Genomic DNA, 113039 nt, shown 5'->3' with positions numbered 1-113039 from the left:
GTCGTCGCCGGGCTCGGCCCGCCGCCGGGTCACGGCGGCCTTGGCGTCCTCGACGATGTGCGGGATGGCCTCGATGAACTCGGGGCCGTGGCCCGCGGCGACCGCCGCGCCGTAGCGCCGCCACCGCGCGCGGTCGTCCTCGGGGATGCCCACCAGCTCGCAGATCACGTCCGCGGGCAGCGGTCGCGCGAAGTGCTCCAGCAGGTCCACCGGCCCGTGCGGGGGCAGCGCGTCGAGCAGGCGGCCCACGATCTCCTCGACGCGCGGCCGGAACTCGGCGGCGCGGCGCGCGGTGAACGCGGGCGCGGCGAGCCTGCGCAGCCGGGTGTGCTCCGGGCCGTCGATCTCGGCCATCGTGCGCAGGTAGGGCAGGCAGTGCTCGGGGATGCCGGGCGGGCGCAGGAAGCTGGCCGCGTTCAGCTCGAACCGCGGGTCGCCCAGCACCTGCCTGGCCTGCTCGTGCCGCGTCACCACCCACAGCGGTCCCATGCCGGGCACCCGCATCCGGGCCAGCGGCGACTGCTCCCCGGCCCGCCGGTAGGCGGTGAACGGGTCGTGCAGCACGGCGGGGTCGGTCGGGTCGATCTCGGGGACGGTCACGCGATCCTCCAGATGTTCACATCAGATGTTCTCATCATCTGAGTGGCGACGTTATCTTGATCGCGGCGCAGGCGGCAAGGAGGGGTGCGTGGCCCGACTCAGCAGGGCGGAGGCGCAGGAGCGCAACCGGGCCAGGGTGCTGGCCGCGGCCCGCGCCGAGTTCGCCGAGCGCGGCTTCCGCGACGCCAAGGTCGACGCCATCGCCGAACGGGCCGAGCTGACCCGCGGCGCGGTCTACTCGAACTTCCCCGGCAAGCGCGCCCTCTACTTCGCGGTGCTGGCCGACCTGGTCGAACGCGCTCCCGGACCGGCCCACCCGCAGCACGGCACCACCCCGGCCGAGGCGCTGGGCGCGCTGGCCCGCGCGTGGGTGAGCAGGCTGGACGCCGAACCCGGCGGCTGGGCGCGGCTGGCGGGCGACCTGCTGCCCGAGGTGGTCTCCGCCGAGCTGACCCGCCGCCCGTTCGAGCAGCTGATGGCGCTGGACGCGCTGCTGCTCGGCCTCGCCCTGGAACGCCTGCGCCCGCCCGCCCGCGAGCCGGGAGGACCCGTGCCGCGACGGGTGCGGCTGGCCACGACCGTGCTGGGCGCGCTGCACGGCGCGAGCGGCCTGGCGGGCGCCGCACCGGGGTTCCTCCAGCCGTTCGACGTGATCAGCGCGTGCGAGCGGCTGGCCGGGCTGGAGCTCAACGACCACTGGCCGCCGCCGACCGCCGTCCCTCCCGTGCGGGCGGCGGACCTGCCCTGGTCACCGCCGAGCGCGGTCGACCTGGTGACCGGCGGTCCGGCCCGGCTCGACGGCGACGGCGTGGTGGCCGTGCTCGGGCTGCACCGCCTGGCCGCGGTCGAGCAGGCCGTGCGGGCCGGGGCGGAGGTGACCGCCGTGCTGGTCACCGGCGAGCCCGCCGAGCTGGCCCCGCTGGCCCGGCTCGTGGTCGCCGAGCTGTGCGGCTGCCTGCGCCAGTCCTTCCCGCCCTCGGCCTGGCCGCGGCTGCGGGTGGTGTGCGACGAGTCCGGCGCGGTGGCCGCCGCAGCGGGCGTCGCGGCGGTCAGCGACGCGACCGAGGCGGCCGTGCGCGTCGAGTCGGGACGGGTGGTGGCGCGGGCGGAGGGCTTCGGCGCCTGCCAGGCGGTCGCCTCCGGCAGCGTCGTCGCGGCGGGGTAGGCGCTCGCGGGCTGGACCGGGACCGCGTCCGGCGGTCACTCGCCGGGCACGGCGCTCCGCCAGCGCCAGCGCCCGCGCCGCCCACGTCCCGGCAGCTCCGACCGGTCGGTGGCCCACAGCAGAACCCGCCACGGGTCGCCGCTCGCGTCGACATCCGGGAACAACCGGGCGAGCACGCGCGCGCACAGCTCGCGCGGCGGGTCCAGCGACAGGCCGAGGTTGCGCGCGATGTCCTCGCCGTGCACGAGCACTTCGACGCAGCCCATGGCCGCGAAGCCCGCCGGGTCGGAGGTGCCCGCGGGGTGGTGCGCGCGGGCCTCGGGTGGGGACGTGCGCACGGTCGAGACGAGGATCCTCCCGCCCGCCACGACGAACTCCAGCGCGTCGGCGGCCGAGGCGCCCCGCGCCAGCACGCCCTCGAAACGCACGTACCGCGATGTGGGGCGGATGACGAGCTGTCCCGCGTAGGACAGCAGGCAGTCGCCGATGTGCTCGGCGGTGCGCAGGGCGCTCCACTCGCCGACGCCGGGCAGCGCCGCCCAGTCGTGGGCGACGCCCCGGCTCAGCACGGCCTCCGCGTGGGCGACCGCGGTGTCGAGGTCGTCGGCGGTGACGGTCGTCATGTTCGTCCTCGGTGGGTGGTCGGGGATCAGCGGCGGACCGGGCCGCGCGGTTCGAGCGCCCGGCGGAACTCGTCCGGGATCGGCGTGCTGCGCAGCTGCGGGGTGCCGAAGGAGACGTACCGGTGCCACGCGGTGGCGATCGGCGTGCCGTCGACGTCGGCGTCGAAGCCCACGGTCAGCGTGGTGGTCCCCAGGGTCCGCACCCGCACCGCGATGCGCAGCAGGTCGTCGAACCGGGCCGGGTTGAGGTAGCGGACGGACGTCTCGGCCACCACCAGGTCGATGCCGCGCTTCTCCAGCTCCTTGTACGAGCCCAGCAGCGAGCGCAGGGCCTCCACCATCGCCGCTTCGAAGAACACGGGGTAGCGGGAGGCGTGCACGGCTCCCCGGCGGTCGCAGTCGACCGGGCGCACCCGCACCCGGTGCACGTGAACGGGGCGGGCGTCAGCCATGTCAGCGATTATGGGCTCACCCGGACGGGGTGGCGAGAGCGGGCGGTGAGCGCGCCCAGGCCCGCCGCCGCCACCTGGCCCGCCGCCACCAGCAGGATCACCAGCGCAGGCGCCAGTCCGCCCGCGACCAGCCAGCCACCCGTCGCCGCGCCCACCGCGTAACCGCCGATCTTCAGGCTCGCCCCGGTGGTGGACACCTGCCCGAGCAGCTCCTCTGGGGTGTACCGCTGTCGGGCGGTCATCGTCGCGGTCAGCACCGGGCCGTCCACCACACCGCCGACGAACACCAGCGCCAGCAGCACGCCGAGGCCGGAGGGCAGCGGCCACACCGCCACCGCCAGCCCGTACAGCGGCAGCAGGGTGAAGATCACCCGCTCGGGACGCCAGCGGGGCAGGTGGCGGCGCAGCGCGAAGACCCCCGTGATGGCCCCCGCCTCGAACACCGCCCACACCACCCCGGCCAGGTCCTCGTCCAGGTCCAGCGACGCCAGGTGCGCGGGCAGGCCGGTGGACAGCAGCCCGACCGTGCCGTAGCTGAGCACCGTGGCCGCGGTCGCGCCGCGCAGCGGGGCAGTGGTCGCCAAGTGCCGCAGGCCCGCGCGCATCGCGGCGAGCAGCGGCGCACGCCGCGCCGCCTCGTGCGGCGGCACCCGCAGCGCCGTCGTGCACAGCCCGCCGAGCAGGGACAGGCCGCTGATCCCCAGCACCGCCACCGCGGGCCCCCACACCGTGCTCAGCACGCCCGCCAGCGCCGGGCCGCCGATCGCCGCGGCGTTGAACACCAGCGCGTCCGCGGCGGTGGCGCGCGGCAGGTCGTCCCGGCCCAGCCTGGGCACCAGGCTGCTGAAACCGCCGCTGGTCATGGGCAGGGTGGTGCCGCCGAGGAAGGCCAACCCCAGCAGCACCGCCAGCCGGTCGCCCGCCAGCACCAGGCCCAGCGCCACCGCGGCGAGCAGGAACTGGTTGCCCGCCAGCGCGATCACCGGCCGCCGGGCGCGGTCCAGCCAGGCGCCCAGCAGCGGGCCGGACAGCACCGAGGGCACGGTGTAGGCGGCGACCACCGCGCCGGACAGCGCCGCGTCACCGGTGCGTTCGAGCACCAGCAGCACCAAGGCCACGCCGACCATCTCGTCGGCCGTGCGCGCCAGCGCCGCCGCGCACAGGTACAGCCGCATCACGCCGACCGGCGGTGCCTGCGCACCGTCTCCTCGACCAAGTCCAGCACCGGCCCCAGGTCGTCCGCGGGCAGGCCCATCGCCAGGTGCGAGACCAGACCCTCCAGCACCAGCTCCAGGAACGAGGTCAGCACGCCCACGTCCACGTCGTCGCGCAGCTTCCCGGCCTCGCGCTGGCGCAGCAGCCGCTGCCGGGTGGCGTCGGTGAGCTGCTGGGAGCGCTCCGCCCAGCGGGCCCGGAACTCCGGGTCGGTGCGCAGCCGCCGGGAGACCTCCAGCCGGGTGCCCAGCCAGTCGGCGGGGTGCTCGGCGTCGGCGGGCTCCGGCGCGGACAGCAGGTCGCGCATCACCTGCACCAGGCCCTGCTCGGCCACCACTTCGGCCATCCGCAGCGCGTCGTCCTCGGCCAGCGCCAGGAACAGCGACTCCTTGTCCCGGAAGTGGTGGAAGATCGCACCCCTGGACAGACCGGTAGCCTCCTCCAGGCGGCGCACGGTGGCGCCCTCGTAACCGTGGCGCGCGAAGCACGCCCGCGCGCCGTCGAGGATCTGGCGGCGGCGGGCGTCGAGGTGGTCCTGGCTCACCCTGGGCACTGTTCGATCGTTCCAGTCCGGGCCTGCGAAATCCAATCAGTACGTACGGTTTGGGTCGCCGGTGTCCGTGATTCTTTGGGGTGGACTTCGGCGTGCGCGGTCGAATCGGCAGGTCAACCGCCATTACGGTGCGCTTTCGTGACGACAGGGGAAACGGGCGCGGCGCGGCTGCTCGGCGGGTTGCCGGGAGCGCGGGCGGCGGTGGAGGCCATCGACCTGATCCGGTTGCTGGGCCACGGGCAGCAGTTGGCGCTCGACGAGCGCAAGGCCGACGCCGTGACCTGCTACGAGGTGCTCGCGGTGCCCGCGCCGCTGCGCACCCCCGAGTACGCCGAGGTCTTCGACCCGGCCGCGACCCCGCGGTCGCCCACCGCCCCGCGCTACACCTTCTACCTGCACGAGGCCGCCCTGCTCACCCCGGTCGGCGGCCCGGCCGTGATGACCGCGCAATTGCGCGCGCTGGCCGAGTCGCCGTGGCCGGTGCGGGTCGTGCCGTTCACGGCGGGCGCGCGGCCGAGCCTGTTGCGCCCGTTCGTCTACCTGGAGTTCGCCGACGCCCCGGCGGTCGCCTACTCCGGCGGCAGGCCGGAGGTGGCGGGCGAGCACCGCGCCGCACTGGTCGAGCTGGACCGGCTGGCCTGGGACGCCGACCGGACGCGGGTCGAGCTGCGGGGGCGGGCGTGGTCCGCGAGGTGACCGGCGGACGTCCGGTCGGGAACGAAGTGTGAACGCTTGGCGGTTGTTTTCCCGAATGGGCTTGTGCAAGCACCGCGCGGTGCCCGGTGCAAATCGGACACCGCGGCGGATGTGTTGGCCCGCAAGGGTTTGAGGTGTGTGCGACTGTCGGTACCCCGGTGTAGCTTCGAAACCACGCCCGAAACACCTGGGAGAGCGAATGGTCGCAGCTGTTCGTCCTGACCCGGCGCAGGGGCCCGCTCCGGCGGTCTTCCGCGACCGCGCGGAAGCCGAGGCATACGTGGCCTCGGTGTGCTTCAAGCACGGCCCCCCGAGACTGCTCGGAGTCGAGATCGAGTGGACCGTCCACCACGCCGATGACCCGGCCCGCCAGCTGGACGCCGAAGTGCTCGCGGCGGCGCTGGGCAAGCACGCACCACCCACCCTCGTCCCGGACAGCCCGCAGCGGCCGCTGCCCAGCGGCACCCCGCTGACGGTGGAACCGGGCGGGCAGGTGGAGATCTCCACCCCTCCCCGCGACTCGCTGGCCGAGCTGCTCGACACGGTCGCGGAGGACGTCGACCACCTCACCGCCCTGCTGGAGCCCGCGGGCCTGGTGCTCGGCGACCGCGGCGCCGATCCGCACCGACCGCCCCGCAGGATGCTGCGGGTGCCCCGCTACACCGCGATGGAGCGGGCGTTCGAGCCGATCGGCCCCGAGGGCCTGACCATGATGTGCAGCACCGCCGGGATGCAGGTGTGCCTGGACACCGGCGAGCGCGCCGACCTGCCCGCCCGGTGGGCGGCGGTGCACGCGCTGGGACCGGTGCTGCTGGCGCTGTTCGCCAACTCGCCCGGCATCGGCGGGCGGCGCGCGGACTGGACCTGCGCCCGGATGCGCACCGTCTACGGCACCGACCCGGTGCGCACCCGCCCCGCGGCGGTGTGCGCGGACCCGGTGGCGGCGTGGGCCCGGCGGGTGATCGACTCGCCGGTGATCGTGCTGCGCAGGCCCGGCCGCGACTGGCGACCGCCGTTCCCGCTGACCTTCGCGGACTGGATCGCCGGGGCGCTGGAGCAGCCGCCCACCACCGAGGACCTGGACTACCACCTGAGCCTGCAGTTCCCGCCGGTCCGGCCGCGCGGGTACCTGGAGGTCCGCTACCTCGACACGCCCCCGCCGGGCGGGTGGGCGGCCCCGACCGCGCTGCTGGCCGCGCTGTTCTCCGACGCGGCCGCGGTGGACGGGGTGCTGGCGGCCACCGAGGCGGTGGCGGGCCGGTGGCTGGCCGCCGCCCGGCACGGCCTGGCCGACCCGGCGCTGGCAGGCGCCGCGCGCGCGGTGGTCGACCTGGGCTGCCGGTGGCTGCACCGCACCGACCTGCCCGCCGACCGGGCCGGCGCCATCGCCGAGGAGCTGCACCGCACGCTCGCGGAGAAGACCGCGGGCAGGACCGCTGAGAAGATCGGAGGGGGCCGTTCATGACCAGCACCGAGGAGTTGCGCGACCGGGTGGCCGCGCAGCTGACCAGGGCTCGCGCCCGCAGCGTCGCGCTCACCGACGCGGTGGACGACGACGACCTGGTGCGCCAGCACTCGAAGCTGATGTCGCCGCTGGTGTGGGACCTGGCGCACATCGGCAACCAGGAGGAGCTGTGGCTGGTGCGCGACGTGGGCGGGCGCGAGCCGGTCCGCGCCGACATCGACGAGCTCTACGACGCGTTCAAGCACGCCCGCGCGGTGCGGCCGGAGCTGCCGCTGCTCGGGCCCGCCGAAGCCCGCCGGTACGTCGGCGAGGTGCGCGACAAGGTGTTCGACGTGCTGGAGCGCGTCCCGCTGGAGGGCGACCGGCTGGTGGACGGCGGGTTCGCGTTCGGCATGATCGTGCAGCACGAGCAGCAGCACGACGAGACCATGCTGGCCACCCACCAGCTGCGGGTCGGTCCGCCGGTGCTGCACGCGCCGCCGCCCCCGGCGGGCGGGCCGGTCGGCCCGGCCGAGGTGCTGGTGCCCGGCGGCCCGTTCACCATGGGCACCTCGACCGAGGCGTGGGCGCTGGACAACGAGCGGCCCGCGCACCAGGCGTTCACCCGGCCGTTCTTCATCGACACCGCGCCGGTGACCAACCGGGCCTACGCCGAGTTCATCGCCGACGGCGGCTACACCGACCCGCGCTGGTGGAGCGAGGCGGGCTGGGCGCATGCGCGCAAGGCGTCGCTGGAGGCCCCGCGGTTCTGGCTGCGCGAGGGCGACCGCTGGTACCGGCAGGCGTTCGGCGTGGTCGCGCCCCTGGTAGACGACCAGCCGGTGGTGCACGTCTGCTACTACGAGGCCGAGGCGTACGCGAGGTGGGCGGGCAAGCGGCTGCCCACCGAGGTGGAGTGGGAGAAGGCGGCCCGCTTCGACCCGGCCACCGGGCGCTCCCGGCGCTACCCGTGGGGCGACGAGGAGCCCACCGAGGCGCACGCCAACCTCGGCCAGCGGCACCTGTCACCCGCGCCGGTGGGGGCCTACCCGGCGGGCGCGTCGCCGCTGGGCGTGCACCAGCTCATCGGCGACGTGTGGGAGTGGACCAGTTCGGACTTCCACGGCTACACCGGGTTCGAGGTGTTCCCGTACGCGGAGTACTCGCAGGTGTTCTTCGGCTCCGACTACAAGGTGCTGCGCGGCGGGTCCTTCGGGACCGACCCGGCGGCGGTGCGCGCGACGTTCCGCAACTGGGACTTCCCGATCCGGCGGCAGATCTTCGCGGGTTTCCGGTGCGCGCGCGACGCCGCGCCGCAGGAGCTGGCCTGACGTGTGCCGCCACCTGGGTTACCTGGGCCCCGCCGTGCCCATCGCACGGCTGGTGCACGAGCCGCCGCACTCGCTGGTGCACCAGTCCTACGCCCCGGCGGACATGCGCGGGGGCGGCACGATCAACGCCGACGGGTACGGCGTGGGCTGGTACCCCGCGCCCGGCGGCCCCGCGGTGCGCTACCGCAGGGCCGGGGCGATCTGGGCCGACGAGAACCTGGCCGCGCTGAGCCGGGTCACCGCCTCGGGCGCGGTGCTGGCCGCGGTGCGCTCGGCCACCGTCGGGATGCCGGTGGTGGACACCGCGTGCGCGCCGTTCACCGACGGGCGGTGGCTGTTCAGCCACAACGGACGGGTGGTCGACTGGCCCTCGTCCGTGGTGGACCTGGCCGCGTCGCTGCCGGTGGAGTCGCTGCTGACGCTCGACGCGCCCACGGACTCGGCCCTGTTGTGGGCGTTGGTGCGCTCCCGGCTGAACGCCGGGAGCGCACCGGCCGATGCTGTGGCGGGCGTGGTCGCCGAGGTGGCCGCCGCCGCGCCCGGATCGCGGCTGAACCTGTTGCTCACCAACGGTTCCGTGCTGGTCGGTACGACGTGGACGCACTCGCTGTGGGTGCGCCGCGACGACGGCGCGGTGACCCTGTCCTCCGAGCCGCTGGACGACGGGCCGTGGGCCGAGGTGCCCGACGGCCGCGTCGTCGTGGCCGATCCCTCCACTGTGGACGTTCAACCGATAGGACGACGATGACCGAGCCAGTGCTGGACGTGCACCTCACCCCCGAGGACGCGGCGCGCGCGCTGCGCCTGGAGGCGCGCGAAGGGCTGACCGCGCGACCGAAGTGGCTGTCCCCCAAGTGGTTCTACGACGCGGTGGGCAGCGAGCTGTTCGAGCGCATCACCCGGTTGCCGGAGTACTACCCGACCCGCGCCGAGCGGGAGATCCTGGTGGCGCGGGCCGGTGAGATCGCCGAGCTGACGGCGGCGCGGGCGCTGGTGGAGCTGGGGTCGGGGTCGTCGGAGAAGACCCGGCTGCTGCTGGACGCGCTGCGGCCCTCGCTGCGGGAGTTCGTGCCGCTGGACGTGTCGTCCTCGGCGCTGACCGCGGCGGCCTCGGACATCATGGCCGACTACCCCGGACTGCGGGTGCACGGCGTGGTGGGCGACTTCACCGAGCACCTGGGGCTACTGCCGGGCACCTCGCCCCGGCTGGTGGCGTTCCTGGGCGGCACCATCGGCAACCTGCTCCCCGAGGAGCGGGAGAAGTTCCTCGCGTCCGTGCGGGACGTGCTGCACGAGGGGGAGTGGCTGCTGCTGGGCACCGACCTGGTCAAGGACCCCGCGACGCTGGTCCGCGCCTACGACGACGCGGCGGGCGTGACCGCGCGGTTCAACCGCAACGTGCTGCGGGTGCTCAACCGCGAGCTGGCGGCCGACTTCGACCCCGACGCGTTCTCGCACGTGGCGCTGTGGAACGCCGAGCAGGAGTGGATCGAGATGCGGCTGCGCGCGGAGCGCCCCGTCCGCGTCCGGGTGGCGGCGCTGGACCTGGAGGTCGGGTTCGAGCGGGGCGAGGAACTGCGCACCGAGGTCTCCGCGAAGTTCCGCCGCGAGGGCGTGGAGCGCGAGCTGGCCGCGGCGGGCTTCGAGCCGGTCCGCTGGTGGACCGATCCCGGTGCCCGCTTCGCGCTGACGCTGGCGCGGGTCCTGCCGTAGGCCCGCTCAGCCCGCGCAGGGCGGCCGGTGGTCGAGGCCGGGGAAGTGGCGCTCCCACTCCGCGCGGGTCAGCGGTTCGCGGACGCGCTCGCAGGCGTGCGCGATGGCCCGCGAGAAGTCCGTGGTGAGCAGCCGGACGGTGTTGTCCCAGCTCGCCGTGGCGACCACCCGGCCGTCGGGGCTGAAGACGAGTTCGCTCACCGCGTCGGTGTGGCCGCTGAGGGTGGCCACACCGACGGGGCCGCGGGGGTCGGCGACGTTCCACAGCCGCACCGCGCGGTCGTCGCTGCCGCTGGCCAGGGTGCGGCCGTCGGGGCTGAACGCCAGCGCGTAGATCCCGTCGACGTGCCCGGTGAGCACGGCCAGCCGGGTGGGTCGCCGCGGGTCGGTGACGTCCCACAGCCGCGCCGTGTGGTCGTCGCCCCCGCTGGCCAGGGTGCGGCCGTCGGGGCTGAACGCCAGCGCGTGCATGCCGTCGGTGTGCTCGGTGAGGGTGGTCAGCTCGACCGGTCGCCGGGGGTCGCGGACGTCCCACAGCCGCACCGCGCGGTCCATGCCGCCGCTGGCCAGCGTGCGGCCGTCCGGGCTGAACTCGACCACGTTGACCGCCTCGGCGTGCGCGAGCACCGCGAGCTCGACGGGGCTGCGCGGGTCTTCGACCCCCCACAGCCGCACCGTGTGGTCGAACCCGCTCACGGCCAGGGTGCCGCCCTCGGCGCTGAACGAGACCGAGTAGACCGCTTCGGCGTGCTGGAGGACGGCGATCTGCACGGCGCGCCGGGGGTCGGTGATGTCCCACAGCCGCGCGGTGCGGTCCGTGCTCGCGGTGGCCAGGGTGCGGCCGTCCTGGCTGATGGCCGTCCCGTAGATGCCCTCGTCGTGCCCGGTCAGGGTGGCCAGCTCGGTGGGCCGTCGCGGGTCGGTGACGTCCCACAGCCGCACCGCGCGGTCGAACCCGGCGGTGGCCATCGTGCGGCCGTCCGGGGCGAACACCGTGGAGAGGACCTCGTTGGAGTGACCGACCACGGCCAGGGGCAGGGTGCTGAGCAGGCTGTCGCGGGTGTGGTCGGTGGGGGCCTGGCGGTGCGCGGCCAGCGCGAGCTGGACCGCCAGGTCCGGGTCGTCCGGGTAGCGCGCGACCGCTTCGCCCGCCGCGATCTGGGCGAGGGCGGCGTTGCGCTGCGCGGCGGCGGTCGCACCGGTCCGCACGGCGAACGCCGTCGCGGCCACCGCCAGCAGGAACAGCACGCCCAGCAGCGCCACCAGACGGCGCAGGCGGCGGTGGCCGCGCAGCTCGGCGGACCTGCTCGCGTGCAGGAACCGCTGTTCGCGCCGGGTCAGCGCGGCGGGGTTGCCCGCCGCCCAGTCCAGGGTCAGCGCCAGCCGGGTGCCGCGGTAGAGCGCGCCCGCGTCCCCGCCCAGCGCCTCCCAGGCGTCGGTGGCCTCGGTGAGGTGGCGGTGCAGCCGCCTGCCCTCGCGGTCCTCGGCCAGCCACTGGCGCAGGCGGGGCCATCGCTGGATGAGCGCTTCGTGGGCGATCTCGACGCCCTCGCGGTCGACGGTGAGCAGCCGGTTCTCGGTCAGCCGCCGCAGCACCGCGGTCAGGTCGGCGTGGTCGTCCAGCTCGTCCCACGCGACGCGCCGCTTGGTGTCGCCCGCCTCCTCGTCGGACGCGGTCAGGCGCAGGAAGAGGTTCTTGAGCAGGTCGCGCTGGTGCGGGGGCAGCGCGTCGTGGACCGACTCCGCGGTCTGCGCGAGCGCGCCGGTCAAGCCGCCCGCGGCCTGGAAGGCGGCCAGCGTCAGCGCGTTGCCCCGGCGGCGGTGCCAGGTCTCCAGCAGGGCGTGCGACAGCAGCGGCAGGACACCCGGCCGTCCGGCGGCCTCGGCCACGATCGCCGCCTGCAGCGCGCCCTCCACGGTGCAGCCCGCGTTGACGGCGGGCTGGGTGATGGCCCGCTGGAGCTCGACGGCCGTCATGGGGCCGACGGTGAGCTGGCCGTCGCGCAGCTCCTCCACCAGTTCCGGGTAGGCGGTGCAGTGCGCGAAGAAGTCGGCCCGGACGCCGATGACCACCCGGTGACCGCCGTGCTCCGCGCGGCAGGCGCCCACCAGCAGCTCGATGAAGCGGTCCCGCTGGGCCTGGTCCCGGCACAGCGTGAAGACCTCCTCGAACTGGTCGACGACGACCACCCGCTCCCGGTCCCCGCCGTCCGCGAGCACGCGCCGGTACTCCTCGACCGGGAAGGGGCCGGGGGTGAGCAGCACCGCGGAGTCCAGCCGCGCCAGCAGGCCCGCTCTCAGCAGTGACGACTTGCCCGAGCCCGACGCGCCGAACACGGCGACGAACCGGTGCCGGGACAACCGGTCGCACAGCTGCCCGACGAGCCGGTCGCGGCCGTAGAAGCGGTGGGCGTCCTCCCGCTGGAAGGCGGCCAGCCCCCGGTACGGCGGGTCGCCGCCGTCCTGCGGCGGCTGCCTGCCCGCCTGCTCCGCGGCGATGTCGTGCCAGCGCCGCTCCCACTCCTCGACGTCCCCGCCGCAGGCGCCCACGTAGGCGAGGGTCAGGCCGAGGCTGGGCAGCTTGCGGCCGCTGGCCGCCTCCGACAGCGCGGCGGCGGAGTAGTGCGCCCGCGCGGACAGCGTCCGGTAGGGCGGCAGGCCCGCTCTGGCGCGCAGCTCGCGCAGCCCTTCGGCGAACTCCACCAACGTGCTGTCACCCGCGTCGAGCGGGCGTTCTTTGCGCGGCATGGCACGTCTCCCCCCGTGCTCCATTGTCCAGTGCTCGTCGTTCACCGCGCCGGGATCGATGCAAGACCACCCGTCCGCACTAGAACTCGTCTGGTCAACGCCGGTGCTCGGGAAGGAGCAGCGCATGGTTCTGATGCGACGTGTGGTCGGGTCGCTGGTCGCCGTGCTCGTGGTGGTGGTGTCGCTCACCACCGCGACATCGGGAGCGGTGGCGGTGGAGCGGACGGCGCGACCCGCGGTCACCGACGTGGGGGTGCTGGTCTACTGCACGGACGCGCGCCCGGTGCCCGGATCGGTCCACTACGGCAACTTCGGCGGTGATCGGACCACCGCCTGCCGCAAGTGCGACGAGTCCATGAGGGTGCTGCGGGCCAAGGGGCGGATCTCCGCGTACTCCTGTGACTACAACACCTCCACGAAGTCGGCCTTCGCCTACGTGCTCTGGACGTGCCCGTGGCCGCTGAGCCCGCCTTGCCCGTAGCCGTTCGTTCACGGAGTCGAGCCTCTCTCTGGCCACTCATGAGACTGGATGCATCACAGAACGTACGCAAAACCTCCGTTCTGCGGGTGTTGTCCGCTGCCCGATGGTGGGAGCCTCCGGCGATGGCGTCGCGGCACCGGAGGAGGGCGGCGCCGAGGGAGACCGAGGGAGCGACACTCGTGTTACATCCACTCGCAAGGAGAGCGCTGGCCGTCGCGCTGGCCGTCGGCACCGCCGCGTCGGGGCTCGTGGCCACCGGGTCGGCGGCGGCGCAGGAGACGCAGGGGGCGACGCCGGTCCAGTGGGCGGCCTGTCCGGAGGACGTGCTGTCCTCGGTCCCGGCCGAGGAGCGGGACAAGGTCAGCTGCGCCGACCACCCGGTCCCGCTGGACCACCGCGAGCCGCACGGCGAGAAGATCACCATCGCGCTGCTGAAGCGGTCCGCCGACGACCAGGCCAACCGGATCGGCTCGCTGTTCCTCAACCCCGGCGGGCCGGGTGGCTCGGGCCTGCTCTACCCCACCTACGGCGGATCGCTGTTCCAGCCCGAGGTGCTCAAGCGCTTCGACCTCGTCGGCTTCGACCCGCGCGGCGTGGCCCGCAGCACCCCGCTGCGCTGCTTCAAGACCGAGGAGGAGGCGCGGGAGGTCTTCGGCCGGATGGCGGCGGTCCCGGTGACGCGCACCGAGATCCGCGACACCATGGACGCCACCGAGGACTACACCTCGGCCTGCGCCCGCAACGCCGGGCCGCTGCTGCGGCACATGTCCACCGAGGCCGTGGCGCGCGACCTGGACCTGCTGCGCCAGGGCGTGGGCGACAAGCAGTTGAACTACGTGGGCTTCTCCTACGGCACGCTGCTCGGCGCCACCTACGCCGCCATGTTCCCGAGCAAGTCGCGCGCCCTGGTGCTGGACGGCAACGTCGACCCGGCGCTGCGCACCAGTGACGGCACCGAGTACGACCGGCAGCGTGCCCAGGGCTTCGAGCTCGCGCTCGACGCGTTCCTGAAGCACTGCGACGCCGTGGGCGACAAGTGCGCCTACAGCGGCGGCGACCCGCGCGCCAAGTTCGACGAGGTGCGCGACCACCTGCGCGCCAATCCGATCACCCTCCCGGGGGGCGCGGTCGTGACCTACGCCACGTACATCACCAGGGTGGCGGGCGTGCTGTACTCGCCCGGCGCGTTCCAGGGGTTGGCGGAGTGGTTGCAGGACATCTACAACGTCCTGCACCCCGACTCGGCCTCGTCGTCCGCGCGGATCGCCGAGCAGCCCGCCCCGCCTCCCAACAAGCGCGGCCTGGCCGATGTCCGGGTGGGCGTCGCGGGTGACGCCGAGTACCTCGCCGACGACTCCTACTACGGCGTGAACTGCTCGGACAAGCCGTTCCCGAAGGTGCCCGAGCGGTTCCCGGCGGTGGCCGCGAAGTGGGAGCGCGAATCGCCCACCTTCGGCCGCATGCAGGCCGCGTCCGACCTGCTGACCTGCGCTTCGTGGCCGGTGCGGTCTCCGGACCGGTGGTCGGGCCCGTGGCACCGGCGCACCCCGAACCCGGTCGTCGTCGTGGGCAACTACTACGACCCGGCCACGCAGTACAAGTTCTCGCAGCGCATGGCCCGGCAGCTGGGCAACGCGGTGCTGGTGAGCGTGGACTCGTTCGGCCACTGCATCCTCGGCGACAGCGCGGGCGTGGACGCCGTGGTGGCCGACTACCTGGTCAACCTCAAGGCACCCGCGTCCGGCCAGGTCTTCCAGCCCGACAACCAGCCCTTCGCCTGACCGGTCCGCCGGAGCGCGGTGACGGCCACAGCCGCCTCGAGGTCCTCACGGGTCGCGACCCGGTGATCTTGAGGCGGCTGTCCGCGCGGTCGGCGGGCGTGCTCAGCCGATCTTCGCGATCATCTTGCCCGCGACCTGCCCGGTGAACATCCGGGGGAACGCGGCGGGGATGGCTTCGAGTCCCTCGACGACGTGCGCGCTGTGGTGCAGCTTCCCCTCCACCACGGCCGGGGTGAGCTCGGCGAGGAACCGCGGGTAGCGGTCGTAGAACTCGGTCACGTCGAAACCGCGGATGGTCAGGGTCTTGTAGAGGGCAGCCCTGAGCAGGTCCGGCAGGTGGTCCGGTCCCTCGAAGGCCCCGGTCCGGGTGATCTGCGACATGACGCCGCCCACGGCGATCCGCGCGCCCCGGTTCAGGTGCGGCACCAGCGCGGGGAACAGGGCGGCACCCACGTTCTCGTAGACGGTGTCGATCCCGTCGGGCACGGCGCGGGCGAGCCGTTCGGCGAAGTCGGGTGCCCGGTGGTCGACGGCGGCGTCCAGGCCGAGGTCGTCGAGCAGGTGGCGGGTCTTCTCGGGGCCGCCCGCGATCCCCACCACCCGGTGCCCCCGGAGCTTGCCCAGCTGGGCCGCGGCCGAGCCGACGGCCCCCGCCGCGGCGGTGACCACGAGCGTCCCGCCCGGCTTCGGGTCCAGGACCTCGGTCAGGCCGACCCAGGCCGTGAGGCCGGTCACGCCCAGCACGCCCAGGTGCGCCGACAGCGGCACCACGTCCGGGTCGACCACCCGCAGGTCCGACCCGTCGGACACGGCGTAGTCCTGCCAACCGGTGGTGCCGGTGAAGCCCACGACGTGGTCGCCGACGGCGAAAGCGGGGTTGTCGCTGCGCTCGACGACGCCGACGGTGAAGCCGAACATCGTCTCGCCGAGCTCGATGGGGGCCTGGTCGCTGTTCGCGTTGCCCATCAGGATGCGGTTGAAGGGGTCCAGCGAGACCAGGAGGTTCCGGACGAGCACCTGCCCGTCGCCGGGGACGGGCACGGGGCGCTCCACGATCTCGAAGTCGCTCTCCTTGGGGTTGCCGTGCGGCCGGGCCGCCAGGACGATCTGCCGGTTCACCTGTGAGCGCATGAAGTGGTCTTCCTCGGTGGAGTGGGGTGAGTGGTGGCCCCGCCAGACAACGCCGGGCGTCGGGACCGGACCAGTGCCCCTGCGGACCCTGGTAGTGACAGGTCCTCCCGTGCCCGGTCGCCCGCCGCATACGTTGATTCCCATGACCGACAAGCCGAATCGCCTGGGCGAGTACCTCCGCGCCCGCCGCGAGCTGGTCACCCCCGAGCAAGCGGGCCTCACCGACGTCGGCGGGCGGCGGGTGCCCGGCTTGCGGCGCGAGGAGGTGGCCATGCTCGCAGGCATCAGCGTCGACTACTACCTGCGCTTGGAGCGGGGACGCGACCGCAACCCGTCGGCGCAGGTCCTCGAATCCATCGCGCGCGTCCTCCAGCTCGACGACGAGCACGTGGCCTACCTGCTGAGCCTGGCGTCGGACAAGCCCCGGCGACCCCGGCGCAGGCCCCGCGAGGAGACGGTGCCCGCCAGCACCGTCGAACTGCTGCCGACCCTGCCGCACCCCGCCTTCGTCGAGGGGCGCTACTTCGACGTCCTGGCCGCCAACGCCGCGGCGACCGCGCTGTCACCGCGCCTGGCGGTCGGCCGCAACCAGCTGCTCGACGTGTTCCTCGACCCGGCGGAGCAGGGCCTGCACCTGGACTGGGACGGGACCGCGAGGTGCTACGTCGCCAGCCTCCGGCAGGCCGTGGGCACCGACACCGACGACCAGCGCTTCATCGAGCTGGTCGGGGAGCTCTCCGTGGCGAGCCCGCGCTTCCGCGACCTGTGGCACCGCCACGACGTGGCCAACCAGCGCGTCACCCCGGTCCTGTTCGACCACCCCCAGGTGGGACAGCTGCGAGTGCACCGCCAGCGGCTCGCGATCAGCGGGACCGACGGCATCACCCTCGTCATCTACCACGCCGACGCGGGTTCCGCGGACGCCGAGAAGCTGGCGCTGCTGGGCTCGTCCGCGCTCACCCCCGCTCCCCGGCCGGACGGCACGACCAGGGCCGACTCGGCGGCACACCCCTCCTCCTGAAAGCAGGTGCGCATGACAAGCGAGCAGCGCGTCGCCGTCGTCACCGGCGGCACGGGCGCGATCGGGAGCGCCATCGTCGCGGCGCTCGGCGCGACGGGCCACCGGACGGTCGCCCTCGGCAGGCGCGACGGGGACGTCGTCGCCGACCTGGCGTCGGAGTCCGCGACCAGGCGCGCCGGGGCCGAGGTCCTGGACCGATACGGGCGGGTCGACGTCCTGGTCCACTGCGCGGGCGTCATCGACCCGATGTCCCTGGGGGAGTTCGACGCGCGGCGCTGGCGGGCCGTCCAGGCCGTCAACGTGGAAGCCGCGCTGTGGTTGGCGCGGGCGTTCACGCCGGGGATGGCCGAGCGCGGGTTCGGCCGCATCGTGCTCGTCGCCTCCGACACGCTCTGGTCGCCCCCCGATCCCCGGTTCCTGCCCTACGTGGCCAGCAAGGGGGCCATGCTCGGCGTCGTGCGCACGCTGGCCGTCGACCTCGGCGGCGACGGGATCGCGGTCACCGCGGTCGCGCCGGGCCTGACCGACACGCCCATCGCGCGAAGCGTCAACGACGCCGGGCAGATCGAAGCGGTCGTCGCCACCCAGGCGATGAAGCGCCCGCTGACCCCCGAGGACACCGCTCACACCGTCGCCTTCCTCGCCTCCGACGGCGCGCAAGCGCTGACCGGGCAAGTCCTCGTCGTCGACGGCGGGGCGACGATGCGCTGAGGAGCGGTAATCGAATATCCGCGTCGATATCGCGGAGCGCGACGTCGAACACGTCGCGGCAGCGCTTGACCAGCGAATGCGGCATGGTCCACTCGACTTCGATCGGACCGAATACCACGAACGTGGCGCAATCGTCATCGGGAGCGACCCGATAGCTGACGGCGCTGTCCTCTTCCAGGTGCGCCCATGTCGAACCCCGCACCGCCCGCGTTCGCCTCCCGGCTCCGCCAACCTTTCGGCAAAACGCATCTACTGACGTCGAGCCGCGCATTTATCCAGTTGAGTGACTTCCGCAAGGCGGACAGCCCGCTACGTTGAAACCATGACAATGCGCGGGGTGCAGCCGGAGCACATCCAGATCGCCGCGACCCTGCGGCGAATGCGCGAACAGGCGCGCGTGACGCGGGATGGTGCCGCCACGGTGCTCGGGTACACGATCTCGAAGATCGGCGACCTGGAGACCGGGCGGTCCAAGCCCAAGCCGGTGGAATTGGAGCGGCTGCTCGACCACTACGGCGTCATGGGCGAGGAACGCGCGGAACTGGTGCGGTTCGCCCGGACTTCGCGCAGGCGTCGGGCACCCGGCCCGTACACCGCCGCCACCGTGCCCGACAACCACCGCCGGATCGTGGACCTGGAAGCGCAGGCGGTGTCCTCGCTCCGCTGCTCCAGCGAACCGGTGCCCGGCATCCTCCAGATCCGCCCGTACGCCGAGGCGCTGCTGGACTGGGCGTGGAACGGTCAGCGGAACGAGGTGGCCAAGCTGCTCGACCTGAGGATGGAGCGCGGCAAGCTGCTGACCCGCACGCACCGGCCGCCACTGCGCTACTGGTGCATCCTGAGCGAAAGCGCTCTGCGCACGGCCATCGGCGGTCCGAAAGTCATGAGCGAGCAACTCGACCACCTGATCCACTTCAACTCCGCCACGGAGAACGTGACCATCCAGGTGATGCCGTTCGACGGCGGTCCGCACGCCTTCCACGGCGTATGCCCCTGAAGTCCAACACGTGGTTCCTGCCCCGTCGCACGACGAACGGCGGCACGTGCGTCGGGACGAAGTTCACCGAGGACGCGGTGCACGTCCGCAACGACCTGCGTCCCGAGGCGGGGACGGCGGTGTTCACCCACGAGGAGTGGGCGGTGTTCGTCGCGGGCGTCAAGGACGGCGACTACGACGTCTGAGCGCCCGACCCCCGGGTGAGCGGCGCGGGGCGCGCCGCGCCGCTCACCGTCCGGGGACTACTTGGGGCCGGGCGGCACCAGGCAGCTCACCGGGGCGGACTGGTTGCCCGACGCGTCCACGGCGTACACCAGCGCGTCGCCGTTGAGCGTGATCCGCCAGTCGATGTCGCCCACGCCGACCTTCTGGTTCGGCGTGGCGCCCGGAGCCTGCACCAGCTTGATCTTCGTGCCGCTGGGGAAGCCTCCGAAGACGTAGGAGCTGGCCGAGTCCGCGACGTAGACCTCCGGGGCGGGGTCCACCGCGTCGGTGGCGGTGAGCTGGAAGAAGCCGTCCTCGTTGTCGGCGGGCGGCTCGGTCCCGCCGCCGGGGTTGTTGGTCGGCGTGCAGGTCACCGTCGGGGGAGTGGTGTCCACCCAGTCCTTGAGCACGTCGTCGCACCGCTGCTGCCCCGAGGCGTGGGTGAAGCAGCCGCGGATGCTGTCGGTGCCCAGGCCGGCCAGGCCCTGCGCGCCGGGGTAGGTGAAGTCCGAGGTGCCCGCGCCCGAGGTGTCCGCCGCGCCCGCCGCGCCCGCGTTCGGGCCGGACAGCACGGTGAAGTCCACCGGCACGCCCGCCACCGGGTCACCGAAGTCGTCGGTCACCGTCGCCGTGGCGGTGTGCGTCTGGCCCGGCGTGCCCAGCTCGTTGACCGCGTGCTCGGGCTCGACGTCGATGGCCGCCGCGCACCCGTGCACGTTCACCACCGGGTTGGCGAAGGTCACCACGTGGCCCTCGGCGTCGGTGTAGGCGACCGACGGGTTGACCGCCAGCGCGCCGCCGCCCGCCGCCGGGTCGTGCGTCGCGGTGAAGGTCAGCGTGGGCGACTCGGTGCCCAGCTCGTCGATGGTCCAGGTGAGCTGGTTGCCCGCCTGGGCGACCGACCCCTTGGAGACCGCCGGGGAGCTGATGGAGAACTGCGGCGCCACGGTGTCCACCACCGTCACGCCGGTGGCGGCGGGTACGACGATCGCCGCGCCGATGGCGGCGAACACCTCGGCCAGCTGACCGGAGTCCGGCGCGTAGCGGTAGTGCGCGCTGTCCGGGTCGCTGGTCCAGTCCTGGATCTCGGCCTCGTCGGCGGCACCCAGCCCGATGCCGAAGATCTCCGTCCCGGCCGCCCGCGCGGCGACCGCGTCGTCACTGGCGTCGCCGCCCGCGGTGGTCTCGCCGTCGGTCATGACGACCATCTTCTTGGCGTTTCCGGGCAGTGATCCGGCCAATTGCGCCTGCGCGGTGGAAATGGCCTCGGAGTGGTTGGTGCTGCCGTCGGCGACCAGCGCGTCGATGGCCGATTTCACGGCGTTGGCGTCGGAGGTCAGCGGCGTGTCCGCGGTCGCGGTGGAGGCGAAGCTGACCACCCCCAGCCTGCTGCCGTTGGCGATGACCCCGTCCAGCGAGCCGTCGGTGGCCTCGTCGACGAGGTCGACGAACCCCTTCGCGGCGGTCTTCAGGTCCGCGATCGGCTGGCCCGCCATGCTGCCCGAGCGGTCGAGCACCAGCGCGACGTCCACCGGGCTGCCGGAGATGCCGTTCTCGGCGTCGAGCGCGACGGTCACCGGGACCGACCCGCCGCAGTCGATGTCGGTCGCGCCCAGCGACTTGGTGCCCGTGACGGTGCCGCCTGCGGCCTGCGCGGCGGGCGCGGCCGCGAGCGGCACGGCCAGCGCGGCGAGCACGGCGGCCGCGGTGAAGCAGGTCTGTCTCTTTCTGGTTCTCATCGGTGTCGCATCTCTCTCGTGCGCGCCGGTCGCTCGTGAATTCCCCGTGGAACCACGTCGCGCTGTTCCCGACGAGTCGGGGGGCCCGGCACGGTGAGATTAAGCGCGGTTTCCGGAAAGGGGACCGGAACTCACCTGAAAGAGTTAGCGGAATCGTGCATCGCCGCTGTGGTGGCGAATGTTAGCGGGCTGGGCGGATTTGTAATCCGGAAATCGCTCGTGCGATATTTCCTTCGTGTTCCGCGCGAACGGCGAGGGGCCGCCCGCCGAAGCGGACGGCCCCTCGAACGCGGTCCGCGTCAGCTGCGGACCATCTTGCGCAGCACGTACTGCATGATGCCGCCGTTGCGGTAGTAGTCCGCCTCGCCGGGGGTGTCGATGCGGACCACCGCGTCGAACTCCACCTTCGAGCCGTCCTGCTTGGTGGCCACGACCTTCACCGTCTCCGGCGTCGCACCGTCGTTGAGGGCGGTGATGCCGCTGAAGTCGAAGGTCTCGGTGCCGTCCAGGCCCAGCGAAGCCGCCGACTCACCGGCCGGGAACTGCAGCGGCAGCACGCCCATGCCGATCAGGTTCGACCGGTGGATGCGCTCGAACGACTCCGCGATCACCGCGCGCACGCCCAGCAGCGAGGTGCCCTTGGCCGCCCAGTCGCGCGACGAGCCCGAGCCGTACTCCTTGCCCGCCAGCACCACCAGCGGCACGCCCGCCTCGGCGTAGGCCACCGAGGCGTCGTAGATGGTGGTCTGCTCGCCGTCCGCCAGGAAGTTGCGGGTGTAGCCGCCCTGCACGCCGTCCAGCAGCAGGTTGCGCAGCCGGATGTTGGCGAACGTGCCGCGGATCATGACCTCGTGGTTGCCGCGCCGCGAGCCGTAGGAGTTGAAGTCCTTGCGCTCGACGCCGTGCTCGGTGAGGTACTTGCCCGCCGGGGAGTCGGCCTTGATCGCGCCCGCCGGGGAGATGTGGTCGGTGGTGACCGAGTCGCCCAGCAGCGCCAGCACCCGCGCGCCGCTGATGTCGGTGACCGGCTTGGGCTCCATCTCCATGCCCTCGAAGTACGGGGGCTTGCGCACGTAGGTCGACTCGGCGTCCCACTCGAAGGTGTTGCCGGTCGGCGTGGGCAGCGACTGCCAGCGCTGGTCGCCCGCGAACACGTCGGCGTAGCCCTTGGTGAAGCCCTCCGGCGAGATCGCCGACGCGACGACCTCGGAGATCTCCTGCGGCGACGGCCAGATGTCGGCCAGGTACACCGGCTCGCCGTTCTGGTCGGTGCCCAGCGGCTCGGTGGTGATGTCCTTGTCCATCGAGCCCGCCAGCGCGTAGGCGACCACGAGCGGCGGCGAGGCGAGGTAGTTCATCTTGATGTCGGGGTTGATCCGGCCCTCGAAGTTCCGGTTGCCCGACAGCACCGACACCACGGCCAGGTCGCCCTGGTTGACGCCCGCGGAGATCTCCTCCTGCAGCGGACCCGAGTTGCCGATGCACGTGGTGCAGCCGTAGCCGACCAGGTGGAAGCCCAGCTTCTCCAGGTACGGCAGCAGGCCCGCGCGCTCGTAGTAGTCCATGACGACCTTGGAGCCCGGCGCGAGGGTCGTCTTGACCCACGGCTTGCGCTCCAGGCCCTTCTCCACGGCCTTCTTGGCCAGCAGGGCCGCGCCGATCATCACCGACGGGTTGGAGGTGTTGGTGCACGAGGTGATCGCGGCGATCGCGACCGCGCCGTGGTCCAGCTCGAACTCGGCGCCGTCCACGGTCACCTTGACCGGGTTGGACGGGCGGCCGTCGCTGCCCTCGGCGGCGGAGTGGACCGCGGGCTTGCCGTTCGCGCCGTCCTCGTGGCCGTAGGCGGGCGGGTCGCTGGCCGGGAACGACTCGGAGACCGCCTCGTCCACCGACGAGTCCGCGCCGTAGGGCGCGGTGTTCTGCGGCACGCCGGGCTTGCGGTCGTCGCCGCCGGTCACGCCGTGGCTGACGTAGTCGGTCAGCGCCTGGCGGAACGCCGCCTTGGCGTTGGTCAGCTCGATGCGGTCCTGCGGGCGCTTGGGACCGGCGATCGACGGGACGACCGTCGACAGGTCCAGCTCCAGGGTCTCGGAGTAGACCGGCTCGCGCGCCGGGTCGTGCCACAGGCCCTGCTCCTTGGCGTAGGCCTCGACCAGCGCCAGCTGCTCGGCCGAGCGGCCGGTCAGCTTCAGGTAGTCGATGGTCTCGCCGTCGATCGGGAAGATCGCGCAGGTGGAGCCGAACTCGGGGCTCATGTTGCCGATGGTGGCGCGGTTGGCCAGCGGCACCGCGCCCACGCCCGAGCCGTAGAACTCGACGAACTTGCCGACCACGCCGTGCTCGCGCAGCATCTGCGTGATGGTCAGCACCAGGTCGGTGGCGGTGGCGCCCGCGGGCAGCTCGCCGTGCAGCTTGAAGCCGACCACGCGCGGGATCAGCATGGACACCGGCTGGCCCAGCATCGCGGCCTCGGCCTCGATGCCGCCCACGCCCCAGCCCAGCACGCCGATGCCGTTGACCATGGTGGTGTGGCTGTCGGTGCCCACCAGGGTGTCGGGGTAGGCCTGGCCGCCGCGGACCATGACCACGCGCGCCAGGTGCTCGATGTTGACCTGGTGCACGATGCCGGTGCCCGGCGGGACGACCTTGAACTCGTCGAACGCGGTCTGCCCCCAGCGCAGGAACTGGTAGCGCTCCCGGTTGCGCTCGTACTCCAGGTCCACGTTCAGCTCGAAGGCGTCCGGGCGGCCGAACACGTCGGCGATCACCGAGTGGTCGATGACCAGCTCGGCGGGCGCCAGCGGGTTGACCTTGGCCGGGTCGCCGCCCAGCTGGGTCACCGCCTCGCGCATGGTGGCCAGGTCGACCACGCAGGGCACGCCGGTGAAGTCCTGCATGACCACGCGGGCCGGGGTGAACTGGATCTCGGTGTTGGGCTGGGCGGTGGGGTCCCAGCTGCCGAGGGCGCGCACGTGGTCGGCGGTGATGTTCGCGCCGTCCTCGGTCCGCAGCAGGTTCTCCAGCAGGATCTTCAAGCTGTACGGCAGGCGCTCCGCGCCCTCGACCGCGCTCAGCCGGAACACCTCGTACGAGGCGTCGCCGACGGTGAGCGTGCCGCGGGCGCCGAAGCTGTCCTTGCTCGCTGGTGCAGTCACGACCAACTCCATCTTGGTGACGCGCAAAAGTCGGTTGGGGAACTTCCGTGAGTCTTCCGCACCCGCGGGTGCGGCGCCCTCCCGGGTTAAACAGTACGCGTGTCCTGTATTCGGCTTCAACCCGGCCCCACGGAGATCACGGCATCATCGCCCCGGTGTTGGGTCTTGATCGGATCGGCAAGCGCTACGGGCGCGGTCCCTGGGTGCTGCGGGACGTGGACCTCGCGGTGGAGCCGGGGGAGCTGGTGGTGGTCGCGGGCGGCAACGGCTCGGGCAAGTCCACGCTGCTGCGGGTGGCGGCGGGGCTGACCGCGCCGACCACCGGGCGGGTGCGCCGACCGGCCTCGGTCGGCTACCTGCCCGAGCGCTTCCCCGCCGGAGTCGGCCTGTCGGCCCGCGCCTACCTGGGGCACCTGGCCGCCGTGCGCGGCGTGCCCGCGCGGTGGGACCTGCTGGAGGCGCTGGGGTTCGTCGGCGACGACAGCGCGCCGATGGCGCGGCTGTCCAAGGGCAACGCGCAGAAGGTCGCGCTGGTCCAAGCCCTGCAGGCCACCGACCTGCTGGTGCTCGACGAGCCGTGGTCCGGGCTGGACGCGGCCGCGGGCGCGGTGCTGGGCGAGCTGGTCGCCACGGCGCGGGAGGAGGGGGCGGCGGTGCTGCTGACCGACCACCACGGCCACGACCTGCCCGACGCGCGCGAGCTGCGGCTGACCGGCGGCTCCCCGACCGGGGTGGTGGTCGAGCTGGACCGGGTGGGCGGGCTGCTGGCGCGGGTGAGCGAGCTGGACGGGGTGCTGGCGGCCACGGCCGTCGGCGGCGGCGCGCGGCTGGAGGTCCGGCGCGACGCCAGTGACGGGGTGCTGGCGGAGGTGCTGCGGCTGGGCTGCTCGGTGCGGAGCGTGCGGTCGTGACGCCGAGGTGCGCGAACGCTCGGTTCGCGGTGTCGGAACGCTCGGTTCGGGGTGCCCGGACGCGCGACTCGCGGAGGGGTGGAGGGTGAACGCGCTGGTGCGGTACCTGCTGGCGGACGTGCTGCGCTCGCAGCGGTTCCTGGCGCCGGTGATGGTGTTCCTCGCGGTGCTGGGGATGTTGTACGCCAGTGACGCGGGGGTGCCGCTGGTCGCCTACGCGGGGTCCTGCGTGCTGATCTACCCGGTGGCGGTGTGGCTGACCGTCGTGGTCGCCACCGCCGAGGACCCGGTGCGGCGGTCGGTGACCGTGGTGGCTGCGGGCGGCTGGGGCCGCGTGCAGGGCGCGGTCGCCGTGAGCGCGGCGCTGTGCGCGTGCCTGCTGGCGCTGGTGGCCACCGGGGTGCCGGTGCTGACCCAGTCGCGTCCCTACCCGCCGGAGGTGGTGGCGCAGGGCTTCGGCGCGCACCTGGTGTGCGGGCTGACCGGGGTCGGCGTCGGCCTGCTGTGCGCCCGGCCGGTGATCACCAGGCTCGGGTGGGGCGTGCTCGCGGCGACCGCGCTGGTGGTGCTGCCGTTCCCGCTGGGACGGGTGCCCCCGGTGGGCAGCGTGCTGGGGGCGCTGAACGACCAGCGCGACGTCCTGCCCGTGCTGCTGGTCTCCGGCGCGTGCGCGTTGGCGCTGCTGGTGATCGCCACCCTGACCGCCACGAGGCTGGGGCCGCGCAGGGGATGAGGTGGACGCGGGCGAGCACGGCGAAGGGGGCCCGCCTGCACGGCGGACCCCCTTCGGTGAACCGGACTACTTGGCGGCCTTGAGCAGCTCGTCGATGTCCTTGGGCTGCAGACCCCGCAGCAGCGTCAGGAAGACCTCGCTGTAGCTGCGGATGGGGCTGACGTACCACTTGCCGTCGACCTCGGTCGCCACCACGCCGAGGCCGTCCTTGAGCACCTGCGCGCCGATCCTGGAGATCACGTCGACCGCGGCGGGCGGGATCTGGCTGCCGCCCTGCTGCTCGATCAGCTGCGCGATCTCGTCCGCGCACAGGCCCTGGGACTGGCGCTGCACCCGCACGGTGTAGCAGTCGCCGTCCCGGCTGACCTCCACCTTCTCACCGTCGGCCTCGACGATCAGCTTGCGGATGGTCAGCTGCTTGCCGCCCGCGACGTCCTTGGCGTCGGTCTCCAGCTCCAGCAGCTTCGCGCCGGTCGCGGACACCTTGCCCGCCTCTTCCAGCAGGACCGGACCGACGTCCTGCAGCACGCCCATCTCGTCCGGCGGCAGCAGCGCGATGACCTTCTCCAGGTCGCCGTCGAGCCCAGCCTCCAGGATCTGCTTGGCCGCGTCCTGGGCCGAGCCCGCCCCGGCCGGGGCGATGCCCTTCGCGGGCCACTCCAGCTTCTCCTCCTCCAGCGCCGCGTGGGCGATGGTGTAGAAGAGGCTGGGGTACCACTCGTCGCCGACCTTGATGGTGGCGATGCCGATGGGCTTGCCGTCCCGCTCGGCCTTGACCTCGGCGAAGTCCAGCGTCTCGCTCTGCGGCTCCTTGTCCAGCTCCGCGCCCAGCGCCTCGACCAGCTTGTCGGTCAGCGGGACCTGCTTGACGTCGGAGGTGACCGTGATCTTGCCCTCGACCACCTTGTTGATGGTCAGCCGGTCGTTGACCTTGACCGCGGCGGCCTCGTCGAACTTGATGCCCTCGCTCTTGATCTGGACACCGGTGAGCTTGTTCGGGTCCGCGTCGGGCTTGAGGATCTCCAGCCGCTTGGCCTCGGAGACGGTGGCCTCGGTGTAGTCCTTGCTCAGCTGCGCCTCGGCCGGGGCCAGGCCGTTCATGATGCCCAGCACGTCACCGCTGCCCAGCGCGCTGAGCAGGTTGTTCGCCGCGGCGCTCGGGCTGTCCGAACCGGCCGCCGCGTCGCTGGAGCTGCGCAGCGCCCACACCGTGGCCACCGTGCCCGCAGCCAGCGCGAGCACCGCGACGATGGCGGTGACGACCAGTCCGGTGCGCTTCTTCTTCGGCGGCTCGCCCCCCGCGTAGGCGTAGGGCTGCTGCCCGAACTGCTGGTCGAACTGCGGCTGCCCGAACTGGGGCTGCTGGCCGAACGGCGGCTGCTGGCCGTAGGCGGGCTGGGGGCCGGTCTGCGGGTAACCGCCCTGCTGGGGCTGCGGGCCGGTCTGCGGCCAGCCGCCCTGCTGCGGCTGCTGAGGACCGCCATAGGGCTGCCCCGGCTGGTGCGGGTTGGGCTGCGGTGGCCATTCGCCTCCGCCGCCACCTGGGTAGGTCACGGTGCTCCTCCTGGAGAGATGATCGCTGCGCGGGCCGGTGCGGTGAGCGCGGTGATCGCCCCCGCGACCGCCAGCACGGCACCACCGAGGGTGGTCACCGGTCCGATCAGGCTGATCCCGACCAGTGCTCCCTCGTTGCCCCCTTGGACGGCGGCAAGTGCCGCCACCGTTCCCGTCATCGTGCCAAAAAGAAGAACAAAAATTGCCGCGATCCGGTGAAGATGTAGTGCCCAAAGGAGCACGGAGCACACGGCCAACGGGATGACTGCCACCCAGATGGCCCGGATCACTTCCCCGGACGTGTCGTCCAACCCGGCGAAACCACGGAACGCGAGCACTTGGTAACTGCTCCGGCTCACCGTTCCCGACCGCAGCCACGGCAGGAACGCGCCCACCACCGCGGTGACCAAGCCAACAGCCGCCAGCGCGGAACCCACCCGTCTCCTCAGCACCGGAACATGCTCGCAGGGCGGTTGGCGCTCTCGCCGGGGACCGTGTCACGGTGGGGGTATGAACGCACGGGAGGCGATGGCACGCGCGCGGCGGATCACCGCGCTGACCGGCGCGGGCGTCTCCACCGAGTCGGGCATCCCGGACTTCCGCGGTCCCGAGGGCGCGTGGACCACCGACGCCGACGCGGGCCGCCGCTCCAGCCTCCAGGACTACCTGGCCGACCCGGCGGTGCGCAGGCTGGCCTGGCGCGGCAGGCTGCACCACCCGATGTGGACCGCCGAGCCGAACGCCGCGCACCGGGCGCTGGTGGACCTGGAGCGCGCGGGCAGGTTGCGCGCGCTGCTCACCCAGAACGTCGACGGCCTGCACCAGCGGGCGGGCTCGACGTCGGTGGTGGAGCTGCACGGGTCTCTGCTGGGCACGGTGTGCCTGTCCTGCGGGGCGACCGGCACGATGCGCGACGCGTTGGAGCGGGTCCGCGCGGGCGAGGAGGAACCGGACTGCCCGGCGTGCGGCGGCATCCTCAAGTCCACGGCCGTCTCCTTCGGACAGCGGCTGGACCCGGACGTGCTGCGGGCCGCCCGCGCGGCGGCGCTGGACTGCGACCTGATGCTGGTCGCCGGGACCTCGTTGCAGGTGCAGCCCGCGGCGGGGCTGGTGGAGTTGGCGGCGCGGGCGGGCGCGGCGGTGGTGATCTGCAACGCCGAGCCGACCCCGTGCGACGGGCTGGCCGCGGCCGTGGTGCGCGGGCCGGTCGGCGGGGTGCTGCCGGAGCTGGTGGCGGCGCCGGTGGCCGCCGCACAGCGTCCGATCAGGACCTGGGGCGACCCGAGCACCTGGTGAACCACCCGTTCCGAGCCCTGGTCCGGGTGGTGGCGGCTCAATAGAGTCGTCCCCATGCGGGTGCCACTGACTGTCACCGACTTCCTCGACCGCGCCGAGCGGGTCTTCGCGGACTCCACCGCCACGGTGGACGAACCCGCGCAGCCCGCCGCCCCGGTGCCCACCACCACCTACCGCGAGCTGGGCGCGCGGGTCCGCGCCTGGCAGGCCGGGTTCGACGCGCTCGGCGTCGGCGAGGGCGAGCGCGTCGCCGTGGTCAGCCACAACTCCGCGCGGCTGCTGGAACTGCTGCACGCGGTGCCCGGCAGCGGGCGCGTCTGCGTGCCGGTCAACTTCCGGCTGCGGCCCGACGAGGTGTCCTACATCGTCGAGCACAGCGGCGCGTCGGTGCTGCTGGTCGACCCGGAGCTGGAGCTGGACGGCGTCACCGCGCCGCACCGGTTCACCCTCGGTGGGCAGACCGAGACCGAGCTGATGCGGTTCGACGTCGAGCCGAGGCCGTGGAGCGCGCCCGACGAGGACGCCACGGCGACGATCAACTACACCTCGGGCACCACCGCGCGGCCCAAGGGCGTGCGGCTGACCCACCGCAACATCTGGCTCAACGCGGTGACCTTCGCCATGCACACCCGCGCCTGGGAGCGCGACGTCTACCTGCACGTGCTGCCGATGTTCCACTGCAACGGCTGGGGGATGCCGTTCGGGCTGGCCGGGCTGGGCGTGCCGCAGGTGGTGCTGCGCAAGGTCGACGGCGCGGAGATCCTGCGCCGCGTGCGCGACCACGGGGTGACGCTGATGTGCGGCGCGCCCGCGGTGTGGAACGCCGTGCTCGACGCCGCGCGGAGCTGGTCGGGGGAGATCCCCGGTCGGGACGCGGTGCGCGTCGTGTGCGCGGGCGCGCCGCCGCCCAGCCGCACCATCGCCCGCGTCACCGAGGAGCTGGGCTGGGAGTTCCTCCAGATCTACGGCCTGACCGAGACCTCACCGCTGCTCACGTTCAACCGCGCCCGGCCCGCGGACGACGCGCTGCCCGCCGAGGAGCGCGCCCGCAAGCTCTCCCGCGCGGGCGCCCCCGCGCTGGGCACCCGGCTGGCCATCTCCGACAGCGGCGAGGTGCTGGCCCGCTCCAACGTGGTGATGGACGGCTACTGGGACAACCCGCGGGCCAGCGCCGAGGCCCTGGAGGGCGGCTGGTTCCACACCGGGGACGGCGGCCACCTCGACGACGAGGGCCACCTGACCATCTCCGACCGCAAGAAGGACGTGATCATCACCGGTGGGGAGAACGTCTCCTCCATCGAGGTCGAGGACGCCCTGTTCGCCCACCCGGCGGTGGCCGAGGTCGCGGTGATCGGCGTGCCGCACGAGAAGTGGGGCGAGACGATCAAGGCGCTGGTGGTGCTGGCGGAGGGGGCCTCGGCGACCGAGGCCGAGCTGATCGCGCACTGCAAGCGGCGACTGGCCGGCTACAAGGCGCCCACCTCGGTGGAGTTCCGCGCGGCCATCCCGCGCACGGCCACCGGCAAGATCCAGAAGTTCAAGCTGCGCGAACCCTACTGGGCGGGACTGGACCGGAAGGTGAACTGACGGCGCGGTCGCGCCACCTGTGACCGGTGGTGCGGCCGGGTCGAGTGGTGCTGTTGGGGCAGCAGTGGCACAGTCCCCCGCGAGTACGGCTGAACGGAGCAGTCCGCTGAGTCGAACGGGCGGGAGGTGTGCGTGGGTCGGTGGGGTGCTTGCGGCGCGGTCGTGCTGACCGCCCTGGTGTCGTTCGCGGGCACGGCGACAGCGGTGCCCCCACCGGACCCCGAGGTCAGCGCGGGGCGCAAGCGGCTCGACCCCGCCACGCCCCGCGTCGACACCCTGACCAAGGAGCTGGCCAGGGTCGATGCCCGGCTGCGGGCGCTGGCCGACGAGGTCGCGCACGCCGCCGAACTGGCCGACAAGGCCCGTGCCGACTTCGAGGCCGCGCGCGGCGAGGCGGCCAGGGCCCGCCAGGCGGCCGAGGCGGCCGAGGCCGAGGCCGCCAGGGCCGATGAGGCCGTCGAGGCGGCGCGCACCGCGCTGGACGAGGTCGCCACCGCCAGCTACCTGCAGGGCAGCGTGGTCGGCTCGATCACCGCCTACTTCGGCGCGACCAGCCCGCAGGACCTGCTGGCCCGCGTCCACCTGCTGGAGGTGGCGGGCGGCGCCGGGCTGGGCGTGCTGGAGGAGGTCCGGCGCAGCCGGGCGGAGAAGGCGACCAGAGCCGCCGCCGCGCGCCGGGCGCTGGCGCGGGCCGAGCGCGAGCAGGCCGCCGCCGACCGGGCCGAGCGGGCCGCCGACGCGGCGCGGGCGCTGGCCGCGAAGGCCCGGCAGGAGCAGGCCGGACAGGCCGTCGCGCTCGGGCGGGACAAGGCGGCGCTCGAAGCCGAGCTGGCCAGGGCGGTGGGGCAGGCGCGAGACGCGGACCAGCGGCGCGCGGAAGGGGCCGCCGCGCCCGCCGTGTCCTCGCGCGGTGCCGTGGAGATCGTGGTGACCAGGGCGATGGCGCAGTTGGGCGTGCGCTATTCGTGGGGTGGCGGCAACCACCAAGGTCCCACCGTGGGCGTGCGGGACTGGGGTGTCGGCGACTCCCACGGCGACTACCGCGCGGTCGGGTTCGACTGCTCCGGGCTGATGGTGTACGCCTTCGCGGGTGTGGGGGTCCGACTGCCGCGCCACAGCGGCGCCCAGCACAACGCGGGCCGCAAGGTACCGCTGGCCCAGGCGCAGCGCGGGGACATGCTGTTCTGGGGGCCCGGCGGCGGCACGCACGTGGCGCTCTACCTGGGTGACGGACTGATGGTGGAAGCGCCGTACTCCGGTTCGGTGGTCCGCCTGGCACCCGTGCGCTACGGCGGGATCACGCCCTACGCGACGCGCGTGCTGTGACCACCGCCCGGTGCGGGGGCACGACCCCCGCACCGGACTCGCTCGCTCACGGCACCCGGTTGCAGGACGTTCCGGTCTTGACCGGGTAGTGCCTCATCGCCTTGCGGGTCTGGGGACCGTACTCGCCATCGGCCGGGACGCCGATGATCTTCTGCACCTCCCGCAGCGCCGCCTCGGTGCGAGCGCCGAACTCGCCGTCGACCGCCAGGCCCTGGCCGTAGCAGTAGTTGAGGGAGTCCTGCAGAGCTCGGACCGCGTTGCTCTGGGCGCCTCGGTCCAGCACGCACGCGGCGCTCCAGGTTCCCGGCACGTTGTAGACCGGGATCCAGGACTCCTCGGCCCACGTCCCCCGCTCGTTGCAGTAGTAGGGCGCCTGCGCGTCCACCGAGGCGGACGCGGAGGCCGGAGCCGCGACGCCCAGGGTGACCAGGGTGGCCGCGGCGAGTGCGGTGAGTGTTCTGGACATGATCGTTTTCCTTTCGTGGATCGGACCGGTCGGACTCTGCTGACGGCTCGTCCCACCGGGCAACGGCGCTGGGACGGTGGGATGTGAGAAGGCGCTGACCTGCGGTGATGGTGCGGGCCTGGGACACGTCGCGGGATTGCGGTGAACGCGGGCGGCGGCTCGGCCAGGGTGGAGGTGGGGAGGGAACGGCCGGAGGGAGGGGCATGAAGCACCGATCAGGTGAGCTGTCCGAGCGGCTCGTGGAGCTGAAGGAGCGGTCCGGGCGCAGCTACCAGGACCTCGCGCGCCGGGTGGGGGTCAGCGGTTCGGCGCTGCACCGGTACTGCACGGGGGAGTCGGTGCCCGCCGACTTCGCGGTGGTGGACCGCTTCGCCCGCGCGTGCCGGGCCACCCGCGAGCAGCTGGCGGAGCTGCGCCGGCTGTGGTTGATCACCGAACTGCGCCGGGAGGGCGCGGGGGAGTCCCGCGCCGAACCCCTCGTCGAGCAGGCCCCGGAACCCGCCCCGAAACCCGCCCCGGAACCCGTCGCGGAACCCGTCGCGAGTGAGCCCGAACCGGGGGCGGGACCGCGGCGGCCGGCGCTGCTCAAGCTCGCCGTGGTCGCCGCGCTGGGCCTGGTGGCCGTGATGGTCCTGGTCCTGGTCGACCTCCGGCACCGGCAGGAGGCCGCGCCGACCGTGCCGCTGCTGCTGTCCGACCGCTGTCCCGACGTGCTCAAGCTCGGCCACGACGGCGACTGCGTCCACGAGCTGCAGACCCTCCTGCAGGTGGTGGGCGGCGAGCTGGCCATCGACAGCAGCTTCGGGCCGCGCACGCGGATGCGCACCATCGGTTTCCAGGTGCTGGCGGAGCTGCCCGCCACCGGCGAGGCGGACGCGGCCACCAAGCGCGCCCTCTACGCCAAGAAGGCGCAGCTGCGCAGCTGGCCCGCCGTGCGGGTCGAGGAGCGCATCCGCGAGGTGTTCCCCGAAGAGCCCGACCGGGCCGTCGGCGTCGCCCGGTGCGCCTCCCAGGTCGACCCGCTGTGGGTGCTGCCCAACGTCGACGGCAGCAACAACTGGGGGGTGTTCCAGCTGTCCGACGGCCTGCTGCGGCAGTACTCCGCGAGCCCGAGGGAAGCGCTGGACCCGGAGCGCAACATCGCACTGGCCCGCCGCACGTGGGAGCGCAACCGCGACTTCTCGGCGTGGCCCCACTGCGGCGCGGTGGCCCCGGCCTGAGCGCGCCGCCGGGCGCGCGGTCGGCTACAACAGCGGCATGACGTGGGCGGCGGTGGTGCTCAGCGGCGGTCGGGGCAGCAGGATGGGCGGGGTCGACAAATCCGCCCTCCTGGTCGCGGGCCGGACTCTGCTCGACCACGCCCTCGACGCGGTGCGCGGCGCGGCGCGGGTGGTCGTGGTCGGCCCGCCGCGCCAGGTCGCGGGGGTCACCTGGGCGCGCGAGGACCCGCCGGGCGGGGGGCCGGTGGCGGGCCTGGCCGCCGGGCTGGCGCACGTGGCCGAGGACTTCGTGGCCGTGCTGGCGGTCGACCAGCCGGGAGTCACCGAGTCCACAGTGGACCGGCTGCGCGCGGCGGCCGGGGGCGGCGGCGCGGTGCTGGTGGACGCGACGGGCCGCGAGCAGTGGCTCGCCGGGGTGTGGCGCACGGAGGCCCTGCGCGCCGCGCTGCCCGCCGACCCGCGCGGGGCAGCCATGCGCTCCGTGCTGGGACCGCTGGCCCCCGCGCTCGTGCCCGCGCTGCCGGGCGAGGCGCGTGACGTGGACACGCCCGAGGACCTCGACGAGCACGCGAGGTGACCACGTGCTCCGGCCCGCCCGCGCCGGGGGCGCTCGTCCACCCTGGACACGCCGCGGCGGGCGGGGGTCTTCACATGAGCCACACCGGCGACCGGGGAGACTGGGCACCGTCGCACAACCCTGTCGAGGAGGACCTTTGTCCGAGCCCGCCGCCGAGGCGCCCAACACGCCGGCTCGTGACGCCCAGTTGCTCGAACGCACCGTGTTCGAGGTCAAGCGGGTGATCGTCGGCCAGGACCGGCTGGTCGAGCGGATGCTCGTCGGCCTGCTGGCCAAGGGGCACCTGCTGCTGGAAGGCGTGCCCGGTGTGGCCAAGACGCTGGCCGTGGAGACGTTCGCCACCGTGGTGGGCGGTTCGTTCTCGCGCGTGCAGTTCACGCCCGACCTGGTGCCCGCCGACATCCTCGGCACCCGCATCTACCGGCAGGCCACCGAGAGCTTCGACGTCGAGCTGGGTCCGGTGGTGGCCAACTTCGTGCTCGCCGACGAGATCAACCGCGCGCCCGCCAAGGTGCAGTCGGCGATGCTGGAGGTCATGGCCGAGCGGCACGTGTCCATCGGCGGCAAGACCTTCCCGATGCCCACCCCGTTCCTGGTGCTGGCCACCCAGAACCCGATCGAGAACGAGGGCGTCTACCCGCTGCCCGAGGCCCAGCGCGACCGCTTCCTGTTCAAGATCCAGGTCGAGTACCCCACGGCCGAGGAGGAGCGGGAGATCGTCTACCGGATGGGCGTCGAGGCGCCCGTCCCGCACCAGGTGCTCAGCCCCGACGAGCTGGTCCGCCTGCAGGGCGTGGCCTCCAGGGTGTTCGTGCACCACGCGCTGGTCGACTACGTGGTGCGGCTGGTGATCGCCACCCGCGCCCCCAAGGAGCACCAGCTCACCGACGTCGCGGGCTGGGTCGCCTACGGCGCCTCGCCGCGCGCCAGCCTGGGCATCATCGCCGCCTCGCGCGCGCTGGCCCTGGTCCGCGGGCGCGACTACGTGCTGCCGCAGGACATCGTGGACGTGGTGCCTGACGTGCTGCGCCACCGCCTGGTGCTGTCCTACGACGCACTGGCCGACGGCGTGCCGCTGGACCACATCATCACCCGCGTGCTGCAGACCGTGCCGCTGCCGCAGGTCTCCGCGCGGCCGCAGCCCGGCGCACCGCAGCCCGTGGGCAGGCCGTGACCGCGCCGCAGCCCACGTTCGACCCCGCCGACGCGCGGACCGGGTCCGCCCGCCCGAGCTGGGCCCCACCGGTGCTGCACGGCGGTCGCCTGGAGGCCGCGCTGCGCACCCTGGAGCTGGAGGTCCGGCGCAGGCTGGACGGCCTGCTGCAGGGCAACCACCTGGGCCTGGTGCCCGGACCGGGCTCCGAGCCCGGTGAGGCGCGGCCCTACCAGCCCGGCGACGACGTGCGGCGGATGGACTGGGCGGTCACCGCCCGCACCACCGAGCCGCACATCCGGGAGACCGTGGCCGACCGCGAGCTGGAGACGTGGCTGGCCGTGGACCTCTCACCCAGCCTGGACTTCGGCACCGCGGTGTGCGAGAAGCGCGATCTGGTGGTCGCGGCCACCGCCGCGGTGGCGCACCTGACCCGAGGCGGTGGCAACCGCATCGGCGCGCTGGTGTCCACCGGCGAGCAGCTGGTGCGGGTGCCCGCTCGCGGCGGCATGGCGCACGCGCGCGGCCTGATCCGCAAGGTGGCCGAGACCCCGCGCGCGCCCGAGGGCACCCGAGGCGACCTGGCCGCCGTGGTCGAGCAGCTGCGCCGCCCACCGCGGCGGCGCGGCCTGGTCGTGGTCGTCTCCGACTTCCTGGGCGAGCTGACCTGGCAGCGTCCGCTGCGCGCGCTGTCCGCGCGGCACGACCTGGTGGCCATCGAGGTGGTCGACCCGCGTGACATCGACCTGCCCGAGGTGGGCACGGTCGTGCTCGCCGACCCGGAGACCGGGCGGCAGCGCGAGGTCGTCGCCTCCCCGCTGCTGCGGCGCGAGTTCGCCGCCGCGGCGGCCGAGCACCGCGCCGAGGTGGCCGCGGGGCTGCGCCAGGCCGGGGCGGGCCACCTGGTGCTGCGCACCGACTCGGACTGGATCGCCGACACGGTGCGCTTCGTCGTGGCCCGCAAGCGGCGTTGGTCGGGAGGGGTGGCATGAGCCTGTCGGGGTTCACCGCGCCGTGGTGGTTCCTGCTGCTGGTGGTCGTGGCGGGGGTCGCCGCCTTCTACGTGGTGATCCAGCGGGTGCTGCGCAAGCGGGTGCTGCGGTTCGCCAACCTGGCGATGCTGGACCGGGTCGCGCCCAAGCGGCAGGGCTGGTACCGGCACGTGCCGGCGGCGTTCCTGCTGGTGGCGTTCATCCTGCTGACCGTGGCGCTGGCCGGGCCGACCGCGGAGCAGAAGGTGCCGCGCAACCGGGCCACCGTGATGCTGGTGGTGGACGTGTCCCTGTCGATGAAGGCCACCGACGTCAAGCCGACCCGGCTGGAGGCCGCGCAGGTGGCCGCCAAGTCCTTCGCCGAGGGCCTGACGCCGGGCATCAACCTGGGCCTGATCTCGTTCGCCGGGTCGGCGACCGTGCTGGTCGCGCCCACCACCGACCGCTCGGCGGTGACGCAGAGCATCGACAGCCTCAAGCTGGCCCAGTCCACCGCCACCGGTGACGCGATCGTGGCCGCGCTGGCGGCGATCGACTCGTTCGGCAAGGTGGTGGGCGGCGCGGACGGACCGCCGCCCGCGCGGGTCGTGCTGATGACCGACGGCAAGGAGACCGTCGGCACGCGCAAGGCGTTCGACGCGGCCGAGGACGCCAAGAAGGCGGGCATCCCGATCTCCACGATCTCCTTCGGCACCGAGGACGGCGTGGTGGAGATCGAGGGCAAGCAGCAGGACGTGCCGGTGGACGACGACTCCATGAAGGAGATCGCCAAGCTGTCCGGCGGCGAGTTCTTCAAGGCCGCCAGCGCCGAGGAGCTGCGGCGGGTCTACGACACGCTGGGCGAGCAGATCGGCTACGAGAAGAAGCAGGCCGACGCCAGCAGGCCGTGGGTGGTGCTGGGCACCCTGATCGGCCTGGCCTCCGTCGTGGGCGCGCTGGTCCTGGGACAACGGCTCCCCTGACACCGGGGGTGGCCGGGGCCCACCGCCCCCCGGCCACCCCCCACCGCCTGCGGGCGCTCAGCCGTGGACGGTGCGGTAGGTGGTGGCGGCGCCGGGGTGGAGGGGGACGCCGACGGTGCCGATGAGGCTGCGGACGTCCAGGAACTGGGTGCCCAGCGCCTGCTCGGGCACCAGGGCGGCGGCCCGGTCCAGCAGGGTGCGGGTGATCGCGGCGACCAGGTCGTCGGGCAGCCGGGCGTGGCACACCAGCAGGTTGGCCACCCCCACGGTGGCCACCTCCTGCGTCGCCTCGTAGACCCCGGCGGGCACGCTGACCTGCTCGTACACCGAACCGTGAGCGGCCCGCAGGCCGGGCAGCAGCTCGGCCATGGGCAGCAGGCGGATGCCGTCGAGCCGCGCCAGCGCGGGCGTCGGCACGCCGCCGGACCACAGCAGGGCGTCGACGCGGCGCTGGGCCAGCGCCGCCGCGGCCTCGGCCAGCGGCAGGTGCTCGACGCGGGCGGAGCCGTGCAGGCCCAGCGACGCGAAGACCCGGTCGCCGATCAGCGCCGCACCGGAGCCCTCCGCGCCCAGCGACACCACCCGCCCGGCCAGGTCCGGCACCGAACGCGCCGGGTCGTCGGAGCGGACGACGAACTGCAGGTAGTTCTCGTAGACGCGGCCGATGGCGCGCAGCTCCAGGGCCGGGTCGGCGGCGTGGGCGGCGTCGGCGTGGGTGAGCGCGAGGTGCGCCTCGCCCCGGCCCAGCACACCCAGGTTGTCGACGCTTCCCCTGGTGGCCAGCACCCGAGGGCGCAGGCCCGGTTCCAACTGCGCGGCCAGCAGGGTGGCGAAGTCGAAGTAGAACCCACCCCGCTCACCCGCCGCGACCACCACCTCGCCCTCCGGGCCGCCCGCCGCGCACCCGCTGGCCAGCAGCCCGAGCAGGAACGTCCTCCTGGTCACCGCGTTCACAGCGGCGGCTCCAGCGGCAGCACGACCCGCGCGACCAGACCGCCGGGGGAGGACAGCTCCAGCGCGCCGCCGCGAGCGCGCACCAGCTGGTCGGCGATGGCCAGGCCCAGGCCGGTGCCCGGTCGCGCCGAGTCGCCGCGCCAGAACCGCCGGGTCGCCAGCGCCAGCTCCCGCTCGCCCATCCCCGGACCGTCGTCGGCCACCTCGACCCACGCCGTGCCCGCCGCCCGGTCCGCGCCCAGCGCCACCCGCGCCGCGCCGCCGTGCTTCAGCGCGTTGTCCAGCAGCACGTCCAGCACCTGGGCCAGGTCCGACTCCGGGCAGCGGACCAGCACCGGCAGCCGCGGCGCGGGTGGCGGGGACACCTGCCAGAAGTCCGCCCGGTCGGCCGCCACCGCGGCCAGGTCGGCCAGCTCCGGCTCACGCCCGCCCGCGGCCGCCTCGGTCGCCTTGCTCTCCGCCACGGCCAGCGCCAGCAGCCCGTCGAGCATGGACTCCAAGCGCTCGATCTCGGCCACGCCGGCGGTGTATGCGGCCACCCCCTCCGGGGTGACCCGCCCGCTGAGCGCGTCCATCCGCAGCCGCAGCGCCGCCATCGGGTTGCGCAGCTGGTGCGAGGCGTCGGCGATCAGCCGCCGCTGCTGGTCGGCCGCCTCGCCCACCGCGTCGGACATGCGGTTGAACTGCTCGGACAGCTCGCGCACCTCGGGGGGACCGCTGCTGCCGGTCACGTGCGCGCGCCGCTGGCCCGCCGCGACGGCGCGCACGCCCTCGGCCAGTTCGGCCAGCGGGCGCAGCAGCCAGCGGGTCACCGCCAGCACCAGCAGCACCGAGCCCAGCGCCGCCGCCAGCGCGCCGCCGAGCACCCACGACCAGCGCCCCGCCACGTCCGCCGCCGCCCGGTCCACCGACGCGCGCAGCACCACCGCGCCCACCACCCGCGTGCCGGTGCCCACGGGCCGGGCGAAGAGCACCCGCTCCGACGACCAGGGCAGCACCGTCGGCACCTGAGCGGCGGGCTGGTTGCGCAGCGCGGCGTCCAGCGCGCGGGCCACGCCGGGGTCGTCGACGCTCAGCCCGGCCTGCGCCACGGCCCGCCGCCGCGCGTCGACCACGACCACCGGCTCGCCGTACAGCGAGGCGTACGCGGTCAGCTCGTCCACCAGCGGGGCCCGGTCGCCGCCCGCCTCGGCCTGCTGGGCCAGCGCGGCGAACCGGTCGAGGTCGGCGGTGCGGCTGAGCACGAACCGCTGGGTGCGCTCGTTCGCGGTGGCCGACAGCAGCGGCACCGCGAACGCCGCCACCGCCGCGGCGGAGAACAGCAGCAGCACCAGCAGCAACCTGCGGCGCATTCAGCCGCCCAGCCGGTAGCCGAAGCCGCGGATGGTGGTCACCAGCCCCGGCCTGCCCAGCTTGGCGCGCAGCCCCGCCAGGTGCACGTCCAGCGACCGCGACACCGCCAGGTAGGCGTCGCCCCACACCTCGTCCATCAGCTGCTGCCTGCTCACCGCGATGCCCGCGCGGCAGGCCAGCGCCGCCAGCACGGCGAACTCCTTGCTCGTCAGCGCCACCTCCGCGCCGCCCACCACGACCCGCCTGCCCTCCAGGTCGATCTCCACGTCGCCGACCCGCACCACCCCGGCCGAGGCGCCGGAGCGGGCCGCGCTGCGCCGCGCCACCGCGTCCATCCTGGCCAGCAGCTCACCCAGCCGCACCGGTTTGACCAGGTAGTCGTCCGCGCCCAGGCGCAGGCCGCGCACGGTGGACCGCTCGTCACCGCGCGCGGTCAGCACCAGCACCGGCACCTGCGCCACCCGGCGGATCTTGCGCAGCACCTCGAGCCCGTCGGTGTCGGGCAGACCGAGGTCGAGCAGCACCAGGTCGTGGTCGCGGTGGGCCAGCAGCGCGTCCGCCCCGCGGCGCACCCGGTGCGGGTGGTGGCCGTTGGCCCGCAACGCCTCCACCAGAGCCCCGGCGACCCCGTCGTCGTCCTCGACGAGCAGCACGCGCACGCCGCCTCCCTTCCGGTGGCAGCGATTATCGCCCTCAACGTGTAGACAATGCCTGTGAGCATCGAAATACCCGCCGCGCAACTCGACGAGGCCAGCCGCGCGCTGGAAGACCTCGCGGGTCTGCTGGCCGACGAGCAGCCCCTCAGACAGGTGTTGAGGCAACTCGCCGATTCGGCCGTCCGGGTCATCCCGGACGCCGCCGCGGTCAGCGTCACGCTGGTGCGCGGGGATGCCGCGGAGACCGCCGCGGCCACCGACGACAAGGTGGTCGACATCGACCGCGAGCAGTACGCGGCGGGTGAGGGGCCTTGCCTGGAGGCGGCCAGGACGTTGACGCCGGTGCGGGTCAGGGTCGCCGAGGCGATGGACCGCTGGCCCCGGTTCGCGGCCGCGGCGCGGCGCGCCGGGGTGCTGGCCTACCTGTCGGCGCCGCTGGTGGTCGACGTCGACGGGCATGAGCTGCTGGGTTCGCTCAACCTCTACAGCGAGACCGAGAGCGGGTTCGACCCGTTCGACGAGGCGCTGCTGCGGCTGTTCACCACCGCCGCCTCCACCGCGATCACCGGCGCGCGCCGCTACGAGCGCTCCCGCGAGCTGATCGAGAACCTCCAGCGCGCCCTGGTCTCGCGCGCGGAGATCGACCAGGCCAAGGGCGTGCTGATGGCCGCGCACGGCATCAGCGCCGACGAGGCCTTCCAGCGGCTGGCCCACGAGTCCCAGCAGCGCAACACCAAGCTGCGCCAGGTGGCCCGCAACCTGCTCGACTCGGTCCGCGGACGATGAGGCCCGCCACCGGTCCGGGGACTGGTGGCGGTCAGATCTCGTCCACGTAGAACCACTGGCCGTCTTCGCGGACGAACCGGCTGTGCTCGTGCAGCACGCCGTCCCCGCCCCGCCACCGGTAGTGCGCGCGGAACCGCACCGAGCCCGCGTTCGCCAGCAGCCCGCCGCCGGTGGTGGACAGCACCTCCAACCCGGTCCAGCGCTGCTCGGGGTCGAGGTCCAGCGAGCGCGGCCTGGTGCCGCGGTGCCAGGTGCGCAGCAGGTAGTCCTCGTCACCGAGGGCGAAAGCGCTGTAGCGCGACCGCATCAGGGCCTCCGCGGTGGGCGCGCTCAGCCCGCCGGAGTGGTACCGGCCGCAGCACCGGTCGTACGGCTCGCCTCGGCCGCAGGGGCAGGGTGTCACCCGGTCATTAAAGGGCTCCCCTCCCGGTGACTGCCAACCGGGAGGGGAGCGGGCTGGAAGCGACGGCGTCAGCCGCAGGCCGCCCCGTTCAGAGCGGGTGAGCCGAACGGGGGTGTGCTTCCGCTGTAGCTCGCGCTGTAGCCGATGGTCGCGGTTCCACCGGTGGCGAGCCTGCCGTTCCAGGACGCGTTCTGCACCCGCACGGTGTCACCCGTGTCGGACCACGTCCCGTTCCAGCCCTGGGTGACGGTCACACCGGGAGCCGAGAACGTCAGGGTCCAGCTCTCGACAGCCGGGCCCGAGTTCTCGATCACCACCTCACCGGAGTAACCGCCTGACCACGAGCTGAGCACTCGGTGCGTCACCGCGCACCCGGTCCCGCCGGGCGGGGACGCGGTGGTGCTCGTCGTGGTCGTGGTGGCGGGGGGCCCGGCGGCGACGGCCATGTCGTAGGCGCGCTGGGGCACGAACTGCCCCGCGCCCGCGATGCAGCCGTCCGCCTCGCCGGGCAGCTTGACCCACAGGAACGCCTCGATCTGCGCGTCCCCGGTGTTCCTGGTGCTGGGCGTGCCGATCGCCCGGCCGGGCGGGTCGCACCACTCGCTGCCGAGCGGGCCGTTGCCGTTGCGGCTGGTGTCGATGACCGCCTTGAGCCTGGTGTCGCCCAGCGCGTTGAGCACGGCCTTGGCGAAGGCGATCTCGTCGGCGCTGCGGCGGTAGTTCGACACGTTGGTGGCGATGCCGTCGCCGCTGGTGAAGATCTCCGCGCCGCGCAGCCGCTCGTTGGCCTGCGCCGGGGTCAGCCACGCCGAGTGGCCGATGTCGAAGTAGACCTTGGCCTGCGACGAACCGGCCTTGAGCTTCTTTCCCGCGTAGGCCATCGACGCCATGGTCTCGCGCTGCTGGTCCGCGCTCTGGCAGCTGCTCATGATGGGCAGCACGTCGGGTTCCAGCACGATGGCCGCCGGGCGGCCCGCCAGGCCCGCCGCGACCTCGTCCACCCACGCCCGGTAGGCCTGGTGCGAGGGCGCTCCGCCGCCGCTGGCCCCGCCGCAGTCGCGGTTGGGGATGTTGTAGACCACCAGGATCGGGATCTTCCCGGCCGCCGCGGCCGCGCCGACGAACGAGTCCACTTGCGACCGCACCGCGGAGGTGTTGGTGGTGGTGTACCACCGGGGCTGCGGGACCGAGGCGATCCGGTCCCGGATCACCGGGGTGCGCGAGTCGCCGGGGTTGGCCGCGACCCACCGGGCCGCGCTGGTGTTCGGGTCGACGTAGAACTCGGAGTCGGCCGCGCTGGCGGTGGTCGCGCCACCGCCGAGCGCCAGGGCCACGGCGCTCGCCACCAGCGCGCTGGAGAGCGCGCCCGCGGTGGCGGCTTTGCCCGTCTTCGCCATCAGTCCATCTCCTCGGAGGGCTGGGTGGGCGTTGTGGACCAGCACCGTGAACGCCTTGGCGCGGCGCCGGGCGCGGGTCCGCCGCCCGGCGCGGTGACCCGCGCCACGCGGTCCGGAGTGGACCGCGTGGGTGACGTCGCCGTTGACGTCCGGTTGCGGGTCACCGCGCCGGCCGACGGTGGGGTGGGCGCCGTGCCGCTCGCGCACGGCGCCCCGTTCAGCCGGAACTCGGCTGGAGCGGTGTCGGCCCCCGAGTGGGAGGCCTGGAAGCCCAGGCGCACCGATGCGCCGTGGGCGATGTCGCGGGTCCACTCCGGGTCGCGGGCGCGCACCCACCGCCCGGACTGGGTGCAGGTGGCGCCCCAGCCGCCGGTCAGGACCGGGGTGTCGGGGAACTCCCAGTCCAGCGTCCAGCCGCCGGTGATCGGCCCGCCCGAGTTGCGCACGGCCAGCCGCGCGGTGGACCCGGCCTCCCGCTGGTCGACCTCGTGGTCGACCAGGCACCCGGAGGTGGCGCCCGCGGTCCTGCCCGCCGGCACCAGCACGCCCGAGCACGCGGAGAGCGCGGCGACCGCGGCGGCGCCGCGAGCCGGGTTCGTCGTCGGCCGCATGTCGTCCTCCCTCGCAGCGCCGGTGCTGTGCGGGCCACCTGGGAGCGCTCCCAGGTGGTCGGGACTGTAACCACAGGGAAACGTCTCGGCAAAGGGGTCGATTCGACGGCATTCGACGATCCCGGTCTCGTCGGCTCTCACTCGGAGTGAGTTGTAAACGTTAACATTCCAGAGCCGTGCCGAATGTCGAATAAATGGTGAGGGTCTTCGTCACGGCTCGTGGGCGTCTTCCTGCGGGATTAGGCCGTTCCGGTCGTCAACCGCTCGTTCCGGTGATCCGGGAAGTGGATCAGCTCATTTCGTCGAATTACTCCGCGAGGCGCAGCGCGAAGAGGGCCGAACGGTCGGGTGGTTGTCCGGGACTTTCCCCTGCTTTTACTTTGGGAGCGCTCCCAGACGTCTCTGGACCCGGAGGGCCCGCAATGACGCGCACCGCCTCCCGACCACTGTCCGCCCTCACCTCCGCCGTGGTCGCCGTCGTGCTGGCGGCGACCACGCCCGCGCCCCACCCGCGTTCCGCCGCAGCCCCGGTCGCCCCGCAGGCGGTCGAGGACCGGGTGGAGCAGTTGATGGCCCGCATGTCGCTGGACGACAAGGTGGGCCAGATGACCCAGGTCGACCGCGCCGCGCTCACCACCACCTCCGACGTGGCGACCTACCGCATCGGCTCGGTGCTCTCCGGCGGCGGCTCGGCGCCCACCCCCAACACCGCCCAGGGCTGGGCGGACATGTACGACGCCTTCCAGCGCGCCGCCCTGTCCACACCGCTGGGAATTCCCCTGGTCTACGGCGTGGACGCGGTGCACGGGCACAACAACGTGCACGGCGCGACGATCTTCCCGCACAACATCGGCCTGGGCGCGACCCGCGACCCGGAGCTGGTCCGGCGGATCGGCGCGGCCACCGCCGAGGAGATGACGGGCACCGGGGTCGACTGGACCTTCGCGCCGTGCCTGTGCGTGGCGCGCGACGACCGGTGGGGCCGCACCTACGAGTCCTTCGGCGAGGTCCCCGAGATCCCCTCGGCCATGACGTCGATCATCGACGGCTTCCAGGGGACGGCGCTGGGCGGCCCGACCTCGGTGCTGGCCACGGCCAAGCACTACATCGGCGACGGCGGCACGGAGGGCGGCGTCGACCAGGGCGACGCGCGGATCACCGAGCAGGAGCTGCGCGCGGTGCACCTGCCGCCGTTCCGGGCCGCGGTCGATCGCGGCGTCGGCTCGGTGATGATCTCCTACAGCAGCTGGAACGGCGTCAAGGCGCACGGCCACCGCTACCTGATCACCGACCTGCTCAAGACCGAGCTGGGCTTCTCCGGCTTCGTGGTGTCGGACTGGGCGGGCGTCGACCAGCTCGACGGCAGGCGCGGCTTCACCGGTGCCGAGGTGGCCGCCGCGGTCAACGCGGGCATCGACATGGTGATGGTGCCCACCGACTACGAGCTGTTCACCGGCCTGCTCAAGGCCGAGGTGCAGGCCGGGCGGGTGCCGCAGGCCCGCGTCGACGACGCCAACCGCCGCATCCTGACCAAGAAGTTCCAGCTCGGCCTGTTCGAGCGCCCGCTGGCGGACCGCTCCTACACCTCCTCGGTGGGCTCGGCGGCGCACCGGGAGCTCGCCCGCGAGGCGGTGCGCCGGTCGCAGGTGCTGCTGCGCAACAACGGTGTGCTGCCGCTGGGCAGGACCGGCCGGTACTTCGTGGCGGGCAAGAACGCCGACGACATCGGCAACCAGAGCGGCGGCTGGACCATCTCCTGGCAGGGGGCGAGCGGGAGCACCACGCCGGGCACGACCATCCTGCGGGGCATCCGCGACCTCCTCGGCAGCGGCGCGACCGTCACCCACGAGCGCTACGGCAACGGTGTGGACGGCTCCTACACCGCGGCCATCGCCGTGGTGGGGGAGACGCCGTACGCGGAGGGGCGCGGCGACCGTCCGGGCGGTCTGCCCCTGGACCGGGAGGACGCGCAGACCATCGCCAGGCTCAAGGCGGCGGGCATCCCGGTGGTGGTCGTGCTGGTGTCGGGCAGGCCCTTGGACATCGCCTCGCAGGTGTCGGGGTGGGACGCCGCGCTGGCCGCGTGGCTGCCCGGAACCGAGGGGCGCGGCGTGGCGGACGTGCTGTTCGGCGACCACGAGCCGACCGGCAGGTTGCCGGTGACGTGGATGGCGGGCAGCGCGCAGCAGCCGGTCAACGACGGGGACGGCAAGGCCCCGCTGTACCCGCTGGGGCACGGCCTCGGCTACGGCGACCGCGCTCCTTCCGGGTTCACAAACGGCGGCACGGCTGTCGGGCATCACCGCAGGTGACGTTCTGGGAGCGTTCCCTCACGCTGCGTCGTCCAGCCCAGCGGAAGGGGGCATTCAGTCCAGCGGTGGGGAGGCCCGTTGATGCCTTTGTCAAGGTTTTGTGGCCCAACCCTCTTTTCACGGTGTTTCGATGCCGTTACAGTCCCGAGCTGGGAGCGCTCCCAGAACCCCATCCGCCGGCCCCCACGGAGGCCCGTCATGCGACGACGCATGTCCGGACTGCTGTCAGGCACACTCGCCGCGCTGCTGGGCGCCGCGTCGGTGGTCGTCGCTTCCCCGCAGGCGGCCTCGGCCGCACCCGCTTTCAACTACGGGGAGGCGCTGCAGAAGTCGATCTGGTTCTACGACGCGCAGCGCTCGGGCGACCTGCCCGCCGACAACCGGGTGTCCTGGCGCGGCGACTCGGCGCTGCGCGACGGCGCCGACGTCGGCCTCGACCTGTCCGGCGGGTTCTACGACGCGGGCGACCACGTGAAGTTCGGCCTCCCGTTCGGCGCGGCGATGACCATGCTGGCGTGGGGCGCGGTGGAGAACCGCGCCGCCTACGACAGCTCCGGCCAGCTGCCCCACCTGCTGGCCAACCTCAGGTGGGGCACCGACTGGATCATCAAGGCGCACCCGTCGCCCAACGTGGTCTACGGCCAGGTCGGCGCGGGCAACCCCGACCACGCCTGGTGGGGGTCCGCCGAGGTGATGCGCATGGCCCGTCCCTCGTACAAAGTGGACGCCTCCTGCCCCGGCTCGGACCTGGCGGGCGAGTACGCCGCCGCGATGGCCGCCTCCTCCCTGGTGTTCGCGCCGACCGATCCCGGTTACGCGGCCACCCTGCTCACCCACGCCAGGCAGCTCTACAGCTTCGCCGACACCTACCGGGGCAAGTACAGCTCCTGCATCACCGACGCGGCCAACTTCTACAACTCCCACAGCGGTTTCCAGGACGAGCTGGTGTGGGGCGCGATCTGGCTGCACCAGGCCACCGGTGAAGCGGCCTACCTGACCAAGGCGCGCACCGAGTACGCCAAGCTGTCCACCGAGCCGCAGAGCACCGAGCGCTCCTACCGGTGGACCATCGCCTGGGACGACAAGTCCTACGGCGCCTACGTGCTGATGGCCAAGCTGACCGGCGAGCAGCAGTACGTCACCGATGCCAACCGCTGGCTGGACTTCTGGACCACCGGCCACAACGGCAACCGCGTCCGCTACTCGCCCGGCGGCCAGGCCGTGCTCGACACCTGGGGGTCGCTGCGCTACGCGGCCAACACCGCCTTCGTCGCGCTGGTCTACTCGGACTGGCTCAAGTCCAGGGACGCCACCAGGGCCACCACCTACCACGACTTCGGCGTGCGGCAGATCGACTACGCGCTGGGCGACAACCCGCGCAAGTCCAGCTACGTCGTGGGTTTCGGCGCCAACCCGCCGCGCAATCCGCACCACCGCACCGCCCACGGCGCGTGGGCCGACACCATCCAGGAACCGGCGACCAGCAGGCACGTCCTGTACGGCGCGCTGGTCGGCGGGCCCAGCACGAACAACGACGCCTACACCGACAGCCGCGGCGACTACATCGCCAACGAGGTCGCGCTGGACTACAACGCCGCTTTCACCGGGGCGCTGGCCCGCCTGTACCGCGAGTACGGAGGCACGCCGTCGGCGGAGTTCCCCGTCGCGGAGACCCCCGACGGGCCCGAGCTGACCGTGCAGGCGTCGGTGAACCAGAGCGCGCCCCACTTCACCGAGGTGAAAGCCTTCGTGGTGAACAAGTCCGCGTGGCCCGCGCGGACCTTCGACGGCTCGCTGCGCTACTACTTCACCCTCGACGGCTCCACCACGCCGGACCAGCTCACCGTGACCATGAACTACAACCAGTGCGGCACCGCGAGCGCGCCCACGCAGTTCAGCGGATCGGTGTACTACGTGGACGTCCCCTGCCCGGACGTCCACCCCGGCGGGCAGTCGGCGCACCGGCACGAGGTCCAGTTCCGGATCACCAGCAGCGGCACGTGGGACCCGACCAACGACTGGTCCTACGCCGGGCTGGGCACCGGCAACGCCGTGGCGCTGACCGAGCGCGTCCCGCTGCACCAGGACGGGCGCGTCCTGTGGGGCCAGGAACCGACCACCGTCCTGAACGGACACCCGACCGGGGCCGCCGTGCCCTGACCCGGACCTCGGCACGGGGCGTTCTGCGCGCCCAGGCGCCTCGTGCCGAACCCAAGCCACGTCACCACCACCGCCGCCGCCTTGAAGCTCGCGGGTCAACGGCTGATCCGTGCAGGAGGAGGACGCATGAGGTACCGCACGAGAGCGGGTCGGTTGCGCACCGGACCGCTCGCGCTGACAGCGGCGGCGGCGACCGCCGCGGGGATGATGCCGGTCATCGCGCCAACGGCCTACGCCGCGGTGACGTGCACCGTCAACTACCAGGTCACCAGAGAGTGGAACAACGGGTTCGGCGCGTCGGTCGCCATCCGCAACCAGGGTGACGCCGTGAGCAACTGGCGCCTCACGTGGACCTTCCCGGACGGCCAGCGCGTGCAGCAGGGCTGGAACGGCACCTTCAGCCAGGACGGCGCCGCGGTCACCGTGGCGGCCCCGACCTGGTCGCCGAACCTGCCCTCCGACGGCCAGGTGACGCTCGGGTTCAACGGGACCAAGGGCGCCACGAACACCCCGCCGACGGACTTCGCGATCAACGGCACCCCGTGCACCGGTCCCAACGCGGTGCCCACGGTCTCGCTGACCTCGCCCTCGGCGGGCTCGTCGTACCTGACGGGCGCGCCCATCCCGCTGGCGGCCACCGCGGCCGACACCGACGGCACCGTCACCAAGGTCGAGTTCCTGTCCGACGGCGCGGTCATCGCCACCGACACCACCGCTCCGTTCGAGGGCCTGTGGAACAGCGCGGCGCTCGGCGACCACAGCATCACCGCGCGGGCCACCGACGACAAGGGCGGCGTGAGCACCTCCGCCCCGGTCGGCGTCAAGGTCCTCGCGGGCCAGGCGGTGCTGGCCAGCCCGGCGTCGCTGAGCCTGCGGCAGGGCCGGACCGGCACCTTCGGCGTGTCGCTGGCCACCCAGCCGACCTCCCCGGTCACCGTCGCGGTGTCCCGCTCGGCGGGCAGCTCCGACCTGACCGCGGGCCCGGCCACGCTGACGTTCACCTCGGCGAACTGGAACACCAAGCAGAACGTCACGGTGACCTCGGCGAACAACGGCGGCGACCTGGCCACGGCCACGTTCACCGCCAGCGCCGCCGGGCTGACCGCGGCCGCGGTGGAGGTCAAGGAGATCTCCTCCTCCGCCTCGGACTTCGAGCAGGCGTTCCTGGACCAGTACGCCAAGATCCACGACCCGGCCAGCGGCTACTTCCGGACCTTCTCCGGGTTGAAGGTGCCGTACCACTCGGTGGAGACGCTGATGGTCGAGGCGCCCGACCACGGGCACCAGACGACCTCGGAGGCGTTCAGCTACTACCTGTGGCTGGAGGCCAGCTACGGCCGCATCACCGGTGACTGGTCGTCGTTCAAGTCCGCGTGGGCCTCGATGGAGAAGTTCATCATCCCGGCCAAGGCCGACCAGCCCACCAACGACAAGTACGACGCGTCCAAGCCCGCGACCTACGCGCCCGAGCACCCGAGGATGGACGCATACCCGTCGCAGCTGGACTCCAACGTGCCGGTGGGTCGTGACCCGATCGCTGCGGAGCTGAGGTCGGCCTACGGCAACAGCGACATCTACGGCATGCACTGGCTGCTCGACGTCGACAACACCTACGGCTTCGGCCGGTGCGGCGACGGCACCACCGCGCCCGCGTACATCAACACCTACCAGCGCGGTTCGTCGGAGTCGGTGTGGGAGACCATCCCGCAGCCCTCGTGCGACACGTTCAAGCACGGCGGCCCCAACGGCTTCCTCGACCTGTTCACCAAGGACGCCCAGTACGCCAAGCAGTGGAAGTACACCAACGCCCCGGACGCCGACGCGCGTGCGGTGCAGGTGGCGCTGCTGGCCCAGCAGTGGGCGACCGCGCAGGGCAAGGCGAGCGAGATCTCCTCGGAGATCGGCAAGGCCGCGAAGATGGGTGACTACCTGCGCTACGCCATGTTCGACAAGTACTTCAAGAAGATCGGCAACTGCGTCGGCCCCTCGTCCTGCCCGGCGGGCAGCGGCAAGGACAGCGCGCACTACCTGATGTCCTGGTACTACGCGTGGGGCGGTGCGACCGACACGTCCGCGGGCTGGGCGTGGCGCATCGGTGACGGCGCCTCGCACCAGGGCTACCAGAACCCGCTGGCGGCCTACGCGCTGTCGCAGGTGCCCGCGCTCAAGCCGAAGTCGGCGACCGGCCAGCAGGACTGGGCGACGTCGATGACCCGGCAGCTGGAGCTGCTGCAGTGGCTGCAGTCCGCCGACGGCGGCATCGCGGGCGGTGTCACGAACACGTGGGAGGGCCAGTACGGCACGCCGCCTTCGGGCACGCCGACCTTCTACGGCATGTTCTACGACGCCCACCCGGTGTGGCGCGACCCGCCGTCGAACCGGTGGTTCGGCTTCCAGGTGTGGCAGATGGAGCGCACCGCGTCGCTGTACCAGATGACCGGCAACGCCACGGCCAAGAAGATCCTCGACAAGTGGGTCCCCTGGGCGCTGGCCAACACCACGATCGGCACGGGCGGGGACTTCCAGATCCCGTCGGACATGAACTGGACCGGCGCTCCGGACACCTGGAACGCCTCCAACCCCGGCTCGAACGCCAACCTGCGCGTCTCGGTGCTCAACCACAGCCAGGACGTCGGCGTGGCCGCGTCCTACGCCAAGACCCTGCTCAACTACGCGGCCAAGTCGGGCAACGCCCAGGCGCGGACCGCGGGCGAGGGCCTGCTCGAGGCGATGCTGGCGCACCAGACCGACAAGGGCATCGCCACGCCGGAGACGCGGTCGGACTACAACCGCTTCGACGACGCCTACAACTCCAGCACCGGCGAGGGCACCTACGTGCCTCCGGGCTGGACCGGCAAGATGCCCAACGGCGACACGATCAACCAGAGCTCGACGTTCCTGTCGATCCGCTCGTTCTACCGCAACGACCCGCAGTGGTCGAAGGTCCAGAGCTACCTCGACGGTGGTCCGGCCCCGACCTTCACCTACCACCGGTTCTGGGCGCAGGCCGAGATCGCCACGGCGTTCTCGCTGCACGCGGAGCTGTTCGGGTGATTTCCGCGAGGTAGGCCCGCGAAGGTCGCCGTCACCCCCCGCACGACGTGGTGCGGGGGGTGCTCGGCGTTTTCCCGAATTCGCCGCCACGAATTCCAGTCGAATGCGACCGGGGTTGACGCCGAGTTGTCGCGTGTGCCACATTTCGTGCACTTCACCTCCCGTTTCCGCGTTTCGCGGGACCGGGTGCGGAGTCGAATCGATTCGATCCCCCTGACTGGTCGTTCGACCAATTCGACGAATGCCGGAGGTGGGCTGACGTGGTGACCATCGCCGACGTGGCGCGGCACGCCGGGGTAGCGCCGAGCACGGTGTCCTACGTGCTGACCGGCCGCCGGTCCATCTCGCCCGCCACCCGCGCGCGGGTCGAGGCCAGCGTGCGGGCGCTGGGCTACCACCCGCACGCCGGGGCCCGCTCGCTGGCCAGCAACCGGGCGGGGGTGCTGGCGCTGGTGCTGCCCATGCGCGAGGGGATGCACGTGCCGGTGCTGATGCAGTTCGTCGTGGCGGTGGCCAACGCCGCGCGCGGCCACGAGCACGACGTGCTGCTGGTGACCGCCGACCAGGGCGCGGCGGGCCTGCGCCGGGTCGCGGGCAGCGCGCAGGTCGACGGGCTGCTGGTGATGGACGTGGAGATGCACGACGAGCGGGTGCCGGTGCTGCGCGAGCTGGACCGCCCCTCGGTGCTCATCGGCTACCCCGCCGACGCCGCCGGGTTGACCTGCGTGGACCTGGACTTCGCCGAGGCGGGCGCGCGGTGCGTGGACCACCTGGCCGACCTGGGTCACCGCTACGTGGCGCTGGTGGGCGCGCCCCGCGCGGTCTACCAGCGCGACACCGGCTTCGCCCACCGCACCATGGCCGGGTTCAGCGCCGCGGCCATGCGGCGCGGCATCTCCTCCACCACGCTGCCGACCGGGACCGACCACGGGTCGGTGCGCTCGGCGGTGGCCGGGCTGCTGGAGCGGCACCCCGCGGTCACCGGGCTGGTGGTGCACAACGAGGCCGCGCTGCCGTCGGTGCTGGAGGCGCTGCGCGCCACCGGCCGCAAGGTGCCCGACGACGTCGCCGTGGTCGCCATCTGCCCCGACGAGCAGGCCGAGCGGCTGGCACCTCGGCTGACGTCGGTGCGGGTGCCCGCCGAGCAGCTGGGCCACCGCGCGGTGGAGCTGCTGATGGCCAAGCTCGCCCGCGTCGCGGTGCCGCCGCTGACCCTGCTGACGCCACGGTTGGTGGAGCGCTCCAGCACCGCTCGCCGATGCGACTAGAAAGCGCTTTCCGCTCGGTCGGCCCGCCGGGCCGCGCACCCTGGCTACCCTCCACCGCGTGAGCGACGAACACGTGGTGGTGATCACCACCACCGACAGCGAGGAATCGGCGGGACGGCTGGCCGCGGCCGTGGTCGAAGCGCGGCTGGCCGCCTGCGTCCAGGTGGGCGGACCGGTCCGCAGCGTCTACCGGTGGGAGGGCGAGGTCCGGGACGAGCGCGAGTGGCAGCTGTGGGCCAAGACGACCCGCGACCGGCTCGCCGGGCTGACCGACTTCATCCAGACCAACCACCCCTACGACACGCCCGAGGTGGTGGCGTTGCCCGTGCTGGGCGGCAGCCCGGCCTACCTCGGCTGGGTCACGGAGGCGACCAGGTGACCGACTTCCTCGACGTCACCAGGAGGGCCTACGACGCCTTCGCCGCCGACTACGCCGAGTTCTTCCGGACCGCGCTGGCCGACGCGCCGCTGGACCGCGCGCTGCTCACCGCGTTCGCGGAGATGGTCGGGGACGCGGGACCGGTCGCCGACGTCGGCTCCGGTCCCGGTCGGGTCACCGCGCACCTGAGCGCCGCAGGGGCGGACGTGTTCGGCGTCGACCTGTCCGCGGAGATGGTCGCGCTGGCCCGGCGCGAGCACCCCGGCCTGCGCTTCGAAGTCGGCTCGATGACCGCGCTGGACCTGCCGGACGCCGCGCTGGGCGGCCTGGTGTCGTACTACTCGCTCATCCACGTCCCGCCGCGGCGGCAGCCGGAGGTGATCGCGGAGTTCCACCGCGTGCTCGCCCCCGGCGGCCACCTGCTGCTGGCCTTCCAGGTGGGCGATGAACCGCTGCACCTGGCCGAGGCGTTCGGCCACCGGGTCGGGCTGGACTTCCACCGGCTGCGGCCCGACCGGGTCGCGGCGGTGCTGGAGGAGACCGGTTTCACCGTGGTGGCCAGGGTGCTGCGCGAGCTGGGCGAGGGGGAGAAGTCGGCGAAGGTGCCCCAGGCCTGCCTGATCGCCCGCAAGCGCGCCTGACCGCCGTGCGGCTCAGCCGCACCAGCGGGAGGCGGGCAGCACCGGGGCGAGCACGGCGCACAGCAGCGAGTCGCGCACCCCTGGGGTGTCCGCCCCCGGCGGCACCTCGACGTCGGTCGCGACCGGGCCGGACACCTCCACCTCCACCCGCGGCAGCACCGGGGGGACGGATGGCTCCGACGCCGCCGGGGTGGTCGTCGGGGGCCGGGAGACCGGTGCGGAGGGCGTCACCGGCGCGGTCGCCGCATCGGTGCGGCGGACGGGCGGCGGTGCGGTGGTCGGCGGCGGCGCGGGGGGCGCGGGGGGCAGCGCCTGCGGTGTCGTCGGGCCGGGTCGCTGTCCCGGCTCGGCGGGGACGCCGGGCATGGGCTGGTGACCGGTGATCGGGACGGACAGCAGGTGGGCGGGCTGCGACAGGTGGTCGGGGGCCAGCGCCACGCCCGCGGCGATGGCGGCCAGCGCGATGGGGGCGGTCTGCCGGACCAGTCGTCGGGTGTCGCCCGCCAGCGAGGCCGCCGCGTCCCCGGCCAGCCCGCGCAGCGCCCGCCGGGCGCGGGAGAGGTGCGCCCGCACCGCCCGGTGGGTCAGGCCGAGCTCGGTGGCGACCTGCTCGGGAGTCCGCCCCTCGGCCAGGGCGCGGCACACCTGCCGGGTGGTGGGCGGCAGGTCCTGCACGGCCTTGACCAGCCAGCGGGCCAGGGCGTGCTCGGTGACCAGGTCGCCGGAGCCGCGCGGCGGGCGGGCGTCGGGTCGCCGCGCGGCGTGCGGCTCGCGCCCGCCGCGCCGCAGGTGGTCAACCAGGTTGGGGCGGCCCGCCTCGCCCAGCCGGTCCGCCAGCCGCCGGACCGCCTCGTCCCCCTCGCGGTCGGGGCGTGCCAGCAGGGCCAGCAGGGCCTCGTGCACGCACTCCTCGGCCTCGGCCCGCGACAGACCTGCCCGCACGCAGCGCCGCACCGCGCGTCGCACCGCTTCGGCCAGTTCTTCGGAATCCACCGCGTCCTCCAGCATCAGCCATCGCCCAAGGGGCGGAGGCAGTCCTCGTGGGCGCTGAACCGCACCCGCTTCGGAATCGGCGGCGCGGAGGGCGGATATGACGTTCGGGCGCCTCTATTAGCTCGAAAGTGTGGATCACGGGCGTTCCATCACGGAGCGCCGACCTGACTGCTCGTTTCCGCAGCGCCTCCGCTGGGCCGGTCGGGGCGGCGGTGCGGAACGCGGCTCCGACGACGGCGGTCGGCCCCGGTGTGACCAGGGTTCGCGGCCACACCGTCGTCACCCAGCACCACCACGGCGGTCCTCCCGGACACCGCCGCACTGCTCGTTGGCATCCGGAAGGCGGCCACGGCCGAGCGGTACGTGCGGGTACGGCGGGTGTTGCGGACCAGGGGGAGCGGACCACCTCCGACTGCCGCTACTGACTGCCGCTACTCGATCCGGCTGGGCATGGGCGCGGATCGACGCTTGGCGGGGCCGGACCCCGCTGGAGCGGGCCTGGGGACGTGTCCCGGAACCGGACGGCGGCAGGTCCGTCACCACCTCGGAGTTCACCGAGCGGGGAGTGGCCGCGGACCTCACCGCGCCGGCCGCGGAGCAGGTCGGGCCGCTGCCGAGCTGAACCGCTGGTACCCCTATAATCACGCACTGTCGTCGAAAACGACGAAAAGATCTCGAACGGATCAATTCGCGTGCGATAGCGCTGGTCACTGTTGTCACGCCGGGTTATCAAGAGGGCCCACTCGAGACGCACGGGGACGGTGGCCTTCCGTGAACCACGGCACCATGGAGCACTTCTCCTTCGACCTCTGGACGGTGATCACCGCCTACGCCGTCGCCGTCGTCGGCTCGCTGATCGGCCTGTCCTGCATGGCCAGGGCCAGGGCCGAGGTCACCCGCCGGGCCAGGGGGCGGTGGACCGCGCTGGGGGCGCTGGCGATCGGCGGCGTGGGCATCTGGCTGATGCACTTCGTCGCGATGCTCGGCTTCGCCGTCCCCGGCGCGACGATCAAGTTCGACGTGCTGGTGACCGCGCTGTCCGCCGTGGTGGCCATCGGCGTGGTGGGCCTGGGGCTGTCGCTGGTCACCCTGCTGCGGTTCAGCGGGCTCCGACTGGTCGCCGCGGGCGTGCTGGCGGGCGTCGGCGTCGCCGGGATGCACTACCTGGGCATGTCGGCGATCAGCCTCAAGGGCGAGATCTCCTACGACCCGGCGCTGGTCGGCGCGTCGGTGGCGATCGCCGTGGTCGCGGCGACCGCGGCGTTCTGGTTCACCCTGGTGGTCAAGACCCCGGTGGCGGGCGTGCTCGCGGGCCTGGTGATGGGCCTGGCGGTGACCGGGATGCACTACACCGGCATGGCCGCGATCACCGTCACCGGCGACGCGGACCTGCCCACGCCGACCGGCAGCAGCGCGTTCGACCTGGTGTTCCCGGTCTTCCTGATCGGCGGTCTGGTGGTCGCGGTCCTGCTGTGGATGCTGTTCTCCACCGCGGACGACCCGTTCACCGAGACCGCGTGACCGGGCCGCCGGGTCGCCGCCCGGCTGCTCCGGCGGCCCGGCGGCTCAGCACGACGTGGTGATCCAGCGGTGGGAGCGCAGCAGCGCGGGCCCGATGTCGCCGCGCCAGCCCTGCCCCATGCAGCCCTCGTAGAGGGTGTAGTCGGTGCCGCGGTAGAAGGCGACCGCGGTGAAGTCGGGGGAGGTCCCGCGGTTCCACACGGAGCGGGCGGAAGTGGCCTGGGCCCAACTGCACCTGTCCGTGCCCGCCAGCCAGTTCGGGTCGGCGTTGCTCCACCGGCAGACCGACCCGGTTCCGCCGCTGCCCGAGTAGAAGCACGCGTTGCCGGTGGTGCAGTTCTCCCAGGCCGCGATGCCCGGAGCGGACGACGCCGCGGCCGGGGTGGCCAGGGCCGCCACCCCGAGCAGGACGGCGGACAAGAGCACGGTTAATCGCTTCATGTTGTCCTCCAAGGGTTTTCCGCGCCGAGACGCGGCGCTCGCCCAGTATCGGCAGGACCTCGCGTCCGGGTGAAGGCGTTTGCCGTGGCGGGCAAAGGCACTGGCTACCGGGCGTCCGCCCGGAGGAGGGAATCGCCCAGCGGGGTGGTGGTGTGCAGCACGGACGGCCCGCGACGCCGGGTGGTGATCAGCCCCGCGTCGCGCAGCAGCGCCGTGTGCCTGCTGACCGACGAAGCGGGCAGGCCGAGCCGCTGGGCCAGTTCCCCCGTGGTGGCGCTGCCCGCCGCCGCGGCCAGCACCGCCGCCCGGTTGGCGCCCAGCAGCGCGGCCAGCGCGCGGGCGGGGCGGGCGCGCGGTCCCGGCGGCGGGATGGGCGAGTAGTCGTGGTGGACCGGGTAGACCAGGGTGGGCGGCAGCGCGGGATCGGCCAGCGCCACCGGCGCGTGCCTGCAGAAGTACGACGGCACCAGGCGCAGTCCCCGCCCGCCGAGGAACAGGTCCCGATCCGCCCGGTAGCGCACCTCCAGCACCGGCGGGCGCCACACCATCAGCGGGGACATGCTGCCGAGCAGCCCTTCGACGCCCCGGTCGAGCTGGACGCGGGCGCGGTGGGCGCGGTCCGCCTCGATCGCGGCCAGCATGGCGTCGGTGTGCGGCTCCACCACGGCCCCGTAGTAGGAGCGCAACGAGGCGGACACGTCCGCCAGCACCGCTTCGTCGCCCTGCCGCAGGCGTTGGGCCCAGGAGGGCAGCCGGTGGTGCCGCGAGAGCTCGCCGATCTCCTGGCCCAACCGCCGCGGCGAGGTGGCGCGGATCGCCTCGACACCCGCCCGGATGCCCTGCCCGCCCTCCGGCGGGGTGAGGAAGTCCGGGAAGTACGGTCCCAGCGGGGTCAGCGCGGTCAGTACCTGCCTGCCGGGCCGCACCAGCTCCGGGGCCGCGCTGGTGCGGAGGCGGCGCAGCCAGGGCGCGTACACGGCCGACTTGTCCCGCTCGACCAGGCGCAGCCTGCTGAAGACGACCTCCCACAGCGGGTCGACGCCGCCCGCCACCGTGGTGCGCAGCAAGTCCTCCGGGGTGAAGTGGACGCGCAGCACAGTCCCGGTCCCTCCCCTCGACCGAACACCGCCCGGAGTCTGCCGGGCCCGGCGTTGCACCGGGGTGAGGTCTGCCGTGCCGCCGCGAACCCCGGCCGCGAACCCCGGCCGCGAACCCGAGCGGCGGGTTCAGCGGTCCCGGAGGTTCGACTCGCGGTTCTCCCGCGCCGAGGACAGGCCCAGCCCGCGGGCCAGCAACGTCGCCGTGTGCACCGGTTCGGCGCCGGACCCGTGCCGGACCTGGGTCCGGCAGCTGAACCCGTCGGCCACCACCGCCGTGCCCGCCGCCGCCGCGCGCACGGCGGGCAGCAGGGTCTGCTCGGCCACCGCCATCGACACCTCGTGGTGGCCGCGCTCGAACCCGAAGTTGCCCGCCAGGCCGCAGCACCCCGACAGCACCGACGCCCTCACCCCGGCCTTGGCCAGCAGCTCGCGGTCCGCGTCCAAGCCGATCTCGGCGTACTGGTGGCAGTGCGGCTGCACCACCGCGTCCCCGCCCGCGGCCCCCGGCAGCGATTCCACCAGCGGCGACAGGTGCTCGGCGAAGGTGCGCACCGACCCGGCCAACCGCGCCACGTCCGGGTCGTCCCCGGCCACCTCCAGCGCGTCGGACCTCAGGAACGCCGTGCAGCTGGGTTCCAGCCCCACCACCGGAACCCCCTCGCGGGTCCACGGCCGCAGCAGCCGGGCCGTGCGGCGCAGCACCCGGCGCGCGGCGCCCAGCTGGCCGGTGGAGAACCACGTCAGTCCACAGCAGACCGAAGCGCGCGGCACCTCCACGGCCTGCCCGGCGAACGCCAGCACCGCCGCCGCGTCGTGCCCGATACCCGGCTCGAAGTGGTTGGTGAACGTGTCCGGGAACAGCAGCACCCGCTCACCGCCGCCACCCCCGGCGAAGGACGCCTGGAACGTCCGGGCGGCGGGCAGCGGCAGCGGTCGGCGCGGGTCCACCCCGGCGAACCGGGCCAGCCCGCCCGAGAGCCGGTTGACCAGGCCCAGCCGCAGCCACAGCGGCAGCCAGCCCATCGAGTAGTGCGCCGCGGGCCGCGGCCGCCGCTTGTAGTGGTGGTGCAGGAACTCCGCCTTGTAGGCGGCCATGTCCACGTCCACCGGGCAGTCCCGCTTGCACCCCTTGCAGCCGAGGCACAGGTCCAGCGCGTCGCGCACCTCGGTCGACCGCCAGCCGCCGCGCACCACGTCCCCGGCCAGCATCTCGAACAGCAGCCGCGCCCGCCCCCTGGTGGAGTGCTCCTCCTCCCGCGTCACCCGGTAGCTGGGGCACATCACCCCGCCCGAGGTGTTGAGGCACTTGCCCACGCCGACGCACCGCCGGGTGGCCGCGGCCAGGTCGCCGCCGTCGGCGCGCAGCGCCAGCGCGGCCCGCGTGGGGATCACCGGCGGCGCGACCAGCACCCGCAGGTCCGCGTCCAGCGGCAGCGGGTCCACGATCCGGCCGGGGTTCATCAGGTTCCGGGGGTCGAAGGCGGCCTTGAACCGCCCGAACGCCTCGATGGCCGCGGGCGGGTACATGCGGGGCAGCAGCTCCGAGCGCGCCTGCCCGTCGCCGTGCTCGCCCGACAGCGACCCGCCGTGCGCGACCACCAGGTCCGCCGCGTCCCGCAGGAACGCGCGGTAGCCCTTGGCCAGGTCGAAGTCGATCCGCACGTGCAGGCAGCCCTCGCCGTAGTGGCCGTAGGTCACGCCGCGCCGCCCGTGCCCGGCCAGCAGCGCGTCGAACTCGCGCAGGTAGGCGCCCAGCCGATCGGGCGGCACCGCGGCGTCCTCCCAGCCCGACCACGCCTCGCCGCCGTCGGCCATCCGGGTCGCCAGCCCAGCCCCGTCCTCCCGCACCCGCCACAGCGCCCGCTGCCGCGCCGGATCGGTCACCACCACCGAGTGCGGGGCCAGCGCGGCGGCCCGGTGCGCCACCGACTCCTCGCGGGTCTCCACGAACAGCCAGCTCGTCCCGCGCGGCAGCAGCGGCCGGGCGTTGCCCGCGGCGGCCACCAGCGCCTCGTCCAGGCCCTCCACCGCCAGCACGTCCAGCTCCAGCAGCTCGGCGGCCCGGTCCGCGGCGTCGTAGCGGCCGTCGAAGCCCAGCACGGCCAGCACCCGCCGCCGCGGCGCCTCCACCAGCCGCACGGTCGCGCCCAGCACCGTCACGCAGGTGCCCTCGGTGCCCACCAGCGCCCGCGTCAGGTCCGGCAGCGCGTCCAGCCGGTAGCCGGAGACCCGGCGGTCCAGGCGGGGGAACCACGCCGGGTCTGCGGCGGGCAGGTCCAGCGGTGGGGGAGTGCGCGTGTCGAACCGCCGCCCGTCGGGCAGCAGCACGTCGAGCGCGTGCACGTTGTCGCTGGTCTTCCCCCACGCCACGGAGTGCGAGCCGCACGCGTCGTTGCCGATCATCCCGCCCAGCGTGCAGCGCGAGTGGGTGGACGGGTCCGGGCCGAACAGCAGCCCGTGCGGGCGCGCCGCGTCGTTGAGCCGGTCCAGCACCACCCCCGGCTGCACGACCGCCAGCCGCGCGTCCGGGTCGACCGACACGACCCGGTGCAGGTGCCGCGAGGAGTCGATCACCACCCCGGAGCCCGCGGCGTTGCCCGCGACGCTGGTGCCCGCGCCGCGGTGGGTCACCGGCACGCCGTGCTCCACCGCCACGCCCACGGCGGCGACCAGCGCGTCCACCGACCGCGGCCGCACCACGGCCAGCGGCACGTGCCGGTAGTTCGACGCGTCGGTGGCGTAGAGAGCGCGGGCGGTGGCGTCGTCGAACACGTCACCGTCGACCTCGGCGCGGAGCCTGTCCACGAATCCCCTCACCGGTCCAGTGTGATCCGTGCACCGCCGATGCGGGCGTACCAGGGGGTAGCCGATAGCCTCGCGGCCATCAACCAGCGCAGATGGGAGCACGGCGTGGCGAGGTCCGTACTGGTGACCGGCGGCAACCGCGGGATCGGTCTGGCGATCGCGCAGGCGTTCGCGGCGCAGGGCGACAAGGTCGCGGTGACCCACCGCGGTTCGGGCGCCCCCGATGGCCTGCTCGGCGTGAAGTGCGATGTGACCAGCGCGGCCGAGGTCGACGCGGCGTTCGCGGAGGTGGAGGCGGCGCACGGGCCGGTCGAGGTGCTCGTGGCCAACGCAGGCATCACCGACGACACCCTGCTGCTGAGGATGACCGAGGAGCAGTTCACCCGCGTGCTCGACGCCAACCTCACCGGCTCGTTCCGGGTGGCGCAGCGCGCGTCCAGGGGGATGCTGCGCAAGCGCTACGGCCGGATCGTGTTCATCTCCTCGGTGGTCGGCCTGACGGGCAGCGCGGGCCAGGTCAACTACGCGGCCAGCAAGGCGGGCCTGGTGGGCGTGGCCCGCTCGATCGCCCGCGAGCTGGGCTCGCGCAACATCACCGCGAACGTGGTGGCGCCGGGGTTCATCACCACCGACATGACCGACGCGCTGCCCGAGGAGCGCCGCAAGGAGATCCTCGCCCAGGTGCCCGCGGGCCGCTACGGCACCACCGAGGAGATCGCCGCCGCGGTCACCTTCCTGGCCTCCGACGCCGCCGCCTACATCACCGGAGCGGTGATCCCGGTCGACGGCGGCCTCGGCATGGGCCACTGAACCACCCGCTCAACCACGCACAACGGAGGAACGCACGTGACGGGACTGCTCGAAGGCAAGCGACTGCTGGTCACCGGGGTGATCACCGACGCCTCGATCGCCTTCCACGTGGCCAGGGTCGCCCAGGAGCAGGGCGCCCAGGTCGTGCTCACCGGCTTCGGCCGGATGAGCCTGGTGGAGCGGATCGCCAAGCGCCTGCCCGAGGCCGCGCCGGTCATCGAGCTGGACGTGCAGAACCAGGAGCACCTGGAGACCCTCGCCGACCGGGTGCGCGAGCACGTCGACGGCCTGGACGGCGTGGTGCACGCCATCGGCTACGCGCCGCCGTCGTGCCTGGGCGCGCCGTTCATGGACGCGCCGTGGGAGGACGTGGCCACGGCGATGCACGTCTCGGCCTACTCGTACAAGGCGCTGGTGAAGGCCGCGCTGCCGCTGCTGGGCCGCGGCGCTTCGGTGGTGGGCCTGGACTTCGACGCCCGCCAGGTGTGGCCCGCCTACAACTGGATGGGCGCGGCCAAGGCGGCGTTCGAGTCGATCAACCGCTACCTGGCCCGCGACCTGGGGCCGCAGGGCATCCGGGTGAACCTGGTCTCGGCGGGCCCGGTGCGCACCATGGCCGCCAAGTCGATCCCCGGCTTCGTCGAGCTGGAGGCGATGTGGGGCGAGAAGGCCCCGCTGGGGTGGGACGTCAACGACCCGACCCCGGTGGCGCGGTCGGTGTGCGGCCTGCTGTCGGACTGGTTCCCGGCCACCACGGGCTCCATGGTCTTCGTGGACGGCGGCGTCCACTTCCTGGGTCTGTGACGACGGGTGTCGAGGGGGCCGAACCCGGTCCCCTCGACACGGACACCGCGAACGCCGCGCGCACCCGCTACCGTGACGGGGTGGCCGAGGTGGGGTGGTGGCCACGGCTCGTCCGGGCCGTGGTGAGGCCGCTGGTCTTCGTCGTGGCGCGCGGAGCGCCGCCGGACCCCCTCGTCGGCCCGGCGGGCCTCCGCGGTCTCCGCTGGGTGGTCGCGGCGCCGACCGCGGTGGCAGCCGTGGTCCTGGCGAACGCGCCGTTCCGGGTGTTCCGGGTGAGCCAGCTCGAACCGCGCATCGTGCTCTCCAGCCTGCTCGCGGGTCTGCCCGTGGTGCTGGCGGTCCGCTACCCGCTGGTGGCATGGCGGCTGATCGCGCTGCAGGTGCTCCTCGCGCCGTTCACCTACCCGGCCAACGCCGACCTGGAGCGGTGGTGGGGCTGGCCGTGGGTGATGGGGCTGACCATCAGCACCGGCTTCGTCCTCTTCGCCCTGGCCGAGAGCTACGACGGGCCGGTGGTCGTCGCGGCGTGGGCGCTGACGACCGCGGCGGCGTGGCCGCACCTGCCGGACTGGCGCGAGCACGTCCTGGCGGCACTGCTGGGCGCGGGCGTGATGGTGCTGGGCAACACGCTGCGGTCGCGACGGCGAGCGGACCTGCGGCGGGTCGCGGAGCAGAGCAGGGCCGCGGCGCTGGAGGAGCGCACCCGCATCGCCCGCGAGCTGCACGACGTGGTCAGCCACCACATGTCGGTGCTCGTGCTGCGGGCGGACGCGGCGCCCTACCGCCTGCCCGGCCTGGCACCCGAGGTGCGCGCCGAGTTCCAACTGCTGCAGGACATCGCCAGGGACGGGCTCACCGAGATGCGGCGGATGCTGGGCGCGCTCCGCTCCGACGGCGAGGCGGAGACCGCCCCGCAGCCGGGGGTGGGCGAGATCGAGGAGCTGGTGCGGCGGTTCGGCGCGGCGGGCACGGCGATCGAGCTGGACATCCGGTGCGGTCCGGACCCGCTGCCCGTGGGCATCGGTCCGTCCGCTTACCGGATCGTGCGGGAGGCGCTGAGCAACAGCGCCCGGCACGCACCCGGCGCCGCGGTCGCGGTCGGGTTGGCGGTGGACGCGGGCAGGCTCCGGATCACCGTGTCGAACACGGCGGCGGCGCGGCCCGCCCTGGACGCCGGCGGAGACCGGCCGCGCCAGGGGCTGGCGGGCATGGCCGAGCGGGTGCGGGTGCTCGGCGGCGAGTTCCGCGCGGCCCCCACGCCGGACGGCGGGTTCGCGGTGATCGCCGAGTTGCCGTTGGGCGGGAGGGCGGACGGGTGAGCACGCGGGTCCTGATCGTCGACGACCAGGCGATGGTGCGGGAGAGCTTCCACGTCGCGTTGAGCGCCCAACCGGACCTGGAGGTCGTCGGCGAGGCGGGCACCGGGGTCCAGGCGCTGTCCCTGGCGGCCGGTCTGGCGCCGGACGTGGTGCTGATGGACATCAGGATGCCCGTCATGGACGGGCTGGAAGCCACCCGGCGCATTCTCGGCAGCAGCGGCGAGGCCCCCCGCGTGCTGGTGCTGACGACGTTCGACCTCGACGAGTACGTCTACAGCGCGCTGCGCGCGGGTGCGAGCGGCTTCATGCTCAAGGACGCGCCGCTGGCCGACCTGGTGAACGCGGTGCGCGTGGTGGCGGCGGGGCACACGCTGTTCGCGCCGTCGGTCACGCGCAGGCTGGTCGCGGCGTTCGCCGCGCGGTCCCCGGACCCGCCCGCCGCCGCGAGCCTGAGCGGTCTGACGCCGCGCGAGCGGGAGGTGCTGCGGCTGATCGCCCGCGGCCTGTCCAACACCGAGATCGCCGGTGCGCTGACCATCGCGGAGCAGACGGCCAAGAGCCACGTGAGCCGGGTGCTGACCAAGCTGGGACTGCGGGACCGGGCACAGGCCGTGGTGCTGGCCTACGAGTCGGGGTTGGTGGCGCCGGGGGAGTAGTACCGGGGTAGCGGTCGCGCCCACCCCGTACCGGCGGGCGGGACGGGAACACCACCGGAGCGGGACGTTCCCGCGCCGCCCGGTCCTTAGCGTCGACCGGGTGTCGAGTTCGGTGTGGACGGGCCGTTTTCCCTGTGCCGCGGAGGTGTTCGCGTGCGTCGTGGCGGTGGCCGCCGTGGTCTGCTGGGTAGCGGGTCGACCACTGGGTGTCGACAGCGCGGTGTACCGCTCCGGCGCGCTGGCGGTGCTGCGCGGTGAATCCCTGTACGGGCACTTGGCCGCGACCCCCGACTGGTCGCCGGACCTGCCGTTCGCCTACCCGCCGTTCGCGGCGCTGCTGTTCTGGCCCCTGGCGGCGCTGCCGACGCAGCTCGTGTGGGGGGTGTTCGGGGTGCTCACCGCGGTCGCGCTGGGCGTGGTCGCCCGGCTCACCGGGCCGCGGTCGGGGATGTGGTGGCTGGTCCCCCTGCTGGTGGCGCTGGAGCCGGTCTGGCGGACGGTCGGTCTGGGCCAGGTCAACGCCCTGCTCATGGCGCTGGTCGTGGTGGACGTCCTGGCGCTGCGGGGGTCCCGCTGGTCCGGGCTGCTGATCGGGGTGGCCGCGGCGGTCAAGCTGACCCCGTTGGTGTTCGTCCCGCACCTGCTGGTCACCGGACGGCGGTCGGACGCGCTGCGCGCGGTGGGCGCGTTCGCGGCGGCCTGCCTCGCGGGGTTCGTCCTGCTGCCGGACGATTCCCGGCGGTACTGGGGTTCGGCGTTGCTCGGGGCGAACGAAGCGCTGTCCAACGCGTGGTGGGGCAACCAGTCGCTGCACGGCCTGGTGCACCGACTGGCGGGTGGGCGGGTCGTGCTGGTCCTGGCGGTCGCGGTGTGCGTGGTGGCGGCCGGGTTCCTGGTCCGCGCACTGCACGAGCGGGCCGACCACGCCGCGGCGTTGCTGGTGACGGCGTTCTGCGGGCTGCTGGTGAGTCCGATCTCCTGGACCCACCACTGGGTGTGGGTGGTGCCGGTGTGCTGTCTGGCGGCGCGCCGGGGCGCGTGGCGGGTGCTGTTCGCGACCGCGGCGCTGTTCAGCGTCTGCGCGCTGGTTCCCGTACCCCGCGGCGACAACCGTGAACTGGACTGGACACCGCTGGAAGCGCTGGTGGGCAACGCCTACGTGCTCGGCGCGCTCGCGACGGGCCTGGTGCTGGTCACCGCTGTGCTGGGCGGAGCGGTCCGGCGCACGCCGACGTCCCGAAACCACGAGACCCGTTCCCGCGTCCAAGCAGCGTGCGAACCTCGTCAACAGGGCGATCGGGTGCGACCCCCGGTGTGAAGACCCTCCTCATCGTGCTCCTCACCCTGGTCGCGGGCTGCTCCACCACGGTGGTCGGGGCGGGCTCGGGCACCGGAGCGGCGACCACCACGGCAAGCACCACCGCGACCGCGACCACCGCCGAGACGGAGCGGACCACGACGTCCGAGTCCCCCGAGCCGACCCCGGTGGAGCTGCCGACCATCGACGAGAGCGCCCCGGCGCGGTACTGCGACCGGCCGTTCGCGGGCGCGCTCGGCAAGCCGATGCTGGCCGTCGTGGTCGAGACCCCGTCCGGCCGCCTGGACTGCGACGAGGCGGCGGCCGTCCTGGTCGACTACTACGCCCAGCGCCGCGACCCGGTCCCCGGACTGCCGCCGCTGGCGATCGGGCCGATGACCTGCAACCAGGTCCCCGAGCCCGCGTTGCCGCAGGTGGTGTGCTCGGACGGGGACGACGTGATCTACGCCATGTGGCCGCAGACCTAGGCTGGTCGCGCTGCGGAGTCGGCGAGGTGCGGCGGGTCACGCGACCCGGTTGTGCGTCACAACCACGGCGGGGCGAGGATGGCGGGGTGAGTTACGACGCGCTGCTCTGGTTGTCCTTCGGCGGCCCGGAAGGACCTGAAGACGTCCGCCCGTTCCTGGAGAACGTGACACGGGGCCGGGGAGTCCCACCCGAACGCCTGGACGAGGTGGAGCAGCACTACCAGCACTTCGGCGGGGTCTCGCCGATCAACCGGCTCAACCGCGACGCCATCGCCGCGGTCGAGCCGCTGGTGGACCTGCCGATCTACTTCGGCAACCGCAACTGGCACCCGATGGTCGAGGACACCCTCGCCGAGATGGCGCGGGCCGGGGTCAAGCGCGCCCTGGTGTTCCCGACCAGCGCCTACGGCGGTTACTCGGCCTGCCGCCAGTACGACGAGGACATCCTGCGCGCTCGCGCCGCGGTCGGCGAGAACGCCCCCGAACTGGTGAAGCTGCGGCAGTTCTTCGACCACCCGCTGTTCGTCGAGTCCTTCGCCGACGCGGTCCGCGAGGCCGCCAAGGACCTCGGCGAGCACCGCCTGGTCTTCACCGCCCACTCGGTGCCGCTGTCCGCCGACCAGGCCGCGGGCCCGCCGGAGGACGGCGGTCGCCTCTACTCCCGCCAGGTCGCGGAGGCCGCCCGGCTGGTGGCCCGCGAGCTGGGCGTCGCCGAGTACGACGTGGTGTGGCAGTCCCGCTCCGGCCCGCCGCAGATCCCGTGGCTGGAGCCGGACGTCGTCGACCACATCGAGGCGCTGCACGAGCGGGGCGTGCCCGCGGTGGTGGTCTGCCCGATCGGCTTCGTCAGCGACCACCTGGAAGTGGTGTGGGACCTCGACACCGAGGCCCGCGACAAGGCCGCCGAGCTGGGCATGGGCTTCGGCCGCGCGGCCACCCCGAACAACGACCCGCGCTTCGCGCGCCTGGTCGCCGAGCTGGTCGCCGAGCACACCGACGGCGTGCCCGCCCGCAGGCTGTCCGAGTTCCCGGCCTACGGGTGCACCACCAACGGGGCGTTCTGCGCGACGCTGTGCTGCGAGCCCGCCAGGCGGCGCGGGTGAGCGTGGACTTCAGCTGGTCGCCGCGGCCCGCCGACTGGCGGGCCGCGCTGCGCACGGCGGTGCCGCTCTACCGCTGGGCGCCGTGGTTCGCCCTGGCCCTGGGGGCGGTCGGCGTCGTGGTCCTGGCGCTGGGCATGGTCGCGGCGGGGCTGTTCGGCCTCGCGCTGGCTGTGATCATCGTCGCACTGGTGCCCGTCGGCACGGCGGTGAACTTCCACAACCACCCGCTGGCCGCGAAGGCGGTCACCGGCACGGCGGACCAGCACTCGCTGCGGATGGCGGTGGGCAACACCGCGCGCAGCGAGCTGGCTTGGTCTGAGCTGCCCGGATGGTCCGAGACCGGGCGCACGTTCGTGCTGCGCACCGCGTCCTCGGCGATGTACGCGGTGCCGCACCGGGCGTTCGCGGACCCGGCCGCGGTCGAGCGGTTCCGCGCCCTGCTGGAGCAACACGTCGGCCCGGCTAGCTGATCGGGGGACCGGGCGCGCGTACCCTCGGTCAGCGTGTCCTGTGCGAGTGCGACGCTGGTCGTCTGGACGTCCGGGTGGCTGCATGGAGCGGCCGCGGCCGACGACGTCCTGGACGCCCTGGGCGCGTGGGCCGAGCTGCACGAGGTGGTCGCCGACGACGACGGCACCGCCACCGCGCTCGACCTGCCCGGCCCCGACGAGCCCCCGGTGGGCCCGGCCCTGCTGCTGGCCGCCCTGCGCCGCGCGCAGGCAGGCGGCGCCCGCCTCGTCCTGCCGGTGGCGGGCGACGTGCGCGGCCTGGGCGGCCGAGGCCCGCTGAGCGCCAGCGCTCTGCGCGCGGGCCAGGCCGTCGTCCTGCCGGAGGTGGGCGTGGGCCTGGTGCCCCGCCTGGTGGCCGACGGCGTGCTGCGCTGGACGGTGTTCGACCTGCCGTCGGCCGCGCCGGGCGAGCACATCCCGATCGGCGAGGCCGAGCACGGCCTGGCTTCGGCGATGCGCGAGGCGGCCACCGCGCTGGTGACCCTGGACGTGGCGCGGCACCGGCCCAACGTGCGCGCCGAGATCGCCGAGCGGGCCGCGGAGCACACCAAGCTGGCCTGGCCCGACGGGATGCCCCCGAGGGCGCTGCGGGTGCTGCAGCGCGCCGCGGAGGTCGCCGCGATCCTGGAGGTGGCCGCTTCGGACGCGCCCGGCGGGGCGGTGTCGGCCTCGGCGACCCGAGCGCGTGACGAGGCGCTGAAGCCGTTGTCCCAGGCCGTTCGCCGCGCCCGGCTGTCCGCCGTGGACGAGGCCGTGCGGGTGCTCTCGGACCAGGGCGCCGGGCGGCACTGAAGCCTGGGGCACCGGCCGGATTCCAGAATTCGCGCAGGTTCTTCCCAGAGCGGCCGAGCACCGTCGTGGGCGTGACGGAGCGGACCGCGTGGAGCGCACTGGGACCAGCGCTTCCGCCGCGAGCCCGTCCGTCGACACCTCGCGCCCGCATGGGGGTCATGTGGACGCGCGACTCACCCATCGACTCGGAGGAGTGTTGCTCATGCGGAAGAACGCTGTGGCCGGATTGAGCGGTGTGGCGCTGTCGGTGCTGCTCGCCGCCTCGGTACCGTCCGTCGCCCTGGCCGGTCCGACCTCGGGGCAGGAGGCGGACGCGTCGGCCGCCTGCCGTTCGCACAACCACTCGGCCAAGGACTCGTTCAACGACGGCTACCCCTCCAAGTCCAGCGTGCCGGTCCGCTCGGAGGGGCCGTACAAGGACTGCTCGATCGACGGCTACATCGACAGCAGCACGCGGCTGCACTACCACTGCTACACGGTCAACGACGCGGGCAACACCTGGACGTGGGTGCGCGTGGTGGGCCAGGACATCGCCGGTTGGGTGTGGGACGAGAACCTTGAGGGCTACGGCTCCGCCGTGCGCTGCTGACGAGGGCGGGCGGTGCCCCGGCGCACCGGCGGCTGGGGCACCGCGCCCGTCACGGTCCGGCAGGCCCAACCGATCCCCGCTGCCGGCGTTACGCCGCGGGCCGGACCACGATCTCGCTCACGTCCACTTCGGACGGTTGGTCGATCGCGAACGCGATCGCCGAGGCCACGGCCGAGGCGGGGATCGCGATCTTGCGGTACTCGCGCATCGCCTCGCGCGCCTCGGGGCTGGTGATGCTGTCCGCCAGCTCGGACTCCGTGACACCGGGGGAGATCGTGGACACCCGCACCCCCTCGGTGGCCTCCTGCCGCAGTCCTTCCGAGATCGCCCACACGGCGAACTTCGTGCCGCAGTACACCGCCGCGGCGGGCGACACCTCGTGCGCGCCGATGGAGGCGACGTTGATGATGTGCCCCGAGCGCCGTTCCTTCATCCCCGGCAGCGTGGCGGCGATGCCGTTGAGCACGCCGCGCACGTTGACGTCGAGCATCCGGTTCCACTCCTCGACCCGGCCTTCATCCAACCGGGACAGCGGCATCACGCCCGCGTTGTTCACCAGCACGTCCACCCGCCCGTGCCGCTCGGCCGCGTAGTCCACGAAGGACTGGAAGTCGGACAGGGAGGTCACGTCCAGTGCCCGGTGGTCGCCGCCGATCGACTCGGCCAGCTCGCGCAGCCGGTCCACCCGCCGCGCCCCGAGCACGACCTGGTGCCCCGCGCCGGCCAGCGCGCGGGCGGTGGCGGCGCCGATGCCCGACGACGCCCCGGTGATCAGCACTACCTTCTTCACGCCTTCTTCTCCTCTCGGTACAGCACCAGGTGCTCGTGGTAGAGCACGCCGTCCCGGATGTCGCCGGTCGCGGTGAACCCGGTGTCGTCCACGTAGTCCAGGTGCGACCCGGTCACCGTGTAGCTGCCGGTGTAGGCGCTGCGCCGGCTGCCGCGCGCCTCGTCGTACCGCCCGTTGGGCAGCAGCTCCTGACGGATGTAGCCGTCGGCGGTCACCCACATGCCGACCACGTCGATGTTCTCCATGGTTTCCATCGTGGGCAACGCGGGCGCGTTGAGGGAGGACGTGTCACACCCACCCAAGCGGGTTTCGCGCGTAACACGCGCGTCATCTTCCACGCCGGAGCGGCCCGCGCAAGCGGCTCGAAGGACGAAACGGACGTCGTCCATTCGTCGTTACCGTGCGTTGATCATCCGCCAAGCGGACACATTCTTCATTCTATTCGGTGTGGAAATGCACTGGTAGTCGACTTGATGGTGCGCGCAGTATCGAATTGATGCGCACTATCCGTGCTCAGACCCCTCGTCAACGTGACGTGTCGTGCGTTACGGTACCGATCTGGGAGCGCTCCCAGTCTTGACACCCCGCTCTCGCGTCGGTCCCCGATCCAGAGACGAAATGGGAGCGTTCCCAGACGACGATTTGCTCGCAAGGAGGCGATGCATGAGTCTGCGCACGTTCGTCCGGTCCCGCAAGCTGGGCGGGGCGTTGGCGGCGACGTCGGTCGTGGCACTGTCCGCGACGGCGATCGTGGCCGGCGGCACCAGCGCCAGCGCCGCACCAGGCTGTCGGGCCAACTACACCATCAGCAACCAGTGGAGTGGCGGCTTCAGCGCCACCGTCACGGTCACCAACCTCGGCGACGCGATTTCCGGTGGCTGGACGCTGGAGTGGGACTTCGCCGCCGGGCAAACCGTCCAGCACGGCTGGAACGGCACGTTCTCCCAGGCCGGGACCCGCGTGACCGTCCGCAACCCGTCCTGGAGCCCGACGGTGGGCACCGGGGCGTCGATCAGCCCCACCTTCAACGGCAGCTGGAGCGGCGACAACCCGGTGCCGACCCAGTTCCGGCTCAACGGCACCGTCTGCACGGGCAGCGTCGAGACGCCCGGCGAGACGCCGGGTGACACCCCGGCCGCCAGGGTGGACAACCCCTACTCCGGGGCCAAGGTCTACGTGAACCCGCAGTGGTCCGAGCGCGCCGCCGCCGAGCCCGGCGGTTCCCGGATCGCCAACCAGCCCACCGGTGTGTGGCTGGACCGCATCAGCGCGATCGAGGGCAACGACTCGCCCACGACCGGCAGCATGGGCCTGCGCGACCACCTCGACGAGGCGGTCGAGCAGGCGGCGGGCGGCCAGCTGGTGTTCCAGGTCGTCATCTACAACCTGCCCGGTCGCGACTGCGCGGCGCTGGCGTCCAACGGCGAGCTGAAGGCGACGGAGATCGGTCGCTACAAGAGCGAGTACATCGACCCGATCGTGGCCATCCTGTCGGACTCGAAGTACGCCAACCTGCGCATCGTCACGGTCATCGAGATCGACTCGCTGCCGAACCTGGTGACCAACGTCTCGCCGCGCGAGACCGCCACGGACAACTGCAACACCATGAAGGCCAACGGCAACTACCAGGAGGGCATCTCCTACGCCGTCGGCAAGCTGGGTGACATCCCCAACGTCTACAACTACCTCGACGCGGGCCACCACGGCTGGATCGGGTGGGGCGACACCCAGGAGCAGTACGACAACTTCCACGCGTCCGCCAAGCTGTTCGGCTCGATCCTGGGCCGCAACGGCGCCACCGCCGACAAGGTCGCCGGCTTCATCACCAACACGGCGAACTACTCCGCGTTGGAGGAGCCGTACTGGAAGGTCGAGGACAGCGTTGGCGGCAAGATCGTCAAGGAGCACGCCAAGTGGGTCGACTGGAACGACTTCAACGGTGAGATCGACTTCGCCACGGCGCTGCGCTCGGAGCTGGTGAAGAACGGCTTCAACTCCAACATCGGCATGCTGATCGACACCTCCCGCAACGGCTGGGGCGGTTCGAAGAGGCCGACGGGCAAGTCCAGCGCGACGGATGTCGACAAGTACGTCGACGAGTCCAGGATCGACAAGCGCATCCAGAAGGGCAACTGGTGCAACCAGTCCGGTGCCGGCCTCGGCGAGCGGCCCAAGGCCTCGCCCAAGCCGAACATCGACGCCTACGTCTGGATCAAGCCGCCGGGTGAGTCCGACGGCGCGAGCAAGGAGATCCCGAACGACGAGGGCAAGGGCTTCGACGAGATGTGCGACCCGAAGTACCAGGGCAACCCGCGCAACGGCAACAACCCCTCGGGTGCTCTGGACAACGCGCCGCTGTCGGGCCACTGGTTCTCCGCGCAGTTCCAGGAGCTGATGAACAACGCCTACCCGCCGCTGTAGATCGCGCGCAGCGCACGGAACAACCGGATAGGTGATCTCCCGCAGGCGGCGCCCGGCACGGGCGTCGCCTGCGGGCGTCGTCGGGGCCGCTGCTGCCTCAGGCGACCAGCCGGTCGGTGACGGCTTGGGCGAACGTGCTGACCTTGATGGTGTCGAGGTCGGTCTGCGGGCCGGTGATGTCGATGGTCATGCGGACGACCCGGTCGCCCTTGGCCTGCAGGGCGGTGCAGATCTGGTGCGCGCGGACCGAGTTGACCAGGCAGTAGGCGTACCGGTCGTCCACGAACGGCTTGGTCGGACCCTGGTTCTCCTGCGTGTAGAAGTACTCGTCGATGTGCAAGGCGCTCTCGACGGACCCGAAGTCGCGGTGGCAGCCCGAGGCGGCGCGGGCCTGCTTGACCACGTCCTTGCCCGCCACGTCCCGGTAGACCACGCCGTACTGGGTGATCTTGGCCTGCTGGGTGGCGCCGGACCAGGTCCACGCCGTGGTGATGCCCGCCGCCGCCTGCCCGGCCGAGGCCAGATCGGGGCACTGGACCAGCGCGGTCACCCCCTCGACCGGCTCGCCCGCCCGCACCAGGCCCTTGGCCGCGGTGACCTCCTCGGGCAGCAGCAAGGGCCTGGCCATCGCCGCGTAATCGGGAGCGGGAGCGCTGACGGGCGCGTCCGGCGCCCCCGAGCACCCGGCGACCGCGAGCAGGGCAGCGCCGACCGCGATGAACGTTCTCTTCACGTAGTTCCCCCTGGAGAATGCGAACCGTCCCATCCTAGAGAGTCGCCGCGGGCGGGCCGCGCGGCCCGCTGGAGCCGCTCCACGTCGCACGAGCGCCGATCGGTGCGTAACTTCGGTGGGGTGACATCTGGACTTCCCACCACCGCGGGTGAACTGCGCGCGGCCGGGCACCGGCCGCGCGGCGTCAAGGCCGAGATCCGGGAGAACCTGCTGGCCGCGCTGCGCGAGGGCCGCGACCCGTGGCCGGGCATCGTGGGCTTCGACCGCACCGTGCTGCCGCAGCTGGAGCGCGCCCTGCTGGCGGGCCACGACGTCGTGCTGCTGGGCGAGCGCGGCCAGGGCAAGACCCGCCTGCTGCGCACGCTGGTCGGCCTGCTGGACGAGTGGACCCCGGTCATCGCGGGCGCGGAGCTGGGCGAGCACCCCCTGGACCCCATCACGCCGGAGTCCAAGCGGCGGGCCGCCGAGCTGGGCGACGAGCTGCCGGTCGCCTGGCGGCACCGCGACGAGCGGTTCGCCGAGAAGCTGGCCACGCCCGACACCAGCGTCGGCGACCTGGTCGGCGACGTGGACCCGGTCAAGGTCGCGCAGGGACGCAGCCTGGGCGACCCGGAGACCATCCACTACGGCCTGCTGCCGCGCTCGCACCGCGGCGTCATCGCCGTCAACGAGCTGCCCGACCTGGCCGAGCGCATCCAGGTCGCGCTGCTCAACGTCATGGAGGAGCGCGACATCCAGATCCGCGGCTACACGCTGCGGCTGCCGCTGGACGTGCTGCTGGTGGCCACCGCCAACCCGGAGGACTACACCAACCGGGGCCGGATCATCACCCCGCTCAAGGACCGGTTCGGCGCGGAGATCCGCACCCACTACCCGCTGGAGATCGGCGCCGAGATCGACCTGGTGCGCCAGGAGGCCGAGCTGGTCGCCGAGGTGGGCGACCACCTGCTGGAGGTCATCGCCCGGTTCGTGCGGCACCTGCGCGAGTCGTCCTCGATCGACCAGCGCTCCGGCGTGTCCGCGCGGTTCGCCGTGGCGGCGGCGGAGACGGTGGCCGCCTCGGCGCTGCGCCGCTCGGCGCTGACCGGGGAGCGCCCGGCCATCGCCCGGCCGGTGGACCTGGAGTCGGTGCCGGAGGTGCTGCGCGGCAAGCTGGAGTTCGAGGCGGGCGAGGAGGGGCGCGAGCAGGAGGTGCTGACCCACCTGCTGCGCCGCTCGGTGGCCGACACGGCCCGCGCGGCGTTCGCCGGGCTGGACCTGCGGCCGCTGGCCGAGGTGGTCTCCAACGGCCACCCGGTGGCCACCGGTGAGCGGGTGCGCGCGGGCGATCTGCTGGGCGCGCTGCCCGAGGTGCCGGTGCTGCACGAGGTCGCGGCCCGGCTGGGCGCGGGGCCCAAGGACCCGGCGGGCCGGATCGCCTCGGCGGTGGAGCTGGCCCTGGAATCGCTCTACCTGACCCGCAGGCTGGCCAAGGACAGCGACGACGACCGATCGGTGTACGGATGAGCGGTTACCGCTACCGCCGCTACGCGGGCGGCCCCGACCCGCTGGCCCCGCCCGCGGACCTGCGCGCGGCGATGGACGAGCTGGGCCGGGAGGTCATGGAGGGCTCCTCGCCCGCCGCGGCGCTGCGCGAGCTGCTGCGCCGCGGCCTGCCCGGCCAGCGCGGGCTGGACGAGCTGACTTCACGGCTGTGGCAGAAGCGCGCCGCGATCCAGCGCCGCCACCGCCTGGACGGCACGCTGCAGGAGGTCCAGCGGCTGCTGGAGCGGGCGCTGGAGGCCGAACGCGCGGCGCTGTTCCCCGACCCCGACGACGAGGCCAGGTTCCGGGAGGCCCGGCTGGACGCCCTGCCGCCGGGCACCGCCGCCGCGGTGCGCGAGCTGGCCGAGTACGACTGGCGCTCGCCGCAGGCCCGCGAGTCCTACGAGCGGATCCGCGACCTGCTCGGGCGCGAGCTGATGGACCAGCGCTTCCAGGGCATGAAGGAGGCGATGAGCAACGTCGGGCGGGCCGATGTCGAGCGCATCCAGCGGATGCTCAGCGACCTCAACGGCCTGCTCGCCGCGCACGCCGCGGGGGAGGACACCGACCAGCGGTTCGCCGAGTTCATGCGCGAGCACGGCGACTTCTTCCCGGAGAACCCGAGCACGGTCGACGAGCTGATCGACGCGCTGGCGGCCCGCTCGGCCGCCGCGCAGCGGATGATGAACTCGATGACCGAGCAGCAGCGCGCCGAGCTGGCCGCGCTGAGCGAGCAGGCGTTCGGCGACTCCGGTGTCGGGCAGCAGCTGGCCACCCTGGACTCGCTGCTGCAAGGTCTGCGCCCCGGCGAGGACTGGAACGGCTCCGCCCGCTTCCGCGGCCAGAACCCGCTGGGACTGGGCGAGGGCGCGCAGGCGATGGCGGACCTGGCCGAGCTGGACGCGCTGGCCGAGCAGCTGGCCCAGTCCTACCCCGGCGCGCGGTTGGAGGACATCGACCTGGAGGCGCTGGTGCGCCAGCTCGGCGAGGAAGCCGGGGTCGACGCGCGGCGGCTGGCCGAACTGGAGCGCCAGCTGCGCGAGCAGAACCTGCTCGAACGGGCCCCGGACGGCTCGCTGCGGCTGACGCCGAAGGCGTTGCGGCAGCTCGGGGAGACCGCCCTGCGCGGCGTGCTGGACACGGCGCGGGCGCAGGGGCAGCGGGACAACCGCCAGGCGGGCGCGGCGGGCGAGCTGATCGGCAGCACCCGGCCGTGGCGGTTCGGCGACACCGAGCCGTGGAACGTGCCCCGCACGGTGTCCAACGCGGTGCTGCGGGCCGCGGGCGGCGCGGTGTCGCTGGACGTGGTGGACGTGGAGGTCAGCGAGACCGAGCAGCGCTCGCGCGCGGCGGTGGCGCTGTGCGTGGACACGTCGTGGTCGATGGTGCAGGACGGGCGGTGGGTGCCGATGAAGCGCACCGCGCTGGCGCTGCACCACCTGGTGAGCACCCGGTTCCGCACGGACGCGCTGCAGCTGATCACCTTCGGCAGGCACGCCGAGACGGTGGACATCGGGCAGCTGACCGCGCTGGAGGGGGTGTGGGAGCAGGGGACCAACCTGCACCACGCGCTGCTACTGGCGGGCAGGCACGTGCGGCGGCACCCGGACGCGCAGCCGGTGGTCCTGGTGGTCACCGACGGCGAGCCGACCGCGCACCTGGAGGCCGACGGCGAGGCGGTGTTCAACTACCCGCCGGTGGACCGCACGCTGGCCAAGACCGTGGCGGAGGTGGACGCGCTGACCCGGCTGGGCGCTTCGATGACGGTGTTCAAGCTGGGCGAGGACCCCAGGCTGGCCGCCTTCGTGGACCTGGTCGCCCGGCGCAGCGGCGGTCGCGTGGTGGCCCCCGGCGAGGACGGCCTCGGCGCGGCGGTGGTCAGCGACTACCTCCGCTCCCGCCGCCACCGCTGACCCTCGCGGGTGGTGGCCCACCCACCACCCGCGAGTCGCGCCCGGACACCGCGCCGAGCGTTCGCGCACTTCCACCCGGCTCGAATCGCCTGAGCGGGTAATAGCGCGGCGTGATCCCGCTCCGCCAGGGTGTCGGCATGATCGAACCCGGACCGCTGACCGTCAAGATGCGCCGGATCTGCCTGGAACTCGCCCGCGTGCGCGGTGAGAGGGGGCTGACGCAGAAGGACGTGGAGCGGTTGCTCGGCATCCCGTCCAGCACCCTGTCGCGCATCGAGAGCTGCGAGCGCGCGGTGCGGCGGGACGACCTGTCCGCCCTGCTGGCGATCTACCAGGTGGCCAGGCCGGTGCGCGAAGCCGTGCTGAAGCTCCACCGGGAGGCGAACCTGCCCAGCCTCCTGGAAGAGGCGGACCTGCACGTGCACGACGAACTCGCCACGTGGGTGGGGTTCGAGGAGCACGCCGTGGAGATCCGCAACTACGAGCACTTCCTGGTCCCCGGCCTGTGCCAGACCGAGGACTACGCCCGAGCGGTGATCGAGAACTACGGCCTGCCGCTGGAGCGGTCCGAGGTGCACCGCCGGGTGGCCGCCCGGATCGCGCGGCAGGGGTTGTTGCGCCGGGAGGGCGGACCTCGGTTGAACGTGCTGCTGCACGAGGCCGCGCTGTGGCAGGACGTGGGCGGGCCTGATGTCATGCGGGAGCAGTTGAGGCACTTGGCGGCCTTGGCCGACCGACCCGGTATCGAGGTGCGGATCGTGCCCGGTGGTGTCGGCGCGCATCCGGGGCTCGTCGAAGGTGCTTTCGTCATCCTCGACTTCGTGGGTCTGCCGAGCCTGGTGCACATCGAGCACATGGTGCACAGCCTCTACTTGGAGGAAAAGCCGGACGTGAATGCTTACAAGGCCGCTTTCAACGGCATTCTGGCTGTTGCGCACGGTGCGCGGGACTCGGTAGACCTGATTCGCAAGTTGGGTGAAGGGCTGTGAGTGTGGAGGAGGGTGCTGTTGTGGAATTCAGGTGGCGCAAGAGCAGCTACAGCGGGGGCAACACCAATTGCGTCGAGGTGGGGCTCGGCAGTGCTGGGGTGGGTGTGCGGGACTCGAAGAACACCGCTGCCGGGCATCTGGTCTTCCCGGCGCGGGCGTGGTGGGAGTTCGTCCGCGCTACGGCCGATCGCGCCTGAACGCTCGGTTCAGGGTGTCCGGACGCTCGGCTCGTGGTGGGGGATTATCGGCCTGACCTGCGGATTGCAGAATCCCACAAGAGGTCTACATGATCGGGCGCGCACACTCGACACCAGCGGGGCGGCCTGCGAGGGGGCAAGGGGGAGTGGGCCGCCCCGTTCTCCGGCGGCACCTCGGATCAGCTCCCGTTCGTGGTGCTCGTGTCCCGATCCGTCGGTGCCAGCGCCTGTTCGGTCGCCTCGTCCGGCGCCACCCGCCGCTTGTCCGGCCGGGTCACCGAGTAGTGGGCCTCGGCGCGCATCCGCTCGACCATCTCCGGGTAGTGCAGCTCGAAGGCGGGCCGTTCGGAGCGGATGCGCGGCAGTTCGGTGAAGTTGTGCCGGGGCGGCGGGGACGTGGTGGCCCACTCCAGCGAGTTGCCGAAGCCCCACGGGTCGTCCACGGCCGCCGGGTCGCCGTAGCGGTAGCTGCGGAAGACGTTCCACACGAACGGCAGCACCGAGGCGCCCAGCACGAACGCGGCCACCGTGGAGACGGTGTTCAGCGCGGTGAACCCGTCGGTGGGCAGGTAGTCGGCGTAGCGGCGGGGGAAGCCCTGGTTGCCCAGCCAGTGCTGGACCAGGAACGTGCCGTGGAAGCCCAGGAACGTGGTCCAGAAGTGGAGCTTGCCCAGCGGCTCGTCCAGCATCCGGCCGGTCATCTTGGGGAACCAGAAGTAGATGCCCGCGTAGGTGGCGAACACGATGGTGCCGAACAGCACGTAGTGGAAGTGCGCCACCACGAAGTAGGTGTCGTGGACGTGGAAGTCCAGCGGCGGGGAGGCCAGCAGGATGCCGGTCAGGCCGCCCAGCAGGAAGGTGACCAGGAAGCCGATGCTGAACAGCATCGGCGTCTCGAAGGTCAACCGGCCCTTCCACATGGTGCCGATCCAGTTGAAGAACTTGATGCCGGTGGGCACCGCGATGAGGAAGGTCATCAGCGAGAAGAACGGCAGCAGGACCGCTCCGGTGGCGAACATGTGGTGCGCCCACACCGCCACCGACAGCGCCGCGATCGCCAGCGTGGCGAAGACCAGGCCCTTGTAGCCGAACAGCGGCTTGCGGCTGAACACCGGGAAGATCTCCGACACGATGCCGAAGAACGGCAGCGCGATGATGTAGACCTCGGGGTGGCCGAAGAACCAGAACAGGTGCTGCCACAGGATCACCCCGCCGTTGGCCGGGTCGAACACGTGCGCGCCCAGCTTCCGGTCGGCCAGCAGGCCCAGCAGACCGGCGGTCAGGATCGGGAAGGCCAGCAGGACCAGGATGCTGGTGATGAAGATGTTCCAGGTGAAGATGGGCATCCGGAACATGGTCATGCCCGGCGCGCGCAGGCAGACCACGGTGGTGACCATGTTGACCGCGCCGAGGATGGTGCCCAGGCCGCTGACGGCCAAGCCCGCGATCCACAGGTCCGCTCCGACGCCGGGGGCGTGCGCCGCGCCGCTCAGCGGCGGGTACGCCGTCCAGCCGAAGTCCGCCGCGCCCCCCGGCGTGAGCAGGGAGCTGAGCACGGTCAGCCCGCCGAACAGGAACAGCCAGTACGAGAAGGCGTTGAGCCGGGGGAAGGCCACGTCCGGCGAGCCGATCTGCAGCGGCAGGACGAAGTTGGCGAAGCCGAACACGATGGGCGTGGCGTAGAGCAGCAGCATGATCGTGCCGTGCATGGTGAACAGCTGGTTGTACTGCTCGTTGGACAGGAACTGCAGACCCGGCCGCGCCAGCTCACCCCGGATCAGCAGCGCCATCAGACCGCCGACCATGAAGAACCCGAACGAGGTCGTCAGGTACATCAGGCCGATCTGCTTCGGGTCGGTGGTCCTGAGCAGACCCAGCAGCACCGCGCCCTTGGGACGTCGCCGCGCGGCGCTCGGGTGGGTGATGACGGGTTCCGGCCTGAGCGCGGTCATGACCGCCTCCCTCGTCCCGACGACGTGAGCCGGTCCATGCTGTACCCCACCGGGTGTGCCGGGCAATCACCCAGCGCGACGAGCGCGGTCGCTCAGGTGGACACCCGGCCCTCCGGCGGCTCGGTGGGCGCGGGCACCCTGATCTGCGTCGACACCGACTCCGTCGCCCGCTCCAGGAACCGCAGCAGCTCCACCGGGAACGGCAGCACCAGCGTCGAGTTCTTCTCCGCCGCCACCTCGACGATCGTCTGCAGCAGCCGCAGCTGGAGGGCCGCGGGCGTCTGGGCCATCGCCGCGGCCGCCTCGGAGAGCTTGCGCGAAGCCTGCAGCTCGCCGTCGGCGGTGATGATGCGGGCCCGCCGCTCGCGCTCCGCCTCGGCCTGCCGCGACATCGAGCGCTTCATGCTCTCCGGCAGCGCGACGTCCTTGATCTCCACCCGGTCGATGTCGATGCCCCAACCGGTGGCCGGGTTGTCGATCAGCAGCTCCAAGCCCTGGTTGAGCCGTTCGCGGTTGGACAGCAGGTCGTCCAGCTCGCTCTTGCCGATGATCGAGCGCAGCGAGGTCTGGGCGACCTGGAGCACCGCGAACCGGTAGTCCTCCACGTTGACCACCGCGCGCACCGGGTCGGAGACCTTGAAGTAGACCACCGCGTCCACCCGCACCGTCACGTTGTCGCGGGTGATGCCGTCCTGGGCGGGGATGGGCAGCGTGACGATCTGCAGGTTGACCTTCCGCAGCCGGTCCACCACCGGCACGATCACGGTCAGGCCGGGGCCGCGCAGCGCGTCGCGCACCCGGCCGAAGCGGAAGACCAGGCCCCGCTCGTACTGCTTGACCACGCGGGCGCTGGAGGCCAGGCCGACCGCGGCCAGACCGAGCACGGCGAGCACGACGTCGAGGACCATGGCTCCTCCCACCCCGAGGGTACGCCCGCCGCTCCCACCAGGCGGACGTTCTTCCGCGCGTCACCCGGCCGGTTATCGTCGGACCATGCAGACCTGGTCAACCACCCCCGTGCCGAGGCTCGACGGCGAGCCTCGCCCCCTCCGGCTGTTCGACACCGCCACCGCCGAGGTGCGGCCCACCGCACCGGGGGAGACCGCCAGGCTGTACGTCTGCGGCATCACCCCCTACGACGCCACCCACCTCGGGCACGCCGCCACCTACCTCGCCTTCGACCTGGTGCACCGGATCTGGCTGGACAACGGCCACGACGTGCACTACGTGCAGAACGTCACCGACGTGGACGACCCGCTGCTGGAGCGCGCCGAGCGCGACCAGGACGACTGGGTCGTGCTGGCCATGCGGGAGACCGCGCTGTTCCGCGAGGACATGGAGGCGCTGCGGGTGCTGCCGCCGCGCCAGTTCGTCGGCGCGGTCGAGGCGATCCCGGAGATCGTGGAGGCCATCGCCAAGCTGCTCGCCGACGGCGCGGCCTACCGGGTCGACGACGCCGAGTACCCGGACGTGTACTTCGACCGGTCGGTCACCGGCCGGTTCGGCTACGAGTCGAACTACGACGAGCAGACCATGACCCGGTTCTTCGCCGAGCGCGGCGGCGACCCGGACCGGGCGGGCAAGCGGCACCCGCTGGACGCGCTGCTGTGGCGGATGGCCCGCCCCGGCGAGCCGTCGTGGCCCTCGGAGCTCGGGCAGGGCCGCCCCGGCTGGCACATCGAGTGCAGCGCCATCGCGCTCAACCGGCTGGGCACCTCCTTCGACGTGCAGGGCGGCGGCTCCGACCTGGTCTTCCCGCACCACGAGTTCAGCGCGGCCCACGCCGAGGCGCTGACCGGCGAGCACCCGTTCGCCCGGCACTACGTGCACGCGGGCATGATCGGGCTGGACGGCGAGAAGATGTCCAAGTCCAGGGGCAACCTGGTGTTCGTCTCCAAGCTGCGGGCCCAGGGGATCGACCCGAACGCGGTCCGGCTGGCCCTGCTGTCCGGGCACTACCGCCAGGACCGGCCCTGGACCGACGACCTGCTGGCGGCCGCGCAGGACCGGCTGGCGCGCTGGCGCCGGGCGGCGGAACTGCCCTCGGGCCCGAGCGCGGCGGCCACCGTGGCCAGGCTGCGCGACCACCTCGGCGACGACCTGGACACCCCGCGCGCGCTGGCCGCGCTGGACGCCTGGGTGGACGAGGCGCTGACGGCGGGCGGCGCGGACCCGGACGCGCCCCGCCTGTTCCGCACCGCCGTGGACGCCCTGCTGGGCGTGGCTGTGTAGGACTGTGCTGGATGGCCGGGTTGGGGTGCTGGGTCACCTCGGGTGGCCCAGCACCGTGGCGCGTCAGGCGTCGAGGGTCCAGCTGGTGAGCGTGCCGGTGTCGGCCAGGCCGAGGTCGCGCACGCGCAGCGTCCAGGTGCCCGTGACGTTCTCGCGGGAGGCGTCGACCGTGTAGGTCTGGTTGATGTTGTCGGTGCCGCCGCCGGTCCGGTTGTGCAGGGTGTAGATCGAGCCGGTGGGCGAGATCAGCTCCACGACCAGGTCACCGATGTAGGTGTGGGTGATCTCCACCCGCACGGTGGTCGACGCCGAGGCGGGGCCCGCGCAGTCGAGGGTGACGGAGCTGTTGGCCTCCGACAGGTCGCGGATCGGCGCGTCGCTGTCGTTGGTCACCGCCGGGCAGTCCGCGCCCACCGGCAGCACCGTCCAGGTGAACGAGGTGGTGCCGGTCCGCCCCGACGCGTCGGTCACGGTCACCGTCACCGGGAACGAGCCCGTGGCGGTCGGCGTGCCGGAGATCAGACCGGTCTCGCTGATCGACAGCCCGGTGGGCAGGCCGGAGGCGGTGAAGGTGCGCGGCGTGGTGCCGCCGAAGGCCGACAGCTGCAGCGACACCGGCACGTCGACGGTGCCCGCCTGGTTGCCGGGGTTGGACAGCGACGGGGCCTCGGCGGTGCTGTCGCCGGTGAACAGCAGCTTGTTCGGCGAACCCGTGCCGGGGTTGGTGACCTTGTCCGGGGTGGCCGTGCCGGTCAGCGCCGCCGCCACCGCGGCCGGGCTGTCGGTCGGGTGGTCGGCCAGCCACAGCGCCGCCGCGCCCGCCACGTGCGGGGTGGCCATCGAGGTGCCGCTGATGGTGTTGGTCGAGGTGTCGTTGGTCGTCCACGCCGAGGTGATGTTCTGGCCCGGCGCGAAGATGTCGGTGCACGTGCCGTAGTTGGAGAACGAGGCGCGCGCGTCGGTGTTGGTGGAGGCGTTGACCGTGATCGCCTCGGCGACGCGGGCCGGCGAGGTGCTGCAGGCGTTGGTGCTGGAGTTGCCCGACGCGATCGCGTAGGTCACGCCCGAGGCGATCGAGTTGCGCACGGCGGTGTCCAGCGAGGCGTTGGCGTTGCCGCCCAGGCTCATGTTGGCCACGGCGGGCTTGATGGCGTTCTGGGTGACCCAGTCGACGCCCGACACGACCCCGGCCGTGGTGCCCGAGCCCGCGCAGTTGAGCACCTTCACGCCGATGATGTGGATCTCCTTGGCCACGCCGTACTCGGCGCCGCCGACGGTGCCCGCCACGTGCGTGCCGTGACCGTGGCAGTCGGTGTCGTTGCTGTCGACGGAGTTGAAGCCCCACTCGGCCCGGCCGCCGAACGTGGCGTGCGTGGTGCGCACGCCGGTGTCGATGATGTAGGCCCGCACGTTGCTCGCGGTGTTCGGGTACTCGTAGCTGCTGTCCAGCGGCAGGTTGCGCTGGTCGATGCGGTCGATGCCCCACGACGGCGGGTTGGGCTGCTCGGCCAGCCGCACCGGCAGGTCGGCCTGCACCATCGCCACGCGCGGGTCTGCGGCGAGCCTGCGCGCCTGGGTGGGGCTCAGGGTGGCGTGGAAGCCGTTGAGCGCGTGCTGCCAGGTGGTGCGCACCTGGCCGCCGTGCTGGGCGACCAGCGCGTCGGCCGTGCGCGCGGAGGCGCCCAGCGGCGAGGCGTCGTCGCGCAGGGTCACGATGTAGGAGTTGGGGATGGCGTCGGCGCGGTCCGCGTCGAGCACCCGCCCCTCGGCGGCGGCCGGACCTGCACCGGTCACCGCCATCGCCGCGGCGGTGGCCGTGGCCAGGGCGAGCGCGGTCAGTCTTGTTCTGGTGGTGCGGGGGTCTCGCATGGCGAAGGTCTCCCTCGGGCAGAGTCGCCCGGCCGACCCGGCCGGTGGCCGAGCGGCTGGGCTCGCAGGGGTGGGACGTTCGCGCGAACGGGGGTTGTGCCGACCTGGTCGCTTCGATCATCGGGCTGAAAAGCCACTGCCAGTAGCACCGTTAGTCGTAATCGGCCGGACTCGCGTCCTGGAAGTGCTCGGCCCGGAACCGCCGCCACCGCTGCAGCATTTCGGGCATCTCGTGGTGCAGGAACTCGAAGAACGCCAACGTCTCGGTGATCCGCTCGCCCGCGGGGGTGCCCGCGCCCAACGCGGCGATGCCGTCCTTGAGGGAGCCCTGCCAGCGCAGCAAGAACTGCTCACGGCGGAAGATCGCCTCGTACCAGACGTCGTCGTAGACCCGGTAGACGTCGCGCCGCGAGCCGGTCTCGCGCTCCCGGCTGACCAGGCCGACCTGGGTCAGGTAGCGGACCGCGCCGGAGATCGCCGCGGGCGACACGCGCAGCAGCTCGGTCAGCTCGGCGGCGGTGAGCGTGCCCGAGTCGGTGGCCAGCATCGCCACGAACACCCGTGACGGCATCCGGGGCATCCCGGACTCGGTGAGGACCGCCGAGAAGCGCTCGATGAAGCGCAGCACCGCCCGCTCGTCGCGCTCGCCCACCCGTGTCACCGCCGCATCATCATCTTCCGCTCCGCTGGACGCGGGGAGTTTATACGCTTCTTTAACTTCACGAGTTCATGAAGATTTGTAGTCTCACGCCATGACACCCGCGATATCCGTGTCGGGGCTGATCAAGGACTTCGGCCCGACGCGCGCGCTCGACGGTCTGGACCTGACCGTGCGCACCGGTGAGGTGCACGGTTTCCTCGGCCCCAACGGGGCGGGCAAGTCCACCACCATCCGCGTGCTGCTGGGCCTGCTGCGCGCCGACGGGGGCTCCGCGCGCATGCTGGGTGGCGACCCGTGGCGCGACGCCGCCGCCCTGCACCGCAGGCTCGCCTACGTCCCCGGTGACGTCAGCCTGTGGCCCAACCTCACCGGCGGGGAGGTCATCGATCTGCTGGGCAGGCTGCGCGGCGGCATGGACCAGAAACGCCGGGCGCGGCTGCTGGAGCGCTTCGAGCTGGACCCGCGCAAGAAGGGCCGCGCCTACTCCAAGGGCAACCGGCAGAAAGTCGCCCTGGTCGCGGCGCTGGCCTCGGACGTGGAGCTGCTGATCCTGGACGAGCCGACCTCGGGCCTGGACCCGCTGGTGGACGCGGTGTTCCGGGAGTGCGTCGAAGAGGAGCGCGGCAGGCGCACGGTCCTGCTGTCCAGCCACGTCCTGGCCGAGGTCGAGGCGCTGTGCGACCGCGTCAGCATCATCCGCGGCGGCCGGACCGTGGAGACCGGCACACTGGCCGAGCTGCGCCACCTGACCCGCACCAGCGTCACCGCCGAGCTGGCCGCGCCGCCCACCGGCCTGGCGGAGCTGCCCGGCGTGCACGGCCTGGAGGTGCGCGGCACGCGGGTCGCGTTCGAGGTCGACACCGGCCACCTCGACGCCGCCCTGGGGGCGCTGGTCGGTGCGGGTGTGCGCGCGCTGACCAGCAGGCCGCCGACGCTGGAGGAGCTGTTCCTGCGGCACTACCGGGACCAGCCGCCCGTGGCGGCGACGCGATGAGCGCGCTCGTCGGCACCGGTGCGCTGATCCGCCTCGCGCTGCGGCGCGACCGGGTGCTGCTGCCGGTGTGGGTGGTCTGCCTGGCGGGCGTCACGGTGGCCACCGGCTCCGCCGTGGGCGAGCTCTACGGCACGGCCGAGTCGCGCGCCCTGCTCGCGACCACCGCGAGTGGCAACCCCGCGTTCCTGGCGCTGCTCGGCCCGCTGCACGACTCCACCACCGCAGGCGGCCTGCTGGCCTGGCGCTGGGGCGTGTTCGGCTCGCTGCTCACCGCGCTGGCGGCGATGTCGCTGGTCACCCGGCACACCCGCGCCGAGGAGGAGACCGGGCGGCTGGAACTGCTCGGCGCGACCGCGATCGGCCGCCGGGCACCGCTGGCCGCGGCCGTGTCGGTGTCGGCGCTGGCCTGCGCGCTGATCGGGGCGGCCTGCGCGCTCGGGCTGGTCGGCATGGGCGAGGGCGTCGCGGGCTCGGTGGCGTTCGGGCTCGGCTTCGCGGCGGTGGGCCTGGTGTTCACCGCCGTGGGCGCGGTGACCGCGCAGCTGTCCGCGACCGCCCGCACCGCCAACGCGCTGGCGGGCGGTGCGCTGGGGGCTGCCTACCTGCTGCGCGCGGTCGGCGACGCGGCGGGGGAGCGGGGACCGTCCTGGTTGACCTGGCTGTCGCCGATCGGCTGGTTCGAGCAGCTGCGGCCGTTCGCCCAGGAGCGCTGGTGGGTCCTGCCGCTCGCGCTCGGCCTGGCCCTGGCGCTGGTGACGGGCGCGTGGGTGCTGGTGGCCCGGCGCGACCTTGGCGGCGGCCTGCTGCCGACCAGGCCGGGCGCGGCCCGCGCGCCGCGCTCGCTGGGCAGCGCCCTCGGGCTGGCCTGGCGGTTGCAGCGGGGGATGCTGCTGGGCTGGGCGCTGGGCATGTTCGTGCTCGGCGCCGTCTACGGCGCGGTGGCGCGCGGCGTGGAGGAGATGCTGACGAGCAACCCGCTGCTGGCGCAGCTCATCGCCAGGATGGGCGGCTCCGGCGCTCTCGTGGACGTCTACCTCGCCTCCATCCTGGGCGTGGTCGGCCTGTTCAGCGCGGTCTACGCGGTCCAAGCGGCGCTGCGGCCGCGCTCGGAGGAGATCGCGCTGCGCGCCGAACCGGTGCTGGCCACGCCGGTGCGGCGGACCCGGTGGGTGGCCGGGCACCTGCTGTTCGCCACGATCGGCAACGCCGTCGTGCTGGCCGCCGCCGGACTCGGCGCGGGACTGGTGCACGGGCTGCGCGTCGGCGACGTGGGCGGTCAGGTGGCGCGACTGGTCGGCGCGGCTCTCGTGCACGCCCCGGCCGCGTGGGTGGTCGCGGGCTTGGCGCTGGCGCTGTTCGGGCTGGCGCCGAAGCTGGTGCCCGCCTGTTGGGCGGTGCTGGTGCTGCTCCTCGTGCTCGGCCAGCTCGGCCCGCTGCTCCAACTCGACCGGTGGGCCATGGACCTCTCGCCGTTCACCCACGTCCCGGAGGTGCCCGGCGCCGAGGTGAGCGCGACCCCGCTGGTGTGGCTGACGGTCGTGGCGGCGGCGCTGGCGGCGGTGGGCCTGCTCGGCTTCCGGCGGCGGGACGTGGGCTGACCGGCGCTCGCGGGGCGAACGCGCGGGTGCCGGTCAGCTCGACGCCCCGGCCGCGAGGTCAGGCACGCGCGGGGGAGGCGGTGGTCGCGGTGCGCCGGAACCGGCTCGGGTTGGTGCCCCGGACCCGCTTGAACGCCGCGCTGAACCCGAACGGGTCGGCATACCCCACGGCGCGGGCGACCTCGGCGATGGTCGCGCTCTCCCGCTCGACCAGCAGGTCCGCCGCCAGCGTCATGCGCCAGCGGGTGAGGTAGGCCAGTGGCGGTTCGCCGACCAGGTCGGTGAACCGCTTGGCCAGCGTCGAGCGCGACACCCCGGTGCGCTCGGCCAGCGCGGCCACCGTCCACGGCGCCGCGGGCTCGGCGTGCAGCAAGCGCAGCGCGTGGCCGACCACCGGATCCCGCTGGGCGGCCCACCACGCCGGGGGCTCGCCGCCGGGCCGGTCGAACCACTCGCGCAGCGTGCACACCAGCATCCAGTCCAGCAGCCGGTCCAGCACCACCTGCTGGCCCGGCGCGTCGACGGCGACCTCGGCGGCGAGGTGGTCCAGCACGGGGTCGGCCGGGCCCCCGGCGTCCACCCGCAGCACCACGGGCAGCGCGTCCAGCAGCCTGCGGCTGATCTCGCCGCGCACCGGGTAGGCGCCGACGATCAGGGTCGTCGCGTCCCGGTCCGCACCCGCGTCCCCGCAGTCGTTCCAGCCGAGCCGGTGCCTGGTCCCGCCCTGTTCGGGGACCGCGCAGTGCTCGCCGCACGCGATCGGTTCGGCCAGGGTGCCGACCTCGTCGACGAAGGTGAACGTCGCGGGGCCGCGCACGACGACCGTCTCGCGGGCGCGCAGCGGCTCGGGCGGGTGGCCCTCCGGCACGATCCACCCCGCCCCGGTCAGGACGGTGCACAGGGTCAGCGGCGCCCCGTCCACGAAGTGCAGCGCCCAGGGCGGGGACAGGGTCGAGCTGCCGAACAGCGAGCCGTGGGCCCGCACTCCCCGGATCAAGTCGCTGAACGCGTCCACCACACCCAGGTTAGACGAATGGACAGGAGGTCTGGCTGATCACCTATGGGCTCGTCCAATTTGCTGGTGTTGAATCGATGCCATGAGCGACAGCACCACACTCGTCCTGGGCGCGACCGGCAAGACCGGTCGGCGGATCGTGCCCCGGCTGCGCCTGCGCGGCACGCCCGTGCGCACCGCTTCCCGGTCCAGCTCCACCCGCTTCGACTGGTCCGACCCCGGCGGCTGGGACGCGGCACTGCGGGGCGTCACCGCCGTCTACGTGGTGGCCCCGACCGTGCCGGGCCCGGTGCACGAGTTCGTGGCGCGGGCCGAGGCCGCCGGGGTGCGGCGGCTGGTCCTGCTCTCCGGGCGCGGTGCCGACACCTGGGGCGACTCCGCGTTCGGGCTGGACATGCGCTCGGCCGAGGACGCCGTGCGCGGCTCGGCGCTGGAGTGGACCGTGCTGCGGGCGTCGAACTTCGACCAGAACTTCGACGAGGACGTCTTCCACGCCCCGCTGGTGGCCGGGGAGCTGGCGCTCCCGGCGGACGCGGTGCCCGAGCCGTTCGTCGACGTCGAGGACATCGCCGATGCCGCGGTCGCGGTGCTGACCCAACCCGGTCGGCACGCCGGACGGGTCTACGAGCTGACCGGGCCGCGCGCGCTCACCTTCGCCGAGGCCGTCGAACTGATCTCCCGCGCGTCCGGCCGGGAGATCGCCTACCGGCGGATCACCCCCGCCGAGTACGCCGCGACGCTGGTCGAGCAGGGCCTGGACGAGCAGAGCGCCCACCACGTCGCCGAGATGTTCGTGCTCATGGCGCGCGGGCTGCTCGCCACCGCGACCGACGACCTGGCCACCGTGCTGGGACGGCCGCCCCGGACCTTCGAGGACTACGTCGTCCGGACCGCGGCCTCAGGAGCGTGGACCTGACGACCACCACCCCAGCCCCGTCGGCAAGTACTACCCGACGGGGCTGCGAGGGCCGGTAACCACCTCCGGTCGTCGCCCGACTCGCGCGCCGCTGTCTAGAGCCCGGCGGGGCCCCGGCCGGGTCCGCGGCCCCGCCGCCGCAGGTAGCGCTCGAACTCGGCCGCGATCGCGTCCCCGCTGGCCTCGGTGATCTCGATCTCCGCGTCGCCGCGCTCCTCCAGCGCCCGCACGTAGTTGCGCACGTCCTCGTCCTCGTCGGCCATCTCGCTGACCGTGCGCTCCCACTCCTCGGCCTGCTCCGGCAGCGCCCCCAGCGGCACCTCCACGTCGAGCACCTCCTCGACCCGGTGCAGCAGCGCGAGCGTGGCCTTGGGGGAGGGCGGCTGGGACACGTAGTGCGGCACGGCGGCCCAGAACGAGATCGCGGGGACCCCCGCCTGCACGCACACGTCCTGGAAGACGCCGACGATCCCGGTCGGCCCCTCGTAGCGGGAGCGCTCCAGGCCGAACTTCGCCGCCGAGGCCGCGTCGTAGGCCGTGCCGGTCACCGGCACCGGCCGGGTGTGCGGGGTGTCCATCAGCAGCGCGCCCAGCGTCACCACCGTCGTCACGCCCAGCTCCTCGACGTGCCCCAGCAGCTCGGCGGCGAACTTGCGCCACCGCATGTTCGGCTCGATGCCGTGCACGAGCACCACGTCGGTGGAGGACCCCGGCGGCCTGCACACCGACAGCCGGGTGGTGGGGAACTCGACCCGCCGGGTGATGCCGTCCACCATGCGGACTGTGGGCCTCGTCACTTGGAAGTCGTAGTAGTCATCGGGGTCGACCTCCGCCAGCGGTTTGGCGTCCCAAGTCAGCTGCAGGTGCTCGATCGCGGTGCTGGCGGCGTCTCCAGCGTCGTTCCACCCCTCGAACGCCGCCACCATGATCGGGTTGGTGAGCGGTTTGCCGGGTTCGAATGGGGTCTGGGCGGCCTGGTCGGGATCGGTCACCGGGTCAGACTACGACCATGGGGGGTCGCCTGACGCCGTAGGCTTGGCCCATGCCGGATCGTGTCTCGTCCCCCCTGCTGGACGCGCTCGCCGACCGCGTGGTCGTCGCCGACGGCGCAATGGGCACCATGCTCCAATCCGTAGACCTCAGCCTCGACGACTTCGCAGGTCACGAAGGCTGCAACGAGATGCTGAACGTGACAAGGCCGGATGTGGTGCGCGCGGTGCACCGCGGGTACCTGGAGGCGGGTGCCGACGCGGTGGAGACCAACACCTTCGGCGCGAACCTGGCCAACCTGGGTGAGTACGGCATCGCCGACCGCATCTTCGAGCTGTCCCGGCTGGGCGCCGAGCTGGCCCGCGAGGTCGCCGACGAGTTCGGCGAACCCGGCCGCCCCCGGTTCGTGCTCGGCTCGGTCGGTCCTGGCACCAAGCTGCCCACCCTGGGCCACACCTCCTTCGCCACCCTGCGCGACGCCTACCAGGAGCAGGTGCGCGGCCTGCTGGTGGGCGGCGCGGACGCGGTGGTCGTGGAGACCTCCCAGGACCTGCTGCAGACCAAGGCGTCGATCATCGGCGCCAAGCGCGCCATGGCCGCCGAGGGCATCCGGGTGCCGATCATCGCGCAGGTCACCGTCGAGACCACCGGCACCATGCTGCTGGGCTCGGAGATCGGCGCGGCGCTCAACGCGCTGGAGCCGCTGGGCATCGACCTGATCGGGATGAACTGCGCCACCGGCCCGGCCGAGATGAGCGAGCACCTGCGCCACCTGGCCAAGCACGCGCGGGTGCCGCTGTCGGTCATGCCCAACGCGGGCCTGCCCGAGCTGGGGCCCAACGGGGCGGTCTACCCGCTGACCCCGGAGGAGCTGGCGGCGGCGCTGTCCGGCTTCGTCACCGAGTTCGGCGCGCGCCTGGTCGGCGGCTGCTGCGGCACCACCGCCGAGCACGTCCGCCAGGTCGCCGAGGCGGTCCGGGCGCTGCCCCCGACCTCGCGCCGCCCCCGCCCCGAGCCCGGCGTGTCCTCGCTCTACCAGGCCGTGCCGTTCCGCCAGGACGCCTCGGTGCTGATGATCGGCGAGCGCACCAACGCCAACGGGTCCAAGAAGTTCCGCGAGGCCATGCTGGCCGACCGGTTCGAGGACTGCGTGGAGATCGCCCGCGACCAGACCCGCGACGGCGCCCACCTGCTCGACCTCAACGTCGACTACGTCGGCCGCGACGGCGCGGCGGACATGCGGGAGCTGGCGGGCAGGCTGGCCACCGCCTCCACGCTGCCGATCATGCTCGACTCCACCGAGCCCGACGTGCTGGAGGCGGGCCTGGAGTGCCTGGGCGGCCGGTGCGCGGTGAACTCGGTGAACTACGAGGACGGCGACGGCCCGGACTCGCGGTTCCAGCGCATCATGCGGCTGGTCTCCGAGCACGGCGCCGCGGTGGTCGGCCTGTGCATCGACGAGGAGGGCCAGGCCCGCACCGCCGAGTGGAAGGTGCGCGTGGCGTCCCGGCTGGTCGAGGACCTGACCGGGAACTGGGGGATGCGCACCAGCGACATCATCATCGACTGCCTGACCTTCCCCATCTCCACCGGGCAGGAGGAGGTGCGCCGCGACGGCCTGGAGACCATCGAGGCCATCCGCGAGCTCAAGCGCCGCTACCCGGAGGTGCAGACCACGCTCGGCATCTCCAACATCTCCTTCGGCCTGAACCCGGCCGCGCGGCAGGTGCTCAACTCGGTGTTCCTGCACGAGTGCGTGCAGGCCGGGCTGGACACCGCGATCGTGCACGCCTCGAAGATCATCCCGATGGCGCGCATCCCCGACGAGCAGCGCGCGGTCGCGCTGGACCTGGTCTACGACCGCCGCCGCGAGGGCTACGACCCGCTGCAGGAGCTGATGCGGCTGTTCGAGGGCGTCACCACCTCGTCCGACCGGGCCTCCCGCGCCGAGGAGCTGGCCGCGCTGCCGCTGTTCGAGCGCCTGGAGCGGCGGATCGTCGACGGCGAGCGCACCGGTCTGGAAGCCGACCTGGAGCAGGCGCTGACCCAGCGCCCGGCGCTGCAGATCATCAACGACACGCTGCTGGCGGGCATGAAGACCGTGGGCGAGCTGTTCGGCTCCGGGCAGATGCAGCTGCCGTTCGTGCTCCAGTCCGCGGAGGTCATGAAGGCCGCCGTGGCCTACCTGGAGCCGCACATGGAGCGCTCCGACGACGGCGGCAAGGGCCGCATCGTGCTGGCCACGGTCAAGGGCGACGTGCACGACATCGGCAAGAACCTGGTGGACATCATCCTGTCCAACAACGGCTACGAGGTGGTCAACATCGGCATCAAGCAGCCGATCAACGCCATCCTCGACGCCGCCGAGGAGCACCGCGCCGACGCCATCGGCATGTCCGGCCTGCTGGTCAAGTCCACGGTGATCATGAAGGAGAACCTGGAGGAGATGAACTCGCGCGGGGTCGCCGACCGGTGGCCGGTGCTGCTCGGCGGGGCGGCGCTGACCCGCGCGTACGTGGAGAACGACCTGGCCGACCTGTACCAGGGGCAGGTGCGCTACGCCCGCGACGCCTTCGAGGGGCTGCGGCTGATGGACGGCATCATGGCGGTCAAGCGCGGTGAGGCCCCCGCGGTCGACCCGGAGGCCGAGCGCAAGGCCGCCGAGCGCAAGGCCCGCCGGGAGCGGTCGCTGCGCATCGCCGCCGAGCGCAAGGCCGCCCGCGCCGAGCCCGAGCCGGTGGGCCGCTCCGACGTGGCCACCGACGTGCCGATCCCGACCCCGCCGTTCTGGGGCACCCGCGTGGTCAAGGGCGTGCCGGTGGCCGACTACGCCGCGATGCTCGACGAGCGCGCCACCTTCATGGGCCAGTGGGGCCTGCGCGGCGCGCGCGGCGGCAACGGCCCCACCTACGAGGAGCTGGTGGAGACCGAGGGCAGGCCGCGGCTGCGGTACTGGCTGGACCGGCTGACCACCGAGGGCGTGCTGGCCAGCGCGGCGGTGGTCTACGGCTACTTCCCGTGCGTGTCCGAGGGCGACGACCTGGTGATCCTCACCGAGCCCCGGCCCGACGCGCCCGAGCGGCTGCGGTTCACCTTCCCCCGGCAGAAGCGCGACCGGCGGCTCTGCCTGGCCGACTTCTGGCGCCCGCGCTCCTCCGGCGAGGTGGACGTGATCGCCTTCCACCTGGTCACCATGGGCCAGCCGATCGCCGACTACGCCAACGACCTGTTCGCCAAGGACGCCTACCGGGAGTACCTGGAGGTGCACGGCCTGGGCGTGCAGCTGACCGAGGCGCTGGCCGAGTACTGGCACCGGCGCATCCGCGAGGAGCTGCGCTGGACCGACGGCACCGCGGTGGCCGAGGAGGACCCGAGCGAGGTGGAGGAGTTCTTCAAGCTCGGCTACCGGGGAGCCCGCTACTCGCTGGGCTACGGCGCCTGCCCGAACATGGAGGACCGGACCAAGGTCGTCGAGCTGCTGGAGCCGGAGCGGATCGGCGTGCGGCTGTCCGAGGAGCTGCAGCTGCACCCGGAGCAGTCGACCGACGCGTTCGTGGCCCACCACCCCGAGGCGAAGTACTTCAACGCGTGAGACCGCCGGGCCGGGCGGTCGAGCTCGTCGCGGGGACGTCACTGCTGGGCGTGTTCGTGGCGAGCGCGGGCCTGGTCCTGGACGCGGGTGACGAGCTGCTGCGCACGGGTGCGCGCGTGCCCGGCGTCGTGGTGCGGGTGCACGAGGCGACGAGGCCGCCCTCGTCGGTGGACGTGCGGTTCACCGTGGACGGCGTCGAGCGGGTCCGCACGCTGCTGTCGGACGATCGCGTGCCGCCGCACCGGGTCGGCGACCGGGTGACGGTGTTCCACGACCCCGCGGACCCCGACCGCGTGCGCACCGAGGAGGTCGCCAACGACCCCCTGTGGTCGACCGCGCTGCTCGCGGTGCCGCTGCTGCTCGGGGGCCTGCTGGTGGTGCGGGGCTGTTCCGGGCTGTTCGACCGTCGGCGCGCGACGCGCCGACGAAGGTGATGGAGGAAGTGCGTGGTTGAGCTGGACGCGGTGCTGTGGGACATGGACGGCACGCTGCTGGACTCGGAGAAGCTGTGGGACATCCCGCTCTACGAGTTCGCCGAGAAGCTGGGCGGCACGCTCTCGCACGCCACGCGGCAGAAGATGGTCGGCACCAACGTGCCGACCACGATGACGCTGCTGTTCGCGGAGGTGGGCGTCGAGCCGACCCCGGCGGACCTGGCCGATGGCGCGGCGTGGATCTCGCGGCGCACCGAGGAGGTCTTCCGCGCGGGCCTGCCGTGGCGGCCGGGGGCGCGCGAGGCGCTGCGGGCGGTGCGCTCCTCGGGGGTGCCGATGGCGCTGGTGACCTCCACCGAGCGGAGGTTGACCGAGGTCGCGCTGGACACCATCGGCCGCGACCTGTTCGACGCCACGGTGTGCGGCGACGAGGTGGGGGGCCGCAACAAGCCGCTGCCCGACCCGTACCTGAAGGCGGCCCGGCTGCTGGGCGCGGACCCGACGCGCTGCGTGGCCGTCGAGGACTCGCCGACCGGCGTGGCCTCCGCCGTGGCGGCGGGCTGCACCGTGCTGGTCGTGCCGTGCGACGTGCCGGTGGAGCCGGGGGAGCGCCGGGTCTTCCGCGACTCGCTGACCGGCGTCGACCACTCGCTGCTGACGACGCTGCTCTCAGCGGTAGGCTGAGCGGAGAGGAGGTGGTCATGGCCGCACCAGCACATCCGCCCTTCGACCCGCTGGTCGATCTCGCAGGCATGTGGACCACCGATCTCGCTGAGCGGTACCTGCCGATCGACGGCGTGCCACCGGCCAAGTACGAGTGCGTGGACGGACGACTGATTTTGAGCCCGTACGAGGCAGGACCCAACACGTATGCGGCTGCGGAGTTGCGCGACATCGTCAAGCCCGCCGCGCGCAAGGCCGGTCTCCGCGTCTACACCACGCTGAACGTCAGGTTCGGCGCGCAGCGGTGGATCCAACCGGATTTCGCGGTGGTGCGCAGCCCCGTGGAAGGTGTCTGGGTGGATGTGGAGGACGTGGTCCTCGTAGGCGAGTTCGTCTCGCCTACCAGCCGCCGACGGGACCGGATCGACAAACCCGCGCTGTGCGCGTCGGAAGGTGTCGAGTACTACCTGTTCGGTGAAGCGGATCTACGGCGGCGGTTCGCCTCGCTGAGGCTGTCCGCGCTCCGCGACGGCGTCTACCAGGTGGTCGCCGACGCCCGGTCGGGTGAGCGGTTCGAAGTCGATGACCCCTTCGAAATCTCGCTCGACCCGACCGAACTGCTGGACCTGTAGGGCTGCGCTCAGGCCGAAGTCAGGCGGGTCCGGCGGGTGGCCGGGTCGACGAGCAGGCCGAAGGCCAGGCCCAGCCCCAGCCACAGGGTGGCGGTCTCGGCCAGCGAGGCCAGCCGGAACTCCCACAGCAGCCCGGCGGGCACGTCCGCCGGGATCTGGTCCGGACCGGCCGGGAACACCACCAGCAGCACCACCGCCGCGGCGACCACCGCCAGCGCCACCGCGGTGAACCGCACCGGCTCGGCCAGGTGCGCCAGCCGCGCCGCCAGCACCCCGGCGCCGTGCACGACCAGCAGGCCCGCCGCGATCAGCCCCAGGTAGAGCACCGTCCGGTACTCCACGGTGGACCCGTCGCCCACCCCCGGCGGGTTGGCCGGGTACTTCACCGCGGGCATCAGCGCCGCCGCGCCGAACAGCGCCGCCGACAGCGCGACGCTGCGCGCGAACGGCGACCGCCGCGGCAACCACCGCCGCGCGCCCGCGTGGGCGGTGGCGAACAGCGCGCCGAGCGCGACCCCGACGACAACAGCGGCGAGCACACCACCGACCACCTGCGTGCCGCGGCTGACCAGTTCACCGTGCTCGTGGCCGTCCCCGACCTCGCCACGCGCCTGTTCGACCGCCAGCGCCGCGCGGATCGGCGCCTCCACCACGACCAGCCCGACCAGGCCCGCGAGCACCCCCGCGACCCCGCCCGCCGCCAGCCCCCGCAGCAGCACACCCCTGAACGAGTTCACCTCGCCCGCCCGTCCTGTAGCTCCACGCCGAACCACCCGAGCAGCCACCACGGCAGCCACACCGACCAGGCCACGTCAGTGGCAGGGGACGCCGAGCGCGTGGCGGCCGTCGTGGAAGAACTCGTGGACGACTTCGGCGGCGTGGCCGAGGGCGAGGCCGTTCTCCTGGAGCACGACCCAGGTCACCGCCAGGGCGAGCAGGGCGACGGCGTAGGCCCACCGGGGCAGCGCCGGGGAGAGCGGGTGCGAGGGGCTCGTCATGACCGATTCCTCCATGCCTCGTGGAAGGTCTGCAACAACGGCGCCGCAGCCGGTCTCCTGGCTCCCGGATCAGTGCTTCTCCCGCGTCTTCCCAGCCGCGCGGTGCGGCCAGTGACGTGCTCGGCGGGTTGGCTCCCCGGTCACAGTGGCGAGGACCGCGCCGGATTCCCACCGGCTTCCCGTCCACCGCGGCCTGCGCACGATAAGGGGCCGGGCCGCGTGCGCACAACGGGTGACCGGCGATGTCACCTCTGTAGCCGCGCGCGATCACCCCCGGAGGGCAGTGGGCAGTCACCGCACGTGCCGCCGCCGTCGAGCCGGTAGTACAGGCAGCAGCTGCGCCTGCGGAACGCGACCTCGCCGGGGAACGGGATGAAGTCGCCCGAGCCGGTGAACGGCGGCTGCGCGAGCATTCGCCGCCCGATGGCCACGCACTGCTCCGCCTCGGCGGCACCGCTGCGGCTCAGCGTGCGCAGGGCGCCCGCGATGGACGAGGCCGCGTTGCCCCACAGCAGGCCGCGCGCCACCGGGGTGACCCGGCGGATCGCGTCCACCACCGGTTCCAGGGCGTCGGCGATGCCTCCGCCCTCCACCGGGTCGGCGATCCTGACCCGCAGGCCGTCGGCGCTGTGGTGCCACCAGAGGTTGGCGGGCCGGATGTCCGGTGCTGCCCGCCCGGTGACGTGCGCGGCGACCACCGGGCACAGCAGCCGGGCGGTGTAGCCGAGGAAGAACAGCGACGCCGCCACGCGCGGTTCGCCGGTCCGGTAGCGCCGGGCGATCGCGTCGAGGGTGGCGGGCAGGGCGTCGCCGTCGAGCAGGGCGTCGCCGGACAGCCAGCTCGGGTCGGGGCGGCCGACGTCCAGGGCGAAGAACGGGCTGATGCCGCGGATCTCGCGCAGCGTGGTGAGGACTCGGGCGAACTGGGACACGCGGTCAGTCTGCCGTGCGTCCTCGGGCGGGTCCTACGGCACGTAGAAGGTCAGCAGGTCCGCGCGCACCGGTGGGAACAGCGCGCGCATCAGGGTGGCGTTCGGGCCGGGGTAGACGTCGGGGTGGCGGGCGGCCAGGCCCTGGATGCCGTGCGGGCCGAACAGCAGCGACGCGACCAGGTCCGGGGCCACGCCCGCGCCGCCCACCGCGGCCGGCCCCTGCATGGTGCCGCCCGCCCGCACCGGGCCCACCTCGCCCGCCGCGAACGGCAGGCGGACGTGGGAGGAGAAGAACGACACGACCGCCTCCCCGTCGGTGAGGCCCGCGCCCGCCAAGCGGGCCGACAGCACGGGGCGCAGGTGCTCCAGCAGCGCCACCGGGTCGGCGACCCGGACGTAGTAGCTGGCGGCCTCCTCCGGCGCGGGGCCGAGGAACGGCGCCAGCGCCTCGCCCGCGACCGTGCCGGGGCGCTCGGTGACCTCGGCCGCACCGGTCAGCGCCAGCAGGGCGCGGGCCGCTTCGGCGTCCACGGCGGCGACCTCGGTCAGGTGCGCCTCGGCGGTCCGGCCCGCGGCCACCGGCACGCCGTCGCGCTCGACCAGCCACTGCGTGCTGGCCTGGTGCGCGACCAGCCACCGCCACCGCGCGGGCGAGTGCGGCATCCGCAGGTCCGCGCGGGCCTGCTCGGCGTCCTGGAGGGCGGCCAGGGTCGGGATGTCGGCGGCGGTGGCCTCGCGCAGCAGGTGCCCGGAGGACTCCGGCCGGGTGGCGACCGGCCGGGTGGCCGGGATCGGGATGGCGTAGGTGTAGCCGAACCGCCGGTAGAAGTAGGGGATGCCGAGCATCACCTGGACCAGGTGCCCGCGCGCGGCGGACCGCTCGTGCGCCCACGCCATGAGCCCGCGGACCAGGCCGCGTCCCTCGTGCTCGCGGTGGGTGGCCACCAGTTCGACCTGTCCGGCCGGGATTTCCAGGCCGTCCAGCACCAGCGTCTCGTCCAGCAGCGTCGCGGTGGAGACCACGCGGTCGCCGTCCACCACCACCCCGCACGACTCGAACCCGGCATCGGGGTCCAGCACCACCAGGCGGTGGTCCTCGGCGTCCTCGGGTTCGCCCCGCTCGGCCAGCAGCGCGCCGATCTGGTCGAGGTCGCGCGGTTGCGCGGTGCGCAGCAGCATCCGGGCAGTGTGGCCGGATCGCGACGGGCCCGGCCAGCGGATTTCAACCGCCCGCGCGGGCCGTTCAGCAGTGGGTGGGCGGCACTTCCGGGGGACGACCGCGTCCCTCGTCGTACCGCCCACGCACGCCTGCCGCGGATTGATCAGACCGAGGCCAACAGCCACCGCTCACTGCTCGCGCCGTGGCAGTCGTATTGAACAATGGGGACGTTGTTGTCCGAACTGCGCTGGAAGACGTCGACACATCGGCCCGACTGCACGTTCCTGATGAGTCGGTGGCCGGGTACGGATGAGGGCTGGAGGGTCCACCGCTGGCTGGGGGCGTAGTGGCAGTCGTATTGGACCAGTCCGACATCGTTGCCGTTGTTCTGCTGGTAGATGTCCACGCACTTGTCGGTCATCTTGCTCCTGATGGCGTGCTCGCCATTTCCTCGGTCCTCGAGGTACCACTGCCGACTCGACGGCAGTTCGGCGCAGTCGAACTGCACGATCCGGGCGTCGTTGTTCCAAGAACGCTGGTATATGTCCCAGCACTTCCCGGTCTGGTCGTTGACCATCGCGTAGTAGTCGTGCTGGATCTCCGCCTGCGGTTCCTCCTCGGCGGCCGAGGCGAGGCCGTGAGGAGCGAACGCGAGGCCGAGCAGAGCCGCCGCGGAGAGCGTGAACCGGACGACGGACTTCACCATGTCGGGCAACCTTTCGCTGGGCGCATCGGGACTCTCGGAGCGAGAAGCCGATGCGAGACTGCGCCGAAAGTCCGGTCGCCGCAAGGCGTGCGCGTGATTTCACTCCCCACTGCCACCTGTCGAGGAACCGACCGCTGAACACCCCGAGGGGCGACCTCGCTCCGTAGTCGAGAATAATCGGATGAGTGACACGGTCGAGTGGGCTATTGCGAGGTGGGCGCGGAACGGCAAAATTCAATCCGAATGCTTTTGCTCGCCACCGCGATCATTTCAGCCGATCGGCCTCCGAGTGCCGGTGCCCCTGGTTCGATTCGCCGGTTCGGGCCGGGCTCCGGGCGGTGCCGGGGAAGCGGATCTCAGCCGCGCCCGCGCAGACCCTCCAGCAGCAGGTCCAGCACCCGGCCCGCGCGGACCGGGTCGTCGGTGGCCAGGAAGGCGCCGCTGATGCCGGTCAGCACGTCGACCGGGTCGACCTCCGGGCGCAGCACGCCCTGGTCCGCGCCCGCGTCCAGCAGCGTGGCGATCGCCTCGACCAGCCGTTCCAGGGAGTGCGCGTAAGGGGCCGCGCCGGAGGAGACGACCGCGCGCAGGGCGTCGGCCAGTCCCCGCTTGGTGGCCCGGTAGCCGAGGAAGCGGTCCATCCACGCCCGCAGCGCCTGGTCGGCGGGCAGCGCGCCGAGCAGTTCGGGGGCGGCGTCGCACAGCTTGTCCAGCTCGGCCCGGTAGACGGCCTCGGCCAGGGCTTCGCGGGTGGGGAAGTGCCGGTAGAGGGTGCCGATGCCCACGCCCGCCCGCTTGGCGATGGACTCCAGCGGCACCTCCGCGCCCTCCTGGGAGAACGCCTGCAGGGCGGTCGCGAGGAGGCGGTCGCGGTTGCGCCGGGCGTCGGCGCGCAGGGGGCGGGGGCTGGCGGCCTGCACGGCTCCTCCTGGAGGGTGTGACGCAGCTCGCGATGCTAAGTGGAGACTCCTCCGCTTACCGTCGAGTTAACGGAGGAGCCTCCGGTTCAGTGTAGGGCAGGGGATGGAGCACATGACCGAGCACATCAGCACCCCGTTCACCGCGGAGTCGACCGCCGCGCAGGTCGTGGCGGGCATCGACCTGACGGGTCGCCGCGCGGTGGTCACCGGGGGCGCCTCGGGCATCGGGGTGGAGACCGCGCGGGCGCTGGCGGGCGCGGGCGCCGACGTCACCCTGGCGGTCCGCGACATCGCGGCCGGGCAGCGCGCCGCCGCCGAGATCACCGCCGACACCGGCAACGGCCGCGTCGTGGTCGCCCCGCTGGACCTGACCGACCGGGCCTCCGTCGCGGCGTTCACCGCCAACTGGGACGGGCCGCTGCACGTCCTGGTCAACAACGCGGGCGTCATGGCCACGCCGCACACCCGCACGGCCGACGGCTGGGAACTGCAGTTCGCCACCAACCACCTCGGCCACTTCGCGCTGACCAGGGGCCTGCACCGGGCACTGGCCAGCGAGGGGGCGCGGGTGGTGTCGGTCAGCTCCTCCGCGCACCTGTGGTCGCCGGTGCTGTTCGAGGACGTCCACTTCACCGAGCGCCCGTACGACCCGTGGCTGGCCTACAGCCAGTCCAAGACCGCGAACGTGCTGTTCGCCGTCGAGGCGACCCGGCGCTGGGAGGCCGACGGCATCACGGTCAACTCCCTGATGCCCGGCGCGATCGAGACCAACCTCCAGCGCCACCTCGCGGAGGAGGAGCTGCGGCAGCTGCGCTCAGTGCTGGAGGCGCGAGGCATGCGGTGGAAGACGCCGCAGCAGGGCGCGGCGACCTCCGTGCTGGTGGCCACCTCGCCGCTGTTGGAGGGAGTGGGTGGGCGGTACTTCGAGGACTGCGCCGAGGCCCTGCCGCACCAGCCGGGCACCAGCCGCGGCGTGGCGGCCCACGCCCTGGACCCGGAGACCGCCGCCCGGCTGTGGGAGGTCTCGGAGAAGATCCTCGCGGGCTGAGCCCGCCGGTCCCCGCCGCGCGATAATCCGCTCGCGGTCCCACCCGGCCGCCACGCACAATCCCGCCCATGTCCTGGCTCCCGCACGACTTCGCCCACCCCACCCGCGTCGACATCGGCACCGGGCACCACCTGCGCCCGATCCGCGAGTCCGACGCCGCCCGGGACTACCCGGCGGTGATGGGCTCGCGGGAGCGGCTGTGGGCGTTGTACGGCCAGGTGTGGGGCTGGCCGCCCGCCACGATGACCCCCGAGCAGAACCGCGCCGACCTCGCCCGGCACGAGCGGGAGATCGAGGCGCACGAGTCGTTCAACTACGTGCTGTTCGACGCGGAGGAGAGCGCGGTGCTGGGCTGCGTCTACATCGACCCGGAGGGCGAGGACGCGCTGATCTCCTGGTGGGTGGTCGACGAGCACGCGGGCACCGACCTGGAACGCGCCCTCGACGCGTTCATCCCCCGGTGGATCGCCCGCGACTGGCCGTTCGCCAACCCCCGCTACGGCATCTGACCGGTCAGGTCCCGCGAGCGGCGGGGAGCGGGCAGGCCGCCGCCCGCGGCCGTGGCGGCGGATGGGAGGATGGACACTCGTGAAGACCTTCGACGAGCTGTTCGCCGAGCTGAGCGAACGCGCCCGCACCCGCCCCGAGGGGTCCGCCACCGCCGCCGCGCTGGAGGCCGGGGTCCACGCGCAGGGCAAGAAGGTGCTGGAGGAGGCGGGCGAGGTCTGGATCGCCGCGGAGCACGAGTCCGACGAGCGCCTGGCCGAGGAGATCTCCCAGCTGCTGTACCGGGTGCAGGTGCTGATGCTCGGCCGCGGTCTGACCCTCGAAGACGTCTACAAGCACCTGTGATCCTGGAAGTCGCCCCGCTCGACGTCCGCCCCGGCCTGGAGGGGGACTTCGAGCGGGCCTTCGCCCAGGCACGGGAGGTCATCGCCGCCTCTCCCGGCTTCGTGGGCCTGGAACTGCAGCGGTCGGTGCGGCGCCCCGGCCGGTACCTGCTGCTGGTGCGCTGGCGGACCCTGGAGGACCACACGGTCGGCTTCCGCCAGGGACCGCTGTACCCGCGCTGGAAGGCGCTGCTGCACCACTTCTACGACCCGCTCCCGGTCGTCGAGCACTTCCGCCCGGTCTGACCGGCGGCCTCGGGCGGTCAGTCGGCCCGGTCCAGGACCGTCTCCGAGCCCGCGTCCGGCTCCGGCCAGCCGGGGTAGGGCGGCGGGGTGCCGTCCCAGGCCGGGCAGCGCACCTTGTGGTCGCAGTAGTCGCACAGCCTGCTCCGGTTGGGCCGGAAGTCGCCGGTGCGCGCCGAGCGCAGGATGGCCTCCCAGATCGCCTCCAGGGTGCGCTCGAACCGGGCCAGCTCGGCCTCGTCGGGCGTGTAGGCCAGCGCCTGCCGATCGGCCAGGTACATCAGCCGCAGCTGCCGGGGCACCTGACCGCGCAGCCGCCACAGCACCAGCGCGTAGAACTTCATCTGGAACAGCGCCTTGGCCTCGCCGACCTCCCTCGGCGCGGCCCCGGTCTTGTAGTCCACCACCCGGATCTCACCGGTGGGGGCCACGTCCACGCGGTCGACGTAGCCGCGCAGCAGCACCCCGGAGGGCATCTCCCACTCCACCAGCAGCTCGCGCGACTCCGGGTCGAACCGGCGCGGGTCCTCCAGTCCGAAGTAGCCCTCCAGCAGGCTCTCCGCCGAGGCCAGCCAGGCGGCCTGCTCGTCGGCCTCGTCGGCGGTGAACAGCTCGGCGAACTCCGGGCGCTCCGCGCGCACCCGCTCCCAGGCCGGGGCCACCAGCTCGCGGGCCCGCTCGGGCAGCCGCTCGGCGGCGGGCAGGCTGAACAGGTCCTCCAGCACCGCGTGCACCACCGTGCCGCGCACCTGCGCCTTCGTCGGCTTCTCCGGCAGCCGGTCGACCGCCCGGAAGCGGTACAGCAGCGGGCACTGCTTGAAGTCACCCGCGCGCGAGGGCGACAGGGCCGGCCTGCGCACGGGTCGTTCGGTGGTCGTCGGCACTGCCATGCCAGCACGATATGCCACCCCACCGACAAGACCCGCGTGCCGCTCGGCGCCGCGTTCGACACCGCGTTCAACACCGCGGCCTGACACCGGGGCCCCTAGGCTTCCCCCGTGGCGAGCACCGGGAGTTGGCGTCGGCAGGCGGGCCGCGACGGCGGGCTGCCGCTGTTCCGCGCGGCGGGGGTGCCGGTGCTGCTGGCGCCCTCGTGGTGGCTGGGGTCGGCGGCCATCGTGGTGCTCTACGCGCCGCTGGCGAGCCGGATCTCACCGGACGCGAGCGGGCTGGCCGGCGTGCTGCTGGCCGCCACCTTCGCGGTGTTCCTCGGCCTGTCCGTGCTGGCCCACGAGCTGGGGCACTGCCTGGTGGCGCTGCGGCTGGGCCTGCCGGTGCGCAGGCTGCGGCTGTTCCTGCTGGGCGGGGTGTCCGAGGTCATGCGCACCCCCGGCAAACCCGGCCACGAGGGTTTGGTCGCCGTCGCCGGACCGGTGGTGTCGGTGGTGCTCGCGGGCGCCTTCGGCCTGGCCGCGCACGCCATGCCCGTGCGCGACGCGGTGTGGCTGCTGGTCGCGCAGACCGCGTTCGCCAACGCCGCGGTGGCGGTGTTCAACCTGCTGCCCGGCCTGCCGCTGGACGGCGGGCGCATCCTGCGCGCGGGGGTGTGGGCGCTGACCGGCCACCGGGCCTCGGGCACCAGGGCCGCGGTCGTGGGCGGCGGTGTCGTGGCCGCGCTGCTGGTGGCCTGGGCGGTGTGGGGCGTGCTGGAAGGCACCGAGGACCGCTGGCTGCGCTTCGGGGCGTGCCTGCTCACCGCGTGGTTCGTGGTCGCGGGCGCGCGCGGCGAGCTGTCCGCCGAGCGCAGGCGCGCCTGGCCGGAGGGGCTGACCCTGGGGGAGCTGGTCCGCCCGGTGCTGCAGCTGCCCGCCGAGAGCCCGGTGTCCGGGGCGCTGTCGGCCTCCGCCGGGCGCGGCGTGGTGCTGGTGCGCGCCGACGGGGTGGCCGCCGGCCTGCTGGACCGGGAGCTGGCGCGCAGGCTGGCCAGCACCTCCCCGCACGCGCCCGCAGAGCAGGCCGCGGTGCCGATCCGGCCGGAGACCGTGCTGCTGGAGAACGAGCCCGGCGACGAGGTGGCCGAGCGCGTGCACGGCACCGCCGCCTGGGAGTACCTGGTGGTGGACCTGGAGGGGCGGCCCGCTGGCGTGCTGCGCCGGGAGGACCTCAAGGCCGCGCTGAACCGCCGCTGAGCAGCCCGGCGTCCTGCGCCAGGATCGCCGCCTGCACCCGCGACCGCAGGTCCAGCTTGGCCAGCACGCGGGAGACGTGCGTCTTCACCGTGGTCTCGCCGATGTGCAGCCTGCGGCCGATCTGGTGGTTGGACAGCCCCTCGCCCAGGCAGCGCAGCACCTCCAGCTCCCGCTCGGTGAGCGCGTCCAGGTTCGCCGGGCGGGCGCGCGGCGGCGCCGAGGCGAACTCGCGCATCAGCCGCCGGGTCACGCTCGGCGCGAGCACCCCGTCACCCGCCGCGACCCGCCGCACCGCCTCGACCAGCGCGGGCGCGTCCACCGACTTGAGCAGGAAGCCCGCCGCGCCCGCCCGCAGCGCGCCGTGCACGTACTCGTCGAGGTCGAACGTGGTCAGCACGAGCACCTCGCACACGCCCGCCAGCCGCCGGGTCGCCTCGATGCCGTCCAAGCCGGGCATCCGCACGTCCATCAGCACCACGTCCGGCCGCAGCTCGCGGGCCAGCCGCACGGCCCGCTCGCCGTCGGCGGCCTCGCCGACCACCTCCACGTCGGGGGCCCCGCCCAGGATCATCACCAGGCCCGCGCGGATGGCCGCGTGGTCGTCGGCCACCAGCACCCGGACCGCCCCCGCGCTCACAGCGCCGTCCCCAGGGGCAGCTCCGCCCGCACGACCCACCCGCCGTCCACCGGCCCGGCGCGGAAGGACCCGCCCACCGCGTGCGCGCGTTCGGCCATGCTCACCAGCCCCGTCCCCGTCCCCCGCGCCACGCCGTCGCGCAGCGGGTTGCGCACGACCACCACCAGCCTCCTGACCTGCCGTTCCACCACCAGGGACACCTCCGATCGGGGCGCGTGCTTGAGCGCGTTGGTCAGCGACTCCTGCACGATCCGGTACGCCGCGACGTCGACGGCTACCGGCAGCCCGTCCACGTTCCCGACCACCGCACCCACGCGCAGCCCGCCCGCGCGGGCCGACTCCACCAGCCGACCCACCTCGCCCAGCCGCGCGGTCACCGGCTCGTCCACCGGGTCGTCCGCCCGCAGCACGTCGATCATGGTGCGCATCTCGGTCAACGACCGCAGGCTGTTCTCGCGCACCGACTTCAGCACCGTGCGCACCAGCTCGGGGTCCTTGCCCGGAGCGGACAGCAGCGCCTCGGACTGGATCGCGATGGCCGACAGGTGCCCGGCGACCACGTCGTGCAGGTCGCGGGCCATCCGGGCGCGCTCGGCGCTCACCGCGGCCCTGCGGTCCAGCTCGGCCATCCGGGCCACCCGCTCCGCGCCCTCCCGGTGCTCCCGGATGTTGGCCGCCCACCACACCGGCACGATGAGCAGCGAGAACACCTGGAGCCCCGCGCCGAGCGACTGCCGCCAGTCACCCAGCACCGCCACCACCGCCACCACCGCCACGGTGATCACCGCCACGGCGGCCCTGATCACCCGGTGCAGCCGCCGCGAGCCGTCCAGCGCGGCCACGTGCAGCACGTCGATCATCACCCCGGTCACCGGCAGGCTGGACCCCAGCGCGGTGTCGGCCGCGCAGGCGGCCACCACGACGGCCAGGGCGAGCGGGGGAGCGGTGTGCCGGAACAGCTGCCCGGCGCAGGCCACGCCCAGCAGGGCCAGCCGCACCCCGGTGGAGGCGTGGTCGCCCGAACCCCACATCCGGTCCAGGCCCAGCAGGTAGGCCAGGGCGCCCAGGGCGAAGGACCCGAGCGCCACCAGCACGTCGCGGCGCGTCGAGCGGATCAGCACACCGGTCATCACAGCACACGGCCGGGCCCGGCTCGTCCTACGAAGTGATGACGCGCTGTGGTCCGCTCCGCCGACGACGCGCGTCGTGCGCGGGCGGCACGCTCCACACCGTGGAACCGCTGGTGTGGGTGATCGTGGCGTGCGAGGTCGGCTTCTGGGTGGTGCTGGCGGCGGGGCTGGTGGCCCGGTACGCGCTGCGCAGGCCACGGCTGGGCGCGGTGCTGCTGATGGGCACGCCGCTGGTGGACGTGGTGCTGCTGGTCGCGGCGGCGCTGGACCTGGCCACCGGCGGTCAGGCCCGGACCGCGCACGGGCTGGCCGCCGTCTACCTGGGCTTCAGCGTCGCGTTCGGGCACTCCGTCCTGCGCTGGGCCGACCAGCGCGTCGCCCACCGGTTCGCCGGTGGGCCGCCGCCGGTCAAGCCGCCCGAGCACGGGCAGGCGCGGGTGCGCTACGAGTGGCGGGAGTGGGGCAAGTTCGTGCTGGCCACGGCCGTGGCGGCGGCCGTGGTCGGGCTGCTCACCCTGGTGGCGGGCGACCCGGCGCGCACCGCGCCGCTGTGGGGCCAGCTGGGCGGCCTGGGCGTGGTGGGCGTGATCTGGTTGGTCGGCTGGCCGGTCTGGGTGACCGCGCGCGAGCTCAGCCGAGGCCGCTGACCGGCCGCCGCGGGCCTTCTGCGACCATCGTGCGCTGTTGTTCGCGTGCTTTTAGCAGGAGGTTCGCCGCGGTGAGCACCGCCAGTGGTCCGTTCCAGCCCGGAGACCGGGTGCAGTTGACCGACCCGAAGGGACGGCACTACACCATCGTGCTCGAACCGGGCAAGGAGTACCACACCCACCGCGGCGCGCTGCCGCACGACAAGCTGATCGGGCAGCCGGAGGGGTCGGTGGTGACCTCCGTCGGCGGCACCTCGTTCCTGGCGCTGCGTCCGCTGCTGGCCGACTACGTGCTGTCCATGCCGCGCGGCGCGCAGGTGATCTACCCCAAGGACGCCGCCCAGATCGTCATGTACGGCGACGTCTTCCCCGGCGCGCGGGTGCTGGAGGCGGGCGCGGGCTCGGGCGCGCTGACCTGCTCGCTGCTGCGCGCGGTGGGGGAGAAGGGCAGCGTCACCTCCTACGAGGTGCGCCAGGACCACGCCGACCACGCGGTGCGCAACGTCGAGCAGTTCTTCGGCGAGCGCCCCGGCAACTGGTCGCTGACCGTGGGCGACCTGGCCGACCACGAGGGCGAGGTGGACCGGGTCGTGCTGGACATGCTCGCCCCGTGGGACGTGCTGCCCACGGTGGCCCGCAGCCTGATCCCCGGCGGCGTGCTGGTGGTCTACGTGGCCACCACCACGCAGCTGTCCAAGGTCACCGAGGCGCTGCGCGAGCAGCAGCACTGGACCGAGCCGCAGGCTTGGGAGACCCTGGTGCGGCCGTGGCACGTGGTCGGCCTGGCGGTGCGGCCGGAGCACCGGATGATCGCGCACACCGCGTTCCTGCTGACCACCCGCAGGCTGGCCGACGGCGTCACGCCGCCCCGGCCGCAGCGCCGCCCGTCCAAGGGCTGAGCAGCGAAAACGGCCCGTGCGACGAGCGCACGGGCCGTGCGGCGCGTTCGGTGGGCGGGTCGGTCAGCGCTCGAACTCGAACATGCCGCAGACCTTCCAGTCGCCGTCCTCCTTGACCAGCTTCACCTTCTGCGGCCCGTCCTTGATGAACTCCTTGAGGTCCTCGGGGACGTTGGAGAACTTCGCGTTGACCGTGGCCTGGGCGGTGTCACCGTTCTCGGTGACCTCGCCGAGGGTGTAGGTCGCCTTGATGTCCTTGAGCTTCGAATCCGGCTCGGACGGCGCGGCGATGCCCTCGTCGGTGATCTCGTCGACCTTCTTCCGGTCGGCGGCGCACAGCAGCTCCTTCATCCCGGAGTCCTTCGCGGCCGCGTTGCTGTTGAGCTGCTTGACGTAGGCCTGGGCGGTGTCCTCGGCGCTGCCGCCGCCCATGGTGAGCACCAGCGTGATCACCACGCCGATCACCACCAGCGCGCCGACGCCGCCCAGGACCCAGGGCAGCGGGCTCTTCTTCCGCGGCGGTGCGCCGTAGGGATCGCCGAAACCACCCGGTTGGCCGTAACCGGGCTGCTGGCCGTAGGGGCCGGGGTGACCGGGCTGGCCGTACGGCGGCTGCCCAGGACCGGGCTGACCGGGCTGCCCGAAACCACCCGAGGGCGGCCCGTACCCCGGCTGCTGCCCACCCTGTGGGAAGCCCTGGGGCGGCGGCGGGTAGCCGCCCGGCTGCTGGCCGTACCCCGGCTGCTGACCGAACTGGCCTGGTTGCTGGCCGAATGGGCCAGGCTGCTGGCCGTACGGACCCGGCTGCTGGGGCGGGACGGACATCACGTTCTCCTAGAACTCGCCGCTGGTGGCGTTGGACACTGCCGGGAACACGTCAGTGTGGGACTCGTTATCGGACGCACCGTAGCGGGTAGGCGGTTCCGGCTGACACCGGTATGGAGCAGTTGGTCCGGCCGAGCGAGCGGAATGCGTGATCGCACCACGCCCGACCGGCCAGAGGGTGGCCGCTTTTGTCGGTGATCGCCGGTACCGTTGTCGTACGAACACGGGAGGAGGGTGCCGACATGCAGCACGGTCATCCCGGCAGCCAGCCCGATGAGGGCGGCGAGCTGAACAATGGCAACAACTCTGGTGAGCTGGCAGCGCAGATCAGGTTCCTGGAGGACGAGATCGCGTTGCTGCGCCGCAAGTTGACGGAATCCCCACGACACGTCCGCCTGTTGGAACAGCGATTGGCGGAGGCGACGGAACGCGTCAGCCAACTGACCGAGCGCAACACCAAGCTCATCGACACCCTTCGAGAAGCACGGAGCCAGCTGCTCGCGCTGCGCGAGGAGGTCGACCGCCTGGCCCAGCCGCCCAGCGGCTACGGAGTGTTCCTGAACAGGTTCGAGGACGGCACGGTGGACGTGTTCACCTCCGGCCGTCGGATGCGGGTCTCGGTTTCGCCTGCGGTGGAGGCGTCGTCGCTGGTCATGGGCCAGTCGGTGCGCCTGAACGAGGCGCTGACCGTGGTCGAGGGCGGCGACTTCGAGCGCATCGGCGAGGTGTGCACGCTGCGCGAGGTGCTGGAGTCCGAGGCCGAGGGCTCGGTGGGCCGGGCGCTGGTGGTCGGGCACGCCGACGAGGAGCGGGTGGTCTGGCTGGCGCAGCCGCTGCTGGACGCGCCGCTCAAGGCGGGCGACTCGCTGCTGGTGGACTCGAAGGCGGGCTTCGCCTACGAGCGGGTCCCCAAGGCCGAGGTCGAGGACCTCGTGCTGGAGGAGGTCCCGGACGTCAAGTACACCGACATCGGCGGTCTGGGCAGGCAGATCGAGCAGATCCGCGACGCGGTGGAGCTGCCGTTCCTGCACGCCGACCTGTTCCGCGAGTACAAGCTGCGCCCGCCCAAGGGCGTGCTGCTCTACGGCCCCCCCGGCTGCGGCAAGACGCTGATCGCCAAGGCGGTGGCGAACTCGCTGGCCAAGCAGGTCGCCGCCGCGCGCGGGGACGACCACCGCGAGGCCAAGTCCTACTTCCTCAACATCAAGGGCCCGGAGCTGCTCAACAAGTTCGTCGGCGAGACCGAGCGGCACATCCGGCTGATCTTCCAGCGGGCGCGCGAGAAGGCCTCCGAGGGCACCCCGGTGATCGTGTTCTTCGACGAGATGGACTCGATCTTCCGCACCAGGGGCAGCGGCGTGTCCTCCGACGTGGAGACCACGATCGTGCCGCAGCTGCTGAGCGAGATCGACGGTGTGGAGGGCTTGGAGAACGTCATCGTCATCGGCGCCTCCAACCGCGAGGACATGATCGACCCGGCGATCCTGCGGCCCGGCCGCCTCGACGTGAAGATCAAGATCGAGCGGCCCGACGCCGAGGGCGCGAAGGACATCTTCAACAAGTACCTCACGCCCGACCTGCCGATCCACGCCGACGACCTGGCCGAGTTCGGCGGCGACCCGGCGGCCTGCATCCAGGGCATGGTGCAGCACACCGTCGAGCGGATGTACGAGGAGTCCGACGAGAACCGGTTCCTGGAGGTCACCTACGCCAACGGTGACAAGGAGGTCCTGTACTTCCGGGACTTCAACTCCGGGGCCATGATCCAGAACATCGTCGACCGGGCGAAGAAGGCGGCGATCAAGTCGCTGCTGGACACCAAGCAGCCCGGCCTGTCGGTCCGGCACCTGCTGGACGCGATAGTGGACGAGTTCGCCGAGAACGAGGACCTGCCCAACACCACCAACCCGGACGACTGGGCGCGCATCTCGGGCAAGAAGGGCGAGCGGATCGTCTACATCCGCACCCTGGTGACCGGGAAGAACCAGGAGTCCGGCCGGGCGATCGACACGGCGACCAACACCGGCCAGTACCTGTAGGCCGCGACCGGCGCTCCCCCTTCCCCGCCCGCGCCGGGGGAGGGGGAGTCGCACGTCAGCCCCCGGCGGTGACCAGGCCGGACTCGTAGGCGGCGATCACCAGTTGCGCCCGGTCGCGCGCCTGCAGCTTGTGCAGCAGGCGGCCGATGTGCGTCTTGACCGTCCCGACCGACAGGTGCAGGACCTGGGTGATCTCGGCGTTGGACAGGCCGCGCGCGATCAGCGAGAGCACCTCGCGCTCCCGGTCGGTGACGCCGGCCAGGGTCACCGACCGCGGCGCGGGCCTGCGACCGAACTCGGCGATCAGGCGCTTGGTCACCCGCGGCGAGAGCAGGGCCTCGCCCGCCGCGACCACGCGGATCGCGGCCAGCAGGTCCGCGGGTGGGGTGTCCTTGAGCAGGAACCCGCTGGCCCCGGCGCGCAGCGCCGCGTAGACGTACTCGTCCAGGTCGAACGTGGTGAGCACGAGGACCTTGGCGTGGTCGCCGTCCCCGGCGATCCGCCGGGTGGCCTCGATGCCGTCCACGCCGGGCATCCGCACGTCCATCAGCACCACGTCCGGCGACGTGCGCCGCACCACCTCGCAGGCCGTCGCGCCGTCGCCCGCCTCGCCCACCACGCGCAGGTCGGGCGCGGAGTCCACCAGGACGCGGAAGCTGCCGCGCAGCAGCGCCTGGTCGTCGACGATGACCACCTCGATCACGTGAACGGCACCTCCGCCAGCACCCGGAACCCGCCCGCGTGCGCCGGGCCGGTGGTCAGCGTGCCACCGTAGAGGTCCACCCGCTCCCGCATCCCGGCCAGGCCGTGCCCGTCCCCTCCCGGCAGCGACCGGCCCCCCGGCCCGTCGTCGGTCACCTCGACCCGCACCGACTCCGCCTCGACGGCCACGGCCACCTCGCACCGCGCGGGCGCGGCGTGCTTGACCACGTTGGTCACCGACTCCTGGACGATCCGGTACACCGCCAGCCCCACCCCGTCGGGCACGTCCCCGCCGCTGACCCGCAGCGACACCTCGACCCCCGCCAGCGCCGCGCTGGCGGCCAGGTCCGGCAGATCCGCCAGCCCCGGCAGGGGCGCCAGCTCGGCCTCGCCGCCCTCGTCCCGCAGCACCCCCAGCAGCCTGCGCATCTCCACGAGCGTGCCGCGGCTGGTCCGCTCGATCACCCCCAGCGCCTCGCGGGCGACCGCGGCGTCCTCGACGTGGTTGGCCACGCCCGCCTTGACCGCGATCACGCTGAGGCTGTGCGCCACCACGTCGTGCAGCTCGCGGGCGATGCGCAGCCGCTCCCGCGCGACGGCCCGCGACGCCTCCTCGACGGCGGTCCGCGCGTCGTAGGCGCGGCGCAGGCGCACAGTGCGGCCCAGCATCCACGACGAGGCCAGCACCAGCGCGACGGCCAGGGCGAGGCCGATGTCGTCGGGCCACGGCTGGCCGATGAACAGCGCCACCGCGGCCGTCGCCAGGCTGACCGCCAGCGCGGCCACCGAGCGCCTCCGGGGCACCTCCACCCCGACCATGTAGAGGGCGAACGCCGAAGGCGTGTACATCTCCAGGGTGATGTCCGCGACGGTGCCCGCGTTCTGCGCGGTCAGCACCACGGCCAGCACCGGTAGCGGCCACTTGCGGCGCACCGCCAGCGGCGCCCCGACCAGGAACGCCAGCGGGTAGCCCAGCCACAGCGGCGCGGTGCTCACCTGGGCGAAGTGCAGGTACAGCATCGTCACCACCGCGGCGGCCGCCACGTCCAGCGCGACGAGGTACGCGGTGGGCAGCAGGCGGATCACGCGGGAGGTCACCGGCCGACCGTAGCCGGCCGCGCGCCCCGGTGGATCGGACCACGGTCCGATGTCCGTCGTGGACCGCCGTCCGATCCGCCCGGCGCGTCGACCCGCGACGCTGAGCCGCGTGATCGAAGTGCGTGAGCTGACCAAGCGCTACGGCGCCACGAAGGCCGTGGATGGCCTGTCCTTCGCCGTCGGGCCCGGCTGCGTGACCGGGTTCCTCGGGCCCAACGGCGCGGGCAAGTCGACCACCATGCGAGCGGTTCTCGGCCTCGACCGACCCACCAGCGGCGAAGCGCTGGTGGGCGGGCGACGCTACGCCGAGATCCCGCGACCGATGCACCACGTCGGCGCGCTGCTGGACGCGAGTGCCGCGCACGGCGGTCGGACCGCCTACGACCACCTGCGAGTGCTGGCCCGCAGCAACGGCATCGGCGACAAGCGGGTCGTCGCGGTGCTGGAGGAGGTGGGCCTGGCCGGGGCGGCGCGCAGGCGGGTCGGCGCGCTGTCGCTGGGCATGAGGCAGCGGCTGGGCGTGGCCGCGGCGCTGCTGGGCGATCCGGGCGTGCTGCTGTTCGACGAGCCGGTCAACGGGCTGGACCCGGAGGGCATCCGGTGGATCAGGCGGCTGATGCGGTCGCTGGCCGCCGAGGGCCGCACGGTGCTGGTGTCCAGCCACCTGATGGGCGAGATGGCGCTGACCGCCGACCGGGTGGTCGTCGTCGGGCGGGGCAAGCTGATCCTCGAAGCGTCCGTGCGGGAGCTCAGCGACCGCTTCCGGCGCGACGTGCTGGTGCGCACGCCCCGTCCCGCCGAGCCGACCGCCGCGCTGCGGGCCGCCGGGGCCACCGTGCGCGAGGAGGCGGGGGCGCTGCTCGTGCGCGACCTGGACGCGCCGGGCATCGCGGACCTGGCCGCGGCGGCGCGGCTGCCGGTGCACGAGCTGACGCCGCGCGGAGCGTCGCTGGAGGAGGCCTACCTCGAACTGACCGACGACAGCGTGGATCACCGCGCCGGGGGGACCGACCGATGACCGACGTGATCGCCTCGGAGTGGCTCAAGCTCCGCTCGGTGCGCTCCACCGGCTACCTGCTGCTGGCGCTGCTGCTGACGCTGCTGGCCGGGAGCGCGGTGGCGTACCTGATGACCGCCGACTGGGACACCTCGCCGCCGCAGCAGCGGGCCCGGTTCGGCAGCGCCGACCCCAGCGTCATGGTGGTGCCCTTCGGCCAGTTCCTGTTCGGCGTGCTGGGCGCGCTGGCGGTCACCTCCGAATACGGCAGCGGCATGATCCGAACGGCGCTGGTGTCGGTGCCCCGCCGCCGGACGCTGCTGCTGGCCAAGACCGCCGTGGTGGGCGGTGGCGCGGTCGTGCTGGGCCTGGTGGTGGCCAGCGCGGCGGCCCTGTCCGGTGAGCTGATCACCGGTGACCGGCCCGCGCCGATCGCGGCGTTCGACTCCTCCGCCGCCCTCTGGTCCGCCGTGCTGGCCAACGCCGCGGCGCTGGCGCTGCTGGCGCTGCTCGGCCTGGGCCTCGGCTTCGTCCTGCGCTCCACGGCGGGCACGCTGGTGGCGCTGTGCGGGTTGCTGTTCGTCCTCCCGGTGCTGGTGCTGATGCTGCCGCAGCCGTGGGACGAGCGGCTCTACGCGCTGACTCCGGGGGTGCTGGCGCCGCAGCTGACGGGGGCCATGGCGGACCCGTCGCTGACGCCGTGGGGCGCGGGGCTGGTGATGGTGGCCTACGCCGCGGTGTCGCTGGGCGCGGGCGCGGCGGTGCTGCTGCGCCGGGACGCCTGAGCGCCGGTTACCGTGATCGCCGTGCCCGACTTCGCCCTCGGCCTGGCCGCCCTCGGCAGGCCCGCCTACATCAACCTCGGTCGCGAGCGGGCGCTGCCCGAACACCGCGACGTCGACGCCATGCGGCGCGCCTGCCACGCCGTGCTGGACGCGGCGTACGCGGCGGGCGTGCGCCGGGTGGACGCGGCCCGCTCCTACGGGCGCGCCGAGGAGTTCCTGGCCGAGTGGTTGGCCGACCGGGGGCACCGCGACGTGCGGGTGTCCAGCAAGTGGGGCTACGCCTACGTGGCCGACTGGCGGCGCGACGCGGACACCCACGAGGTCAAGGAGCACTCGCTGGACCGCTTCACCCGGCAGTGGCGGGAGACCGAGTCGCTGCTGGGGGCCGGTGTCGAGCTG

Annotated in this window: 107 protein-coding genes and 1 riboswitch (2 of these 108 running past the window's edge); of the genes, 64 read left to right on the top strand and 43 right to left on the bottom strand. The window is 73.2% G+C overall.

Annotated features, from left to right (window positions below; translation table 11 throughout):
- Positions 1-600: the 5' portion of a cytochrome P450 family protein gene (locus JOF41_RS16180; RefSeq protein WP_307867430.1), read on the bottom strand. The gene continues 561 nt to the left of window position 1, outside the view; the window shows 600 of its 1161 coding nt (coding positions 1-600); its start codon is at positions 598-600; its stop codon lies off the left edge, out of view.
- 88 nt (positions 601-688) lie between these two features.
- On the opposite strand from JOF41_RS16180, the gene JOF41_RS16175 reads away from it, so the two are divergent.
- On the top strand, positions 689-1765 hold the full coding sequence (locus tag JOF41_RS16175) for a TetR/AcrR family transcriptional regulator (RefSeq protein WP_189225276.1): 1077 nt from the start codon (positions 689-691) through the stop codon (positions 1763-1765).
- A 35-nt stretch (positions 1766-1800) separates the two neighbouring features.
- Here the strand turns inward: JOF41_RS16175 and JOF41_RS16170 are convergent, their stop codons facing one another.
- Genes JOF41_RS16170 through JOF41_RS16155 form a run of 4 tightly spaced genes read right to left on the bottom strand, consistent with a single transcriptional unit; the run spans position 1801 to position 4608 of the window.
- On the bottom strand, positions 1801-2388 hold the full coding sequence (locus tag JOF41_RS16170) for a maleylpyruvate isomerase mycothiol-dependent enzyme family protein (RefSeq protein WP_189225277.1): 588 nt from the start codon (positions 2386-2388) through the stop codon (positions 1801-1803).
- Between the two features lie 26 nt (positions 2389-2414).
- A complete protein-coding gene (locus JOF41_RS16165) occupies positions 2415-2840 on the bottom strand; it encodes an acyl-CoA thioesterase (RefSeq protein WP_189225278.1) in 426 nt (141 codons plus the stop codon).
- A gap of 8 nt (positions 2841-2848) precedes the next feature.
- Entirely contained in the window at positions 2849-4015 is a 1167-nt protein-coding gene (locus JOF41_RS16160; protein WP_209619956.1) for an MFS transporter, read from the bottom strand.
- Positions 4015-4608: a TetR/AcrR family transcriptional regulator gene (locus JOF41_RS16155; RefSeq protein ID WP_189225280.1), complete on the bottom strand. Its 594-nt coding sequence runs from the start codon at positions 4606-4608 to the stop codon at positions 4015-4017. Before JOF41_RS16155 ends, JOF41_RS16160 begins: the two co-directional genes overlap by 1 nt.
- 138 nt (positions 4609-4746) lie before the next feature.
- On the opposite strand from JOF41_RS16155, the gene JOF41_RS16150 reads away from it, so the two are divergent.
- From JOF41_RS16150 to egtD, 5 genes are all read left to right on the top strand, one after another.
- Complete coding sequence (locus tag JOF41_RS16150; protein WP_189225281.1) at positions 4747-5304, top strand: Scr1 family TA system antitoxin-like transcriptional regulator; 558 nt, start codon at positions 4747-4749, stop codon at positions 5302-5304.
- Positions 5305-5503: 199 nt separating this feature from the next.
- Positions 5504-6769, top strand: coding sequence for a glutamate-cysteine ligase family protein (locus JOF41_RS16145; RefSeq protein ID WP_209619953.1), 1266 nt, complete (start codon positions 5504-5506; stop codon positions 6767-6769).
- Positions 6766-8079 carry an ergothioneine biosynthesis protein EgtB gene (gene egtB, locus JOF41_RS16140; protein ID WP_209619951.1) on the top strand — a complete coding sequence of 438 codons (1314 nt, stop codon included), beginning with the start codon at positions 6766-6768 and terminating at the stop codon, positions 8077-8079. Before JOF41_RS16145 ends, egtB begins: the two co-directional genes overlap by 4 nt.
- Before the next feature lies 1 nt (position 8080).
- Positions 8081-8827, top strand: a complete 747-nt coding sequence (gene egtC, locus JOF41_RS16135) for an ergothioneine biosynthesis protein EgtC (RefSeq protein ID WP_189225284.1) — start codon at positions 8081-8083, stop codon at positions 8825-8827.
- Entirely contained in the window at positions 8824-9792 is a 969-nt protein-coding gene (gene egtD / locus JOF41_RS16130; RefSeq protein WP_209619947.1) for an L-histidine N(alpha)-methyltransferase, read from the top strand. The genes egtC and egtD overlap by 4 nt, the downstream gene beginning before the upstream one ends.
- 6 nt (positions 9793-9798) lie before the next feature.
- Here the strand turns inward: egtD and JOF41_RS16125 are convergent, their stop codons facing one another.
- Positions 9799-12540, bottom strand: a complete 2742-nt coding sequence (locus JOF41_RS16125) for a WD40 repeat domain-containing protein (protein ID WP_209619944.1) — start codon at positions 12538-12540, stop codon at positions 9799-9801.
- A 124-nt stretch (positions 12541-12664) separates the two neighbouring features.
- Between JOF41_RS16125 and JOF41_RS16120 the strand changes: the two genes are divergently transcribed.
- Positions 12665-13021, top strand: a complete 357-nt coding sequence (locus JOF41_RS16120; protein ID WP_189225287.1) for a hypothetical protein — start codon at positions 12665-12667, stop codon at positions 13019-13021.
- Positions 13022-13200: 179 nt separating this feature from the next.
- The gene (locus JOF41_RS16115; RefSeq protein ID WP_307867428.1) at positions 13201-14802 is read left to right on the top strand and encodes an alpha/beta hydrolase; all 1602 of its coding nucleotides are present in this window, start codon (positions 13201-13203) and stop codon (positions 14800-14802) included.
- Between the two features lie 102 nt (positions 14803-14904).
- Here JOF41_RS16115 and JOF41_RS16110 read toward each other — a convergent pair whose 3' ends face one another.
- Complete coding sequence (locus JOF41_RS16110) at positions 14905-15933, bottom strand: NADP-dependent oxidoreductase (protein ID WP_209619939.1); 1029 nt, start codon at positions 15931-15933, stop codon at positions 14905-14907.
- 142 nt (positions 15934-16075) lie between these two features.
- Here JOF41_RS16110 and JOF41_RS16105 point away from each other — a divergent pair, with 142 nt between their 5' ends.
- The 4 genes from JOF41_RS16105 to JOF41_RS16090 all read left to right on the top strand — a co-directional run bounded on the left by JOF41_RS16105 (position 16076) and on the right by JOF41_RS16090 (position 18847).
- Positions 16076-16954 (top strand): helix-turn-helix domain-containing protein, encoded by an 879-nt coding sequence (locus tag JOF41_RS16105; protein ID WP_209619936.1) that lies wholly within the window; start codon positions 16076-16078, stop codon positions 16952-16954.
- 12 nt (positions 16955-16966) lie between these two features.
- Positions 16967-17665 (top strand): SDR family NAD(P)-dependent oxidoreductase, encoded by a 699-nt coding sequence (locus JOF41_RS16100; protein ID WP_209619934.1) that lies wholly within the window; start codon positions 16967-16969, stop codon positions 17663-17665.
- Positions 17666-17987: 322 nt separating this feature from the next.
- Positions 17988-18662, top strand: coding sequence for a helix-turn-helix domain-containing protein (locus JOF41_RS16095; RefSeq protein ID WP_209619931.1), 675 nt, complete (start codon positions 17988-17990; stop codon positions 18660-18662).
- Positions 18653-18847 (top strand): DUF397 domain-containing protein, encoded by a 195-nt coding sequence (locus JOF41_RS16090; RefSeq protein WP_209619928.1) that lies wholly within the window; start codon positions 18653-18655, stop codon positions 18845-18847. Before JOF41_RS16095 ends, JOF41_RS16090 begins: the two co-directional genes overlap by 10 nt.
- 57 nt (positions 18848-18904) lie before the next feature.
- On the opposite strand, the gene JOF41_RS16085 is transcribed toward JOF41_RS16090, so the two are convergent.
- Both JOF41_RS16085 and JOF41_RS16080 read right to left on the bottom strand, forming a co-directional pair.
- Complete coding sequence (locus JOF41_RS16085; RefSeq protein ID WP_209619925.1) at positions 18905-20605, bottom strand: vWA domain-containing protein; 1701 nt, start codon at positions 20603-20605, stop codon at positions 18905-18907.
- A gap of 299 nt (positions 20606-20904) precedes the next feature.
- Positions 20905-23763 carry an aconitate hydratase gene (locus JOF41_RS16080; RefSeq protein ID WP_229795987.1) on the bottom strand — a complete coding sequence of 953 codons (2859 nt, stop codon included), beginning with the start codon at positions 23761-23763 and terminating at the stop codon, positions 20905-20907.
- A gap of 155 nt (positions 23764-23918) precedes the next feature.
- Between JOF41_RS16080 and JOF41_RS16075 the strand changes: the two genes are divergently transcribed.
- Both JOF41_RS16075 and JOF41_RS16070 read left to right on the top strand, forming a co-directional pair.
- On the top strand, positions 23919-24674 hold the full coding sequence (locus JOF41_RS16075) for an ABC transporter ATP-binding protein (protein ID WP_229795988.1): 756 nt from the start codon (positions 23919-23921) through the stop codon (positions 24672-24674).
- 85 nt (positions 24675-24759) lie between these two features.
- The gene (locus JOF41_RS16070; protein WP_209619923.1) at positions 24760-25407 is read left to right on the top strand and encodes a hypothetical protein; all 648 of its coding nucleotides are present in this window, start codon (positions 24760-24762) and stop codon (positions 25405-25407) included.
- A 66-nt stretch (positions 25408-25473) separates the two neighbouring features.
- Here JOF41_RS16070 and JOF41_RS16065 read toward each other — a convergent pair whose 3' ends face one another.
- Both JOF41_RS16065 and JOF41_RS16060 read right to left on the bottom strand, forming a co-directional pair.
- Positions 25474-26961 (bottom strand): flagellar basal body protein FliL, encoded by a 1488-nt coding sequence (locus JOF41_RS16065; RefSeq protein ID WP_189225297.1) that lies wholly within the window; start codon positions 26959-26961, stop codon positions 25474-25476.
- Complete coding sequence (locus tag JOF41_RS16060; RefSeq protein WP_229795989.1) at positions 26958-27398, bottom strand: hypothetical protein; 441 nt, start codon at positions 27396-27398, stop codon at positions 26958-26960. The genes JOF41_RS16065 and JOF41_RS16060 overlap by 4 nt, the downstream gene beginning before the upstream one ends.
- A gap of 73 nt (positions 27399-27471) precedes the next feature.
- Between JOF41_RS16060 and JOF41_RS16055 the strand changes: the two genes are divergently transcribed.
- From JOF41_RS16055 to JOF41_RS16045, 3 genes are all read left to right on the top strand, one after another.
- Positions 27472-28257, top strand: a complete 786-nt coding sequence (locus tag JOF41_RS16055; RefSeq protein WP_209619920.1) for an SIR2 family NAD-dependent protein deacylase — start codon at positions 27472-27474, stop codon at positions 28255-28257.
- Between the two features lie 54 nt (positions 28258-28311).
- Complete coding sequence (locus tag JOF41_RS16050) at positions 28312-29844, top strand: AMP-binding protein (protein ID WP_209619917.1); 1533 nt, start codon at positions 28312-28314, stop codon at positions 29842-29844.
- Between the two features lie 132 nt (positions 29845-29976).
- The gene (locus tag JOF41_RS16045; protein ID WP_209619914.1) at positions 29977-31170 is read left to right on the top strand and encodes an NlpC/P60 family protein; all 1194 of its coding nucleotides are present in this window, start codon (positions 29977-29979) and stop codon (positions 31168-31170) included.
- 46 nt (positions 31171-31216) lie between these two features.
- Here the strand turns inward: JOF41_RS16045 and JOF41_RS16040 are convergent, their stop codons facing one another.
- The gene (locus JOF41_RS16040) at positions 31217-31636 is read right to left on the bottom strand and encodes a peptidoglycan-binding domain-containing protein (RefSeq protein ID WP_209619912.1); all 420 of its coding nucleotides are present in this window, start codon (positions 31634-31636) and stop codon (positions 31217-31219) included.
- A 203-nt stretch (positions 31637-31839) separates the two neighbouring features.
- Between JOF41_RS16040 and JOF41_RS16035 the strand changes: the two genes are divergently transcribed.
- From JOF41_RS16035 to JOF41_RS16015, 5 genes are all read left to right on the top strand, one after another.
- Complete coding sequence (locus JOF41_RS16035) at positions 31840-32856, top strand: helix-turn-helix domain-containing protein (RefSeq protein WP_209619909.1); 1017 nt, start codon at positions 31840-31842, stop codon at positions 32854-32856.
- A 37-nt stretch (positions 32857-32893) separates the two neighbouring features.
- On the top strand, positions 32894-33433 hold the full coding sequence (mobA, locus tag JOF41_RS16030; RefSeq protein ID WP_209619906.1) for a molybdenum cofactor guanylyltransferase: 540 nt from the start codon (positions 32894-32896) through the stop codon (positions 33431-33433).
- A gap of 136 nt (positions 33434-33569) precedes the next feature.
- On the top strand, positions 33570-34607 hold the full coding sequence (locus JOF41_RS16025) for an AAA family ATPase (RefSeq protein ID WP_189225305.1): 1038 nt from the start codon (positions 33570-33572) through the stop codon (positions 34605-34607).
- Positions 34604-35578, top strand: coding sequence for a DUF58 domain-containing protein (locus JOF41_RS16020; RefSeq protein WP_209619903.1), 975 nt, complete (start codon positions 34604-34606; stop codon positions 35576-35578). Before JOF41_RS16025 ends, JOF41_RS16020 begins: the two co-directional genes overlap by 4 nt.
- Positions 35575-36540 carry a VWA domain-containing protein gene (locus JOF41_RS16015; RefSeq protein ID WP_189225307.1) on the top strand — a complete coding sequence of 322 codons (966 nt, stop codon included), beginning with the start codon at positions 35575-35577 and terminating at the stop codon, positions 36538-36540. The genes JOF41_RS16020 and JOF41_RS16015 overlap by 4 nt, the downstream gene beginning before the upstream one ends.
- 57 nt (positions 36541-36597) lie before the next feature.
- On the opposite strand, the gene JOF41_RS16010 is transcribed toward JOF41_RS16015, so the two are convergent.
- From JOF41_RS16010 to JOF41_RS16000, 3 genes are read right to left on the bottom strand one after another with little or no spacing between them, the layout of a single operon-like run.
- Positions 36598-37494 (bottom strand): TAXI family TRAP transporter solute-binding subunit, encoded by an 897-nt coding sequence (locus JOF41_RS16010; RefSeq protein ID WP_372448482.1) that lies wholly within the window; start codon positions 37492-37494, stop codon positions 36598-36600.
- Positions 37491-38846 (bottom strand): sensor histidine kinase, encoded by a 1356-nt coding sequence (locus tag JOF41_RS16005; RefSeq protein WP_189225308.1) that lies wholly within the window; start codon positions 38844-38846, stop codon positions 37491-37493. Before JOF41_RS16005 ends, JOF41_RS16010 begins: the two co-directional genes overlap by 4 nt.
- On the bottom strand, positions 38847-39506 hold the full coding sequence (locus tag JOF41_RS16000; RefSeq protein ID WP_209619901.1) for a response regulator transcription factor: 660 nt from the start codon (positions 39504-39506) through the stop codon (positions 38847-38849).
- 48 nt (positions 39507-39554) lie between these two features.
- Between JOF41_RS16000 and JOF41_RS15995 the strand changes: the two genes are divergently transcribed.
- The gene (locus JOF41_RS15995) at positions 39555-40289 is read left to right on the top strand and encodes a GAF and ANTAR domain-containing protein (protein WP_189225310.1); all 735 of its coding nucleotides are present in this window, start codon (positions 39555-39557) and stop codon (positions 40287-40289) included.
- A gap of 31 nt (positions 40290-40320) precedes the next feature.
- Here JOF41_RS15995 and JOF41_RS15990 read toward each other — a convergent pair whose 3' ends face one another.
- The 3 genes from JOF41_RS15990 to JOF41_RS15980 form a co-directional block, all read right to left on the bottom strand.
- Complete coding sequence (locus tag JOF41_RS15990; protein ID WP_189225311.1) at positions 40321-40692, bottom strand: YchJ family protein; 372 nt, start codon at positions 40690-40692, stop codon at positions 40321-40323.
- Between the two features lie 68 nt (positions 40693-40760).
- Positions 40761-42089 carry a glycoside hydrolase family 6 protein gene (locus JOF41_RS15985; protein ID WP_209619899.1) on the bottom strand — a complete coding sequence of 443 codons (1329 nt, stop codon included), beginning with the start codon at positions 42087-42089 and terminating at the stop codon, positions 40761-40763.
- A complete protein-coding gene (locus tag JOF41_RS15980; protein ID WP_189227673.1) occupies positions 42089-42700 on the bottom strand; it encodes a cellulose binding domain-containing protein in 612 nt (203 codons plus the stop codon). Before JOF41_RS15980 ends, JOF41_RS15985 begins: the two co-directional genes overlap by 1 nt.
- Before the next feature lie 422 nt (positions 42701-43122).
- On the opposite strand from JOF41_RS15980, the gene JOF41_RS15975 reads away from it, so the two are divergent.
- The 6 genes from JOF41_RS15975 to JOF41_RS15950 all read left to right on the top strand — a co-directional run bounded on the left by JOF41_RS15975 (position 43123) and on the right by JOF41_RS15950 (position 52514).
- Entirely contained in the window at positions 43123-45012 is a 1890-nt protein-coding gene (locus tag JOF41_RS15975) for a glycoside hydrolase family 3 protein (RefSeq protein WP_209619897.1), read from the top strand.
- 198 nt (positions 45013-45210) lie between these two features.
- Positions 45211-47172, top strand: coding sequence for a glycoside hydrolase family 9 protein (locus JOF41_RS15970; protein ID WP_189227671.1), 1962 nt, complete (start codon positions 45211-45213; stop codon positions 47170-47172).
- 126 nt (positions 47173-47298) lie between these two features.
- On the top strand, positions 47299-50226 hold the full coding sequence (locus JOF41_RS15965; RefSeq protein ID WP_209619896.1) for a glycoside hydrolase family 48 protein: 2928 nt from the start codon (positions 47299-47301) through the stop codon (positions 50224-50226).
- 260 nt (positions 50227-50486) lie between these two features.
- A complete protein-coding gene (locus JOF41_RS15960; RefSeq protein ID WP_209619895.1) occupies positions 50487-51494 on the top strand; it encodes a LacI family DNA-binding transcriptional regulator in 1008 nt (335 codons plus the stop codon).
- A gap of 58 nt (positions 51495-51552) precedes the next feature.
- The gene (gene cutA / locus JOF41_RS15955) at positions 51553-51873 is read left to right on the top strand and encodes a divalent-cation tolerance protein CutA (protein ID WP_189227669.1); all 321 of its coding nucleotides are present in this window, start codon (positions 51553-51555) and stop codon (positions 51871-51873) included.
- Positions 51870-52514 carry a class I SAM-dependent methyltransferase gene (locus JOF41_RS15950; protein WP_189227668.1) on the top strand — a complete coding sequence of 215 codons (645 nt, stop codon included), beginning with the start codon at positions 51870-51872 and terminating at the stop codon, positions 52512-52514. Before cutA ends, JOF41_RS15950 begins: the two co-directional genes overlap by 4 nt.
- Positions 52515-52526: 12 nt before the next feature.
- On the opposite strand, the gene JOF41_RS15945 is transcribed toward JOF41_RS15950, so the two are convergent.
- On the bottom strand, positions 52527-53522 hold the full coding sequence (locus tag JOF41_RS15945) for an RNA polymerase sigma factor (RefSeq protein WP_209619894.1): 996 nt from the start codon (positions 53520-53522) through the stop codon (positions 52527-52529).
- Between the two features lie 756 nt (positions 53523-54278).
- Here JOF41_RS15945 and JOF41_RS15940 point away from each other — a divergent pair.
- Positions 54279-55028: an MHYT domain-containing protein gene (locus tag JOF41_RS15940; protein WP_307867427.1), complete on the top strand. Its 750-nt coding sequence runs from the start codon at positions 54279-54281 to the stop codon at positions 55026-55028.
- Positions 55029-55073: 45 nt separating this feature from the next.
- On the opposite strand, the gene JOF41_RS15935 is transcribed toward JOF41_RS15940, so the two are convergent.
- The 3 genes from JOF41_RS15935 to JOF41_RS15925 form a co-directional block, all read right to left on the bottom strand.
- Positions 55074-55469 (bottom strand): peptidase inhibitor family I36 protein, encoded by a 396-nt coding sequence (locus tag JOF41_RS15935; protein ID WP_189227666.1) that lies wholly within the window; start codon positions 55467-55469, stop codon positions 55074-55076.
- A 104-nt stretch (positions 55470-55573) separates the two neighbouring features.
- Positions 55574-56566: an ArsR/SmtB family transcription factor gene (locus JOF41_RS15930; RefSeq protein ID WP_209619893.1), complete on the bottom strand. Its 993-nt coding sequence runs from the start codon at positions 56564-56566 to the stop codon at positions 55574-55576.
- Between the two features lie 129 nt (positions 56567-56695).
- A complete protein-coding gene (locus JOF41_RS15925) occupies positions 56696-59386 on the bottom strand; it encodes an FAD-binding and (Fe-S)-binding domain-containing protein (RefSeq protein WP_209619891.1) in 2691 nt (896 codons plus the stop codon).
- Positions 59387-59479: 93 nt separating this feature from the next.
- Here JOF41_RS15925 and fabG point away from each other — a divergent pair, with 93 nt between their 5' ends.
- From fabG to JOF41_RS15875, 10 genes are all read left to right on the top strand, one after another.
- The gene (fabG, locus tag JOF41_RS15920; protein WP_189227663.1) at positions 59480-60184 is read left to right on the top strand and encodes a 3-oxoacyl-[acyl-carrier-protein] reductase; all 705 of its coding nucleotides are present in this window, start codon (positions 59480-59482) and stop codon (positions 60182-60184) included.
- A gap of 36 nt (positions 60185-60220) precedes the next feature.
- Positions 60221-60988, top strand: coding sequence for an enoyl-ACP reductase FabI (gene fabI, locus JOF41_RS15915; protein WP_189227662.1), 768 nt, complete (start codon positions 60221-60223; stop codon positions 60986-60988).
- Positions 60989-61068: 80 nt separating this feature from the next.
- Positions 61069-62307, top strand: coding sequence for a sensor histidine kinase (locus JOF41_RS38285; RefSeq protein ID WP_209619889.1), 1239 nt, complete (start codon positions 61069-61071; stop codon positions 62305-62307).
- On the top strand, positions 62304-62963 hold the full coding sequence (locus JOF41_RS15905; protein WP_189227660.1) for a response regulator: 660 nt from the start codon (positions 62304-62306) through the stop codon (positions 62961-62963). Before JOF41_RS38285 ends, JOF41_RS15905 begins: the two co-directional genes overlap by 4 nt.
- 100 nt (positions 62964-63063) lie before the next feature.
- Entirely contained in the window at positions 63064-64281 is a 1218-nt protein-coding gene (locus JOF41_RS15900) for a glycosyltransferase 87 family protein (protein ID WP_209619885.1), read from the top strand.
- Complete coding sequence (locus tag JOF41_RS15895) at positions 64278-64748, top strand: hypothetical protein (protein ID WP_209619881.1); 471 nt, start codon at positions 64278-64280, stop codon at positions 64746-64748. Before JOF41_RS15900 ends, JOF41_RS15895 begins: the two co-directional genes overlap by 4 nt.
- Before the next feature lie 86 nt (positions 64749-64834).
- On the top strand, positions 64835-65851 hold the full coding sequence (locus JOF41_RS15890) for a ferrochelatase (RefSeq protein ID WP_209619878.1): 1017 nt from the start codon (positions 64835-64837) through the stop codon (positions 65849-65851).
- On the top strand, positions 65848-66321 hold the full coding sequence (locus JOF41_RS38280; protein WP_189227656.1) for a YcxB family protein: 474 nt from the start codon (positions 65848-65850) through the stop codon (positions 66319-66321). The genes JOF41_RS15890 and JOF41_RS38280 overlap by 4 nt, the downstream gene beginning before the upstream one ends.
- A gap of 33 nt (positions 66322-66354) precedes the next feature.
- Complete coding sequence (locus JOF41_RS15880; RefSeq protein ID WP_189227655.1) at positions 66355-67152, top strand: Rv1486c family protein; 798 nt, start codon at positions 66355-66357, stop codon at positions 67150-67152.
- Between the two features lie 202 nt (positions 67153-67354).
- Positions 67355-67741 carry an SH3 domain-containing protein gene (locus tag JOF41_RS15875; RefSeq protein WP_189227654.1) on the top strand — a complete coding sequence of 129 codons (387 nt, stop codon included), beginning with the start codon at positions 67355-67357 and terminating at the stop codon, positions 67739-67741.
- 88 nt (positions 67742-67829) lie between these two features.
- Here the strand turns inward: JOF41_RS15875 and JOF41_RS15870 are convergent, their stop codons facing one another.
- Complete coding sequence (locus JOF41_RS15870) at positions 67830-68531, bottom strand: SDR family oxidoreductase (protein WP_307867426.1); 702 nt, start codon at positions 68529-68531, stop codon at positions 67830-67832.
- The gene (locus JOF41_RS15865) at positions 68528-68776 is read right to left on the bottom strand and encodes an Atu4866 domain-containing protein (protein ID WP_189227653.1); all 249 of its coding nucleotides are present in this window, start codon (positions 68774-68776) and stop codon (positions 68528-68530) included. The genes JOF41_RS15870 and JOF41_RS15865 overlap by 4 nt, the downstream gene beginning before the upstream one ends.
- Positions 68777-69194: 418 nt before the next feature.
- Between JOF41_RS15865 and JOF41_RS15860 the strand changes: the two genes are divergently transcribed.
- Positions 69195-70952: a glycoside hydrolase family 6 protein gene (locus JOF41_RS15860; protein WP_189227652.1), complete on the top strand. Its 1758-nt coding sequence runs from the start codon at positions 69195-69197 to the stop codon at positions 70950-70952.
- A 97-nt stretch (positions 70953-71049) separates the two neighbouring features.
- Here JOF41_RS15860 and JOF41_RS15855 read toward each other — a convergent pair whose 3' ends face one another.
- Entirely contained in the window at positions 71050-71685 is a 636-nt protein-coding gene (locus JOF41_RS15855) for a hypothetical protein (protein ID WP_189227651.1), read from the bottom strand.
- A gap of 120 nt (positions 71686-71805) precedes the next feature.
- Between JOF41_RS15855 and JOF41_RS15850 the strand changes: the two genes are divergently transcribed.
- From JOF41_RS15850 to JOF41_RS15835, 4 genes are all read left to right on the top strand, one after another.
- Complete coding sequence (locus tag JOF41_RS15850) at positions 71806-73191, top strand: sigma 54-interacting transcriptional regulator (RefSeq protein WP_189227650.1); 1386 nt, start codon at positions 71806-71808, stop codon at positions 73189-73191.
- Positions 73188-75122, top strand: a complete 1935-nt coding sequence (locus JOF41_RS15845) for a vWA domain-containing protein (RefSeq protein WP_189227649.1) — start codon at positions 73188-73190, stop codon at positions 75120-75122. The genes JOF41_RS15850 and JOF41_RS15845 overlap by 4 nt, the downstream gene beginning before the upstream one ends.
- A 137-nt stretch (positions 75123-75259) precedes the next feature.
- Complete coding sequence (locus JOF41_RS15840; RefSeq protein ID WP_209619875.1) at positions 75260-76111, top strand: helix-turn-helix domain-containing protein; 852 nt, start codon at positions 75260-75262, stop codon at positions 76109-76111.
- Entirely contained in the window at positions 76108-76308 is a 201-nt protein-coding gene (locus JOF41_RS15835) for a DUF397 domain-containing protein (protein ID WP_307867425.1), read from the top strand. The genes JOF41_RS15840 and JOF41_RS15835 overlap by 4 nt, the downstream gene beginning before the upstream one ends.
- A 179-nt stretch (positions 76309-76487) precedes the next feature.
- Here the strand turns inward: JOF41_RS15835 and ctaD are convergent, their stop codons facing one another.
- Together ctaD and JOF41_RS15825 are read right to left on the bottom strand one after the other, a co-directional pair.
- Positions 76488-78260: an aa3-type cytochrome oxidase subunit I gene (gene ctaD, locus JOF41_RS15830; protein ID WP_209619872.1), complete on the bottom strand. Its 1773-nt coding sequence runs from the start codon at positions 78258-78260 to the stop codon at positions 76488-76490.
- 92 nt (positions 78261-78352) lie between these two features.
- The gene (locus JOF41_RS15825) at positions 78353-79168 is read right to left on the bottom strand and encodes an SPFH domain-containing protein (protein ID WP_189227363.1); all 816 of its coding nucleotides are present in this window, start codon (positions 79166-79168) and stop codon (positions 78353-78355) included.
- An 85-nt stretch (positions 79169-79253) separates the two neighbouring features.
- Here JOF41_RS15825 and mshC point away from each other — a divergent pair, with 85 nt between their 5' ends.
- Positions 79254-80492 carry a cysteine--1-D-myo-inosityl 2-amino-2-deoxy-alpha-D-glucopyranoside ligase gene (mshC, locus tag JOF41_RS15820; RefSeq protein WP_209619868.1) on the top strand — a complete coding sequence of 413 codons (1239 nt, stop codon included), beginning with the start codon at positions 79254-79256 and terminating at the stop codon, positions 80490-80492.
- Positions 80493-80555: 63 nt separating this feature from the next.
- On the opposite strand, the gene JOF41_RS15815 is transcribed toward mshC, so the two are convergent.
- Both JOF41_RS15815 and JOF41_RS15810 read right to left on the bottom strand, forming a co-directional pair.
- A complete protein-coding gene (locus JOF41_RS15815; RefSeq protein WP_209619865.1) occupies positions 80556-82361 on the bottom strand; it encodes a S8 family peptidase in 1806 nt (601 codons plus the stop codon).
- A gap of 151 nt (positions 82362-82512) precedes the next feature.
- The gene (locus JOF41_RS15810) at positions 82513-83022 is read right to left on the bottom strand and encodes a GbsR/MarR family transcriptional regulator (protein WP_229796354.1); all 510 of its coding nucleotides are present in this window, start codon (positions 83020-83022) and stop codon (positions 82513-82515) included.
- Positions 83023-83113: 91 nt separating this feature from the next.
- Between JOF41_RS15810 and JOF41_RS15805 the strand changes: the two genes are divergently transcribed.
- Positions 83114-84016, top strand: coding sequence for an ABC transporter ATP-binding protein (locus JOF41_RS15805; protein ID WP_209619862.1), 903 nt, complete (start codon positions 83114-83116; stop codon positions 84014-84016).
- On the top strand, positions 84013-85614 hold the full coding sequence (locus JOF41_RS15800) for an ABC transporter permease (RefSeq protein ID WP_209619860.1): 1602 nt from the start codon (positions 84013-84015) through the stop codon (positions 85612-85614). Before JOF41_RS15805 ends, JOF41_RS15800 begins: the two co-directional genes overlap by 4 nt.
- Before the next feature lie 58 nt (positions 85615-85672).
- Here JOF41_RS15800 and JOF41_RS15795 read toward each other — a convergent pair whose 3' ends face one another.
- Complete coding sequence (locus JOF41_RS15795) at positions 85673-86629, bottom strand: AraC family transcriptional regulator (protein WP_189227368.1); 957 nt, start codon at positions 86627-86629, stop codon at positions 85673-85675.
- An 82-nt stretch (positions 86630-86711) separates the two neighbouring features.
- Here JOF41_RS15795 and JOF41_RS15790 point away from each other — a divergent pair, with 82 nt between their 5' ends.
- A complete protein-coding gene (locus JOF41_RS15790) occupies positions 86712-87545 on the top strand; it encodes an NAD(P)H-binding protein (protein WP_209619856.1) in 834 nt (277 codons plus the stop codon).
- Between the two features lie 95 nt (positions 87546-87640).
- On the opposite strand, the gene JOF41_RS15785 is transcribed toward JOF41_RS15790, so the two are convergent.
- Positions 87641-88537 (bottom strand): PAC2 family protein, encoded by an 897-nt coding sequence (locus JOF41_RS15785; RefSeq protein WP_189227370.1) that lies wholly within the window; start codon positions 88535-88537, stop codon positions 87641-87643.
- A 50-nt stretch (positions 88538-88587) separates the two neighbouring features.
- On the opposite strand from JOF41_RS15785, the gene metH reads away from it, so the two are divergent.
- The 4 genes from metH to JOF41_RS15765 are packed head-to-tail and all read left to right on the top strand — an operon-like array spanning position 88588 to position 93856.
- Positions 88588-92127, top strand: a complete 3540-nt coding sequence (gene metH / locus JOF41_RS15780; protein WP_209619853.1) for a methionine synthase — start codon at positions 88588-88590, stop codon at positions 92125-92127.
- Positions 92124-92561: a DUF3592 domain-containing protein gene (locus tag JOF41_RS15775; protein WP_209619850.1), complete on the top strand. Its 438-nt coding sequence runs from the start codon at positions 92124-92126 to the stop codon at positions 92559-92561. Before metH ends, JOF41_RS15775 begins: the two co-directional genes overlap by 4 nt.
- A gap of 12 nt (positions 92562-92573) precedes the next feature.
- Entirely contained in the window at positions 92574-93245 is a 672-nt protein-coding gene (locus tag JOF41_RS15770; protein ID WP_209619848.1) for an HAD family hydrolase, read from the top strand.
- A 17-nt stretch (positions 93246-93262) separates the two neighbouring features.
- A complete protein-coding gene (locus JOF41_RS15765; protein WP_189227374.1) occupies positions 93263-93856 on the top strand; it encodes a Uma2 family endonuclease in 594 nt (197 codons plus the stop codon).
- Positions 93857-93864: 8 nt separating this feature from the next.
- Here JOF41_RS15765 and JOF41_RS15760 read toward each other — a convergent pair whose 3' ends face one another.
- The 6 genes from JOF41_RS15760 to JOF41_RS15735 form a co-directional block, all read right to left on the bottom strand.
- Positions 93865-94593, bottom strand: a complete 729-nt coding sequence (locus JOF41_RS15760; protein WP_209619845.1) for a CbtA family protein — start codon at positions 94591-94593, stop codon at positions 93865-93867.
- A 75-nt stretch (positions 94594-94668) separates the two neighbouring features.
- Positions 94669-94854: a CbtB domain-containing protein gene (locus JOF41_RS15755; RefSeq protein ID WP_189227376.1), complete on the bottom strand. Its 186-nt coding sequence runs from the start codon at positions 94852-94854 to the stop codon at positions 94669-94671.
- 30 nt (positions 94855-94884) lie between these two features.
- Positions 94885-95060: riboswitch (cobalamin riboswitch) on the bottom strand.
- A gap of 39 nt (positions 95061-95099) precedes the next feature.
- A complete protein-coding gene (locus JOF41_RS15750; RefSeq protein WP_209619841.1) occupies positions 95100-95786 on the bottom strand; it encodes a (2Fe-2S)-binding protein in 687 nt (228 codons plus the stop codon).
- A 33-nt stretch (positions 95787-95819) separates the two neighbouring features.
- Positions 95820-96965, bottom strand: a complete 1146-nt coding sequence (locus JOF41_RS15745; RefSeq protein WP_209619839.1) for a GNAT family N-acetyltransferase — start codon at positions 96963-96965, stop codon at positions 95820-95822.
- Positions 96966-97108: 143 nt separating this feature from the next.
- Positions 97109-97651, bottom strand: coding sequence for an RICIN domain-containing protein (locus JOF41_RS15740; RefSeq protein ID WP_189227378.1), 543 nt, complete (start codon positions 97649-97651; stop codon positions 97109-97111).
- Between the two features lie 356 nt (positions 97652-98007).
- Positions 98008-98571 (bottom strand): TetR/AcrR family transcriptional regulator, encoded by a 564-nt coding sequence (locus JOF41_RS15735; RefSeq protein ID WP_189227379.1) that lies wholly within the window; start codon positions 98569-98571, stop codon positions 98008-98010.
- Positions 98572-98683: 112 nt separating this feature from the next.
- Between JOF41_RS15735 and JOF41_RS15730 the strand changes: the two genes are divergently transcribed.
- From JOF41_RS15730 to JOF41_RS15715, 4 genes are all read left to right on the top strand, one after another.
- Positions 98684-99619: an SDR family NAD(P)-dependent oxidoreductase gene (locus JOF41_RS15730; protein WP_189227380.1), complete on the top strand. Its 936-nt coding sequence runs from the start codon at positions 98684-98686 to the stop codon at positions 99617-99619.
- Between the two features lie 68 nt (positions 99620-99687).
- Positions 99688-100128 (top strand): GNAT family N-acetyltransferase, encoded by a 441-nt coding sequence (locus JOF41_RS15725; RefSeq protein WP_209619837.1) that lies wholly within the window; start codon positions 99688-99690, stop codon positions 100126-100128.
- Between the two features lie 79 nt (positions 100129-100207).
- Positions 100208-100471, top strand: coding sequence for a phosphoribosyl-ATP diphosphatase (locus JOF41_RS15720; protein WP_209619835.1), 264 nt, complete (start codon positions 100208-100210; stop codon positions 100469-100471).
- Positions 100468-100755, top strand: coding sequence for an antibiotic biosynthesis monooxygenase family protein (locus tag JOF41_RS15715; RefSeq protein WP_209619833.1), 288 nt, complete (start codon positions 100468-100470; stop codon positions 100753-100755). The genes JOF41_RS15720 and JOF41_RS15715 overlap by 4 nt, the downstream gene beginning before the upstream one ends.
- Before the next feature lie 17 nt (positions 100756-100772).
- Here the strand turns inward: JOF41_RS15715 and JOF41_RS15710 are convergent, their stop codons facing one another.
- A complete protein-coding gene (locus JOF41_RS15710) occupies positions 100773-101642 on the bottom strand; it encodes a RecB family exonuclease (RefSeq protein WP_189227384.1) in 870 nt (289 codons plus the stop codon).
- Positions 101643-101750: 108 nt separating this feature from the next.
- On the opposite strand from JOF41_RS15710, the gene JOF41_RS15705 reads away from it, so the two are divergent.
- Complete coding sequence (locus tag JOF41_RS15705; protein ID WP_209619831.1) at positions 101751-102881, top strand: site-2 protease family protein; 1131 nt, start codon at positions 101751-101753, stop codon at positions 102879-102881.
- On the opposite strand, the gene JOF41_RS15700 is transcribed toward JOF41_RS15705, so the two are convergent.
- Both JOF41_RS15700 and JOF41_RS15695 read right to left on the bottom strand, forming a co-directional pair.
- On the bottom strand, positions 102856-103518 hold the full coding sequence (locus tag JOF41_RS15700) for a response regulator (RefSeq protein ID WP_209619829.1): 663 nt from the start codon (positions 103516-103518) through the stop codon (positions 102856-102858). The two genes, JOF41_RS15705 and JOF41_RS15700, sit on opposite strands and share 26 nt — an antisense overlap.
- Positions 103515-104648, bottom strand: a complete 1134-nt coding sequence (locus tag JOF41_RS15695; protein ID WP_209619827.1) for a sensor histidine kinase — start codon at positions 104646-104648, stop codon at positions 103515-103517. The genes JOF41_RS15700 and JOF41_RS15695 overlap by 4 nt, the downstream gene beginning before the upstream one ends.
- A 101-nt stretch (positions 104649-104749) precedes the next feature.
- Here JOF41_RS15695 and JOF41_RS15690 point away from each other — a divergent pair, with 101 nt between their 5' ends.
- Both JOF41_RS15690 and JOF41_RS15685 read left to right on the top strand, forming a co-directional pair.
- Complete coding sequence (locus JOF41_RS15690; protein WP_189227388.1) at positions 104750-105295, top strand: hypothetical protein; 546 nt, start codon at positions 104750-104752, stop codon at positions 105293-105295.
- Positions 105296-105366: 71 nt separating this feature from the next.
- A complete protein-coding gene (locus tag JOF41_RS15685) occupies positions 105367-106194 on the top strand; it encodes a tRNA (adenine-N1)-methyltransferase (protein ID WP_189227389.1) in 828 nt (275 codons plus the stop codon).
- A 63-nt stretch (positions 106195-106257) separates the two neighbouring features.
- Here the strand turns inward: JOF41_RS15685 and JOF41_RS15680 are convergent, their stop codons facing one another.
- Positions 106258-107019: an Rv0361 family membrane protein gene (locus JOF41_RS15680; protein WP_189227390.1), complete on the bottom strand. Its 762-nt coding sequence runs from the start codon at positions 107017-107019 to the stop codon at positions 106258-106260.
- 242 nt (positions 107020-107261) lie between these two features.
- Here JOF41_RS15680 and arc point away from each other — a divergent pair, with 242 nt between their 5' ends.
- A complete protein-coding gene (gene arc, locus JOF41_RS15675) occupies positions 107262-109058 on the top strand; it encodes a proteasome ATPase (RefSeq protein ID WP_189227391.1) in 1797 nt (598 codons plus the stop codon).
- Between the two features lie 55 nt (positions 109059-109113).
- Here arc and JOF41_RS15670 read toward each other — a convergent pair whose 3' ends face one another.
- Both JOF41_RS15670 and JOF41_RS15665 read right to left on the bottom strand, forming a co-directional pair.
- Positions 109114-109761 carry a response regulator gene (locus JOF41_RS15670; RefSeq protein WP_209619826.1) on the bottom strand — a complete coding sequence of 216 codons (648 nt, stop codon included), beginning with the start codon at positions 109759-109761 and terminating at the stop codon, positions 109114-109116.
- Positions 109758-110858 (bottom strand): sensor histidine kinase, encoded by a 1101-nt coding sequence (locus JOF41_RS15665; RefSeq protein ID WP_209619824.1) that lies wholly within the window; start codon positions 110856-110858, stop codon positions 109758-109760. Before JOF41_RS15665 ends, JOF41_RS15670 begins: the two co-directional genes overlap by 4 nt.
- A gap of 109 nt (positions 110859-110967) precedes the next feature.
- Here JOF41_RS15665 and JOF41_RS15660 point away from each other — a divergent pair, with 109 nt between their 5' ends.
- The 3 genes in view from JOF41_RS15660 to JOF41_RS15650 are tightly spaced (at most 21 nt apart) and all read left to right on the top strand, a layout consistent with a single transcriptional unit that may run on beyond the window.
- The gene (locus tag JOF41_RS15660; RefSeq protein WP_209619822.1) at positions 110968-111876 is read left to right on the top strand and encodes an ABC transporter ATP-binding protein; all 909 of its coding nucleotides are present in this window, start codon (positions 110968-110970) and stop codon (positions 111874-111876) included.
- Entirely contained in the window at positions 111873-112640 is a 768-nt protein-coding gene (locus tag JOF41_RS15655; protein ID WP_189227394.1) for an ABC transporter permease, read from the top strand. The genes JOF41_RS15660 and JOF41_RS15655 overlap by 4 nt, the downstream gene beginning before the upstream one ends.
- 21 nt (positions 112641-112661) lie before the next feature.
- Positions 112662-113039, top strand: partial view of an aldo/keto reductase gene (locus JOF41_RS15650; RefSeq protein WP_209619820.1) — the beginning only. 543 nt of this gene lie beyond the right edge of the window; only the first 378 of its 921 coding nucleotides appear in the window; it begins with the start codon at positions 112662-112664; the stop codon falls past the right edge of the window.

Origin of the sequence: Saccharothrix coeruleofusca (assembly GCF_017876325.1) — a bacterium.
Classification (GTDB): Bacteria; Actinomycetota; Actinomycetes; order Mycobacteriales; family Pseudonocardiaceae; genus Actinosynnema; species Actinosynnema coeruleofuscum.
The sequence above is the reverse complement of the archived record's forward strand: the minus strand, read 5'-3'. Positions and strand labels throughout refer to the sequence as shown.

Coding starts and splice junctions, on each gene's coding strand:
- JOF41_RS15970 (WP_189227671.1), top strand. CDS start 45,211: ATGCGACGACGCATGTCCGGACTGCTGTCAGGCACACTCGCCGCGCTG.
- JOF41_RS15680 (WP_189227390.1), bottom strand. CDS start 107,019: ATGTCCGTCCCGCCCCAGCAGCCGGGTCCGTACGGCCAGCAGCCTGGC.
- JOF41_RS16100 (WP_209619934.1), top strand. CDS start 16,967: ATGACAAGCGAGCAGCGCGTCGCCGTCGTCACCGGCGGCACGGGCGCG.
- JOF41_RS15805 (WP_209619862.1), top strand. CDS start 83,114: ATGACACCCGCGATATCCGTGTCGGGGCTGATCAAGGACTTCGGCCCG.
- JOF41_RS15800 (WP_209619860.1), top strand. CDS start 84,013: ATGAGCGCGCTCGTCGGCACCGGTGCGCTGATCCGCCTCGCGCTGCGG.
- JOF41_RS15755 (WP_189227376.1), bottom strand. CDS start 94,854: ATGACGAGCCCCTCGCACCCGCTCTCCCCGGCGCTGCCCCGGTGGGCC.
- JOF41_RS16055 (WP_209619920.1), top strand. CDS start 27,472: ATGAACGCACGGGAGGCGATGGCACGCGCGCGGCGGATCACCGCGCTG.
- JOF41_RS15725 (WP_209619837.1), top strand. CDS start 99,688: ATGTCCTGGCTCCCGCACGACTTCGCCCACCCCACCCGCGTCGACATC.
- JOF41_RS15655 (WP_189227394.1), top strand. CDS start 111,873: ATGACCGACGTGATCGCCTCGGAGTGGCTCAAGCTCCGCTCGGTGCGC.
- JOF41_RS15825 (WP_189227363.1), bottom strand. CDS start 79,168: ATGGTCCTCGACGTCGTGCTCGCCGTGCTCGGTCTGGCCGCGGTCGGC.
- egtD (WP_209619947.1), top strand. CDS start 8,824: ATGACCGAGCCAGTGCTGGACGTGCACCTCACCCCCGAGGACGCGGCG.
- metH (WP_209619853.1), top strand. CDS start 88,588: ATGCCGGATCGTGTCTCGTCCCCCCTGCTGGACGCGCTCGCCGACCGC.
- JOF41_RS16050 (WP_209619917.1), top strand. CDS start 28,312: ATGCGGGTGCCACTGACTGTCACCGACTTCCTCGACCGCGCCGAGCGG.
- JOF41_RS15980 (WP_189227673.1), bottom strand. CDS start 42,700: ATGCGGCCGACGACGAACCCGGCTCGCGGCGCCGCCGCGGTCGCCGCG.
- JOF41_RS16160 (WP_209619956.1), bottom strand. CDS start 4,015: ATGCGGCTGTACCTGTGCGCGGCGGCGCTGGCGCGCACGGCCGACGAG.
- JOF41_RS15875 (WP_189227654.1), top strand. CDS start 67,355: ATGCGGAAGAACGCTGTGGCCGGATTGAGCGGTGTGGCGCTGTCGGTG.
- JOF41_RS15790 (WP_209619856.1), top strand. CDS start 86,712: ATGAGCGACAGCACCACACTCGTCCTGGGCGCGACCGGCAAGACCGGT.
- JOF41_RS16085 (WP_209619925.1), bottom strand. CDS start 20,605: ATGAGAACCAGAAAGAGACAGACCTGCTTCACCGCGGCCGCCGTGCTC.
- JOF41_RS15975 (WP_209619897.1), top strand. CDS start 43,123: ATGACGCGCACCGCCTCCCGACCACTGTCCGCCCTCACCTCCGCCGTG.
- JOF41_RS15765 (WP_189227374.1), top strand. CDS start 93,263: ATGGCCGCACCAGCACATCCGCCCTTCGACCCGCTGGTCGATCTCGCA.
- JOF41_RS16090 (WP_209619928.1), top strand. CDS start 18,653: ATGCCCCTGAAGTCCAACACGTGGTTCCTGCCCCGTCGCACGACGAAC.
- JOF41_RS16170 (WP_189225277.1), bottom strand. CDS start 2,388: ATGACGACCGTCACCGCCGACGACCTCGACACCGCGGTCGCCCACGCG.
- mobA (WP_209619906.1), top strand. CDS start 32,894: ATGACGTGGGCGGCGGTGGTGCTCAGCGGCGGTCGGGGCAGCAGGATG.
- JOF41_RS15745 (WP_209619839.1), bottom strand. CDS start 96,965: ATGCTGCTGCGCACCGCGCAACCGCGCGACCTCGACCAGATCGGCGCG.
- JOF41_RS15860 (WP_189227652.1), top strand. CDS start 69,195: ATGAGTCTGCGCACGTTCGTCCGGTCCCGCAAGCTGGGCGGGGCGTTG.
- JOF41_RS15965 (WP_209619896.1), top strand. CDS start 47,299: ATGAGGTACCGCACGAGAGCGGGTCGGTTGCGCACCGGACCGCTCGCG.
- JOF41_RS15730 (WP_189227380.1), top strand. CDS start 98,684: ATGACCGAGCACATCAGCACCCCGTTCACCGCGGAGTCGACCGCCGCG.
- JOF41_RS15995 (WP_189225310.1), top strand. CDS start 39,555: ATGCCTGTGAGCATCGAAATACCCGCCGCGCAACTCGACGAGGCCAGC.
- JOF41_RS16165 (WP_189225278.1), bottom strand. CDS start 2,840: ATGGCTGACGCCCGCCCCGTTCACGTGCACCGGGTGCGGGTGCGCCCG.
- JOF41_RS15740 (WP_189227378.1), bottom strand. CDS start 97,651: ATGGTGAAGTCCGTCGTCCGGTTCACGCTCTCCGCGGCGGCTCTGCTC.
- JOF41_RS15935 (WP_189227666.1), bottom strand. CDS start 55,469: ATGAAGCGATTAACCGTGCTCTTGTCCGCCGTCCTGCTCGGGGTGGCG.
- JOF41_RS15985 (WP_209619899.1), bottom strand. CDS start 42,089: ATGGCGAAGACGGGCAAAGCCGCCACCGCGGGCGCGCTCTCCAGCGCG.
- ctaD (WP_209619872.1), bottom strand. CDS start 78,260: ATGACCGCGCTCAGGCCGGAACCCGTCATCACCCACCCGAGCGCCGCG.
- JOF41_RS16015 (WP_189225307.1), top strand. CDS start 35,575: ATGAGCCTGTCGGGGTTCACCGCGCCGTGGTGGTTCCTGCTGCTGGTG.
- JOF41_RS15865 (WP_189227653.1), bottom strand. CDS start 68,776: ATGGAGAACATCGACGTGGTCGGCATGTGGGTGACCGCCGACGGCTAC.
- JOF41_RS16105 (WP_209619936.1), top strand. CDS start 16,076: ATGACCGACAAGCCGAATCGCCTGGGCGAGTACCTCCGCGCCCGCCGC.
- JOF41_RS15695 (WP_209619827.1), bottom strand. CDS start 104,648: ATGACCGGTGTGCTGATCCGCTCGACGCGCCGCGACGTGCTGGTGGCG.
- JOF41_RS15840 (WP_209619875.1), top strand. CDS start 75,260: ATGATCGAACCCGGACCGCTGACCGTCAAGATGCGCCGGATCTGCCTG.
- JOF41_RS16005 (WP_189225308.1), bottom strand. CDS start 38,846: ATGCGCCGCAGGTTGCTGCTGGTGCTGCTGCTGTTCTCCGCCGCGGCG.
- JOF41_RS16035 (WP_209619909.1), top strand. CDS start 31,840: ATGAAGCACCGATCAGGTGAGCTGTCCGAGCGGCTCGTGGAGCTGAAG.
- JOF41_RS15815 (WP_209619865.1), bottom strand. CDS start 82,361: ATGCGAGACCCCCGCACCACCAGAACAAGACTGACCGCGCTCGCCCTG.
- JOF41_RS16120 (WP_189225287.1), top strand. CDS start 12,665: ATGGTTCTGATGCGACGTGTGGTCGGGTCGCTGGTCGCCGTGCTCGTG.
- JOF41_RS15845 (WP_189227649.1), top strand. CDS start 73,188: ATGAGCGGTTACCGCTACCGCCGCTACGCGGGCGGCCCCGACCCGCTG.
- JOF41_RS16145 (WP_209619953.1), top strand. CDS start 5,504: ATGGTCGCAGCTGTTCGTCCTGACCCGGCGCAGGGGCCCGCTCCGGCG.
- arc (WP_189227391.1), top strand. CDS start 107,262: ATGCAGCACGGTCATCCCGGCAGCCAGCCCGATGAGGGCGGCGAGCTG.
- JOF41_RS15945 (WP_209619894.1), bottom strand. CDS start 53,522: ATGCTGGAGGACGCGGTGGATTCCGAAGAACTGGCCGAAGCGGTGCGA.
- JOF41_RS16125 (WP_209619944.1), bottom strand. CDS start 12,540: ATGCCGCGCAAAGAACGCCCGCTCGACGCGGGTGACAGCACGTTGGTG.
- JOF41_RS16040 (WP_209619912.1), bottom strand. CDS start 31,636: ATGTCCAGAACACTCACCGCACTCGCCGCGGCCACCCTGGTCACCCTG.
- egtB (WP_209619951.1), top strand. CDS start 6,766: ATGACCAGCACCGAGGAGTTGCGCGACCGGGTGGCCGCGCAGCTGACC.
- JOF41_RS15710 (WP_189227384.1), bottom strand. CDS start 101,642: ATGGCAGTGCCGACGACCACCGAACGACCCGTGCGCAGGCCGGCCCTG.
- mshC (WP_209619868.1), top strand. CDS start 79,254: ATGCAGACCTGGTCAACCACCCCCGTGCCGAGGCTCGACGGCGAGCCT.
- JOF41_RS16110 (WP_209619939.1), bottom strand. CDS start 15,933: ATGCGCTCACAGGTGAACCGGCAGATCGTCCTGGCGGCCCGGCCGCAC.
- JOF41_RS16095 (WP_209619931.1), top strand. CDS start 17,988: ATGACAATGCGCGGGGTGCAGCCGGAGCACATCCAGATCGCCGCGACC.